Raw genomic sequence first — 115,343 nt, 5'->3', positions numbered from 1 at the left:
ACGTTTTGGTGGTGAAGAGTTTATTGTTTTATTACAAGTTGAAGATCTCAGTGAGGCTTATAAAATTGCTGAGCGTATGCGGATTGCTATTGAAACTGAGCAATTTTTAACTCAATCCATCTTATTGACAGCCAGCTTTGGCTTAACACAAGTGAGACATCGTAATTTAGCGAGTGGTATAGAAGCTGCTGACAAACTTTTGTATGTGGCCAAACGTAGAGGACGAAACTGTATTGCCCAAGATGCATGAATTAAATTTATGGGAATTTAACTTTGTCATAATGCTAAAACATTATAAAAACCCAGTAAAATAGTTTAGAAAGCATCAACTTCCTGTCATACTACAGCACTACAAAATGGATACTTTTAAATCGAGGTAAAAAACGTGATTTCAGTGGGTATTGTCGGTGGAACAGGTTATACAGGCGTTGAATTGTTGCGTCTTTTACTACGACATCCAAATGTTCAAGTGAATGTACTGACATCACGTACCGAAGATGGTCGCCGTGTGGATGATATATTTCCAAGCTTACGTGGGCACACAGAGCTTAAGTATTCAGATTTAAACATTGATGAATTAAAAAAATGTGATGTTGTGTTTTTTGCGACCCCGCATGGTGTGGCAATGCAGCATGCACAACAACTTTTGGCAGCAAATACCAAAGTTATCGATTTAGCCGCTGATTTTCGCTTGCAGAATTTAGCACATTTTGAAAAATGGTATGGGATGCAGCATGCCTGCCCAGAGATACTGAAAGACTCTGTTTATGGTTTATCGGAACTTAATCGTGAACAAATTAAAAATGCCAATGTTGTCGGTAACCCGGGTTGTTACCCAACCACTGTTCAGTTGGGATTAGCGCCACTTTTTAAGCAAGCTGAAACATTGGTTAAACCAGAAAGTATTATCATTGATGCGAAATCTGGTGTATCAGGTGCAGGGCGTAAAGCTAGTCTAGGCATGATTTATTCTGAAAATGCAGATAATTTTAAAGCCTATGGCGTTGCTGGACATCGTCATCATCCTGAGATTGTAGAAGCATTAGAAAATATTTCGGGTCAAAAAAATGTATTTGATCAGATTCTTTTTGTACCACATTTGGTTCCGATGATTCGTGGTATGTTCAGTACAATCTATGTTGATTTGACAGAGCAAGGCGCAGCAGCAGATTTACAAAGTCTTTATGAAAAATTTTATGCAAATGAAATGTTTGTAGATGTAATGCCTGCAAATAGTTCACCAGAAACACGTTCTGTACGTGGTGCAAACCAACTGAGAATTGCACTGTATAAACCGCATCCGAACAAGTTAATTGTTTTGTCTGTTCAAGACAATTTAGTCAAAGGTGCGGCAGGACAGGCTGTACAAAATATGAACTTAATGTTTGGTTTTACTGAAGATGCTGGTCTACAAAGTATCGGATTATTACCATAAAAAACGCTTTATTGCTTCACACACATATAACTTTGCGGTTAAATGTGTGTTTTGATTCTATCAATAATACTTAGAGATGATGATGCAGAACACAGAAACAAATACCGCGTCACAACCAGCTCAAGCACCGAAAAAGCCTTTTTTAAAAGGGAATATGCCTTTGGTGATCGGTGGGGTTGTATTATGTGCTGGCAGTGTGATTTTAGGTTATACAGTTGGACATCGCCAAGGGCTAACGGTAGTCGGTTTTGATGCAGATGCAGAACAGTTGGTAGAAGTTGTGAAGCAACAAAAAACAACGCTGGCTAATTTAAACAAAAGCTTAAATGCTGCTGTGCAGGAACGAGACGTGGCTGTTTCGAATTCTAACGATTTGTTAGAGTCATTGAACAAAGCCAATGCTGAAAAATCACAAGTAGATGTGATGAGTGCAATTTATCGTGAAGTGTTAAAACAACGTGGTGGTTTGAGTTTAACAATTCAAAATTTGGCCGTTAAGCCATTACCTGAAAACGCTTATGAATATCAGCTTGATCTTATTCAAGTCAGTCCAAGACGTGCGACCGGTTCCGTTGAAATTCGTTTGATTAGTGGTACTGAGGTGTTAACAGTGCCAATGGCAGATGCGAATTATAACTTTACTGATTATGAGCGTTTAACAGGACGTTGGACTATGCCTAAGGGTTTTAATCCACAATTTATCGAAATCCGTCTAAATGGTGCCACACCAGTGGTTAAACGTTTTAGTTGGTCACGTGGGCAAGCTGTAGACAGTGCAGCAGCGTTCGCTGCAGAGGTTCCTCAAGCTGCGGCTAATTCTCAATAAATCATAAGTATTTTGAAAAATATGCGAACTAATAAACGTCAAATGAGTTTAAATGAAGTGAAATCGTCATTCCGTGATTCAGGATTTATAGATTGGCACTTGAGTATTCGTATAAGTAATTCAGAAGATCCAAACCATCCAGACCATGATCAAGCGGATGTTGCAGTACAAACTGCACCACCTGAAGTGAAGCGACCACCGATGTATTCTGTCGTTTTATTGAACGATGATTACACTCCGATGGACTTTGTTATTGAAATTTTACAACAATACTTTGCTTTGAATCTTGACCAAGCCACTCAAGTAATGTTAACAGTACATTATGAAGGAAAAGGTGAAGCTGGTGTTTATCCAAGAGACATTGCGGAGACTAAAGCCAACCAAGTTAATAACTACGCTCGATCTCAAGGTCATCCATTGCTTTGTCAGATTGAGCCAAAAGAATAAGGGGGTTTCATGCTCAGTCGTCAATTAGAAGTTTCACTCCGTTTGGCTGTTAGCATGGCTCGTCAAAAGAGACATGAGTTTCTTACGGTTGAACATTTATTATTGGCTTTACTTGATAACGATTCAGCGGTAAATGCACTAAAAGCATGTGGTGCTGAGATTATCAGTTTGCGCAAAGAGTTAGAGGAGTATGTAGAACAACATACGCCTAAACTAGGAGAAAACAACGACCAAGCCCCTCATCCAACTGAAAGTTTTGACCGTATCTTACAACGTGCAATTTTCCACGTTCAGTCAAGTGGTGGTGACCGCACAGTAGAGGGTGCAGATGTACTGGTTGCGATGTACTCTGAACGAGATTCTTTTGCCGTTTATTTACTAAAACGACATCAAATCAATCGTTTGACTTTAACCCAATATTTGTCACACGGTGCGCGTAAAGAAGAAATTCAAGTTGAAGAAGAATCTGATGATTTAGAAGGTGAATCAAGTGCTTCAGCAAATGCTGGACCTCTTGAACTTTATACCTTGAATTTAAATATTGAAGCGCAAAAAGGCAAAACTGATCCTTTAATTGGGCGTGAAAAAGAAATTGAACGAACTGCTCAAATTCTTTGCCGTCGCCGTAAAAACAACCCATTGCTTGTGGGTGATCCTGGTGTGGGTAAAACATCGATTGCTGAAGGTCTGGCATGGTTGATTGTGAATGGTAAAGCGCCTAAGCCACTTGCGACTGCTGAAGTGTTTAGTTTAGACATCGGTGCATTGGTTGCGGGTACAAAATACCGTGGTGACTTTGAAAAACGCTTGAAACAGCTTCTCAATGCTTTGAAAAAGAAACCAGAAGCAATTTTATTTATTGATGAAATTCATATGATCATTGGTGCTGGCTCAAGTATGGGCAGTACCATGGACGCATCGAATTTAATCAAACCTGCGTTGGCAAATGGTAGTTTACGTTGTATTGGTTCAACCACATTCCAAGAATATCGCCAAGTATTTGAAAAAGATCATGCACTATCACGCCGTTTCCAAAAGATCGATGTGAATGAGCCTTCTATTTCGGAGACAATTGATATTTTGCGTGGTTTGAAAAGCAAGTTTGAAGATTTCCATCATGTTAAATATGAAGATACTGCGCTAGTTTCAGCGGTTGAGTTGTCTGCTAAATTTATTAATGATCGTTTCTTGCCAGACAAGGCGATTGATGTGATTGATGAAGCTGGTGCACAGCGTCGTTTAAAAGCTGAACAAGATGATACCTTGATTACAGTTGAAAATATCGAAGATATTATTTCGAAGATTGCACGTATCCCGCCAAAAACAGTATCTAAAGATGATAAATCGGTACTTGAATATCTAGAGCGTGATCTTAAACGTGTGGTATTTGGTCAAGATGAAGCGATTACAGCTTTGGCTTCTGCGATTAAACTGTCACGTGCAGGTTTGAAAGCACCAGATAAACCAGTAGGTAGTTTTGTTTTTGCTGGTCCTACAGGTGTTGGTAAAACAGAAGTGACCAAGCAGTTGGCAAAACAGTTGGGTGTAGAGCTTGTTCGTTTCGATATGTCTGAATATATGGAACGTCATGCGGTTTCTCGTTTGATTGGTGCGCCTCCAGGTTATGTTGGTTATGATCAAGGTGGTTTACTGACTGACGCCATTCATAAGAATCCACACTGTGTCCTGTTATTAGATGAAATTGAAAAAGCACATCCAGATGTTTTTAACTTGCTATTGCAAGTCATGGATCATGGAGCTTTAACTGACAATAATGGACGTAAGTCTGATTTCCGTAATGTGATTATTGTATTGACTACGAATATTGGTGCTGAAAGTATTTCTCGTAACAGTATCGGCTTTACTGAACAAGACAACAGTCATGACAATCAGGAAGCGATGAAACGTGCATTTGCACCAGAATTCCGTAATCGTTTAGATGGCGTAATTCAGTTTAAAGCATTGCCTACCACAGTGATTGAGTCTGTTGTTGATAAGTTCTTAACTGAACTTCAAGCCCAGTTAGATGATAAAAAAGTGGTACTTGAAGTCGATCAATCTGCTCGAGATTGGATGGCTGAGAATGGCTATGATCGTTTAATGGGTGCTCGCCCAATGCAACGTTTGATTCAAGAACATTTGAAGAAACCACTTGCTGAGATGATTCTATTTGGTGAGCTTGCAGATCATGGTGGTAACGTTGCTGTCTCTGTGAAGAAAGAAAATGGTAAGGCTGTAGGGCTGACATTAGAAGTCTTTGAAGATCAGACTGCTGAACCAGCATAGTTGTGAATGAGCTTTAAAATAACCCGCATTGATTGCGGGTTATTTTTTGAATTATGCGCTTATAAAATATCAATTTTCTTTAACCAAGTTAAGAATAATGTCGGCCATTGTGTTGTTTCAGTATTGGCTTTGCCTAAGCCCCAACCATGTCCACCATTTTTGAAAAGATGTAATTCATAAGCGATCTTGTGTTGCTGCAAAGCGGTTTGCATATTGAGGCTATTCTGAACAGGTGAAATCGGATCATCGATGGCGTGTGCTAAAAAGGTTGGAGGTGTATTCTGTTTGACTTGTAAATCTACTGAAAACAAGATTTGTTTGGCTAAATCATGTTTTGATCCAAATAAGCTTTTATAAGCATGGGTATGATCTAGCGGCGCTTGCATACTAATGATTGGATAGAGTAGCGCCACAAAATTAGGCTGAGCGGAAATTTGATCAATCGGATCATTAAAACTCGAAAATTGTTGTTGCCATTGTGTCGCAATGATTCCAGCTAAATGCCCACCTGCGGAGAAACCCAGTACACCAATTTTGTCTGGATCAATGTTGAATTGATTTGCATGATAACGAATGATACGCAGGGCTCTTTGGCCATCTTCAAAGGGCGCAAGCAGATTATTACCATCCTGATTAGGTAAGCGGTAGATTAATTCAAATACGGTAAATCCCTGTTCTTGTAAAAACTGTGCAGTTGGCGTGCTTTCTTTGGCCAATTGCTCTCTGGCATAACCCCCACCACTAATGACTAAAATAGCGATGTGATTGCTCTGTTTGGGGCAATATACCCACAGTTGAGGAGAGTTGATATGCTCAATAGCACCATGCTTATTTATCGTAAATTGTTCATTGGATGTTGCCAGTGTCGCGCTATTGGGCCATAGTGGAAGACTTAGTGTTGCTGCATCTACATTTTGGCTAAGCCATAGGAAAATGAAGAAATTAAACACGAAATGATTTATTTTCATCCATAAAAAGCCAAAAATTGTAGATGCTGATATTTTATCCTGTTTTAAACAGCGCAAACTCATCAATATATTTTAAAAATGTATGCTTTTGTGGATGAGGCAAACAATAAGTACAATTTATAGATAAAAGCTTAGCCGTTTTAGTATGCTCAAAATTTTATTGCTTAGCTCGCGTGAAAATCACATATACTCTAACTTCATGATTATTCTTTGAGTATCAATGGACATTGCATTTACTAAAATTTTAACTACGATTTTATTATTTCTTGTCACAGCTGTTGCAGAAATTTTAGGTTGTTATTTTCCTTATTTGATTCTGAATCAAAATAAAAGTCATTGGTTATGGATTCCTACCGTTTTAAGTTTGGCGGTATTTGTCTGGCTATTGACCTTGCATCCTGCTGCTTCAGGGCGTATTTATGCCGCATATGGTGGTATCTATATCTTTAGTGCACTGATGTGGCTGAAATTTGTCGATCAAGTCAGTTTAACTCGCTGGGATTTGTTTGGTGGCTGTATTGTAATCATTGGGGCTTTGGTGATTATTCTGCAACCGCAAGGTTTGATTCGTTAAGTCTTCAACAGCATCATTTTACAGTATCTTGTGTTGCTTCAAGTTGATTGATCTTACATACTTTGGGAATTGCTTTACGATATGCAGCATAATCCTGTTTATATTGTTTAAACCATTTCTGATATTCAGGATTCAGCCTTAAATTGGCAAGATTCGGTTCATTTTCAAAAGAGGATGGTTCTGTATTGTTCTCATCAGAAAATTCCAATTGTTTTAAGTAGGAGAGTGCTCTATCCGTTTGACTAAGCAGCGCATAGAATTCAGCGAGGAATTCCTTTTCTCGTTGAGTTTGCTTACGGTTCTTATTCACCACAGCTTCAATTTTAACCTGATTATCACGCAACCATTTTTCAGCAAGCTTCGGGTCTTCATGATTGAGATATTTAAAATACTGTTGCGCTAAAATAATAAAATTTCCTGCATCGAAAGCTTGATTGGGATCAGATAAATAGTGAAATAAAGGCTTTTTAAGTATATTAATGAGGCGTTTTTGCTCATTCTTCTCAAGATGATATTTCTGTAACAGCATCAGTTTGTCACTGAGTACAGCATAATAATTTTTCTCATACTCCTCATTGTCTGGTTGTAACTTCATTAAGGTCTCAAATAATTGTTCAGCCTTTAGCAAATAGTTTAGACGTAGCGTTGGGTCTATGTTTTTCCGATAATACACCGACATTTGTGCATAGAATAAACCTAAGTTATTGATTGCGATTGTATCTTTAGGATCACGTTTTTTTAACGCAAAATACGCCTGCTCAGTAAGTTCTTGAAAAGGCTGAGAGAGCGTGGTGCAGTGTTGTTCAAGCAAATATTCAGCGTATCCAGAAGTCAGAATCGCATAGTTGTGTAAATAGACGGAATCGTTGTATTCAATGTCTTTGGCTTTTAACAGTTTTTGCACATTGGGTTGGGCCTTCTGGATTTGAGCCTTAATCTGTGGTTCAATTTTGGCCAGATTTTTGGTTGCTAATACTTGATCGCTTAAATCTTCTATGGCTTGAATTTCATCATCGTTGATATCTGCATAGCTAATTGAAGCGTTGAGTGATAATAAAAAAATAAGAATTTTAATTTTCATTGTTGATTCTGCGTTTATCTATTCTTTGAAATAATTGTATACAAGCCAAGAAGAAACATCAAAAATTGTTCTATTGGAATTAAAAAAGCATCCAGTAAACTGAATGCTTTTTTTCTTAGCGGTCATCCATGACTATTGAATAGGTGGATGCTGTAATTGGTTTAACTCTTTTTTACTGAAACCTCTAGAGACAAGTACCTTCTTAATCCCAGTAATCACATCCTGATCTGTCGCTTTCATCAAAGCTGATAAAAGTTGATCATTGGATTTACAAGAGCAATCATTTTCAACACATGCAATTTGATTTTTATGTTCATTTTGCAATGTATCTTCAGCCGTAAACAGCTTTTGCCAAAAACTCATAGAGCCTTCATACACAACCTAACATAGTTCGAAATATAGCCGTTTTTTAATAAAATACAAGATCTGAGAGAAATAGATGATCGAGTTATAGGCTGATTTTTTCGATGATTTGAGATGTTTTAAACGGTTTGTTAAAAGACCATGATTTAAATGAATTATAACTTAATGATATATCAATAAATAATTTAAACAAATAGCTGCCATGTCAATTTACATGGCAGCCAAATCTTGTAATAAATTGTTTAAATTTTTTCGAGAAGAACTCCAGATTCTACATGATGGGTGTAAGGGAATTGATCAAACATCGCAAATTTCACAATCTTATGGGTTTTAAGCAAGGTTTTTAAATTGTCGTGTAATGTATCTGGATTGCATGAAATATAAAGAATACGTTGAAAACCTTGCAAAAGCATTAACGTATCGTCATCAATTCCTGCACGCGGTGGATCGACAAAAACTGTATCAAACTCATAACCCTGAATGTCTATTTCTGCTTCTTGTAAACGACGGAATTCACGTTCTCCGTTATAGGCCTGAGTAAACTCTTCTGCTGAAAGACGTGCAACTTGAATATTGTCGATCTGATTTTGTTGAATATTCCACTGTGCCGCGTAGACCGAAGATTTTGCTAATTCAGTTGCCAAAACATGGTTAAAGCTCAAGGATAAGGGTAGGGTAAAGTTACCATTACCACAGTATAACTCGAGTAAGTCTTTATTTTTGCCCTCTACTGACTGACAAGCCCATTGCAACATTTTTTGGCAAACTTGTGCATTGGGTTGAGTAAAGCTACTTTCAATTTGCTTATATTGAAATTTACGCTCAAAGACTTTTAATTCTTCAACAACAAATTCATCGGTTAAGATAACTTTTTGTCCGCGACTGCGGCCAATGATTTTAATATTCAACTTATCAGCCAATTGTTTTGCTAAAACTTCCCATTCTTCACTGAGTGGTGCACGATAAATCAATGAAACCAGCATTTCGCCCTTGAGCGTTGCTAAAAAATGCACTTCAAAAAGACGTTTTGATAAGACTAAATCGGCTTTTAGCTCAGCCAATAAAACTGGCATGAGCTGATTTATACTTCGATCTGCAATCGGAAATTCATCAATGCGAGCAACGGTTTTTTGTTGATTTTCATCTCGTTCAAACATGGCATAGAACATATCATCTTCGGTATGCCAAATTCTGAATTCTGCACGCATACGAAAGTTTTGTTCAGGTGAAGCAAATACTTCTAATGATGGTGGATTAAATTCTGCGAATTGAGTTTGGATTCGTTCAATTTTGGCATCAAGCTGTTGTTGATAAGATGAAGTCATATAAATCAGAAAAACATTGGAATTAAGCAGTAGCGATGGTATCAAAAATAGGAACAGATGGACACAATATTGCAGTCCATCTTTGTCAATTTATTGAGAATGGCTTGTGTATTTAATAATCCTAAGTTTTCTTTAGCAAAACGATAATGTGGAGCAACCGTTTAACACTTGCTTAAGTGCTTAACCAAATAATCAATAAAAACTCTTACTGCAGGAAGTAAGCCACGGCGCGAAGGATAAACAGCATGAAAGATCCCATGCGGTGCTTTCCAGTTAGGTAAGACACGGACCAATTCACCTGTTGCGACAAAATCATTGGCAATGGTGTCTGGAAGTAAGGCAATACCACAATTTTGACTGGCTAATTTTGCCAACATCATTAAATCGGAACCCATGAGTATAGGGTTAACTTTAATTTTTTTCTGCTGGTTTTCACTGTCATGTAACACCATTTGTTGGTCTAAATGTTCATCAACCATACTTAAAATGCGGTGTTCAGACAAGTCTTCAGGTTTTTTCAGCATACCAAATTCATTTAAATATGCTTGACTTGCAAGGAGATGCTGTTCAATTTGTCCAAATTTTCTCAGCACTAAGCTCGGGTCATCATCTAGATTTGCGCGAACACGCAAGGCAACATCAAAACCTTCATTGATAATATCTACTCGGCGATTACTCACTAGAAGTTGTACTCTGATTTCAGGGTAAGCTTTTAAAAAATCGGGAAGAATTTTGGATAATTCACTTTGTGCAACAGTTACAGGGACACTTACTTTAATAACACCACGAGGTTGTTCGCTAAGATGATCGACCAAATCATGCGCTGATTGTGCAGCATTCATCATCACTTGGGCATGGCGGTAAATATTCATACCAATGTCAGTAACAGCAAAATGACGAGAACTCCGCTGAATTAAACGAACTCCTAATTTTTCTTCTAAATTATATACACGGCGACTGAGCTTGGATTTAGGGATATCCGTTGCACGTTCAGCCGCACTGAATCCCCCATGCTCTACAACCAAACCAAAGCAGTAAAAGTCATCCAAATCAGTGAGCATAAATACATTCCATAATTGCAACAATGATGCACTATTAAACTTAACTGTTGCATCAAGTCAACTTATTAATTGTGAAAATTTTCTAAGATTAGGCATTGCCTGTCATGAGAATATTCTGAACTTGCTTATATTCTTCTAATCTCAAAAGGTCTTTAGTCGTCGGGTGTGGAATACGGGTGATATCCATGTTATCAGCAACATCTGCCAGTTTTACCACACGTGCAATTGGATTCTTTACTGTACGGTAGGCAGCTTCGATTCTAGATTCGCCTTCTTTTTTGGTTAAGACAACAACGGCATCGACAATTTCTTGACTAAAGCCAAGTGAGATTAAATCGACCACAGTGGTATCGGTATCTTCCAAGATGTCGTGTAATACAGCAACAATCTGTTGATTGGGTGTTTTAACTTTGAACATCAACCTCAGAGGGTGAAAAATATAAGGCTGTTGTGCTTTATCTTTTTGGCCTGCGTGTTTACGAGCTGCTAAAGCAATCGCTTTTTCAATCGTTGACATAATATCCTTAGCTTTGTTTCGTGTATTTATTAAATATTAAAAGCAGTTTTAGATTTATCTAAAACGAGTGTTAAATTTCTCTAACTCGTTTAAAATACAATTTTATTCTGTTCCAAAGCGTATGCCATTTCAACTGATCACTTTAGAAAATTCTCAAGAAAATGTTACATGCCCACATTGCCGACATGCGGTCATTGATTGGAATGAAGAACAATATCTACAACCATGTATGCATACCTTGTTTATTGCGATGGATTTGGGCTTTGAATATATTTCAGATGCATTTGAAGCGACCATGCAGCGTAGCGTCGATGAAATCCATGCTCATGATGATCAGGGATTGAATATTTTCAATGAATTATCTGAGAGTAGTTATCCTCATTATCTGATTTATAAAATAAGCTTAGGTGTTGTAGGGGATCAAGATTTTTATCGTTATATTGGATTTGGCGCTTAAATTTTAAGATCGGTAGTCATTCGGTTTAAATACTGCGCAATTGAATATCGTGTTTCTTTTAGCCTACTCTTATTAAAATTCCAAATAGTAATTAAAAATAGCGGAGTAGGCTTATATTTTCTGTTGTAGGCGCTGTTGATTTCACCTCCTACAACTTGAGTTTTATCATTACAATATAGAAATTAAGCTACATTCTATAAATCTTGAATAAGCTATTGTTTAACTCGAAATCGCGTTATTTTAAAAAAGCACTTTTTGAACGCTCAACTTCAGTCAATAACCATTCAACAAATTTAGCAATGAGAGGCGTTTGCTGTTGTTCTGCATAGACAAAATAATAGGCACGTGAACCTTTTAGTTTTATTTCTGATGCGATAATTAAATCACCTGAGCGCAGTTCTTTTTCCAGGAGTTTTTGTGGAATAAGTGCAACCCCCATATGATGAATTGCTGCCACCGCAAGCATCGAAAATAATTCATGACGTTGTCCTTCTAATGTAAAAGGATGCTCATAACCAGAAACTTCAAACCACTCTTTCCAAATATAGGGGCGTGTGGTTTGTTGAAGTAAGGGCAGCGTGGCAATCTCTTCCGCCGATAAGCTGCGACGTAAATCTCCAGAAGGTTCTCTTAGCTCTGGAAAATGCTTAAAAATTAACTCAGCAGAACACACAGGAACAACATCTTCATTCATTAGATAGTGGACTTTTGCACCTGGCCAATTTTCAATTTGTGCAGGCGTACCTGTATATATTGCAGCGTCAAAAATATGCTCACTGAACAAAAAAGGTTTGGTACTGGTTTCTAAATGAATGGTAATTTCAGGGTATATTTCATTGAATTTATACAGTCGGGGTAAGAGCCAGCGTGTTGCAAATGTCGGTACAACCCCCAATTTTAGAGTACCACCTAAACCCTTATGACTCATTAAATCGAGTGTGCTTTGCTCAATACCCAATAAATGAGTTTTGATGTTTTTATAATAATGCTCACCTGCCTGGGTTAATTCAACGCCATGCCGTGTTCTGTTAAATAAATTGAGTCCTAAAAAATCTTCGAGTTGTTGTACTTGGCGAGATATGGCACTTTGAGTAAGATGCAGCTCCTGAGCTGCAAAGGTATAACTTAGGTGCTTGGCAGCCGCTTCAAAACATATCAGTGATTGTAATGAAGGAATCATTCTACGCATATTCATTCCTTGAATATCAAAGTTAAATAATGGCTAAATTTAATCTATTTATATCTAGCAAAAAGAGCTTAAACCAAAGCAGATGTTTGCAATGAAACTTTCATCAAACCACTTGGTTTTATCTAAAATAAAAATTTATAAGAGGACGTAAAGGTGATAAAAGTTCGCTAAAAAGCCTCGTTTAATACCAACATAATTGAACAGTAGTCATTGAGCGAGCCATGTTATAAAAACACAAGATATGCGTAAATGGAATATCTGAGTGAGTATTAATCGTTTGAAAGTATGAATTTTCACACCTAACATCAGTACTAAGACAACAAGATATGTTCAGCAAAGGATGCTATGAATCAAATGGTTAATTCTACAAAAACGGCACGAGTTCAATTTAACTGGCAAGATCCATTTTTATTGGAACAGCAACTTACTTCTGAAGAACGCATGATTCGTGATGCTGCTTATGCCTATTCTCAAGACAAACTGATGCCAAGAGTTTTGGAACAATTCCGCCATGAAAAAACAGATGCTTCTATTTTTCGTGAAATGGGTGAATTGGGTTTGTTGGGACCGACAATCCCTGAAGAATATGGGGGCGCAGGTTTAAACTATGTCAGCTACGGTCTCATTGCCCGTGAAATTGAACGTGTAGATTCGGGTTATCGTTCAATGGCAAGTGTACAAAGCTCATTAGTGATGGTGCCTATCAATGAATTTGGTAATGAAGAGCAAAAACAAAAGTACTTACCAAAATTAGCTTCTGGCGAGTTTATTGGATGTTTCGGTTTAACAGAACCTGATCATGGTTCAGATCCAGGCAGTATGATTACCCGTGCCAAAAAGGTCGAAGGTGGTTATCGTTTGACTGGTGCAAAAATGTGGATCACCAATAGTCCAATCGCTGATGTATTTGTGGTCTGGGCTAAAGAAGTTTCTGCTGAAGGCAATGTTGGTGAGATTCGTGGTTTTATTCTAGAAAAGGGTTGGGAAGGACTTTCTGCACCTGCGATTCACGGCAAGGTCGGTTTGCGTGCATCGATTACCGGTGAAATTGTAATGGACAATGTTTTTGTTCCTGAAGAAAATGCATTTCCCGAAATTCGTGGTTTGCGTGGACCATTTACTTGTTTAAATAGTGCACGTTACGGTATTGCATGGGGCGCGATGGGGGCGGCAGAGTTTTGCTGGCATACAGCACATCAATATACGATGGATCGTAAACAATTTGGACGTCCACTGGCCGCAAATCAATTGGTGCAAAAGAAACTTGCAGATATGCAAACTGAAATTGCTTTAGGACTGCAGATCGCATTACGCTTTGGACGTATGAAAGATGAAGGCATCGCTTCTGTAGAAGGAACTTCACTGATTAAGCGAAACAATTGTGGTAAAGCCTTAGATATCGCACGTGTTGCTCGTGACATGATGGGTGGCAATGGCATCAGTGATGAATTTGGTGTTGCTCGCCATCTGGTCAATCTTGAAGTCGTCAACACTTATGAAGGTACACATGATGTACATGCCTTAATTCTCGGGCGTGCACAAACAGGTATTGCTGCCTTTAGTAACTAAAAATCAACTGTTTTAAAACAGGGATGCTTAAAGTTAGCATCCCTTATAGGATTTTTTGCCTTAAATTTTATAAAAACTAAGGTAAAAATAAATCAATGATAAAAGGATTCATCGTGAAAAATATCTGATTATTCTTTTAACTCTCATACTTAACTCTAGATTCATGCAATAAAAATAACAAAGAAATAAGTAGAGAGAAAGATAAAAAGTGACCGATGACTCATTTGGGAAAATGAGGTAGAGGAAAATGAACAATGATGTTCGATCAGTTACAACTTCAACAAAATTATCCATGCCATCCAATATTGGAACTTTTGAAAAAATAGGCCCAAATACTTGGAAATGGGCACTTTTATTCGCTTATTTCGCTATGGTCGTCGATGGCGTAGATATCATGTTGTTATCCTATAGCTTAACCAGTTTAAAAGGTGAGTTTGCATTATCTACTTTTCAGGCAGGGGCTTTAGGCAGTGCATCTCTAGCAGGCATGGGGATTGGTGGGATTTTAGGTGGATGGGCATGTGATAAGTTTGGCCGAGTACGTACCATTGCCAATTCTGTATCGTTTTTTTCAGTTGCAACATGTTTGTTAGGCTTTACCCAAAGTTTTGAACAATTTATGGCATTACGATTTATTGGCGCATTAGGGATTGGGGCCCTTTATATGGCATGCAATACCCTTATGGCTGAATACGTTCCTACAACGTATCGAACTACGGTATTGGGTACATTACAAACAGGGCAAACCGTTGGATATATTGTTGCCACATTATTAGCTGGTGCAATTATTCCTGAGCATGGTTGGCGAGTTTTGTTTTTTATCACGGTTATTCCAGCTTTTATCAATATTTTCTTGCAACGCTTTGTACCTGAACCAAAGTCTTGGCAGCTCAACAAAATCAATCAGCTTCAAGGCAAAAAAACAGTTGAAGCCACAGTACCAGAGAAACCGAAAAGTGGCAGTATTTATAAACAAATTTTTGCCAACTTTAAGCATCGTAAAATGTTTTTATTGTGGATGACTACGGCATTCTTCTTACAATTTGGTTACTACGGAATCAACAATTGGATGCCAAGTTATCTAGAAACAGAAGTGCATATGAACTTTAAGAATATGACCAGTTATATGGTGGGTTCATACACAGCAATGATTTTAGGTAAGATCTTAGCGGGATATCTGGCTGATAAATTTAATCGTCGTGCAGTATTTGTGTTCGGTACTATAGCCAGCGCTGTCTTCTTACCTGTGATTATTATCTTTAATACACCAGACAATATTTTGTACTTATTGATCACTTTTGGTTTCTTATATGGCATTCCTTATGGCGTAAATGCGACCTATATGGCGGAATCATTTTCTACTGATGTGCGAGGTACAGCAATTGGTGGTGCATATAACATTGGGCGAGTGGGTGCAGCTATTGCCCCAGCAACCATTGGTTTCCTTGCTTCGGGCGGAACATTTATGACGGCATTTATCGTGATGGGCGCAGCTTACTTTGTTGCAGGGGTACTGCCTGGCTTATTTATCAAAGATCGTCAATATGACCCACAACAACAATAGTCAACGCTTGTTTAAACAGATTTAATAAATCGCAAAATTGAGGAGTATTCACTTACTCCTTACATAGAGGTAGAACATATGGGTGCATTACAAGGAGTTCGAGTTTTAGATTTGAGTCGAGTACTGGCAGGTCCGTGGTGTGGACAAGTTCTTGCAGATCTAGGCGCCGAAGTGATTAAGATTGAACGCCCTAAAGTGGGTGATGATACCCGTATGTGGGGTCCGCCTTGGATGCGTGATCAACAGGGTAAAGCGACACGAGAATCTGGGTATTACCAATCTGCGAATCGCAATAAATCCTCAGTGGCAATTGATATGGCAACGCAAGATGGACAGCGATTATTACAACAAATGGTGAAAACCGCAGATATTTTGATTGAAAACTTTAAAGCAGGATCCTTGAAAAAATATGGATTGGATTATGAAACCCTCAAGCACATTAATCCAAAATTGATCTATTGCTCTATCACTGGTTTTGGTCAAGATGGACCGCGTGCAGAAGAACCGGGTTATGACTTTATCATTCAAGGTATGTCTGGCTTGATGAGTATTACTGGCGAAAAAGAAGGTGAGGTTGGGGCAAGCGCACAAAAAGTTGGTGTAGCAGTGGTCGATATCCAAACAGGGCTATATGCAACAATTGCGATTCAGGCAGCACTGATTTCTCGTCAGCAAACTGGTGTGGGGCAATACATTGATATGTCTTTGCTGGATGTACAGGTTGCTGGACTCGCCAACCAAGGTATGAACTATTTAAGTTCAGGTGTCGCTCCCCAAAGAATGGGCAATCATCATCCCAATATTGTGCCTTATCAGACTTTTAAAGCGCAAGATAAGGAATTTATTCTAGCTTGTGGTAATGATAAACAATTTAAAGACTTATGTATTGCTATTGGAAAACCTGAATTGTTAGATCAACCCAATTATCTCCGTAATCAAGATCGAGTGAAGTATCGTCAAGAATTGGTCGGTTTGTTGTCCGAATATTTTTTATCAAATACCGCAAAGCATTGGGTCGATGTAATTCATGCGGTAAAAGTACCTGTTGGCGTGATTAATTCAGTTGCTGATGCTTTAGATGAACCTCAAATTCAATATCGTAAAATGGTGGTCAATATTCCACATTCAGATAATCCTAATTTTAATGTGATTGGTTCACCGATTAAAATGACAGGAACACCTGTTGAATATCGCAATGCGCCACCACGCTTAGGAGAACATACCAAAGTGATTTTAGAAGAATTTTGTTCAGATGATGAATTATTACAATTAAAGCAACAAGGGGTTATTGAAGGTATTGGCTTATAATCGGCTGATTTTAAGAAATATTGAAATCAAAGCATATGATCAATCAAAGTTATGTCTTAATTGGAGTTCTTCAATGCCGCATTAATCATTCAAACCCTCCTTTTTTAAGGAGGGTTTGAATGATTTAAAATAACAATATGAAAGAATTACGCTGTAGTGGGAATAATCCGTTGTTGCATCAGCACCTGTTGTGCAATATAAGGTTTTTCGTTATCTTTGGGTTGAATTGCATGCCATTGATCATTGGCATTGAGTTCCCAAGCACGAATGTTGTCCTTTAAATAACTGAGTAGCCCATATTCAATAATCTGTTTTTTAAGCTTTTTATCTTCAATCGGGAAGCAAGTTTCGACCCGAGAAAATAAGTTGCGACCCATCCAGTCAGCACTTGCGCAGTATAAGTCCTCATTCGCATCATTATAAAAATAATAAACACGAGTATGTTCTAGGAAGCGCCCAACAATCGAACGAACTTTAATATTTTCAGAAAGCCCTTCAATTTGTGGTCTTAAACAACAGATTGAACGGATAATCAGCTCTATTTTAACCCCAGCTTGAGATGCTTTATACAAAGCTGTAATGAGTTTAGGTTCAGTCAATGCATTGACTTTAATGATGATACGGGCTTTTTTACCTGCTTTTGCATGTGCCGTTTCTTGCTCAATCAAATGTAACAGCTGAGAGTGTAAGGTGAAGGGAGCATGAAAGAGTTTTTTTAACTTTAACAATTTACCCATACCAGTCAGCTCTTGGAAGATCTTATGTACATCTTCACAAATTTCATCATTTGTGGTGAGTAAACCATAGTCGGTATACATTCGTGCATTTCCCGCATGATAGTTGCCTGTACCAAGATGTACATAACGTTTAAGTTTATCGATTTCTCGTCGCACAATTAAAATCATTTTGGCATGGGTTTTATAACCGACAATACCATACACCACAACTGCGCCAGCTTCTTGCAGAAGATTTGCGACGATAATATTGGATTCTTCATCAAAACGCGCACGTAACTCGATAATCGCTGTAACTTCTTTCCCATTGCGAGCAGCTTCTGCCAGCACTTGTACAATTTCCGAGTCTGGGCCACTACGATATAAGGTTTGTTTAATTGCTAAAACATTGGGGTCTTTTGCCGCTTCTTTGAGTAGATTGATAACGGGCTGGAAAGAATCAAATGGATGGTGTAAGAGTAAATCTTGCTTGCTTAATATTTCAAATATTTTATTTGAATTTCTTAGGGCTTTTGGAATAACAGCTTGATAAGGCTTAAATCTTAATTCTGGAATATCAAAATCGGTAATCAGTCGCGTTAAATTGACAGGACCATTTACTTGATAAAGATGTTGTGGATCTAAATCAAATTGTTCTAATAAATAATCATTAATTGAGTTTGGGCAATTATCTGCGATTTCTAAACGAACTGCGCGACCAAAACGACGTGAAGATAATTCATCTTTCAATGCCACTGCCAAATCATCGACATCTTCTGCCAAGGTTAAATCAGCATTACGGGTGACACGGAATTGGTAGCATCCTGTTGCTGTCATACCGGGAAATAAATCACTGATATGTTGTTGGATAATGGCTGACAATAAAATGTAATGTTCTGCACCGTCTGTGAGCTCGTTCGGTAAGCGCACTACACGCGGTAAAGAACGCGGAGCGGGTACAATGGCCAATTCTATTTGACGACCAAAAGCATCTTTTCCTTCTAAGGTGACAATAAAGTTTAAACTTTTATTGACCAAACGCGGGAAAGGGTGAGCAGGATCTAAGCTAATTGGTGTTACAACAGGTTGTACTTGCTTAAAAAAGTAATTTTTAATCCATTCCGCGTGTTTTTCTAAAATGTCATTATATTGGATGAATTTGACGCCATAGTTTTCTAATGCAGGCAATAACACATGATTTAAAGTGTCGTATTGCTCTTGAATCGCAAGATGTGCGTTATGCGAAATTTGCTCAAGAATCACTTCGTTTGGAATACCATCCGGTGCCGTGGTAAGGGTTTTGAAATCCAGTTGTTTCATTAATCCAGCGACACGAATTTCAAAAAACTCATCTAAATTACGTGAAAAAATAATGAGAAAATTCAACCGTTCAAGCAAAGGATGAGCTTCATCTTTTGCTTGGGCTAACACACGTTTATGAAATTCTAGTAAGGAAATTTCACGATTAATATAGCTGCTTGAGCTATGTTGAAATTCAGGCGTGGTTAAACTTTTTGAAGCGGGCATGATCTGCGTCATTTGAAACTGTCTTAACGACCTTGAAGGGCATAGTAAGTATTCTACATGACAAATTTGTTACAGATAGCTAAAATGTTGAAAATTGTCTTAAACTTAAACGATTAAAAAATATTAATTTTTTAATCGTTTAATCATGTAGAAAAAAATAAAATCTGTTTAGACAAAATGCCAATTGATACGATGTACCAAGACAATATTATTACAAATTAAAATTTGCATTGCTCATTTTTGAGTTTGAGCTCATATGTTTTCTGTTCAGACATCAGTTTTATTTTTACATAATAGGGATTTTGGCGTTGGAACTCATTTTCAAAAAGTAAATGACAATTTTCAAGCATACCTTCCATTAAAAGTTGCAGGGTCTTTTCTTTACCCACGCTGTTTGAAAATTGGTTAAAATCTGCTGATGTAATTAAGCCTTGCAAATCAACATGATCATGATACATATGAATTTTCTCAATCACCGTGTTTTGATCAATTTGTACAGGAAGTACGCGAGAGTCTTCTTCACTTAACGCAGTTAAAACATCATCTAAATTTTGTTGATCTATAATTTTATAATGCTGCCCAATCAACTTCTTTTGAATCAAATAATCATCTAATTCAGTTGCATAACTATTCTGAGAAATGAGTAAGTATACTGACATTGCGAATAAAGGAATTATTTTAAATTTCATTTGAATTATACACATATTAAAAGTATGGATTTTATTATACTGAAACAAAAAATAAGCACCATAGTCGGTGCTTATTTTTATTGAAAGAATATAGTTTAGTCTTTGTTTAAATTTTCATTGATTAAAAATTCGACCAAGGCTTTTTGTGCATGTAAGCGGTTTTCTGCTTCATCCCAAACCACCGCATTTTTGTGATCCAGCATATTTTCTGAAACTTCTTCACCACGATGGGCAGGTAGACAATGCATAAATAGACAATCTGGATGTGCTAAATCCATTAGTTTTTCATTGACTTGGTAAGCGGAAAAGGCTTTTTCACGAATTTTTTGTTCTTCTTCTTGGCCCATACTTGCCCAAACATCAGTCACGATCAAATCTGCATTCACTGCTGCGTCTTCTGCCGATTCAAAAAGTTCAACGCAATGTGCAAATTCAGAAAGAAATTCAGGTTTTGGTTCATAGCCTTTCGGTGAAGCAATTTTTAACTTGAAGCCCCACATGTGCGCAGCTTCAATATATGAATTACACATGTTATTGCCATCACCAATCCATGCTACCGTTTTGCCATTGATCGAACCACGATGTTCAACAAATGTTTGTACATCTGCAAGTAGCTGGCAAGGGTGGTGGTCATCAGTTAACGCATTGATAACAGGGACTGTTGAGTATTCAGCAAAACGTTCAACAATATCATGACCAAATGTACGAATCATCACGATATCAAGCATGCTGGATATTACTCGTGCAGAATCTTCAATTGGCTCACCACGACCCAATTGAGTATCGCGTGATGAAAGGAAAATTGCACTGCCTCCAAATTGGCTCATACCAGCTTCGAAAGATACACGAGTACGGGTACTCGACTTTTCAAAAATCATCCCCATGACTTTTCCAACAAAGGGTTGAAATACTTCGTTGTTGTGTTGTTTTCGCTTTAACTCTTGAGCACGTTCAATGATACGGTTAAGTTCAGCAGTGGATAAATCACGTAAAGTAAGAAAATGTCGTAGAGCCATGGTTACTCCACAATAATTGTTTAGTCAAAACCAATAGGGAAATTGACCAACAATTCATTGTTGGTGGTTGATGAAAATAAAAAGGAGAATCAGCTAATATACTATATGAATATGAAAACGCAAAAAAATTAGACCTTTTGATGTCCCTCTAAGAAGCGATCTACACAATAACTTACGCAGTTGAGTATTTCTTGATCAGAATCTTTGATTTCAATCCCCATTAAAATCCGCCATTCTAAATTTCTGAGAATTCCAAAATAAAATTGTGCTGAAAATAAGGGGTTTGGGCAAGTGAGTATTTGATTTTCTACACAACGCTCTAAGGCGCATGCAATAGAAAGTTGTACTTGCTTTGGTCCCTTCTCATGAATATAGACAGCTAATTGTGGATCCTTTTGGGAGCGCTCTAAAACCAAGCGTATGAAAGCAATATTTTCAGGAATGATCATATGCTTATAAAAGTTAATTAAGGTATTGATCAAATATGCTCTGAGCTCATTCAACGCGGGGTTAAATGGAATACAGATATCCTTAAAAAATAAATCACGACGATAGTCACAGATCGCTGTAAATAGACCTTCTTTACTGCCAAAATATTTGTAAATCGAGGCTTTTGATCCGCCTGCATGATTCACGATGTCATCTAAAGATACTGCATCATAACCGTTCTCTAAAAAAAGATCGTTTGCACTAATCAGTAATGCCAAGCGACGTTCATGCCCACGTTTAGTTTGTGGAAAATCACATCCTGTAGCTTCAACTTGTGCTAAATCTTCGTTCATAAATTACTGATGAAAAATGGGTTGTAACTATTATATCAAAGATGTCAATAAATTTCTTAGCAAACATGCTATTGGAAAAAATGATTAAAAAAAGTGTATAAAAATGAAAAAATGAATCAAAATTCATTTTTCTTTGACTAAAGTTTTAGAGTAATATACCTAAATGGTCATATGCGAAATATAAATTATGACTATACTCAAAACTCAATAAACAAGTGACCACTGTGGAAGGGAATATGACACAACAGACGTCTGCAGGCTTAAGATTTAGACAAGCTCTAGAAGTGGAAAAACCATTACAAATTATTGGTACAGTCAACGCTTATGCAGCGATGATGGCGAAACAGGTGGGTTATAAGGCCATCTATCTTTCTGGTGCTGGTGTGGCAAACTATTCTTATGGTTTACCTGATTTAGGTATGACCAGCTTAGACAACGTATTGGAAGATGTTCGTCGTATTACAGAACGTGTAGATACACCCTTACTTGTTGATATTGATACAGGTTGGGGTGGTGCATTTAATATTGCACGTACAATTAAACAAATGATTAGTGCTGGTGCGGCAGCTGTCCATATTGAGGACCAAGTTGCACAAAAGCGTTGTGGTCATCGTCCAAATAAAGAAATTGTTTCTCAACAAGAAATGGTTGACCGCATTAAAGCAGCAGTTGATGCAAAAACAGATTCCAACTTTGTCGTGATGGCACGTACAGATGCATTGCAAAAAGAAGGGTTGCAAGCCGTGATTGATCGTGCTTGTGCATGTGTCGAGGCTGGCGCAGATGCGATCTTTGCTGAAGCAATGACGGACATTACCATGTATAAAACAGTCTGTGATGCAGTAGGTGTTCCTGTTCTTGCAAATATTACAGAGTTTGGTGATACACCTTATTACACCACTCAAGAGTTAGCTGAACAGGGCATTAGCATGGTGTTGTATCCACTGTCTGCAACACGTGCAATGCAAAAGGCTGCCCTAGAAGTCTTCCGTTCAATTCGTGAAAATGGTACACAAGTCAATGTACTGGATAGCATGCAACAACGAAAAGAACTTTACGAATTCCTTGATTATCACACTTTCGAAAACACTCTAGATAAACTGTTCACCCAGGAGAAATAATAAAATGGCTGAAGGAAAAGTACTTACAGGCGCAGGATTGCGCGGTCAAGTTGCAGGTAAAACAGCACTTTCTACAGTAGGTAAGAGTGGCGCAGGCTTAACTTATCGTGGTTATGATGTGCAAGACCTTGCGGAAAATTGCCAATTTGAAGAAGTTGCATATCTTATTTTCTTTGGTGAATTGCCTACAGCAGAACAGTTGGCGACATATAAAGCCAAATTAAAATCACTTCGCCAGTTACCACTAGCTTTAAAAGAAGTGTTGGAGCGTATACCTGCTGATTCACACCCAATGGATGTGATGCGTACAGGTGTTTCAATGTTAGGTAATCTGGAAACTGAAAAATCATTTGATCAACAGCAAGATGTGGCAGATCGTATTCTTGCAACTTTGCCAGCGATCATTTGTTATTGGTACCGTTTTAGTCATGATGGTGTACGTATTGAAGAAAATACTGATGACGATTCAATCGGTGCACAATTCTTGCATTTACTGCGTGGTGAAAAGCCAAATGAATTACATGAACAAGTGATGAATGTTTCGTTAATTCTTTATGCTGAGCATGAGTTTAACGCTTCAACATTTACTGCGCGTGTTTGTGCTTCAACATTGTCTGATATGCATTCGTGTATTACTGGCGCAATTGGTTCATTGCGTGGACCATTGCATGGTGGTGCAAATGAAGCTGCGATGGAAATGATTGAAAACTGGACATCTCCAGAACAAGCTGAACGTGAAATGTTGGGTAAACTTGAGCGTAAAGAAAAGATCATGGGCTTTGGTCATGCGATTTATAAAGACAATGACCCGCGTAATGGCATTATTAAAATTTGGGCTGAGCGTTTAGCAAATGATGTTGGTGATACAGTGCTTTACCCAGTTTCAGTACGCTGTGAAGAAGTGATGTGGCGTGAGAAGAAGTTGTTCTGTAATGCGGATTTCTTCCACGCATCTGCATATCATTTCATGGATATTGCAACAAAACTATTCACACCAATTTTTGTGATGTCTCGTGTTACAGGATGGGCTGCGCATGTAATGGAACAACGTGCTGACAATCGTATTATTCGTCCAAGCGCGGATTATACTGGTCCTGAACTCCGCAAAGTTGTACCGATCACTGAGCGTTCTGCGGCGTAATAAGTTGATCAAGATTGATAAAAGCAGTAAAAAAGCCTCCTAAGAGGCTTTTTTTATTTGGGAGGCTGACCCGCAGGAAATAAAACCACAGCTTCTTCACGGCTATATCCTTCATCAAAAGGTAAGCTGAGTGATTCAAAGGTAATCAGCACCCCTTTGTTTTTTGGCAGTTCAAAAGCCTGTTTAAGTTTAATCTCTGGACTGTAACTGGTTAAATTCTGTTGAAGACTTTGATATTGCGGAGTGGATATTGTAAATATCGAGCCATAAATTGTTTTAAATGGGGCAGAGCTTTGAGTATCAGAAGATCTTTGTTCGAGTAGATTAACATTAACGTCTTGAAGCACGATATTTTTAAGTGGTTTAAGCTGAGTCTTTATGTTTAAAAGTTTTTGCTGGAAGGCTTGTTGATCTGTAATACCTGTAAAATTTTCATCGTATTTGAGAAGATCATAGCGTTTTTCACTCAGTGAATAGCGATAAACTCTTGGAATCTCATAGCTTGCTGAATTTTCAAGAATTAAAACCGCTTTTTTATTTGAATCATAGCCGAGGACTTCAAGTGAAATATTGCTATAACTTTTTGCAAAAGCGAGAGAGCTAAAACTGAATAAGAGCGTCGATGTGATTATTTTTAACACGATTTATCCTCATTATTTTATTGGTAAGAGCAAAACAGCATCTTCAATATCATAACCCGTTTCCTCAGGGATTCCGAAGTATTTGACAATAACTAACATCTTATTCTGATGTGGCACGACGTAATTCTGAGTGATTTTTATTGTTTTAGCATATTGCACAGCTTGTTCATTTTTACTTTTTAAAGAAGCTGTTGTAACTTTGTATATGGTTTTATATTGAGGAACCTTTTGGGATGGATCATGCCAAGCAGGAATGTAATGAGTTTGATTTTTCACCATTTGAATTTTTGCTTTATTGGCATTTCCTACGAGTAAAGGTATTAAACGCTTTTTAATTTTGTTTAGATCTTTTTCAAACTGGATACCATCTTGATCATAGTCAATTTTATGCGTTTTGGGATTGATATATAAGGATCGCACTTCGATCAGATGATCTGGTATTTTGCTGTTGAGCTGATAATAATATAACTGCGGCAAGCGTCCACGCCCATCTTCATAATGTCGTAACAGATAAAGTTTTTGTTGTTTTACTTCATAACCTAATACTTCTATTGTTTGTCCACCACCGACAGTTGCATAACAATGTAATGACGTTGTAAGGATAGTGGTGGTGATTATATGTTGTAGAAATTTCATCCGCAAATATTCTTAATATGTTTTAATGTATCTTGCTTAAATATTGTTTAGATTAAAATGGTGTTTGAGTAAAAATAAATGACAATACAAACTTAAATAAAATACTGAAGAATAAAAAAGCACATGATTAGGCTTCTTTTAATTCCATAAATACTAGATATAACAAAAGGAGATCGTATTGATCTCCTTAATTAAACTTCGCTTACGAATAATTAAAAATGTTCAGCAGTTGCTAAATTCCACATTCTAAAATAGAAGTTTTCTTCATCTTTATTTTCACAACTGAGCAATTCGCCGTCTTTCATCCAAAAGTGCAATTGAGCATAGTTCTTGATTTCACGGTCATTGACTCGTTGTGCTAAATGATGTGCTTTAATCTCAGCAGGATGTTGTAAACCAGCTGCAGCAATCATTTCCGCGAGCGCTTTTAAGGTATTTTTTTGGAAACTAAACACTCGGTCTGCTTTAGATGGCACATCAAGTGCTTTTTGACGTTCTTTGTTCTGCGTTGCAACGCCAACAGGACATTGGTTGGTATGACAACTTTGTGCTTGGATACAACCCACTGCAAACATAAAGCCACGTGCGGAATTGACCCAGTCGGCACCCATAGCCATAGTACTGGCAATATCAAAGGCACTAATAATCTTACCACTTGCACCAATCTTGATTTGAGAACGTAGACCTGCGCCAATCAAGGTATTGTTTACAAAAAGCAAGCCTTCACGTAAAGGCGTACCCATATGATCTATCAGTTCAATAGGGGCAGCACCTGTACCGCCTTCGGAACCATCAACCACGATAAAATCTGGAATGATTTTAGTCAGTAGCATAGCTTTTACAATACTCATAAATTGCCAAGGCTGCCCAATACACAATTTAAAACCAACTGGTTTGCCGTTGGATAGCTCACGTAATTGCTGAATAAAGTGCATCATTTCAATAGGATTGCTAAAAGCAGAATGTGTCGCTGGAGAAATACAATCCACGTCCATAGAAACACCGCGTATTTCGGCAATTTCTTTGGTGATTTTATCTTTGGGAAGGATACCACCGTGCCCTGGTTTTGCTCCTTGTGACAGTTTGATTTCGATCATTTTGATCTGTGGCAGAGCTGCTTGTTGTTTAAATTTTTCCGGATCAAACTTACCATCTAGAGTACGGCATCCAAAATAGCCACTAGCAATTTCCCAAACAATATCACCACCTGGTTCCAGATGATAAGGGCTTAAGCTCCCTTCACCTGTATCATGATAAAAGTTACCTTTTTTTGCACCAGTATTTAAAGCAAGAATAGCATTTGCACTCAAACTACCAAAACTCATCGCTGAGATATTCATAATCGAAGCACTATAAGGCTGTGAGCATTGATCATTACCAATACTAATTCTAAATGTATTAAAATCAGCAGGTGTTTTGGGTGTCATCGAATGGGTTAAAAAACGATAGTCATCTTGATAGACATCAATAATTGAACCAAAAGGCTTATCTGCATTTTCATTTTTAGCACGTTGGTAAACTAAACTTCTTTGTGCACGTGAAAAAGGTAAGGCATCATCATCAGATTCAATGAAATATTGACGAATTTCAGGACGTATATCTTCAAAGAAAAATCGAAAATGTCCCATTAAAGGGTAATTTCTTAAAATAGAATGTTGTGTTTGGATGATATCGGCAAAGCCAATTGCGGCCAGTATGGATGAAATAATCCAAGCTAAATTCAGTACAGTATCTGAAAAAAAGTAATAAATATAATGACCTTCGTTAAAGAAAATAATCCAAGTCAAATATAAAGATACAAATATACAAAGGAACCAAACAGAATAACGGGAGAAAAAAGTATTGAGAAGTTGATGTCGAATTGCTTGAGCAGGACTTGCCATGAAGTGAATATCTCATTCTTTATATAGCGCTAAATTGCCCAAATTGATGAAAAAGCTCAAGTAATGATTTGTTAGACTTGAGAATGGTTCTAGATTAATAATTGAAATATTTATTTTCTAAACAATATGAGTTAATTTAACTGAAATATTTATTCAATATGCGATGAAAACAAAAAGGAATCGAAAATGTTTGAAGAGTTTCTGACAAAATTGTTAAACCCTAGTATCAGTTTTTTAGCCATTTATGTTTCTGTGATCGTTATCATTGCGTATATCGGGCTGTTCTTCCAGTTTTTTAAAATTAAAAATCTAAAGCAGGAAAATGAGACGCTAAAACATCAGCTAAGTTCTCAAGCTCACTCAAATATCAGCCTGAGCAAGGGTGAAGGAATTATTTCTTAAAATTATGCTGAAAGTAAATTGATACAAATAAAGCCTGAATTTTCAGGCTTTATTGGATAAGTTTTAATTATTTAGCTTTGAAATTTTGACAGTAATTATATGATCAACCTTACTTCTGATGTAGAACAGGAATTATTAACAGCAATGGACAACTATAAAGCCATTGCTGAAGTGCTTATTGATAAATTAATTACAGAAACAGACCAACCTAAAAAAGTAAAAATTAACGCGGGACACTATTACGAAATACAAGATGCTGATTTTTTAAATGGACAAAAAACGCTATCGGGAGATTGGTCTTTTTTTGTGCATGGAGAGCATTGTATGTTTGAGAATTTAATAACAGGGCAAATTCTTGAAGTTTCGCTTGGAAACAAAGAAAGTATTGGTAATCTTGATCCATATTTTTTTTATAATTTTCTTAAGACAACAGTTGAATTCAATCACTTAACAAAATACTTCGTTAATCCCTTTAGTAGTACTTTAGACTTTTTTGAAAAACTTGAACGACAAAAAATATTGATAATAGATTTCGGAGTTTATCGAAAACTATGAGTATAAAACAGTCTGATAAAAGGACAATAAAGTCACAGCAAAGTCTTCATCTCTAGTGGGATGAAGTGTTTACTTTTCTAATGCCTATGAAAATTTATACTTTAGCAGAACTGAAGTGACTTAAACTCAATACTTCGTTTAAGTCCTCAAGCTCATTCAAATATCAGCTTGAGCAAGGATGAATGAATTATTTCTTAAAATTATGCTGAAAATAAATTGATAGAAATAAAGCCTGAATTTTCAGGCTTTATTTGAGTGTTATTCTGTTAGATTGCGAATTTTATTCGTCAGTGGGAACAAGCATCAAGATAGATTCATTCAACAATCCAGCAATGTCTTCTAATATTTCATCATCAGACAATTCATGATTGAGTTTGACACTTTGTCCATCTGCAATCTGCTTTAAATGTAGTGCAAATTGTTCAGAAATACAGATCGATTCACCATTTGCCCAGAATAATAATTCACGATCCTGTTCAAGATAAATTAAGCGAGAGGCTGGCTCAATTTGTAGTAAATAGCCTTGTTCAAGAACTTCTGCTATATCGCCAGTGCCAATCGCTTCAGCATCTGGAATATTTTCAGGGTACTTTGCTTCAGCCATTAAACTCATAATGGCATCTTCTAACACTTTAGAATTATTTAATTTCGCCAACAATTCAGCTTTTAAATAATCGAGTTCAGCTTGTGTTACTTGCCCAATCGGGGTTTGTTTATTTCGCAATATGTCGAGAAGCGGATTGCGTAGTTGTTGATCTTCGATAAATTTATCGCTGACACGATCCATCATGTCGGCAATATTTGGCATACGGAAACCAAAAGAGTAGGTTAGGCAATCGTCTTCTGCTACTCCGTAATGCGACAATCCTGGTGGAACATAAAGTAAATCGCCTGGCGCTAAAACTTCATCAAAATGGATCTCCATTTCTGGAAGTAGCTTTAACGGCTGTCCTTCGACAAGCTCAGATTCAGCATCACACATTTGTCCAAGTTGCCAACGACGATGTCCATATCCTTGTACAAGAAATACATCATAAAAGTCAAAATGCTGACCTACAGAGCCACCTTTAGCAGCATAAGAGACCATAATGTCATCACGACGCCACTGTGGAATAAAAGGAAATTTCTTCCAAAGTTCAGCTAAATCAAATGAATAATGATCTACAGCTTGAATCAATAAAGTCCAAAGCTTTGGCATTTTCTGAAAATCACCTTTGATGAGTGGTGATGATTTTACTGACCATTGATTTGGATCTTTGTCTTTTTGCTTAATTAGGCGTGCTGTGATGTTTTCATCCAGAGCAAGCTCCATGACATCGTCTGGAACAAGGATATTGGCAATTTCAGGTAAAGCGTTACGAACCAATAATGGTTTTTTTTGCCAGTATTCTGAGAGGAATTGTTCAGCAGTAATTCCGCCAAGAACATCTAAAGGTAGGGACATGAAAATAGCCTAAGCAAATTTGAATCTATAATACGGCTATTGTCTTATGAGATGACAGGTGGTGCAAGTATTTGTAAATTTATTCAAAATATATTTATATAAAAACAGCCCTGCTTTTTGAAAAATTAAAGGAGTTGTAAATTCATGATTTTATAAAATATCTCATAATATATCCGAGATTTGCCTAATTTAAAAGAAAGCATTTTCAATTGGGTTGAGGAATATAGATTTTTTCCTATTTCGTATTATTCTGATCCAAAAAAAGAAATTGCAGACAAAACACTTTTAGTATTGCGTTCGTATCGATAATTGATTATCTAGGGCAAAAATATTTCTATTCCAACTTGGGTGGTGAATGAAGCGCAAGTGAATGATTTTAGTGAGGCGCAATTAAATCAAATTGGGTTAGAGTATTTAAACAAGATGATTCTTGCTTTTGAGTTGGTCTTGATTGGGGACTGCTAAACAGAATCTAAGGCTAAGATTAAAGAAGGGTTGATGTTATTTGCAACGCATTATCAGGATTTATGGGATTAACTCAAAAAGTCTTCATCCTTTTTAATGCATGAGCAAATAACACAAATCCCATGTAATTATGGAAATTTATAATAAGATCGAGCTTATTATACAGTGTGGAAATTAAGGTAGCGGGATTCCCAACTTCCTTAAAATTCCACATAACTGAATCATTGGCATACCCATCAAAGTGGTTTGGTCTTGCCCAATCATTTGCTCAAATAAACCAATACCAAGACTTTCACACTTAAAGCTACCCGCACAATGCAGAGGTTGATCAATTTCGATATAACGCTCAATTTCAGCCAAAGTTAAGTCACGAAATTTAACATGATAATGCTCGACCAAGGTTTGTTCAAAACCAGAAGCTAAATGTTGCACACTTAAGGCAGTACTAAAAAAGACATTTTTTCCTGAATTGGCTTGTAGCTGTTGAATGGCTTTTTCTACAGATAAAGGTTTACCAATAAAATCTTGTGGTGCATGGTCACGCCAAGCCACCTGATCTGACCCAATCACAATGGCATTTGGATGGTCTTGTACAATGACTTGAGCTTTTTCAAAAGCCAAGCGTTTAGCCAAATCATCGGCATGAGATTCACCCCGTGGTGATTCATCGATTTCAGGTGAAATACAATGATAGTCTAAGCGTAAACGATTCATTAAATCTTTACGGGTTTGGCTCGATGAAGCCAAAATAATTTCATGGTGATTCATCTTTGAATAATTCATGCCTAGTTATACTGCATATTCCATCAAGAGATCTAAGGGAACATACGCCAAAACTGCTTGATGACAGGCTTGTAGTTTTACACGAGGTGCCATGTCATTTTGATAGGCCTCAACCCAACGCGTCACACATAAACACCAAAAATCACCAGGTTGTAGTCCCGGAAAGCCGTGTTCTGGCAGTGGTGTAATTAAGTCATTTCCTACTTTTTGTGAAAAATTTAAAAATTCTGAAGTCATTTCAGCGCATACAGTGTGCTGACCAAGGTCGGTTGTTGCTGTATGACAGAAACCGTTACGAAAATAACCTGTGATTGGAGAAAAACAACAACTTGCTAAAGGTTCACCTAAGACATTTAAACCATTGATTTTAGGATCGGGATGAAAAGACATAAGCGTATAGAATTTAAAAGTTCGCCCTATAATAATCAAATCTCAACTTTTCTACAGCTTTTCTACAAAAGTATCTAACCTTTTTTTGTGTAATCATTTAGAATCTACGCGATTTTTAATATCTATAAGAGAGCTATACATGAATTTTCAGCGTATGACTGACCTCGATTTAGCAGGCAAGCGTGTACTTATTCGTGAAGACTTAAACGTACCTGTTAAAAATGGTGTGATTACAAGTGATGCACGTTTACGTGCTGCATTACCGACAATTAAATTGGCACTTGAGAAGGGTGCTGCGGTCATGGTGTATTCTCATCTTGGTCGTCCCGTTGAAGGTGAACCAAAAGCGGAACAATCATTAGCTCCTGTTGCTGCTTATTTAACTGAGGCACTTGGTCAAGACGTTAAATTATTCACAGATTATTTAGATGGGGTTGAAGTTGCAGCAGGCCAAGTTGTATTACTTGAAAACTGTCGTTTCAATGTGGGTGAAAAGAAAAATAATGCTGAACTTTCAGCAAAATATGCAGCACTTTGTGATGTTTTTGTGATGGATGCATTTGGTACAGCGCATCGTGCAGAAGCATCAACTGAAGGCGTAGCACGTTTAGCAAAAGTCGCAGCAGCGGGCCCTTTGCTTGCAGCTGAATTAGATGCTTTAGGTCGTGCGCTGCAAACACCAGAAAAACCAATGGTCGCAATTGTTGCTGGTTCTAAAGTTTCTACTAAGCTTGATGTTTTAACTTCACTTTCTGATATTTGTGATCAATTGATCGTTGGTGGTGGTATCGCCAATACATTCTTAGCCGCAGCTGGTTTCAATGTCGGTAAATCCTTGTGTGAAAATGATTTGATTGATACAGCTAAAGCGATTGCAGCAAAAGTATCTGTTCCACTTCCAACAGATGTTGTTGTAGCAGATGCTTCTGCAATCGATTTTGCAGATTTCTTAGGTTCATTGGCAAATGCTAAAGCAACAGTAAAAAAAGTTGAAGATGTTGCAGACAATGACATGATTTTGGATGTCGGTCCTGAAACGGCGAAAGCTTTTGCTGAAATCTTAAAAACGTCTAAAACGATCCTTTGGAATGGTCCAGTTGGTGTGTTTGAAGTGGATCAATTTGGCGAAGGTACAAAAACACTTTCTTTAGCGATTGCTGAATCTGAAGGATTCTCTATTGCTGGTGGTGGTGATACTTTGGCTGCAATTGATAAATACCATGTTGCAGACAAAATTGGTTATATTTCAACTGGTGGTGGTGCATTCCTTGAATTTGTTGAAGGCAAGACACTTCCAGCTGTAGCGGTATTGCTTGAACGTGCTTAATTGAAAAATTATTTTAATTATGACGTTTATATGAAAGGCTGACCTCGTGTCAGCCTTTTTTATCTGAGAGATTCATTTTAAAGTAATAAAAATGAAATATAACTGCAATAAACTAGATCAAATCCAATCACCAACACTGGGAAATGTGATGAAATTTAAATTTACACTTGCAGCACTTCTTATTGCTCCTTTGGCATTTACTGCATGTTCTAAACAAGAAAAAGCACCAGCCTCAGAACAAACATCTTCTTCTGAAGCTGCTTCAGCAGAATCAGCAAATACATCTGCAGAACAACAAGCTGTGATTGATGCGCTTGATCAGCCTGTTTTGGATGAAAAAAATACAGATGTAGCTGCTGAAAAAGCAAATGCTCCAGCAGATGCGGCTACGCCAGCGACTGAAGAAGAAGCACCTAAAGCTCAATAATCTTTCTAAATGTTGTTATTTGTTAAAAGTCCCCGCAAACGCGGGGATTTTTTATGAAATAGTCAATATTGTTGCTGAATTGAAATAAAGCAACATGTAGAATATGGGGCATTACTTGGGAGGATATTATGGCTCTTATCTCATTGCGCCAACTCTTGGATCATGCCGGTGAACATAGTTACGGCGTTCCAGCGTTTAATGTGAACAACTTAGAACAAATGCGCGCAATTATGTTAGCCGCTGACGCAACAAATTCACCTGTAATTGTGCAAGCTTCTGCTGGTGCACGAAAATATGCAGGTGCTCCATTTTTACGTCATTTAATTTTAGCTGCAATTGAAGAATGGCCACATATTCCAGTGGTAATGCATCAAGACCACGGTACAAGCCCAGATGTTTGTCAACGTTCGATCCAGCTTGGATTTTCATCTGTAATGATGGATGGTTCTTTAGGTGCAGATGGTAAAACACCAACGTCTTATGAGTATAACGTTGATGTAACACGTCGTACTGTTGAAATGGCACATGCATGTGGTGTTTCTGTAGAAGGCGAAATTGGCTGTTTGGGTAGTCTTGAGACTGGTTTGGCTGGTGAAGAAGATGGTGTTGGTGCAGAAGGTGTACTTGATCATTCTCAACTTCTCACTTCTGTTGAAGAAGCTCGTCAATTCGTTGCAGATACCAATGTAGATGCTTTAGCAATTGCAGTTGGTACTTCTCATGGTGCGTACAAGTTTACTCGTCCACCTACAGGCGATATTTTGGCAATTGACCGTATTAAAGAAATTCATGCGGCGCTTCCAAATACTCACCTTGTTATGCATGGTTCAAGCTCAGTACCACAAGAATGGTTAGCGATCATTAACCAATATGGTGGTGACATCAAAGAGACTTATGGTGTTCCAGTTGAACAGTTGGTTGAAGCAATTAAGCATGGTGTACGTAAAATCAATATTGATACAGATTTACGTTTAGCATCTACAGGTGCAATGCGCCGTATGATGGCTGAAAAACCAAGTGAATTCGACCCACGTAAATTCTTCGGTGAAACGGTTGAAGCAATGAAACAAATCTGTGTAGATCGTTATACAGCATTTGGTACTGCGGGTAATGCAGACAAGATTCGCCCAATTTCTTTAGAAAAAATGGTTGATCGTTATAAATAATCTTTGATGGTTGTTGATCACCTAAAAGCCCACTCATGCTAGTGGGCTTTTTCTTGAATCATAGGAACTCGGTTTCGCATAAATTTTGCAATGATTGGTGAGATAAGAAGTAAATTATGGAACTCATATTTTTAGCAGCACTTTGTAGTGTGCTGGTTTCAATGCTTTTAAAATGGGCCAAACAAAAAGGTTTTGATGCATTGCAAATGATTGCTTGGAATTATGCAATCGCCAGTGTATTGAGCTATATTTGGTTTAAGCCTGATTTGGCTCATATTTCAATCTCAAATACACCGTGGTGGTTGATTCTTGGTTTAGGTGTTGTATTACCCAGTATTTTTTTATGCTTAGCAAAATCATTACATAGTGCAGGAATTTTAAAAACTGAAATTGCACAGCGATTATCTGTGGTTTTATCATTATTGGCTGCATATTTTTTATTCCAAGAACAATTTAACCAATTAAAAATGCTTGGTATCGGTTTGGGTATCGTGGCAGTTTTATGTATTGTACTTTCTCAGTCGAGTCCATCAAATTCATTACTCAATCAGAAAGGTATCCTTTCTTTACTCAGTGTTTGGGTGGGTTATGCTTTGGTTGATGTTTTATTAAAATATACAACCAGCCTTGGTTTACAGTTTCCTGTTACATTAACCTTGATGTTTATCTGTTCATTCCTATTATCTGTAGGTTATTTACTGATTCGAAAAACTCAGTGGAAGCTTCAGAACTTTTTTGCTGGTTTGGCGTTGGGGATTTTAAATTTTGCCAATATTGCTTTATATGTCAAAGCGCATATTTTATTAAAAGATTCTCCAGCGATTGTTTTTGCAGGGATGAATATCCTTGTGGTGTTATTTGGAGTAATTGCAGGGCTGTTAATTTTTAAAGAAAAGCTTAAAGTGATTACAGCTCTAGGACTGGTTTTAGGTTTGGCTGGAGTGGTATGTTTAGCCTTGGCAATATAATGATTTAAGAGAATGAAAGATTAAAATGATAAGAATACTATTCATAATACTGGGTACATTTATCATGATAGATGTTTTTGCAGCTAATTTAACATTGGTGAAGACTGAACAAGAAAAAGGAGATCGCGATAATCCTTCCATGACGACTTATACCTATAAAGCAATATCTCCTTTAGTTGTTGAGTATTTATATGGATATGATGCAGATTATGGTGAGAATAATTTAAAAATTCAATTTTTAGATCAAGATACTCAAGGAACATATTTAGGTCATACACGTTTTTTAGTTGATGATGAGTCAAAAAAATACGTTAAATTATTAAAATTACCCAGTGTTCCGTTAAAACATGGATGCTTTTATCAAGCTCAGGCAGAGATTTTTCTTGATGATGTTTTCGTTTCTAGAAATGATTTAAGCAGTTCATCATCTGGGAGTGCTTTTATTAAGAATATAAAACCATTATCAGATGTAAAATTAAAGTGTGATATATATTGATGTTGATCACTTTACAATAAAATTAAACGGTAACTTTATTGATTAAATTGGTGGATATGAGATGGATGCATTTGAACAATTATTTATTCATTTAGATTTACAACTAAATAATATTCGCTTAGTTCCATTATCTCTTGAACATGAGCAAGGGCTTGCTGAAGCGTGTCGTGATGGTGAATTGTGGAATCTACGAATTACCTCAACACCACATTACACAGAAGTTAAAAATTATATTGAAAAAGCATTAATACAAAAAGCACAAGGTAGTCGTTATCCCTTTGTTGTCATAGAGCAAAGCTCAGGGAAAGTCTTGGGAACGACTAGTTATCACGATATTTTATTAAACGTAAAACGTTTTGAAATCGGCTATACATGGTATGCACAATCTGTACAGCGGACTCATGTCAATACAACTTGTAAACTATTGCTATTAGGTTTCGCTTTTGAACAACTTCAAGCCAATACCGTGGCGTTGCGGACTGACCAATTTAATTTTAAAAGCCAAAAAGCCATTGAACGTTTAGGTGCTAAAAAAGATGGCATTATTCGGGGCGATCAAATGCGTAAAGATGGCACGATTCGAGATACAGTGTTGTACAGTATTGCTCAAGGTGAGTGGAACAATGTAAAAGCACATTTACAAGACATGTTGGCACACTATAAAAAATAACTATTTTATTGAATTTTATTCGATTCAAGGGCATGCAAATGCCCTTGAAATCATTTGAAAGATCGTCATGGTGATTTCATATTTTGATCATAAAACTTTCAAACATAGCGGACAATGGAGGAGCATTCTTTACAATGGTGTAATTGCTATGAATCAAGATATCTTTTCAACGCATACATCATTACAAACCCATCAAGTGCAGCTTTCACCACTACAAATAGAACATGAAAATGCTTTAATTGAGGTATGTAAAGATGGCCGATTGTGGGAATTAGAATATACATTAGTTCCACATTATTCTCAGATCAAGGATTATATTGCCAAGGCACTTGAACAAAAATCTTTGGGAATACACGTACCTTTTGTTGTTTTAAATCAGCGGAATGGTCGTATTGTAAGAACCACCAGTTTTCGCGATTTGATTTGGGAGGTGCGCCGTGGTCAGATTGGCTATATATGGTATGCAGAATCAGCACAGTGCAGTCATATCAATACCCGTTGTAAGTTGTTATTACTTTAGTAAGCATTTGAAAAACTACCAGCCAACTCGGTTGTATTAAGGACGGATATTCGCAATGTTAAAAGTCAAGGCGCCATTGAGCGTCTAGGTGCGCATTATGATGATGTGCAACATCAAGATGAGCTACGAAAAGATGGAACTGTTCGAGATACTGTTATATACAGCATAATCAAAGATAAATGGCAGGGCATTAAACAGCATTTAAGCCAGTTACTTAGCCAAAGCTATAAGCTTTAACTTATAAGGTTTAATTATGTATTTAACTACAATCTATATGTAAGCGATGTTGTTGGCAATGAATGCATTGAAACAGATAGCCTGTTAAATCACCGTCGATACTGAGGTGATCTTGGATAAGCTCTACTGGATAACCATTTTCTTCGATATCGGCTTTAACCTCATCCCAAATTGGTTTAAGCCTTTCACTATCCGCATAAGCGATAAACTGACATGGTTCATTGCAATGCACGAGCCAAACTTCTTGTTGCCAACTATGATAACTTGGCGTTTTGAAGCAGATTTCATCTAAAAATTCAGGGTTGATTTTTTCGGATGGAACATTTGGGTTTGAAGAAATACCTTCAATGCCACAATAGTCATTGTATTCTCCATCGTATTTTTGCGCTGCTGCACCATTGGCAATACACCACGGACAGATATACTCGGGTTCATCTACACTATAAAAAGAACTTACGTACTTTAAATCACGTTGTTGATTGCAAATCGAACAAATACCGTCTTCTTTTTTAAACAGATCAAGTGTGTATGCGTTGGGATGATATTTAAACTGAGGATAATCCATATTTTTGATTCTTCTAGGTAAAGATTTTTAAGTATTGAATGCTAACAATAAAATTCTACACGAAAACTTTCAATCAGTTCAGGTGGAACGCGTGTTGTTTGTCCATTGGTACGCATAAATAATTCGCCTTTGTAATACAACGGACGGTCCGATTTATTACATTTAAAGACCAATATGGTTTTTCCTTGAATCTGTATTTCTTCTAGTGTGGTATAAATATTTGAAATTTTGTTACTTTCGTGTGCCAGTTTATCAATCAAACTCCGCTTCATTAAGTCGAGTGAATTATTAAAGTGTTCCGCAAGTTCATTTTCAATCCCTACAATGGTTAAATCATCAGCAATACCTATAAAGACATAGCCATTGCGGGTATTCATAAATGCAAAGCACGCTTTGACCCATTTATCTGATTTGCGGTTGGTTAATAGGTCTGTGGTACGTTCTTTAAATTCAATCCGTTGATTTTCACCCAGTTGAATTAAATTAAAATAGTACTCTGAACAGGAATTTTGCCGATAATGATTGAGTGTGGTTTTAATTTTTTCTAATGATTTATATGCGGCAACAGTTTCTAAATTATGAATATCTTGCCATTGGTAAATTAATTTAATCTTTAGATCGTTTGTTATGTTTGGATCAGCGAGGTATTCAAAGCTCAAATTGAGATATTGTAAAATTTCTGTGTAAATAGCATGACTGGCAATTGGAATGGAAATTTTATTAAAAGTATTTCTAATTTTTTCTAAATTTTTGTGAAATTCAAAAGCTTCTTGGTAAAAGCTTAAATATTTAAACTCATTTAAAATATGTTCATAAGGGCGATGAAATGATTTAGGAAACAGTTGCTTGGGCGGTATATGGATATATTTTTCAATCTGTTGGAAATAATATCTTAAGGTTGGATACTTTAAGGCCTGATCAATATTGATTTCAAATTTCTCAGAAAGTGGCTTAGTGGTATAGGCTTGAAAAAACAGCAGGGTTTGGATTTCTTTGTATTTATTGGGGTAGTCATGCCAATGCGTTTCTAGAAACTCATTAAAATTCTTAAATTTATTGGTGAGATACATGTTCAAATCCATAGCAACACCTTTGATCCTCTATTGTTTGGTGTTCGGTATTTACAACAAATATGTCATCAGACTATTTATATATAGTTATTTATAAGTTAATTAAGTCAGGAAATAAAGCGTAAAACTTTAAATCGGATCGTGAAAGTTGTTAGAAAATATAACAAATATTTCAATTTGGTGAATAGCGCATTTGACTGCTTCATTTCGTCATTAATCGATAATTTGCGGAATCGCTAAACTTGGATTTTGGATAAATGATGCTAATCGTTCTTTTAATGAGGTGGCTCGTTCAGGAACAGCATCAATTGCAATCTCAGCGAGCCTCTTGACCAATTGTAAATCACCAGCTGCAGCAGCCACATAGCAGAGGGTACACATGTGTGCGGGATGTAAGGGATTTATACATGCCTTATGCGCTTTATTGAGAAAATCTTCAGGCCAATGTGCTAATTGATTAAAGAAATTTTGGCTTTGACGATTCCACTCAGATATTAGAAATTGCACCATTTCGTTGGCATCTTGTTCATTTGAGGTATATGACCAGTCGTTGTCATGATCATTGATCAAATAAGGCAGGATCGAACTACGCCATGCACAATCGAAATCACGCATTTTTTCAATATCTAAAGCGTTACCTGTACATCGCATAACATATTCACCTAATGTGATGAGGTGAATACCGAGATTAACTTGAAAACAATGTCTTTTAATGGAGTGTTGTATATCGACGATTCGAATAACTTCCCCCTCAACCTGTCTAAATACATCGCCTTTTTTTATAAAGCCCTGTGCTTTTAAAATGGGATAAAACTGGCTTTGTAATAGTTTGGAAATGACTTTTTTATCCATTAGTTATATCCATGGTAGAGGCTAGCATTGCCATAGAAATTTAGCAGTTTTACCCTGAGGGCAATCAAATAGGTAGGCGGAACCTCCTCCACCAAAATTCATCTCAGTTCTATGATCAGGTCCGGTCTCTAGTTGAGCAACAAAGCGCATAGGCTTTTGGCAGCAATCACATTCAGGTGTTTCATCATTTTGCAGCCACTCAGCTGAGCCAGAAAGCTGACCTAAAATTTCTCTCTTGGGTCCTTGCCAAAGTTCACGTGATTGTGAATATTCTTCTTGCGAATCTTGGAAAATCTTGGCGCCATATTCCGTTTCACGTAAGGTATTTTCAGGTTCTAACGGTTGGAATTTTTCAAGAGCATGAATCTCTGTAATGACAATCACTTTATTACCACCACCATCTGCATCCCAGTCATCACACATCCCCGGATCTTGGCTACACATAAAGATCAATTCTAAACCGAGATCAGTTTTTACTTTGCCAAGGTATTGCATTGCACCATCACAATTTGTGCAGCAAGGCCATTCAACCTGTAAGCCAATCGTTTTAACAGGAAGACCACCAAAAGAGGTTTGATCAAGGTGTTGTGAGACTTGGTCTAAAATTAAAAGTTGAGTCATTGTTATTCCCTATTTTATTTATATTTTAATTAAGCTAGTTAGATCTTAACTGTGTACAACATATCCAAAGATTCCAACCAAATTGCTATTCTGGGTTAAGCCCAATGCAAGTCGAGGCAAGACACAACCTGTAATGATTGTTCCTTTCGGGTAATCATCAGAATCGATTTGTTCTAAAAGTGCTGAGTCTCCAATCCGAACAAATGCACAGTCGATAAAATCGTGTTGTGCTGCAAACCAATTTATCATCTTGTGCCAAGGCTGAAAATATTCTGCTGGAGATTCTTCACCATCTTGTTCAACTTCTTTCCACCACTGTGTATTTGTTGTAAGCGGTTCAGTCGTAATGTTCGCCAAAGGAAAAATAGTATTGGCAAAGTATTGTTGAATCAGCTGAGGCGTAATTTTTTGGCTAGCTGAGTTTTGTGAATGCATGATATAAAAATCTTGAAAATAATCACCCGAGTTTGAACCCATACCAACTTCAACATTTGTCATGATAATGGCGATTTCAGCGCTTAGTTTTTGACAAAGTTTTAATTCATCGGGATCAATTTCATGCTGCAATGGGATATTGTGCTTTGAGATAGAACCATCATTATAAACGCTAGTAAAGCGCGAAATAATATTGTTAGGCCATTCATCTGTATCAGCACCCACATCATAATTCTGCATACATTCAGATAATATTTTTAATCTTTCTTCACTTAACGCTAGTTTTGTACTCATGGTTTTGCCAAATTTAATTATAAATCTTAATCATATAAACGGTAAATTCCAGTAAAGCGCTCACAGCCTTTTTGTGTTGTTGTCACAGACAAAATTGCTTTTTGGAAATTAAGCACATATTTACAGTCATGTTCATTGTCCAAAATTTGATTCTTTTTTTCAGGCGTGGTGTAAGCCAACAATGAGAAGATTTGACTATCTTTACGGTTATTGGGATTTCGATAGGCGATGCCTTCAACTTTAATCCGATCTTTAGTCAGTTGATGGATTTGTAAATGGGCGGGTTGCTTCGAAATTTTACCATGTTCATATTTGATGAAATGTTGGGTTAAACTTTGATTCATTGAGGTGTAAAAATTTAAGTCTTCTAGGCGAATATCGAACTGTTGTTTAAAACAATCGTTGCTTTTACATTGGCTTAAACGGTTGAGCCACAAACGATGCGTATCATTGATTAAGCGTATTGGTGCGTCTGTGACCAGATATGCAGTGAGATAGCTCTCATTCAATTGAGCCCGTAGTTCACTATACTGTGAACCACATAACTTTTTTAAAAGTGATGAATCTTGATGCTTACAGTCAAGAGGCAGGGCATAAACAGCTGATGTACTGATACAGCTCAAAATGAGACCAGACAAGAGTGTTTTAATTTGATTAAATTCTGTATTCAACAGCATGATCGCTTATACTTTCACAATGTTTGCATACGTACTATAGCGAAAGAGAAAGTACGAATACAAGATTTTTAAATTTTAAAAACTGCAAAAGGAGCTAAGAATGATCATACCGATTCGTATTGGGCAGGGAATGGATGTACATGCTTTTGAAGAAGGTGATTTTGTAACTTTGGCAGGCGTTCAAATTCCACATACGCATGGTTTAAAAGCACATTCTGATGGTGATGTTGTGTTACACGCATTATGTGATGCTTTATTGGGTGCATTGGCTTTAGGGGATATTGGACAGCATTTCCCAGACACAGATGCTGAATTTAAAGGTGCGGATAGCCGTAAACTTTTAAAACATGTTTATCAATTAATTTTAGACCATGGTTATAAATTAAATAATGCCGATATTACTGTGGCATGTGAACGGCCTAAATTAGCCAAACACAATTTGGAAATGCGTCAAAGTATTGCAGATGTGTTAGATGTTGATGTGACTCAAATTAGCGTTAAAGCAACAACCACAGAGAAATTGGGTTTTACTGGTCGTCAGGAAGGTATTTTATCCACTGCAACAGTCTTAATTTCACATTTAGCAAAGTAATTATTTTTACAGTTTAGAACTCTTACTTATCTATCTGCTGAGAAATAATGATGAAGTGGTAGATAAGTTTTGATGTTTTCTAATTTTAAAGCGTTATAGTCAAATTTTACATACAAAAAAAGCCCTTTAAAGGGCTCTTTTTACATGCAAAAATTAGTTAGCTAACGCTTTAACTTGTGCATTCAAGCGGCTCTTGTGACGAGCAGCTTTGTTTTTATGGATGATACCTTTATCCGCCATACGGTCAATAACTGGAACTGCAGCTTTATAAGCTTCAGTTGCGGCAGCATATTCACCAGTAGCGATAGCAGCGATTGTGCGTTTGATATAAGTACGTACCATTGAACGCAAGCTTGCGTTGTGTTTACGTGCTTTAACGTTTTGACGAGCACGTTTTTTTGCTTGAGCAGAGTTTGCCACTCGTGCACTCCTTGAATTAGATGGGTCTGGGCGGGCTGAAACCACATCTGAAAACCACATCAGAGGATTATCACCAGCCCGTAAACAAGTGCCATATTGTGATTAAAGAGGCCAGTAAAGTCAAGTGTTGACATGCTTTGACAACATTTTTGTTGAAGAAAAATTTGAAATAAAACGTTAGATTAGTAATAAATCTAGGAGATTGTTTAAAAAATGACTAATTCGATAAAAAATGCGATTGTGATTGGAGCAACAGGTTTAGTGGGACAGCGTCTCATTGAGCAGCTCAATTTATTGGCTGATTGTGAAAAAATTACAGTTGTTGTGCGACGAGAAAATCCAGACTTTTCAAAATTTAAAAAAGTTGAACAATTTGTATTGGATGACTTACTTCTACTCAATGATCAAGATGTCAGCGGTTACACTCATGCATTCAGTTGTTTGGGAACGACCATTAAAAAGGCAGGTTCTAAAGAAGCTTTCTATAATATTGATTTTGAGATCAATGCACATTTTGCAGATTTATTTGAAATGACTGAAACTCATTTACTTTTAGTCAGTGCGATGGGGGCAAAAGCCAGCTCGCCAATTTTTTATAATCAAGTCAAAGGTGAACTTGAGGACTATATACAAAAGTTGAACTTATATCGTTTTTCTATTATTCGCCCATCATTACTCCTTGGTGATCGGAATGAAAAGCGATTCTTGGAAGATGTAGCGCAAAAGTTATATGGTAAATTTTCGCATTTGGTACCCAATTCTTTTAAATATAAGCCAGTGACAGCACAACAAGTGGCTCATACTATGATCGAGGTTGCTCAAACACAAACTCAAAAAATTGAAATTTATGATAATTTACGTATACAAAATAGCAAATAATGGAGTGATAACGTGACTAAAGTACCTTTTGTAACTTGTGATTTATTAGATGATCACCCAGACCAAGACATCCAAACCCTGATTCCATCTCTCGATGGCAAATTTTTTAAAAGTTATGGAGCTCGTAAAACCTTTGGTGGTCAAATCGTGACAGTCAAGTGTTTTGAAGATAACTCACGAGTGAAAGAGTTACTTGCTACAGATGGAACAGGCAAGGTTTTGGTTGTCGATGGTGGAGCATCCATGCGTTGTGCCTTGATGGGTGACATGATTGCTGAATCAGCGGTTAAGCATCACTGGAATGGTGTAGTGATTTATGGCTGTGTACGTGATGTAGATGCACTAGTTGAACTTGATCTAGGCGTTCATGCATTGGCTACAATTCCACAAAAAAGCAATCGTAAAGGCATAGGTGAGGTCGATATTCCTGTGTATTTTGGTAGTGTCACTTTCAATTCTGGTGAATATATCTATGTAGATAACAATGGAATTGTGGTTTCAAAAGAAAAATTAGTGGATTTATAAAAAGCTTTATTTAAGCGAAAACAATCATCTAGGGGGTATAAAATGGTACATCATCAAATTAAAGTTGTACAAGCTTTGGCTTCATCACTGACTGAGGGAGGCCGTGGTGTAACTGGAACACCATTTCCAAACCAGCCAGAAAAGGCCTTAAAGTTATATGAGTTTGAAGGTTCACCATTTTGCCGCCGTGTACGAGAAGTAATGACCTTGCTCAATTTGGATTATGAAGTCTATCCATGCCCTAAAGGTGGGACTAAATATCGTCAGGTTGTAAAAGAAAAAGGGGGGAAATTGCGTTTTCCGTATTTCGTTGATGAAAACACGGGAACAGCAATGTATGAATCAAAAAAGATTGTTGATTACTTATTTAAGCACTATGGTAAAACCGGCAAAACGCCAAAGAAATATTCTCATTATCCTAAATATCCAACGGTCGCCATGGTGGGAACTATTATTAATGGTGCGCGAGGGGTTTGGGTAAATAAAAAAATTGTTGATCGTATAAGCCCAGCGCAATTATTGGAGTTATGGGGGTTTGAAGCAAGTCCCTATACACGTGTTGTGCGTGCTGAGTTAACTGAATTAGAAATTCCATTTATCTTTCATAATGTGGCTAAAGAGTGTTGGCAAGATCTAGGACCAGCAGTTTTACGTTTAAAACCTGGTAAATATTTTGCTTTGGTGGGCGGAAAACGTGAAAAAATTATTCCTGTTATGGGGCGTGCAAAGCAAGATATTCAAGTGCCTTATTTAGAAGATCCAAATACAGGTGAAAAACTCTTTGAGTCAGCAGTAATCGTACGTTATTTACAGAAACAATATGGTTAACTCTATGTGTTAAAAGCATCTAAACAGGTGCTTTTAATTGAAGGATAAATATGGGTTTACAAGAAAATTATCTTGAATATCGAAATCATATAAATGCTTTAAAGACTGAACAAGCCTATTTAAAGTATATTTTGAAAATTCAACAGGTCGTGTATCAACGGCAGTTGGTATCTTGTATGAGTGATTCAAAATGGCTCAAACTTCTACATGCAATGAAAGACTTGGATTTTCCACCTGCATTTATTGTCAAATTGGTGATTGAAAATAAAGATCAACAAGCTGAAGATAAATTTTTGAAGAAAATTCCGTGGTATATAGGTGATTGGCATCCTTTCTATCACGATGCTATGCCTGTATTTATTGGAATTGAATATTTAATTGTAAAGCCTATGCTGAGCAAGTCGAGGGGGAGATTGATCAGTGATTTGATTTTAGATCAAACAGATCAACTTCGTACTTTGTTGCAGCATTTGAATATCGTGTTTGATCAGAAAGACTGTTATTTTAAAATTTATGCTTATCACCTAAAGTAGTTTTAAAAATACTTACAATCGATGTGCCTAAACAAAATAAGTCAAAACTTATTGCTTTAATTATTTTCCATAACATTTATATCGATATAAATATTGTGAATTAGTGGATTGTTAACGATAAAAACTTAAGCTTTAAAACAGCCTATGTTAGATTGTAACCAATAGAATATTTTGAGATATATTATGACTTCAACTCGAATTCAACCTGTTATGAATCGTCCAGGGGAAAATGCCTTATTTATTGTTTTAGGATTAAGGCTTGGGGCTGAAGTAATTGATACAGTAATTGATTTTGCGGCAAATTTTTCTGCATTGACGCGTAGTTTAACCAACCGTTATCCAGATGCACAATTTAGTGCGGTCATGGGATTTGGGGCAAATGCGTGGGAGCGTTTATTTCCTGATCAGGCTAAACCACAAGAATTAGAACAGTTTAAAGAAATTAAAGGGCCAAAATATACGGCTGTTTCAACGGAAGGTGATTTGTTTTTCCATATTCGCGCTGATCGCCAAGCGTTGTGTTTTGAAATGGCAGATATGATCAATACTGAATTAAAAGCTGTAAGTTACCCAGTAGATGAAGTGAATGGTTTTCGATATTTTGACGGTAGAGCGATTATTGGCTTTGTCGATGGGACCGAAAACCCAGAGCCTGAAATTGCGGCTGAATATGCACTAGTGGGTGATGAAGATCCAGACTTTAAAGGTGGCAGTTATGCATTTATTCAAAAATATATGCATGATATGGACAAGTGGCGCGCGCTAAGTGATGAAGAACAAGAAAAAGTCATCGGACGAAAAAAGTTTAATGATCTTGAGTTGAGTGATGATGTAAAACCTAAAACAGCACACAATGTAGTAAGTAAGGCACATGATGCGGATGGTAATGAAATTAAAATCATGCGTGCAAATATGCCGTTTTCAAATCCATCTAAAAATGAGTATGGTACTTTCTTTATTGGTTATGCACGCAAATTTAGTGTGACTCGACAAATGTTAGAGCACATGTTTCAAGGTGATGAAGAGGGTAATTTAGATCGTTTATTAGATTTTAGTACAGCAGTGACAGGAACTTTATTCTTTGTGCCTACTGTCGATTTCTTAGATGCTTTGGGTGACGAATAACGCTGATGGTTTATGTTTAGGTAAATGGTCGCTTTAAAGTGGCCTTTTACTGCGAACTTGAGTCATGTTTGTTATGGTGAATCATTGATTTAATTGGGTTTTAATGATGTTTGATAAAATTGCAACCTTATTTAAGGGTAGTAAAAACGGTCCTGAGCAAGTTTTTCTACAAGAAAATAATATTCAAATTGATGCTGAGCACGGTTTTATTGTAGATGGTATTGTTTTAAATCGTGAGTTATCTGAAAGGCTGGAATACTTTTCTAACCGAAAACTCAATAATTTTGATGATTTAAAGGCCTTGTTTTATAAAACAATTTTGATCAATGAAAAGATTGATTTAGAAATCGCAACAAACAACTATGTGCAAAGGCTTGGCAATACAGAAGAAAATTTAAAACAATTCAAAAAAATTATACAAAAACTCAATGATTATTATAAACAATTTAAACGAGAAAAATAAATCAACTTAAGGCATGGATAACATTTGATGGAATCAGAATATTTCATCAAAGAATCATATGTGATGTTGCTTAGATTTTTAATTGTTATTAAATGGTTATTCGCAACTCATTTGGCAAGAGCTTCCACAGGTTCGTGATCCTGCTAGTTTGTCTTATAGTAAGCGTGGATTATGTTCTGATGGGAAAAATACTGTAGTTGAGTCATTACTTAGACAAATAGAATAAATAAAATCACTCAACTGAATAAAGTCATCATGTTAAACTATTGCTCATGTCTTTTAGACCCTATGCGATTATGTTTAAACAAGAAATCTCTGACCTCAATTTAAAACAACTGAAAGCAGGCGAAAAACGCTGGATCGGCACAATGCTCGGTTCATCTGCTGCCTTATTGTTTAAGGAGATTGCAGAGAAATCGGATCAGCTCTTTGTTTTGGTTGCGAAAAATAATCAGCACTTAGGGCAGTTGGAAAGTGAATTAGAATTCTATGGGGTAAAACCAACAATATTTCCAGATTGGGAGATATTGCCATACGATCGTTTATCTCCACACCAAGATATTGTCTCTGAAAGACTGTCGATACTTTCCAATATGCCACAAAAAGGTATTTTATTGGTATCAGCAACCACTTTGGCACAACGTGTTGCCCCTACATCATGGGTATTGGGTGAGCATTTTGATATCCGTGTTGGTCAGAAATTTGCTTTAGAACAACAAAAATTAAAATTAGTTCAAGCGGGTTATCATTTGGTTGATACTGTTTATGACCATGGTGAGTTTGCGGTACGTGGTAGTATTATGGATATTTATGCCTCTGGGCAGAATGCACCCATTCGTATTGACTTATTTGATGATGAAATAGACAGTTTAAAATTTTTTGATCCTGAAACGCAAAGAACAACGACAAAGTTAGAACGTTTTACTGTACTTCCTGCAAAAGAATTTCCGTTGAAAGAAGCGCGTTCAACATTTCGTGATCGCTATGCCGAAAGTTTTCCAACAGCAAATCCTAAAAAAAATCCAATTTATCAAGATGTGTTAGAAGGTATTGCTTCTCCGGGATTAGATTTCTACTTCCCATTATTCTTCTCAAAGCAAGCCATGCAAACACAAAGTTGTTTGGTTTCGTACTTCCCAAGTAATTCTATTGTCATTACAGATAAGCACATTGATGAAGGATTGTTGAGTTTTTGGACAGATGTAATTCGTCGTTACGAAGACCGACGCCATAATGCTGATCAGCCGTTATTACCACCTGAAGAAATTTTTATACAACCGAATCAACTATTCGAATATTTAAATCAATTTTCAAGAATTATTGCCTCAACAGAAGCCATTGAATTAAAAGCAGGTTGTATCAATTTGTCGGTTGAATTACCGCCAAGATTGCCTGTAGACCCTAAACAAGAACAGCCATTTAAAGCCGTTAAACAGTACGTGGATGAGGCCAATCATCCAGTGTTGTTGGTGGCTGAAAGTGCTGGACGTCGTGAAACATTAAAAGATGCTTTACGTGCAAGTTTAGGTGAAATTCCAGTTGTCGAAAGTTTTGCTGTATTTCAACAATCTAATTTCTCTGTGGCGATCACCAATGCACCTTTGGATCGTGGGTTGGTCATCAGCAATGATCTATCGGTTATTTCTGAAAACCAACTATATGAACACCGTGTAGTACAGCGCCGTAGAAAACGTCAACAAGAGGTTTCAGAAGAGTTTCTTATTCGAAGTCTGACGGAACTTAATATTGGTGCGCCAGTGGTGCATATTGATCATGGTGTTGGGCGTTATGCAGGTTTAGTTACCTTAAATATTGATGAACAAGACTATGAGTTTCTGCAATTAAACTATGCAGATGATGCAAAAGTGTATGTTCCTGTGACCAATTTACACCTGATTAGCCGTTTTAGTGGAGGTGATCCTGATTTAGCGCCTTTACATAAATTGGGTACAGATGCATGGAATAAAGCAAAACGTAAAGCACTTGAACAGATTCATGATGTGGCAGCTGAATTGTTGCATATCCAAGCACGTCGTCAGTCTAAACCTGGGATTAGTTTCGAGTTGGATCAAAGTGCATATATGCAATTTTCCAGTGGTTTTGCTTATGAGGAAACACTGGATCAGGCCAATGCCATCGAAGCGACCTTATATGATATGCAACAAGCCAAACCAATGGATCGACTGGTTTGTGGTGATGTTGGCTTTGGTAAAACGGAAGTGGCGATGCGGGCGGCATTTGTTGCTGTTCAAAATAATAGGCAAGTGGCTGTCTTGGTACCTACCACCTTATTGGCGCAACAACATTTTGAATCATTTAAAGATCGCTTTGCCGATTGGCCAATTCGTATAGAGGTACTTTCTCGTTTTGGAACTAATAAAAGTCATACCAAAATCATTGATGACTTAATCGATGGTAAAGTCGATATTGTTATCGGTACGCATAAAATTCTTCAGGAAAATGTGCAGTTTAAAAACTTAGGTTTAATGATTGTTGATGAAGAACATCGTTTTGGGGTACGTGATAAAGAGCGTATTAAAGCCATGCGCGCAGATGTTGATATGTTAACGTTAACTGCAACACCAATTCCTCGTACATTGAATATGGCTTTTGGTGGGATGCGTGATCTCTCGATTATTGCTACACCACCAGCACGTCGTTTAGCCGTTAAAACTTTTGTCAATGAACAAACCAATGAAACCATGAAAGAGGCAATTCTAAGGGAATTGTTACGTGGTGGGCAGGTTTATATATTGCACAATGAAGTGGATACCATAGAGCGTGCTGCGGAAAATATTCGTCAACTTGTACCAGAGGCTCGTGTCGCTGTTGCACATGGTCAAATGCGTGAACGTGAACTTGAGCAAATCATGCAACAGTTCTATCACAAAGAATTTAACGTGCTGGTCTGTTCAACGATTATTGAAACGGGGATTGATGTTCCTAATGCCAATACGATTATTATTGAACGTGCAGACAAACTTGGCCTAGCTCAATTACATCAATTGCGTGGTCGTGTTGGACGTTCACATCATCAAGCCTATGCATATTTGATGGTGCCATCGATTAAAGGCCTTAAAGGTGATGCAGAAAAACGTTTAGATGCCATTCAGAGAGCTTCAAATCTTGGCGCTGGCTTTATGCTGGCTACGGAAGACTTGGAGATTCGTGGTGCTGGTGAGCTACTCGGTGAACAACAAAGTGGTTCAATGAATGCAATTGGTTATAGCTTATATATGGAAATGTTGGCCAAAGCGACCAAAGCAATTCAACAGGGTAAGACCCCTAATTTTGATACACCACTTTCACTCACTTCAGAAATTACACTACATATGCCTGCTTTGATCCCAGATGAATATTTGGGAGATGTACATCAGCGTCTTATGTTCTATAAACGTATTAGTAATACCGATACTCAAGATAAACTTGACAATATACGTATGGAGTTGATTGACCGGTTTGGTGTACCGCCATTGCCAGTAAAACAGCTGTTTAGTGTCCATCAAATTCGGATTAAGGCTGAGGCGTTGGAAATTACTAAAATTGATATAGGAGCTAATGGTGGAGTGATCGAATTTTCACCTGATACTCCGGTGCAAGCGATCAGTATTATTCAACTGATGCAAAAGCATCCAACTTGGTTTCGTATGGACGGTGGGCAACGCTTAAAAGTGATGGTGATGCTTGAAGAGAATGACAAAAGAATTCAGTTTATTCAGGATTTGTTAAACAATTTACTGACAGAATTAAAGCGTTAATTTATCTGGAATTTGAGCTTAAATAATGCTCAGTATGAGATTGAAAGTGCTTATGAATTTTTTCTGGTAAATCACTTGAAAAAATTCTGTGATTCTTTAAAGTGTAATTGTGATCAGGTTCAAAACAAACTGTGTTTATTTGTACCAAAACACAAGATAACCAATATTCACACGAAAACCGATGTGTTAGTATTAGCCATCCTTTTAATTTTGCGTCATTTATAAAGATATGTTTAGTTTGCATCCACAACTTGCTCAAGATACTTTTTTTGTAGGCGATTTTCCGCTTTCAACATGTCGTTTAATGAATGATATGCAATTTCCGTGGCTAATTCTTATTCCACGTGTTCCTGGTATCACTGAGTTATATGAACTAAGTCAAGCTGACCAAGAGCAGTTTTTACGAGAATCTAGCTGGTTATCTAGCCAGTTGTCTCGTGTTTTTCGTGCAGATAAAATGAATGTCGCAGCACTTGGAAATATGGTGCCACAATTACATTTTCATCATGTAGTTCGTTATCAGAATGATGTAGCTTGGCCTAAGCCTGTATTTGGTCTGCAAGCAGTTCCTTATAGCAATGAAGTGTTAGCACATATGCGTCAAACGTTAATGTTGGCGTTACGTGGCCAAGGTGATATGCCATTCGATTGGCGTATGGATTAAGTGTAAACAGCACAAGGAAGTGTTTAATAAAATGACATTCGAGGTAAAATATTTTGCCATTTGAACGTATGTTAGATAAAGAACCAAAGCAATTTGAAATATTCCAGCGATTTATGGGGTACTTAATCATTGCTTTGTTGGTTATGGTTTATTATTTCACTTCCCCAATTGCAAGTTATCAATTTTACGTGCCTTTTTTCATTGGCTTTATTTTTATTATCAGTCCTAAGTTATCACGCTGGCTGGAATATTCATATGGTTCTAAAATTCGAAAAAATGTCTATTTTTTAATTGATATCATTGTTGTTTCTACAGCATTAGCTGCTGTTCATTTAAGTCTGGTGGTGACTTTTGTATTGTTATTTGCCCTGATTTATACTGCGATTAATAATAAAATTTCTTTTATGATGGGCTCTCTGGCAATTTTAATTGCCTTTGTTGTGTTTTATACCAATATTATTTTTATCTTTGGTTTTTATGATTATTTTCAGCAAACTAGCCCTGAACTATCCGTTCTTTCTTTTATTAGTATCATCTTGTTTGTAAATATTGGAAATTATTATCAAAATCGTCGTATCAAAAGTGTAGAAACAAAGAAAAACACCTATTTTAATGAAATGAATCGCTATATTGAGTTGTCAAATCAACTCAGTCGTTATGCGCCATTACAGCTTTGGCAAGCGATTATGCGCGGCGATACTGAAGCAAAAATTGAATATAAACGTAAAAAAATTACAGTTTTCTTTTCTGATATTCAAGGATTTACTGAGCTATCAGAAACTTTGATTCCAGATGATTTGGCCTTTGTATTAAATGATTATTTAAGTCATATGACTGAAATTGCCAAGCAATATGGTGCAACCATTGATAAGTTTATGGGGGATGCAATCCTGATTTTCTTTGGCGATCCTGATTCACAAGGGGTAGAGCAGGATGCGAAAAACTGTATTGATATGGCAATTGCAATGCGTCAGCAGATGAAATTTCTTCGTGAACGTTGGGTGAAAATGGGCTATGCAGCTTTACATATTCGAATGGGGGTAAGTACAGGTTATTGTCACGTCGGAAACTATGGTGCTGTACATCGCATGGCCTATACCATTGTTGGTCGAGATGCTAATTTAGCAGCGCGTTTGCAATATGCTGCGGATATAGATGAAATTTTGGTTTCAGACGAAACCTATAAGCTGATTAAAAATGATTATCTTTGTGCACCAAAAACTCCGATTGAGCTGAAAGGGATTCAAGGTAAGGTGCGCACTTGGCAAGTGATGGAAAAATACTCTGCAACCAAGAATGAAAATCAGCAATGGTTTGATTATGAGTATAAAGGCTTCCACCTAGTGCTGAATTTAGAAGAAGTACAAAACTTTGAATATCCTGAGCTGGTTGAAGTATTAGAAAAAATGGTAGAACGGATTAAGGTTCAGCAAAAACTTACCAACTCTCAAGGCGTTGCAAAGCTTAATATTGAAGATGAAGTGAACTCAAATTATTTGTAAAATTATTAAATATTAAATGAAATGCCTAAGCCATTAAAAATTGCTTAGACATAAAAAACCACTCATAAAGAGTGGTTTTTTATGTCTATATGAAAAGCAACTTAGTGGTTTTCAGAAGCATGGTTAATCGTATACTTTGGAATTTCAACTTCCATATCTTCATCAGTAATTTTAACTTGGCAAGACAGACGCGAATCGGGTTCTAAGCCCCAAGCGCGATCGAGTAAATCGGCTTCAATATCATCCATTTCTTCAAGCTCATCAAAGCCTTTGCGTACGATTACATGGCAAGTGGTACATGCTTTAGACATGTCACAGGCATGTTCGATTTTAATACCATTATCAAGCAGGCTTTGGCATAGATTGGCATTTGGTTTAACTTCAAACTCAGCACCGTTTGGACAAATCGTTGCATGAGGTAGTACTTTAATACGTGGCATAGTCGTTACCTTAAATTAGTTTGAGTTAGACCAATCATCAAGTTTGGTGCCTTTGAGTGCATGATCAATGTGTTGATTCATACGTTCTGCTGCAAAGGCATCGCTATAAGTTTTTAACTGTTCAACAGCATGTTCAATTAATTTGATATCGTTCGTTTCAAGCTTAGTTTTTAAGGCTTCAGCCGCTTGAGTGAGCGCAGTCAGTTGTTCAGTGCTGAGAAGTTTAGAATCCATCTTTAACGCTTGTGTTAAAGCTTCAAGTTCTCGTTGAGCTTCAACTTTGGTTTCATTGAGATGGCGAAGATTTTTATCTTCTTCAGCAAATTTATAACCGTCTAAAAGTAAACGTTCAGTATCTGTCTCTGATAAACCATAAGAAGGTTTAATGTCGATTTGAGCATTGACCCCTGATGTGGTTTCTTTGGCCGAAACAGTAAGTAAACCATCAGCATCGACTTGAAAAGTAACTTCAATACGTGCCTGACCCGCAGTCATTGGTGGAATACCATGCAATACAAAACGGCCTAAGCTTCGGCAATGTTCAACTAAGTCACGTTCACCTTGCAAGACATGGATTAACATCGCAGTTTGACCATCTTGATATGTGGTGAATTCTTGACGACGTGCAACAGGAATTGCTGTATTACGTGAAATTAAACGTTCAATCAAACCACCCATGGTTTCTAAACCTAATGACAGCGGAGTAACATCTAAAAGTAATGAGCCATCTTTAGAGTTCCCAATGAGCTGATTTGCAGTGATGGCAGCGCCAATCGCTACAACTTCATCAGGATTAATAGTACAAAGTGGCTCTTGCTTAAATACTTCACGCACGACTTTCTGTACAGCATAAGAGCGGGTTGATCCACCAACAAGAACTACATTTTGAATATCATCGAGTTCAAGTTTTGCATCACGCATGACACGTTTACATACATTGATCGTTTTATCTAATGCCACTTGAATGATTTCTTCAAATGTTGTGCGATCTAAAGTGAGGTGATGTGTCAGAACTTTAATATCAACCGATGTTGCATCACTTAATGCTTCTTTGGCTTTGCGCGCAGAAACAATAAAGTGCGCATATTCTGCATCATCTAAAACTTCAATATTGAGTTGTTTTTTTGCCCACTTAACAATAAGACGATCTAAGTCATCGCCGCCCAGTGCTGTATGACCGCCTGTGGCTAAAACTTCAAACACACCTTGAGAAAAGCGTAAAATAGACACATCAAATGTACCGCCACCTAAATCATAAATGACATAGTTACGATCTGTTGTTAGGTTACTCTCTTGATCCAAGCCATATGCAACAGCCGCAGCTGTTGGTTCATTGAGTAGGCGTAATATATTTAAACCAGCAAGCTCAGCTGCATCTCTTGTAGCTTGACGTTGTGCTTCATCAAAGTAAGCTGGAACAGTAATAACAGCCCCATTTACAGGGTTGCTTAAGCTTTGTTCAGCGCGGTCTTTAAGTTGTTTTAAAATTTCTGCGGAGATTTCTACTGGTGTTTTACGCCCCTGAGCTGTTTCAAAAGCTGGCATTTCATTTTCAGCACCAACAAGTGTGTATGGATGTTGAAATTTAACATCCGCTTTGGAACGGCCCATAAAGCGCTTAACAGAAACAATGGTATTTTTAGGGTCAGCAGTGATGAATGGTTTTGCTGCATCGCCGTATTCGGTTGAATTTTTAGAATAATGTACAATAGAAGGAAGTAACACACGACCTTGCTCATCGTTCAGCACTTTGGCTTTGCCTGATAATACCGTAGCAACTAGAGAATGGGTTGTCCCTAAGTCGATACCAATCGCAATACGGTGTTCGTGTGGCGCACTTGATTGTCCTGGTTCAGCAATTTGCAAGAGTGCCATTTGTCACATCCTTAAAATAAATACTAAAAACAAATTCGGTTAAAACATATATTCAAAGCTAAAATTTAGAAATCATCATCTAAATTAAAATCTTCATCATCTAAAAGCTGATCTTCAGCTTTATCGATATCATTCATGACTTTTTGAAAAAAGCGTAACTTTCGCACAGTGTCACGCGCTTCAGCCCAATCTTCATCCTCAAAATCAATTTTGAATTCACGAACTAAGCCATCAATCCATTGTCGCACTTCTTTTTTTAAAGAATGCAACTGTTCGGTATTAGTTGCTTCATCAAGCTGCTCACGAATTTCTAAAGCAGACTGAAGGAACTCAAAATCACTAATCGATTGATCTAAGTGGTGATCTTGCTTTTTGAGTGAAAGTAGATAAGCAGCACGACTGTCTACATTGGACAAAGTTTTATATGCCTGATTAATTTCACTTGATTTAATCAAAGCTTTGTCTTTATTTTCAGCTTTATCAGGATGATATTGCTGTTGTAGTTTTAAGAAATTAGCTTTTAATATCGCTAAATCAATATCGAGTGCTTCTGGGAGATCGAACAACTCAAAATGACTCATGGGGGATACTCATCCACGATGTTTTACAGGAAAACGGTGTAATTAAATGTGATTAAAACAGTGCAAGACACTGTTTTAACATGAGAAAAAGCAGGGCGGATTATACAGTGAAAGATTCACCACAGCCACATTCACCTTTTTTATTTGGGTTGTTAAACTCGAAGCCTTCATTTAGACCATTTTTAACATAGTCCATTTCCATACCATCGAGATAAACCAAACTTTTTGGATCTACAAAAACTTTTACACCAAACTGTTCGAACATTTGATCATGCGTATCGATATTATCAACAAACTCAAGTACATAAGCTAAGCCAGAACAGCCTGAAGTTTTCACACCAAGACGAATACCTTCACCCTTACCGCGATTCTTTAAGTAATTGCTGATATGAGTTGCAGCATTTTCAGTTAGATTGATCATGAAAACTCCGTTAAAAAATCATCTGCTAAATTTGACGAACAGATACTAGGCTTTAGTTTTCTTGCTACGGTAATCTTCAACAGCAGCTTTAATTGCGTCTTCTGCAAGCACAGAACAGTGTACTTTTACAGGAGGAAGTGCAAGTTCAGTTGCGATATCGATGTTCTTAATCGCCTGTGCTTCGTCAAGCGTTTTACCTTTTAACCATTCAGTTACGAGTGAACTAGACGCAATTGCTGAGCCACAGCCATAAGTTTTAAAGCGAGCTTCTTCAATTACACCACTGTCATTCACTTGGATTTGTAAACGCATTACATCACCACATGCAGGTGCACCCACCATGCCTGTACCAACATTTTCTGCATTTTTATCCAAAACACCTACATTACGAGGATTTTCGTAATGATCTATTACTTTTTCGCTATAAGCCATGTTGCTTCTCCAAACCTCGGGGTCAGCGTTGATAATATGTATTTCTACAATCTAATTTGGTGGCATTTTACTGATTTTCAATAAAATGCCGCGTTTTGATTTCAAGGAACTTAATGTTCAGCCCATTCAACTGAACTTAAGTCGATCCCTTCTTTGTACATATCCCAAAGCGGAGAAAGCTCACGCAATTTCTCAACAGCAGCTTTAGTAATCTTAATTACATGATCAATGTCTTCTTCAGTCGTATAGTGACCAAAGCTAAAACGAATTGAACTATGTGCTAACTCGTCAGAAAGGCCGAGGGCACGAAGTACGTAAGAAGGTTCAAGTGTTGCGGATGTACATGCTGAACCAGAAGATACAGCAGCATCTTTTAACGCCATCATCAATGATTCACCTTCAACAAAGTTGAAACTAACATTTAAGTAGTTTGCAACATTGTATACAGGGTGGCCATTTAAGAAGACTTGTTCTAAATCCTGTAAACCGTTCCAAAGTTTGTCACGCAGTACACGTAAACGTGTTTGTTCAGCTTGTAAAGATTTTCCAGCAAGTTCAAATGCTTCACCCATACCGACGATTTGATGGGTTGCAAGTGTACCTGAGCGCATACCGCGTTCATGGCCACCACCATGAATTTGTGCTTTGATACGAACACGTGGGCTACGGCGTACAAATAAAGCACCAATACCTTTAGGTCCATAAACCTTATGACCTGAGAAGCTCATCAAATCAACTTTCATGGTAGAAAGGTCGATTTCAACTTTACCCGCAGCTTGTGCTGCATCTACATGGAAATAAGTTTTATTGGCACGTGTTAACTCACCAATTGCAGCAACATCTGTCACAGTACCAATTTCATTGTTCACCATCATCAATGAAACAAGTAGCGTATCTGGACGAAGTTCAGCTTGAACCATTTCTGGTGTAATTAAACCGGTTTTAGGTTCAGGTTCAAGATAAGTAATCTCAAAACCTTCTTCTTCTAATTCACGACAAGTATCTAAAATTGCTTTATGTTCAATTTTACTTGTGATGATGTGTTTGCGTTTAGAACCATAAAACTGAGCAACACCTTTAAGGGCAAGGTTATCAGATTCAGTAGCACCTGAAGTCCATACAATTTCGCGTGGATCAGCTTTTACTAAATTTGCGACTTGTTCACGTGCATATTCAACTTTTTCTTCAGCTTGCCATCCATAAGCATGTGAGCGAGAAGCAGGATTACCGAATGTACCATCAAAGGTTAAACACTCCATCATGCGTTCTGCTACTTGAGGATCAACAGGCGTAGTTGCTGCATAGTCAAGATAAATCGGACGTTTCATGTCAAATACCTGTAACCGATAAAAGGGCTGAATCAAGAGGTGCTGAATTTTGACGGACCGCAACGGTTTGTACATTGTCACGAGCGACTAAATCCGCAAGGGTGATTTTAGCTAAATAATCGGCAATATGGAGAGAGAGTTCTTGCCATAAATCGTGAGTTAAACACATTGCACCATTTTGGCAATTGCCTTTGTGGTCACAACGTGTCGCATCGACAGTTTCATTTACAGCTTCAATAATTTCTAAGACAGTAATTTCTTCAGCATGGCGCGCTAAGTGATAACCGCCATTTGCTCCACGAACACTTGAAACTAAGCCGTGACGCTTAAGCTTAGCGAACAATTGTTCAAGATAAGCGACAGATATCGTTTGGCGGTTTGCAATTTCTGCAAGCGTAATCGTTTGTTCAGGTGGCTGCAGTGCTAAGTCAAGTAGTGCAGTCACTGCATAGCGACCGCGAGTAGTTAGGCGCATGATTCGATACACATGTTTTAGACTAGATGTATGAATTTTATGAATCCTGACTAAAATAGTCAAGTATTTTTAATTTTAATTCTGACTAATTTAGTCAGAATTTATTACTTGAACAAAAAATGCGGCTAAATTTCAATTTTTGTTCAAGTTTTATGAAAATATTTGCCAAAGATTATACACGACTAATGCTATAAATAGAAAGCCCAATACGCCTAAAGCCGTATATAAACGTTGTTGGTTGAGCTGCAAGCGTTTAACACGATTTTGATATTGTTTTACTTCAACTTGAAGTGTATTGATCTTAGAACGTTGCTGATCAATCTTTTCAAGCAAAGGAGCAATGCGTTTTTTTGATGCTTTTGTCTGGCTATCATCATCTGGATTGGTTAGCCATTGCTTCCAGTCTGAAAGCAATTTAGGTGCAGTTAAGTGTACAACGAGATCACGAAACTGTTCCTTGAGGAGGTTATCGCCATCCAGGCGCATTTTTTTCATGCTACGACGATTAGCAAAGACAAATATTTGGATGAAATCGATAAGTGTACTACTCACAGAAAGGTCAATGGCTTTTTCTGGAGGCTGTAAATCAAAAAGAATACCACGATCTGTAAATTGAACATAAAAGTCAAAATAAGGAATATAGCTATTCATTTTAATTGTAATCTGCTGTTCGACGAATTTTTTTGCCTGTAAGCGAACAACACGATCATGCTTTAATACAAAAGAATAAATGGTTTCCAATATAATCATGACAATGTTTAGCAACAAACGAGAATGACCTTGCTTTTGTTGCGATTCATTCATAAAAAATTCCTATAGCAAAAACAGAGAGTCCGATCTCTAAAAAATAAAACAATCTCATCCATGACATGAAACACAATATTTCAACAATGATATAAAAATTATCTTAATAAGCATTGTCGAATTGCCAAGTGTTCCTTAACATTAAAAACAATTACTTTGCTTTGTAGAACAGTTTAGCAAAAGGTTCAATAGTTTTATTTGATAATATAGCAATATTTTCTACCTAATTTGGTCATATGGGTCATTACACGCTGGAGTTTGGGGTAAATGGAGCAAGATATGAAAAAGAGTAACAAGGAACAACCTGATCTTTACCAAGATCAAAATGAATTTAATGAATCTCAAATAAAGCCTAGAAATCATAAAAAGTCAGCATTAGATTTCAGAAAATATACAAAACAAATCTGGTTGGCTGGATTGGGAGCGTTCTCAAGAGCGGAAGAAGAGGGCAACAAACTATTCGATTCCTTAGTCAAAGTGGGGGAGGAGCTGGAGTCCAAGACAGTTGAAGTCACTGATCAAACAGTCAATAAAGTAACTGAAAAAACCAAAGAATCTGTTGCAGAAACCAAAGATAAGGTTGAAAAGCTTTTAGATCAGAGTGTAAATCATTCATTAAATAGAATCGGTTTGGTAACTGCGAAAGATCTTCAGCATTTGGAAAGTTTGATACTGGAACTCCACAATAAGGTTGATGCGCTAGCAGAAGATAACCAAAACTTACGTGAACAATTGCTAAAAAAAATGAAATAATTACCTTTAATCCAAAAAAATCGTAAATTTTAGTCGTAATTTTTGTGAAAAGCGGGTTTGGAGTCTTGCGTTTCCCCCCAAAGCATTGCTATAAAGTCGTCATGGCCTTTGATCTACAGCCTTGGAACTTAAACAAACGATATAAGAGGACGTAATCTTCATGAATAAATCAGAATTAATCGATGCGATTGCAGAAAAAGGGGGATTGTCAAAATCCGATGCTGGTAAAGCATTAGATGCGACTATTGCTTCAATTGGTGAAGCGCTTAAAAAAGGCGATACAGTGACTTTAGTCGGCTTTGGCACATTCAGTGTTAAAGACCGTGCTGCTCGTACTGGCCGTAACCCTAAAACTGGTGAAGAGCTTCAGATTAAAGCAAGCAAAGTACCTAGCTTTAAAGCTGGTAAAGGCTTAAAAGACTCAGTAGCTTAATCTGAGCTTATTGAAAGCGCGCCTTCGTGGCGCGTTTTTTATGAAATATATTAAATTATCAGTGATTGCTCGTTCATTCATTTCACAATTTCAGTTAGAATCCTTACGAAATATAATATTGGAATACTCATGGAATCGTTTCGCACTCTCATAAGGGGCTGGTTTGGTAAAGTTCTCCTTGTGTTATTTTTAGCGCCATTTGCTGTGGTTGGTATTGAAGGCTATTTCAGCGGTGGGCAAAAAGCAGACGTAGCTAAAACTGTAAATGGTCAAGATATTTCTAAAAAAGAGTTAGAAACGGTTACAAAAGGCTATACAGATCAATTATTGGCAAATCCTGCTGTTCATGGGGATGAATCATTATTGAATAAAGAATTTATTGAAAATAAAGCACTTGATTATCTGATTAGTCAAAGTCTTTTAAGACAGCAAGCTGATAAATTGGGTGTGACTTTGAGCGATGCTCAAATTGAACAGAAAATTGCGCAAATTCCTGCCTTTCAGGAAAATGGTAAGTTTTCCAATACATTGTATGCAAACTATTTACGTTCACAGGGTTTAACAAGCCAAGCATTTATCCAAAATATTCGCCAAGATTTTGCTTTAAGCATTCTAAGTTCTACAATTTCAGATAATGCATTGATTAGTAAATTAGATATCCAACAAATTGCCAATCTGCAATCTGAACAACGTGAATTATTTTTATCAAGCGTTAAACTTGATGACTATAAAACCAACGTTAATGTGACCAATCAGGAAATTACTGATTATTACAACAAGCATCAAAATAAGTTCAAACAAGTTGCTTCAGTGGATGTGGATTATGTGGTGTTAAGCCCTGCGGCATTGACACAGCCAAATGCTGCAGTGACTGATGCTGAGTTACAACAGGCATATTCACAGTTTACAGAAAAATATAAGCAAGGTTTGAAACGAGATGTTAAACATATCCTGATTACAACTGATTCTCGTACGCCTGAGCAAGCTGCGACACTTGCAAATGAAGTGTATGCAAAAATTCAGGCAGGTATGTCATTTGCTCAAGCTGCTGCGCAATATTCAGAAGATCCTGATTCTAAGGCGAAAGGTGGTGCACTTGCTGCCTATGCGCCAGGTGCCTTTGGTGATGATTTTGATAAAGCTGTGAATTCAACAAGCAATGGTCAAGTCTCTAAGCCTGTTAAAACTCAATTCGGTTATCACTTGATTGAAGTGAATACACCCGTAGATTCAGTACCATCGTTTGATTCAAAAAAAGCTGAATTGACTGCTGAGGTTTTAAAGAATAAATCTGCTAACTATTTCTCTGACACTGTAAATAGTTTAAATGAGCAAGTGGTTAACAGTGATGCATTGGATGTAGTTTCACAAGCAGTTAAGACAGTTCAAATTCAATCTGCGAATAATGTGAATTTAACGACAACCAATCCAGTTCTTGCTGATCCTGCTGTTAAATCTAAATTATTTAATGAAGATGTGAAAAGCGGAAATACGACGGCTTCAAGTAACATCCAAACTGCCAACGGCGATGTGGTATGGGTTAAAGTTCGTAAGTATCACCCAGCAGGTATACAACCTCTAGCGCAAGCAACTGCACGTGTAAAAGCACAATTGATTGAACAAAAAGCGTTCGATGCTGCCCATGCAAAATTAAATGCCATGATTGCGGATTTCAAAAAATTACCAGCTCAAGAAGTTACTGCGAAATACCAATCTAATTTTGTCCATGCGGGAACATTTACGCGTTCACAAGGCCTTAAGCGTGAGATCGAGCGTGTTGCCTTTAGCCAGCCAGTACCTAAAGCAGGCATGTGGTCTGTCAGCACTGCCAAGCTACCAAATGAGTTAGTTGTTGTGGCTGTAGCGAATGTGAAAAAAGTAGACACTGCTCAGATGGATCCAGCTGAAATTCAACAACTTACGCAAATGTATCAGAAGTTCCGTGGTGAACAATTATTAGATGATTATTCGCGTTATTTAAAATCACAAGCAAAAATTAAATAATTGATCTTCTCGGATAAAAAAAGCGCCTCGGCGCTTTTTTTATGTGAAATTAAATATAAAATTAGTACAGGAGCTATATCAGTCAGATCTGATTAGCGTATGTCTTTAATCTTTTTTAGATCTGATTGCGATATTGGCTTGGGCTAAGTTCAAATTGTTTCTTAAACGCCTGGCTAAATGCAGTTTCAGATGAATATCCCACTTGGTGGGCAATCTGTTGAATAGGCAGTTGTCCTTGTTTGATCAACTGACTGGCAAGACGTAAGCGATGCTGTTGCAAATAAGCTAAAGGTGTTTCACCAATAATTTGATTAAATAAGCTGGCAAATTTAGAACGTGACATACAACAAGTTTCAGCTAAGCTTTCTACGGTCCAACTCTGTTCTGGGCGACTGTGGATGGCTGCTAGTGCATTTGAAAGTTCTGGATGTACGAGGGCATTTAACCAGTTATTGTGATCTTGCATTTGCTCAATATAGTCACGCACACACTCAATCATCAAAATACTGACGACATGATCCATAATTTTATTTTTTCCCGCTATAGTTCTACGCGTTTCAGCAGAAACAAAATATAATCCAATTTTAAGCCATTCAGGCGCCTCATCACTCAAGGCATTTTGAATATGCAAATATGGTGGGAGTGCATTGATCAATGGGCGAGCCATGATTGCATTCATATGGCAACGTACAGAGAGGATTAATGTCTTCTCAGAACTTCCTTGACCAAATTCAATTGCGTCTTGTCTTAATCCATCAAAGAGTGATTCTATATTTAGGCTTTTAACCAACTGCGTGTCTAAGTGATTTTTTACAGTATGTGCTAAACCTGCTGGAATTAAAAACATATCACCGGTTTGTAGTGCAACATTCATTTTGGGTGAAAATTCTAAATAAGCATTTCCATACAGAACAATATGCGCGATCACGGCATCTTGTTTTGGGCTCTGAAATGACCAATCACCTTGAGCTTGAAGGTAAATATATTCTGAATGGTTGAGATGAATATCATCAAAAATTTTACTTAAAGCATCCATAGATTCAGTTCAAATTTCCTGTTCTCAAATAATAAAAATGTTTCATGCTATTAAAACATGTGCGCAAAGGACAAACTCTATGTTGAAGATGCCAAAGACTTTTTCATAGGTTTTATGGACGCTTACAACTGTCTTTAAGTTGAATTTTACATAAATATATAACTAAGTAGAAAGATAGGGAAGATATAGCCATGAATGCACCAGTTCAACTGACAGAGCAGCAATTGCAAGAATTAAAACCAAAGTCAGGTTTGGCACTTGATAAAAAGCGTTATCTTTGGATGATTAGCCCATCACTTCCCGTGATTGGGTTAGGAATTTTAGCGGGATATCATGTTGCACCTAAGCCACTGAAAAAAGTTTTTGCATTGGGTGGGCCACTTGTACTGCATGTGATTATTCCAGCCATAGATTCATTGATTGGTAAGGATAAAAACAATCCGACCAGTGAAGATGTAAAATTACTTGAGCAAGATCCGTATTATTCACGTTTGGTCAAATCCTTTATTCCGATCCAATATGTCGCCAATGTTTATGCATGTTATTTGGTTGGACGTAAACAAACATCTCTTTTAGATAAGATTTTGCTTGGTGTCTCAATGGGTGCAATTAATGGTATTGCTATTAACACAGCACATGAGTTAAGCCATAAGCATGACCGTATGGATCATATTTTATCGCATTTAGCATTGGTTCCATCAGGTTATAACCATTTCCGTATCGAACATCCTTATGGACACCATAAACGCGCTGCTACACCTGAAGATCCAGCTTCATCGCAAATGGGTGAAACGCTTTATGAGTTTTTACCACGTACCGTCATTGGTTCATTTAAATCAGCGATTGAAATTGAAACCAATCGTCTTAAACGTAAGGGCCTTGGATTTTGGTCTAAAGATAATGAGTTATTGCAAGGCTGGACAATGACCGCAGCATTCCATTCATCTATGGTTGGGTTATTCGGTAAAGGTATTTTGCCTTATTTGGTAACTCAATCAGCTTATAGTATTACGTTGTTTGAGATCATTAATTATATTGAGCATTATGGTTTGTTGCGCCAAAAAGATGAAAATGGCAAATATGAACGCACAATGCCTGAGCATAGTTGGAACAATAACAACATCGTAACGAATTTATTCTTGTATCAGTTACAACGTCATTCAGACCATCATGCCTTTCCGACACGCCCATTCCAAGCGTTACGTCACTTTGATGAAGCACCTGAATTGCCAAGCGGTTATGCAAGTATGCTGTTGCCAGCGATGATCCCGTCGTGGTGGTTTAAAATCATGGATAAGCGGGTATTTGATCATTACAAGGGTGATTTAAATAAGGCCAGTATTTATCCAAAACGCCGAGCAAACATTTTCAAAAAATTTGGGGTCGTGGACAAATTGTTGAATAAATAAAATTTAATTTTAAGATAAAAGCCCAGAATTGGGCTTTTATTGTTTTTGAGCATTAAAAAATATCCCAGCATTTTAAATGTTGACTAACGCTACTTTTAGTTGTGAGTCATCCTTGTTAAAGCATAAGCACTTATAACTCAATTTCAATGAATGTAAAAAAAATCCCTGAAATACTATCTTTCTTTTTCTGTTTATTTCATAGTATTCATTAATGGTATTTTAAATTTACAAATGTAATTTGGAACTTCGTATGAAATGGGAAGAAATAGGCAATCAACCGTGTTCAATTGCGCGTACATTATCTGTATTGGGTGATCGATGGACCATGCTTATTTTACGTAATGCTTTTATGGGTTTACGTCGTTTTGATGATTTTCAAGAAAATTTAGGTGTGACAAGACATGTATTGTCTGAACGCCTAAAACGTTTGGTTGAGCATGAAATATTGGTTAAAGTGGCTTATGTAGATCGACAAGAGCGTTATGAATATCGCTTAACTGATAAGGGTTTAGATCTATATCCTATTTTATTAACCATGGTGGCATGGGCGGATAAATGGATGGATGAGGGGCTGGGTGCGCCTATGGTGTATCAACATAGCGTCTGTGGACATGAGTTTACTCCGATATTGGTATGTTCAGAATGTCAGCAGGCTGTGAATGCGAGACAGGTGAAGCCAATCGTTACGTCTGCGTTTTTCCAATACTTAGCGCAGAAAAAATTAGCTTGATTGCTATTCCTTAGATGATTTTTAATATTTATCATGAATTAATTTTAGATTAAGTTGTTGGTAAATATCATAAAAATCTAAAAGCAGGTGCACTCATTATCTTAAGTGTTTGTGAGAATGTTTAGATGAAGCGTTGCAAGTAATTTGAACTTTTAATTACTTATATTGTTTTTTGATTTTTGTTAACAAGATATAAAATATGTGATTGTTCAATTTAAAAAAAATATAATTTAAAATAATAAGTAAAAGTATGAAAAACAGTAACTGTAATCCTAGTTTAGAAAATAAGGTTTATTGCTTGATAGCGAATTGAGCGATTTTTTAAACAGATAATTTTGATCAAGTCATTCACTTTTATATACTTATTTAACTGATGCAAAATTTTAATAATTTATAAAATATTTAATATGGAGTAATCGAATGGGAATTGGTTCAAGCCCAACAGTCGGAAGTACCTGTGATACGTGCCTACAGAAGTTTACGATTCATTTTCGAAGATGTGAAGATAACATATATGATGGAAGTTATGGTTTTGATTGGTACAGACCAGAATACTTTAAAAAATTAACCAACTATAGACCGAATGCAACAACAAAATTTGGAAACAAAGTTGCTTTAGTTAGTGGTTCGATACAATCATTAAAAGCGACATATACCCAAGACCAAATTACCAAAATTAGCCCATTTGGCACAGAATATATCCCTGCATGGTTAGCAATGTACCCAAGCTCACAAGAGGATAGCAATAGTTCTAATTCTGTCAATCAAGGGATTAGGCTTAATTTAGAGTTGAGACTATTAGATTCAGAAAATAATTTTTCATTAAAAAATGATGGAACAAAGATTAAGTTTGAAGTTTCAAATCCGAATATTATTATTGAACCAGCAGAGTTCAGTGTCGAAGATTTTATTTACGCCAAAAAAATGACCCGAGATTTAGGCGAAGATACTAAAAGAGAAGAAGAGATTTATTATCTAGCTTCAGAAATAGTGAATATTAAGTGCACAGGTGCTTTGCAAAAACATGAAGAAATCATTGTAACAGCAATAAAAGGAGAGACCCAAGAGAAAGTTGGGAAGCTAATGCTTTATCATAATGCTGTGATTCCTACTATATCAGTTATCTTTGTAGACGTTATAACTGATGGAAAAAAACCAAGCCGTTCACATGATTATGAAAATTTTTTAAAGCATAACTCATTTAACCAAGCTTTAATTAATGTAGAAATAAAAAATGCCCCAACATTTGATTTAAACAAATATCGTAGCAAAGACGATGATGTTAATATATCTTTGAATAAATTAAATATAAATGACACGGGTTATTTTTTAAGTGACTTAACTAAGTTTTATAAAAAATATCAAGATAAAAACTTAGCGACTAAAAATTATGTTTTCGTAACAACTGTAGAAATAAAGAATGCAGTTGGTGCTGGTGGTGACAGCGTTACTTTATTTAACTGTCCTCAAAATATATTTAATCAAGTCGTGGTACATGAATTAGGGCATCGTTTTGGATTAGATCATTTGTTTGAATCACAGAAAATTACAGCCAAAGGATCGAGCTTTCAATTTATACAGGGTACTACAGCTAATTTTTTAGATTATGATCATTCGGATGGCGTAAATTTAAAAAATAAAACTGCAGTCAATCCAAATCAAACACTAAAATATTTTTTTAAATACCAATGGGATTTTCTCAGGAAAAAAGTGAAATAATTATGCTATCGCCAATTTAGATATTTACTCGCTATATTGATGGGTTTGATCTCATATTGAATTAAACGAATCAATTTTTATGCATTGATCACAAACAATTTGCAGGTTTAGGGATACCCGCCAAACGGCTTAAATGGCGGGCAACCAGTCCTGTATTAAACTTATCTTGTAGAACAGCATTATCAATTGCTGGGTTGATCGTTTTCATTAAAAATTTAATCAGTGGACGAGTCGCAGGAGAGTGGCCAAACTGGGTATAAAATTGACGTACTGCATGCAACACTTCAAAATGCCATGGGGTCAGTTGTAGATCTAAACTTTGTGCTAACTCTTGGGCAACCTGTTCATTCCAAATGGTGTAATCTACTAAATGACCATCTTGGTCTAACTCAAAGCTCATAAAACCACCTAAACAAAACAACTGAAACAATATAACTTTTGATCAACAAAACATCAAAGATTGATTTTTAAAAAATCGAAGATAATTGACAACCTAGCCCACTATTTTAAACTGATACAACGGCTAAAGTCTAAAACCAACTGAGCAAATTGTGGGTAAGAAATTGATTTAAAATTTTCAGGAATGGATTCAGATAAAATCTCAGCATCATTTTCAAGAAGATAAAGATTCTGTTTGTTTGTTAAGCGCTGATCTGCTGCAAACAGTACCGCATCACCCATTAAAACAATGTGATCATGAGAACCATACAGTTGATCCAACTGATTCAATATATGGTCTGTATGTATAAAAGAAGATTGAATTAAATAAAGTGTTTTATCTGACATTTGAACTTTCCATCTACAGCTTACCAATACAACACATGATCAAAAGACTGAATAAATTCAGCATTCAGTTCTACAAATTTCAACTCTTGTTGTGATTGAGTAACAAAATTCGAGGATTTATTCATATTTTCTACTAAAACTGGTGTTAAATCATAGAATTCAAAGCTATCGACTAGATTCGAAGCAAGCTTAAATACGTGATTTAATTGGTCAAAAGCCATTTCTGATTTAAGTAGGCTTAATCCAGCGTCTTTAAGTAACACTTTGACTTTACAGCCAAAAGTTGCAAGCACCATGGTTGCTGACAAGCTTTCATGTATCTGCAATGTATTTAAATTTGCTTGAGTTATCACAACGAGCACAGTATTCACACAAATTACCTTTTAAATGCAACACGCTAATGGGATGATCAACTTAGAATTGAATGATACGATCTGTAGATTGAACAGCATCTGCAAGTTCGCCTAAACCCACAAGCTCAAAACCTTTTGCAAGATTATCGGCTGGAATTTGGTGACGTTTGGCATTCTCTTGATCTGTTATCCCCCGCGCTAATGCAGCACTCACACAGACAGGAAGTCGAATTGAGAGTTTTTGCCATTCTACAGATAAATTACGTTGATCGTCAGGAACCCATTGCAAGTTGTTCGCAACTTGTACACCATCTTGATAAAAGAAAACACGAAATTCTTGATCTTCAGCTTGCAGTGCTTGAGCTAAACCCAATGCATGCCATGCATGTATTGAAGTCGGTGCTGCGGTGATTAGTAATAAAGTACTCATTTGATGGCGATTCACTTGGAGAATGGACAGTTTGCAACATTCAAACTTGATAATGATAGGTAGTATACAATGATTTTAGTGACTGGTGGTTTAGGCTTTATAGGCTCGCATGTGGTTTTAAGTTTGCTAGCTCAAGGGCAAGCGGTCGTCATTGTGGATAATCTAGCCAATGCCAATCTGCAATGCTTAGAGCGCTTAGAATTTATTACAGGAATGTATATTCCCTTTGTCAAAATTGATATTCGTAATACTCCCGCTTTAAATAAAGTATTTGAACAATATTCAATAGATACCGTTGTCCATTGTGCCGGATTTAAATCCATTGAAGAGTCAAATTTAAAACCACTTGAATATTATAATGACAATCTCAGTTGTATTATGAGTTTATTACGCGCGATGCAGCGTACCGGTGTCAGAAATTTGGTACATCTTTCTAGCCTTATGGTTTATGCGCAATCAAGTTTAGAGCTGAATGAACAAACCGCATTTAATTATAGTTACCCTAATCCTTATATAAAATCTCAGCAAATGATTGAAGAAATCATTAAAGACACATTCAAAACTGATGAAGAATGGAAAATTGCCATTTTAAGGGTTTCAAATGTCGTCGGTGCATTTGAGCATGGTGTCTTGGGTGAGTTTGTTGCACCACTACCTAAAAATGTTGTTCCTTTGGCTTTACAAGTTGCGGCTCAACAACGTGATCTAATTGAAGTACAACGTAATTCAGAGACTGAGGATAAAACGACTGAGCGTAGCTTTGTGCATGTTCTTGACGTATGTGAAGCAATTAGATCCACTATTCTTTGGCTACATGAGCAGGGTAATGTTTATCAAAGTTTTGATATTGCAGGTCCTGTCTGTTCGATACAAAACCTGATCCACTTGATCGAAGAGGTTACGGCGAGTCAAATCCATCAAATTGATGCGGTGTATAAATTAGATGAACTGGATCAGGTTGCATCTACCAGCCAAAAAGCATTTGAGCTTTTAAAATGGAAAGCACAGCGCTCGCTTAAACAAATGATTGAAGATGAATGGCGTTTTTATCAAAATACTTTAAATAATCGGTAAAAATCCAGAATAGATTATTTTTGTAAATAATTATCATTTACATGTTTAATTGATTTGTTTAGCATAATCGCTTCGCTGAAGCTGGTGTTTTTACGCAGATGTTGTCAAAACAAGCTTTAACTTGAAAATAAGATATGGACGAAGAAGAGGTTGAAAATGCAAACACGTATTGAACATGACACAATGGGCGATGTTGAAGTCCCAAGCGAAGCAATGTGGGGCGCACAAACTCAGCGAAGCGTAGAAAACTTTAAAATTGGTACAGAACATATGCCACGGCCGATGATTCGAGCGATGGGTCTGGTCAAAAAGGCAGCAGCAATAACCAATGCCAGCTTAAATCAAATTCCGCATGATCTGTCACAGTATATTGTCGATGCTGCAGATGAGGTGATTTTAGGGAAATGGGATTCACAATTTCCGTTGGTGGTTTGGCAAACAGGTTCCGGTACGCAAAGTAACATGAACTGTAATGAAGTCATTGCCAATATTGCCAATCAAAAGTTGGGTAATCCATTAGGTTCACAAAAGCCTGTGCATCCGAATGATCATGTCAATCGCGCACAATCTACGAATGATTCATTTCCAACAGCGATTCATGTGGCTGCTGCAGTTCAAATCAATGAGTTGCTTATTCCAGCAGTAAAACGCTTACGAGATACTTTAAATCGCAAATCAGAAGAGTTTGACGATATTGTTAAGATTGGTCGTACTCATTTACAGGATGCAACACCACTTACATTAGGACAGGAATTCAGTGGTTATGTATCACAACTGGATCATGGACTAAAACGTTTACAACAGGCTTTGGTGTGGCTCTATGAGTTACCACTTGGTGGCACAGCTGTTGGTACAGGTTTAAATGCGCATCCTGAATATGCAGACAAAGCTGCAGAAGAATTAGCCAAACTTACGGGGTTACCATTTATTAGTAATCCCAATAAGTTTGAAGCTCTTGCTGGTCGTGATGCTGCTGTATTTGCTTCTGGCTCATTGAAAACCTTAGCTGCAAGTTTAAATAAAATTGCCAATGATATACGCTGGTTAGCAAGTGGACCACGTTGTGGTTTGGGTGAGTTACGTATTCCTGAGAATGAACCAGGTTCAAGCATCATGCCTGGTAAAGTCAACCCAACCCAATGTGAAGCAATGACAATGGTGGTTGCGCAAGTCATGGGGAATGATACAACGATTAATTTTGCTGGTGCAGCGGGGAATTTTGAACTGAATGTTTATATGCCTGTGATTGCATATAATCTTGTTCAGTCGATTCAATTGCTTGGTGATGCGTGTAATAGTTTTGATGAACACTGCGCCGTAGGTATTGAACCAAATCGTGAAAAAATTGATTATTTCTTACATAATTCATTAATGTTGGTAACAGCATTGAATCCTGTGATTGGTTATGAAAATGCGGCTAAAGTTGCTAAAACTGCTTATAAAGAAGATAAGACTTTAAAAGAAGTTGCGATAGAACTTGGTTTTGTTACAGTTGAACAGTTTGATGAAGTGGTACAACCTGAAAAAATGGTACGTCCAAACACGAAATAATGAGCTGTAAACGACTATACTTTTGATGATTCATTTAGAAAGCATCAGTCGTCTAAAAAAGCACCTTAAGGTGCTTTTTTAGACTTTGGAGGAGTTATAAGACTTACATTAACCATGTTTCTCGCTAACTTTATGGTCGCTCTATTTTGTTATGAGCCTCTAATTGAGCGCCGTTTTCTCAAAATATTGAACAGCAGGTGAACGTGACATATAAGCTAAAGCCTGCTCAGTATCACCTTCATGAATTGGGTTAAACTTTGGAGATGTCCAACGTAGAGTGGCTTTCCATAAATATTTAATGGTTGGTAGGTGATCTGTTTTCGTTGCAGTTTTTTCAAACTCTCGAATAAAAGAAAAGAACCCACGGCGCATTAATTTTTGAATGTGTTGATGTTCAGTATCTTGTTGTCCAAGACTGCGAGCAAAATCAACAAGGAAATAAATAAAGAGTGGAAAAATTCCCATCATGATGAGTTGTCTGGAAACATAAAAACCTAATTTTTGTTGTAACAAATGCTCAAACAAATCATAAGCGACACAACGATGTTCTACTTCTTCAGCGAGATGCCAGCGGAATAAATCAGCCATGGCTGGATCTGCTTTATCCCAAGATTTGCTATCCAGCGTCCATTGCCCAATCGTACCTGTAAAATGCTCGATCGCTGCAATGACACCTACACGAAAGATTAACCAATATTCGTCAAATTTCTTTACTTTTAAAAGTGGAATTCCTAATGGTTTGTCACCTAATAAAATGTTGAAAACAAGATGGGCACGATTTAATGGTTCTTGTATGTCATAGCCATTTTCTCTTAAAAAATCTTGTACTTTTTCATGTGCGCGTGCATGTGCCGCTTCTTGACGGACAAAGCCAATAACCTCTTGTTTTAATTTTTTATCTGTAATATGTGGAAGGGTTTTATTAAATACTCTACAGAACCAAAATTCACCGGCAGGCAAAAGCATATTGATACCATTGGCGATATGTGAACATAATGGATCATCTGGCATCCAACATACAGAAGACTCAGAAAAATCGAAATATACTTTTCTTGCTTTAATTTGATGACTTTCCGTGATCATTGTGGTTATCCAACATGAAACTGTTAAACGATTAAAAGTTTTTACCATTTAGAATAATTTGCGACCATATCCTTTAGGGACACTTTTTTTTATGATTTTTATTCTTTTGAGTAGGAAATATTAATTTAAGGGTTTAATTTTATATTTTAAATCATTGATATTGTTATTTTTTAACTTGTAAATCTAGAAAGTTAAGATGTGATAATTAATGTGGATGAAATGATATAAAATAATTTTAATGGGTTGAATCAGCTATAAAAATATCAAATTTCTATCTTTTAACACTGAGATTTAAACACATTGATTATTCAATAAAAAGAATGATAGTTCACGAATTATTGATTGATTTATATTGATGATTTTACTAAATTTTATTTTTAAATCACTGCATTTTTTTGGATGTTATTTTTAATTTTTTTATATATATCAAATATTTGAAATTTTATAGCGCTTGGGGTTGTTATTGGTTTTATAGATTTTATTAACAATTTTTAATTTTATTTTTCAATAAAAATTAATTTATAGTATCAGCTCAACTTTATAATATTGACTCAGGTATAATATGAATAAAATAAAAGTTATTACAGTCTTCATTACAAGTGGCATGGTCACTTTTGCCATAGCCGCAACCACACTATCACCCAACCAGAATAACCAGAGTGGGAATATCCCAACAGGCTATGATGAGCTGATATTTAGTGTATCCAATGGCAATTGGGTGAAGAATATTGCCTTACCCAATGTAGCAAAAGATGGTGCATTAATTACAATTCAATCAACGGCGGGTTATGATAGTGATATTGATTTAACGAATATAAATATTGAAAAAAAAGGGGTCCTCACTTTAAAATCTGGAAATAGTTATCGTTTTAAATTTAGTAATGGAAAATGGGAGTTTTATGCAACAGAAACTGCCAGCTTTAATCCTGAAAAAAATGGCTATACCATTCCAGTATTTCAACAATCACAGGCTCAATATGTTGTAAGTGATGCTGCTTGGATTGATACAATCAATTTGCCGCAGTCAGCTCAGAATGGCCAGATTCTTGTGGTTAAGTCTAATGCACTTAAAGCTTCAAAAATTAATGCAGCGAATGCTTTGTTTCCAAGTACACTGGTACTCAATAAAAATGACACTTATATTTTTCAATACAATCAAGAACTGGGTAAATGGGTACCACTGTCTGTTCCAACACGTATAGTAAACGTTGTAAACGGTAATACTACTGTATTAAACACAGCTTTGCAGAATTTAACTGCACCTAAGACCGAAATTCGTTTTGGAGATGGAGCATGGGTTCCTTCATTGGAACTACCAAAAATTGCTAACGACCGTGATCGTATCATTGTTAGCTCAAGTGCGAGTTGGCAGTCCGTAATTGAAAATGAAAATACCAATACCACAGCGACGCTAAAACTCAACAAAGGCGATCGTTACGAGTTCATTTATATTGCAGATAAATCGTATTGGGTGTTGGCTTCGGCTCCTAAAACCGTATTAACTGCAAACGCCGCTGCACAGGGTTTTACATTTAAAACCCCTGTCGTTGAAATAACCGCTGATAATGCACAATGGGCACCTGTTGTAAACTTGCCAGTGGCTCAGTCGGGTGACAAGGTCATCTTATCGAATTCTGCGGATACAGCGTTTACTGTTTCAGGTGGCAACATTAGTGCAAGTTTGAAAAAAGGCGATAAAATCCGTTTAGTATTTAACAATGGTGTTTGGAACATCGATAGTTATCAAATTGATTTACTACTTGTGAATAGCCCGGTAGTCAATGAAAAACTCGGTGCAACAGCTGCAAAAATTCAAGCCCGTGAAGCACTTAGATTAACCAATCAAGCGCTTGAAAACTCGCAAGCAAAAGCCTACTACAAAGAAGTTGGATACTTGGATTATCGAATCCCTGGAACGACACTCGGTGATGCGATTAATTTAGGACGTTCAGATGCCACCGTACAAGCGGAAAGAACCAGAACAGGTGCTGATGCGATATATACCATTACAGATCATTCAGGTTGCGGTTTAGCTTATATAAATAGCACACCGAGCAAGTACAACATGATCGGATCACATAACTATGGTTGTGGTATCACCGCAATGCGGCATGAGTTAGGGCATAACATGGGGCTAGGACATAGTTTTGATCGAACCACAGGTTATAACTGGGGATTTGGTCATCCTTTAGGCAGCACTATTATGGGGGGAAATCAAATTGGCTTATATTCAAGCCCCGATATCTATAGCCCTGAATATGGTGTGCGTTTAGGTGAAACTGACAAATTTGATGGCTTGAGAAAAATTAATGAGAATGTTGAAGCTATTTCAAAATTTTTAGTGGCAGTTAATCCATAATGAATAAACGGATGTATCTCATTATTTTCGTTGTTTTAACTGTTCTGGTGGTTTCTTTGTTGGCTTGGTTCATCTCAGGTCAAGAGGATACCGCTGAAACGATGACGTCTAACAAATCTGATCAAATTGATCAAGTGAATTCACCGAAGCTAAATGCAAATCTAAGTGAAACACAAGTATTGCAACGTATAAAAGACAGCCATGCTCGCCGTAAACTTGTATCGCTAGATAAGGACAAATTACGTGCAGGAATTTTCAATCAACAAATGTTCTATTTGAGTACTGTGGATACGGTGTCTATGTATAATCCTATTCCTTTGACAGATGCACAAAAAAAAGATGGGCGAATATTTCTAAGGAATGATCTATATACCTTAGAGGCGAAGAATGTTGGTGATCAAATAGTGTTTAATGTGCCGGGCTATGGTTTAAACAGACAGGCCGTTATAGAACGTATAGAGGTTGATCCAGATGAAGATATTATCAGTTGGTCAGGCTCACTAGAAGGAGGAGATCAAAATAGTGAGAAGTTTCATATTACTCAAACGATTAAAGATAATTTTACCATGGGTACGATTACAGCAGATGATAAAACCTATGCCATTTTGATGAAAAATGGCTATGGATGGGTCAATGACGTTGCCAATGAATCTGCTGCGCTTGAGGCAGCGGAAAAGGAGATGGATCATGTACATTAATTTTTAATTTAAAGATATGATTTATTCTCTAAACTTGAAGTAGTAACAAAATGAAAGTAGCAATTATTGCGTCATAGCGCAGATTTAGACACCTCGAAAGGTGTCTAAAATCATCATTTATTTAAAATTATTTACGTACCGAATCAAGTACTTCTTTGTTTGTTACAACTTCTTGTGCTTTTGAATAACTTTCAATCAGTAATTGATAAGCAGGGAAGATTTGAGTGTACACTTGAGCCCATTCAGCAGCATCTTCGCGGTTCCAAGTTTGTTGAATTTCTGAAGCAACCGCCGCTGTATCCATCGGTACCGCACCTGCTTGAACCACACGCGCTAAGGTAATTTCTTGTGCCATTTTGCTATACGTACCTGATGCATCAACCACAACAAAAACTTTATAGCCATCAGCAATTGCACTGATTGCAGGAAATGCCATACATACACTGGTAATCGTACCCGCAATAATCAAGGTCTTCTTACCCGTTGCTTTAACAGCGTCAACGAACTCTTGATTATGCCAAGCATTAATTTCACCTTTACGTGCGACATATTGCGCATGAGGGGCATTAGCATGAATTTCAGGAATGAGAGGGCCATTGGGTCCTTGAGGAACTGAGGCTGTAGTAATGACAGGAATGTTTGATAAGGACGCTATTTTAGCTAAAGCTGCTGCGCGTTGGCGTAGCTCAGGCATGGGCATATCGCCAACGGTTTGAAATAAACCACTTTGATGATCAATCAATAGCATAACGGAATCATTTACGTCAATCACTGGTGCTAGACCATTAAAATTTGCTGGAGTAGACATTCTTATATCCTCTTAAGTGAGCAATGATTTGCTGTGTTTAATACTATCAGTAGGACAGATGTTGTATTATTCTATTTATATGACACTTTGTCCTGTAGAGAGAACATTTGTGATGTGTAAGGGCAAAATATGAAAGACTTAAATGACCTGTATTATTTTACAAAAGTTATTGAATATGGCGGATTTTCAGCCGCTAGTAATAAATTGGGTGTAACTAAATCATTATTAAGTCGAAGGGTTGCTGAATTAGAAAATCGTTTAGGAGTAAAGCTTCTCAATCGAACCACGAAAAGAATTTCTATTACAGAAGTTGGGAAAATTTATTTACAACATTGTAAAGCCATGCTTGTGGAAGCAGAGTCAGCTGAGGAAGCGATTGCAATATTACGTTCAGAGCCAACTGGAAGTGTAAAAATTTCTTGCCCTACAAATTTATTGCATATTAATGTCAGTAAAATGCTGAATAAGTTTTTAGTACTTTATCCTAAAGTAAAATTGCATGTGGAAGCGACAAATAGAAAGGTAGATTTGTTTAATGAACGTTATGACGTTGCAATTCGCATCAGACCATTACCTTTAAAAAGCAGTGATTTGATTGTCCGTAACCTATCAGTTTCAAAACAATTTATTGTTGCTAGTCCTCATTTGTTGAATCAGCATTATTCGATTAAAGCACCAGAAGAATTAAAAAGATTACCCATTTTAATGATGGAGTCATTGTCATTTGAATATCATTGGGATCTTTATAATTCTAACAATGAATTATATGTGGTTAAGGATGAACCTAGACTAACCACTACTGATTTAAGTGCATTGCATTTAGCGACTTTAGATGGGTTGGGAATTGCAAAATTACCTGAATTAATTATTGCTGAAGACTTAAAAGCGGGCAGACTGGTTAAAGTGATTCCTGAGTGGGAACCCATGCCAGAGCTAATTCATTTGGCCTATACTTCTAGAAGAGGTCTATTACCATCGGTAAAAGCTTTAATCGAGTTTTTGGTCGGTGAGTTTGATAATGTTTAGTTATTTATAAGAATCAGTTTATTCACCCGTCACAATCCTTGATCGTCAACAGATGAATACGGCAATTGGCATTGAATAAACTGCCATAATTGTTAGAATGCATTTCTTTCACTGTTTTCATGTTATTTTCATTTTGCATCTACGCTGCAAGATGATCAATAACGTTATAATAAAACAGTATTTTAATTAAGGATTTTTTAATGTTATCAATTTATTTAACAGATGTTCAGGAAAATGTGCATTTTAAAGATTACCCTGGTGAGCACCCTGTTAAATTTATTTTAAATTTCAAAAAGATTTTTCCAAGTGTAATGGAAATTTTACTTCCAGTACTTCCTGATGATGAAGACTTGGATAAAATGACTTGGGAATCCACAACTGAAGATTTTGAGATCTTTAAGAAACTCCTTACAGGTTGGGGTGTGATTGAGTTACGTTTACAAGCGATTAGCCAATATAAGAATAAAAACTTTGCAGATCAATTGCTTAAAAAAGCTCAAGCCAAACGTAAAGAATTTGCAAAAAAACAGCAACAATTGTCCACAGTTGAACTGGATTATTTATTTATGCATGAAACGCATGCATTGATTGATGCTGAATTGGTTGAGTTAGGTGAAAAATTTTATTTACCTACTTTGCGAGATATTTGGAAAAATACTGTACCAGCAAAAGTCCTGAATGCTAATTTTTAATCAAAAATGGCATTCGGTTGAAATGATCAGATTCAAGTATAAAAGGTAGTTTTAAACTGCCTTTTATTTTTTATTCATCTGTTGAAATTTTTTAAATTGTAGGCCCAAGCGTATAAAACATAAAAAATAGAATAAATATTGAACTGATGATACTTAATATATTTAAAACTTTCATTTTTTAACCAATTGCGATATCTAAATTTTGAGTGGAACGATTTTTAATTTTTAGATTTTATTTAGCATTTGTTTAAGCATGATGACAATGATTTAAATGAGTTCACTCGTTTATCAAGTCTGCATGATTTAATTTTAAATGTTGGTGCTTCTATTCAATCATCTTTTTTACGCGGTTGTACGATAAAACTTCTGATTGTGGCTAAAATTATCTCAGTCTTCGTTATGAAAGTCGAAAATAGATTCGCTATTATCCTTCATGCTTTACGATGTATACATCTCATGCTCAATTTTAACCTACAACGCAAGCCAGTTATGAAATGTCAACAGCCCCTTATATTTCTCCTAATTCACTTTTGCTTAGAAACATATGACAAAAGTAGATATTTCTATCAAGTTTTTTTATGTTGTAATACTTTTGATTTTAATCAAATCATACTTGTTATGATTTTTTAAAATATCTTGATAATCTTTTTTAAAGTATAGGATTTCCCCGGGGATATATCCAAGGATATTCAGCAATGTCGAATAATTTTTTAGATTTAATTCATAAACGCCGTACAATTTATGCGATTGGACGTAATGTTAATCAATCTCCTGAGCATCTTACTGATTTGATTCAGCAAGCGATCAAGCAAAGCCCATCTTCTTTTAACTCACAATCATCTCGTGCAGTGATCTTATTTAATGCTGAACATGAGAAGTTCTGGAACTTTGTAAAAGTTCAACTCAAAGCCTATGCCAAAGATGAAGCGAGTGCCTTAAAAACAGAAACTAAAATAGACAGTTTTATCGCAGGCTTTGGTACCGTTCTTTTCTTTGAAGATTTAGACGTGATCCAAAATTTACAAGAAAAGTTTCCTGCTTATGCAGAAAACTTTCCGATTTGGGCTGAACACTCTACAGCAATCGCACAATTTTCAACGTGGACAGCCTTAAATAGTGACGGTATTGGTGCATCCTTACAGCACTATAATCCAATTGTCGATGAACAAGTTCATGCGGAATGGGATATACCTAAAACTTGGAAACTTCGTGCACAGTTGGTATTTGGTTCAATTGAAGCGGCGGCGGCTGAAAAGGCCTATATCGATGATGCTGTGCGTTTTAAAGTGTTTAAATAATTTTTTATTCCCCTAGCTCTTGGCTTGCACAGCCAAGAAGCTTTGGTATTGAAAAGGGTAAAATCAATTTGCTTGCATAGATAAACATGTATCATTAAAATTGGTTTAACAGTTTTACTTGATGTTAATTTCAGAAAGCTCCTAAAGGATAAAATAGCGTGCGACCTGAATTTCCTGTTAAAATATTTTAATCTTCATTTAAAAAAACTTACATTTAGACAGCTCAAAACCGCTTATAAGAAACGGATTAATCTATTGATTCGATTATACAAAGCCTTAACTTATATCAAAGTTCTTTTGCAGGCTATTTCAAGAAAAATCAGAATTACCCCCATTAAAATATCCTTACCAATTTAGTCGTCGCATATGAGATTTTCAATTGAATCTAGATTGAAAACTAGATCAGTGCTATTTACTCCTTAAAAGCTTCGACGAAGATGGATGCTTTTTTAAGTTTCATTGATCATTGCTATATAACAAACAAATCATTAAAAAAGAAAACGATTTCCAAAAAAGTGCTAAAGAGGCTTTGATTTAAAATTTAAATGTACTATAGTAAAGCTAGAAAAGTTGAGTAATATGCTTGGTTTTTATGCAGTTGATTCTTTATTTCAAGTTAAAGATCTACAGTTAAAAGCAAACTTATACTTTTTTTCTATCTCTCTCAATATGAGCAATCAATTGTGTTAAGAAGCAGTGGTCTGTTGCTGGCATTTGCAACAGTATTTTTACAGCTTGCGGTTTTTTTACAGCCGTTATTACCTGAGCAGTATCAAATTGCTCCGGTCTGTGAAGACATCACTCAAGCTTTATTGCGACCAACACATGCACATATTCATCATGGGCAAGAATCTAGTTTTATTCATCACTATTTACATTTAGATCAAGCCCAGCAAGCAAGCAGCTCAAGTCATGATCATCATGACATCAACCACCAATGCCAGTATTGTGTGGTATATGGCAATTTAGTGATGCCACCAGAAATTGGCGTAAAAGAAATCCTAGTACGTATTCAAGTACGTTTAATGGCCTATGTTGAAAACTTTCAGCATGTCTATTTTCAATTACAACGCCTGTTTCTGATTCCTCAAGGGCGAGCCCCACCTGTAGTCTTTGCATAACACATTCACCGATCCAAAGCTTTAGCTTCTTTAAATGAAAGCTTTAAAGCCATGCGGTCGTATTTCGAATTTATTGTGTAGAGAATGATCATGATTTTTCAAAATTTCCTCGATTTACAGGAAAGCAGCCTTTGCATGCTATTTTTAGCATTGTTTAAAAATACAGCAAAAAGAAAACAACAGATTGTACTGAATGTTCAGGCGTATGCTGAGTTTGTAAAACAAAAAATGTTTATCAATGTATTCAAAATTCAATCTTTACCAACTTTACCAATGAATAAGGTGATGTCATGGATCTAGGATTAACTGCTTTAGAATTGGCACGTATTCAGTTTGCTTTTACTGTTTCTTTTCATATTATTTTTCCTTCAATTTCTATCGGACTTGCAAGCTTTTTAGCTGTGCTTGAATGGCGCTGGCTAAAAACTCAAAACCCTGTTTACCAAGATTTATTTAAATTTTGGGTGAAAATTTTTGCTGTCGCTTTTGGTATGGGCGTGGTTTCTGGTGTGGTGATGAGTTATCAGTTTGGAACAAACTGGAGTGAATTTTCACGTGTTGCAGGCTCTGTGACAGGCCCATTATTGGCTTATGAGGTATTGAGTGCATTTTTCTTAGAAGCTGGTTTCCTGGGCATTATGCTGTTTGGTTGGGGGCGGGTAGGTCCTCGAGCGCATTTCTTTGCAACTGCTATGGTGGCAATTGGTACTTGTATTTCAATGTTCTGGATTTTATCTTCAAACAGTTGGATGCAAACACCACAAGGCTTTAGCATCGAAAATGGAATTATCGTACCGCAAGATTGGTTTGCAATTGTGTTTAACCCCTCATTTCCTTATCGTTTAGCCCATATGGCTGCTGCAGCATTCCTTGTTTCAGCCTTACTGGTGGCTGCAACTGCTGCTTGGCATTTATTGAAAGGACGCCGTGACACGCTAATCAAAAAATCGTTCTCAATGGCATTGTGGATGATTTTGGTCCTTGCACCATTACAGGTTCTCATCGGTGATAATCACGGTTTAAATACCTTAAAACATCAGCCTGCTAAACTTGCAGCGATTGAAGGGCATTGGGAAACCAACAAAGGTGAGGGCATGCCGCTATATCTGTTTGGTATTCCAGATATGCAAGCAGAAGAAACCAAATATGCTATTGGTATTCCAAATCTTGGTAGCTTAATCATGACCCATACGCTGGATGGTGAGGTAAAAGGCTTAAAAGAGTTTGCCCCTGAAGATCGTCCTAATTCTACCGTGGTGTTCTGGAGCTTTAGAATCATGGTTGGAATGGGCATGTTGATGATTCTCCTCGCCGTGATGGCATTGTTTCTACGCAAAGGTGGCAAGCTTTATGAAAATAAATGGTTACATCGTTTTGCTTTTGCTATGGGACCATCAGGATTTATTGCCTTGCTTGCAGGTTGGTTTACCACAGAGGTTGGTCGTCAACCGTGGGTGGTATATGGAGTGATGCGAACCAAAGATGCTTTATCTCCTGTTTCTGCGGAACAAGTCGGCCTCACTTTAATTATTTTCGTTGTGGTGTATTGCATCGTATTTGGCATCGGCATTTACTATATGTTGAAATTGATGCACAAAGGTCCACAATTTATCTACGCCACACCAGAAAGTGTAGCGCATAGTGAAGAAGCGGTTATTTTGGCCTCTAAACGTCCATTGACGAGTGTTGAAGATAGCGTTGATTCCAATGAACAGGAGCGTAAATAATGATTGATTTATCTCTGATTTGGATTGTCATTATCGCCATTGGTGTATTCATCTATGTAGTACTAGATGGTTTTGATTTAGGTATTGGGATTTTATTTCCCTTTGTTAAAGATCAACACGAACGTGATGTGATGATGAACACTGTTGCACCTGTTTGGGATGGTAATGAAACCTGGATGGTACTCGGTGGTGCAGCGTTATATGCGGCATTTCCAATGGTATATGCGACTGTATTATCCGCGTTATATATGCCAGTTATCCTTATGGTGATTGCTTTAATTTTCCGTGGTGTGGCTTTTGAGTTTCGTTTTAAAGCCAATCGAACCAAGCATTTATGGGACAAAGCATTTATTGGTGGATCAATTCTTGCCAGCTTTTTCCAAGGGATGATTCTTGGCGCATATATCCAAGGGATCAAAGTTGAAAACCATATGTATGCAGGTGGTGGTTTAGACTGGTTATCGCCGTTTACTGTGTTTACAGGTATTGGTGTTGTTGTACTTTACGCAGCACTCGGTTGTGGATGGTTAATTTTTAAAACTGAACTTGATTTACAAGATCGTATGTATCAGTTGATGCCTAAATTAATCGTTGCGTTGTTTGTCATCTTTGGCGCAGTCAGTATTTATACCCCGATGGCACATCCTGAAATTGCAGCACGCTGGTTTAGCCAACCACAATTGATGTATTTTAGTCCTGTACCAATATTGGTGGTGCTGTTTACTTTCCTAGTACTTCGCGCATGTAAAAAGCGTTATGAACTGAGTCCATTCCTTTATACCTTGGCTTTGGTTTTCCTTGCTTATACTGGGTTTATCATCAGTTTGTGGCCTTATGTGATTCCGCCATCAGTGACTATCTGGGAAGCTGCCGCGCCACAGAGCAGTCAATTGTTTGCTTTAATTGGTGCATTGATTTTAATTCCAATTATTTTGATCTATACCGGGCTTTCGTATTGGGTGTTTCGAGACAAAGTTCGAATTGGTGATGAAGGGTATCACTAAGGTTAAACGTAGCATGTTTAGTCTTTTGGCTTGAGTGAAAAATAGCCTAAGCAAGATTAAACATGCAACATGGTAAAAATTTAAAGGTTTAAATGAGGTAAGCAAGTATGAAACTATCTCAAACGCAATGGTTTGTCGTGTTATGGCTAGGTGGATTTCTAACATTGGCGCTTATTGCTGGTTTTTTTAGAATGTTAATTCAATTAGCCTACTAAGGTTTTACTGAATAAAAAAATGAGGAACTATGTTCCTCATTTTTTGTTTTTCATTAACTATTGAGATAATAGACTGAAATAAAAATATAAACCGCAGTAAAGGCAACAGTGACAATAATCGTAAAATAATAAAATAGCCTAAGCACAATTATAGGAATGCAATCGGATATTATCTTTTATAATGACATAAAAAGTACTTTATCTAATTTAAACTGGATTTTATGTCATGTTTGGATTATTTTCTGGCAAAGGTTGATGACTAAACTCCGGCACACCCTAGCCAATGATTTTCATGATGCATAGTATAAATGGCTGGCATTGTTGAACTTTAGTTTTTGAGGATATCTAGATAGAAATAGGATTCTAATTGGCGAATTTCTGTAGGCTTAAGACCCGCATCTAACAGGTATTTTCCTCTATTTTCGAGAACATCACGGACATCCTTAATACATTCTCTAGCTTGATCCAGGTTTAGTCCAAAGGCATTGCTACGACTGATAAGATTGTCATAGCTTCCAAACCGCCCATCATTGCCTAAAACCAGAGCATGTTCATTTGGAAATGAGCTTGGCATACCATGAGGTAAAACATCAAAAAGCGGGCTTAAAGCATAATGTTGCTTTTTCATGTCATACATTAAAAAACCATGATTTTTTAAATGATCGTCAGTATTGCTAATCATGACATTCAGCACCATACGCTTATAGAGTTCTTTTTGATTGCTGATAGCATCAAAACAAATCTGACTACAGACTTTGGCAATACTCATATAGGACATTTTAGGATCTCCTATACGAATTTTCTGAATATTGAGCAAACTATTGGCACTTATATAGTGTTTTTTACGTTCAGGGCAGTTTCGATCAAAGCGTTCAACTAAGAGAATAGGGCGGCCCGCACATTCTGTTAGTTCGGCATTACATGTATTGAGCCCCATGTCTCGTGCCATATTCAGCGAAGCATATTCAACTTTACAGGTATCAAACAAATCATCACTTTTATTAAATTTAGCAATCCATTCTTTATTTTTATACATCACAAGGGTTTTGGGTCTGGCTCCGCCCATTGAAGCCCCGTTATATAACAGCTTATTTAATTCGAGTTGCTCAAGTTTCATCTCAAACGGATCTCGTTTTTTTTCGATAAGTTCAGTAATTTGTATGAAGGTTTCTAATTCTGCATATTGGATGATATTTGAATTGTTTTTTATATGCGATTTAGACAAGCTTCCAACAATACAGCCGACTGAATTTCCTTGTGAAGCGAGTAACCATTCCAATTGATTTAATGGTGTTCTACGGTGTAAGGCATTGGTTAAGCGTTTACCCCAATTGTCTGGTGTTGCATCTGCAAGTACACCAAAACCATCTTTAGAAATAGTTTCATATGGTTTGTTATCAGACTGAAAGCTTAGATTAAGTGGATCTAAAGGGAAGGCATCTGCACGTTGTAAGTATGATTGACCATAAAGAAAGCGATAAATCGGCTTTTCATAAGAATAGTGTGCAGCAATTGTTGGCTGGGAGCCTGTATCTATGAAAACATAACATCCTTTAACTTCATCCATGTTCATTTACCTATCAGAAATCATCACTAATCACAGACTGTTTTTTTAATCTTGCACGTACTGAACTATTACGATTTTCGAGTGCCAAGCCAACTTCATCCAACTCAGGATTCGCAAGTGAGCCTAGGGTATGTTCAAGGCCAAAGATTACTAAAACTGAAATCACATTTTTTAGGCTGGTACTTGGATCACCTTTTTCCATACGTGAGATTGTTCGGTTATCTACATGAATGCGATTGGCCAAATCATGAATGGTCATATTACGTCGAAGTCGGGCTTTTTTGATATTCGTCCCAATTTGAGTCAACATGTCTTCCACACCATCAAGCATAAAATTATGCGCCGAAGTTCTCATAGCAATATCATCCAAAACATGACATAAAATGTATATTATCATGGTTAAGGTGGATTTTATGTCTTATTTTTATAATTTGAATTCAATTAATGAAATGTCGAATGGAATAGATAAGTGGCTTAATTTCACCTACTAGAATGAAGAAAATCATCAAAAATCGGGATGATAGTACATGAGCGGCTTAGCTGCGTGCTAAATCCAATCGTTTATAAAATAGCCTAAGCAAAAATTTTAGAAATTTCTTCTCTTAAATAAATATGCCTAGAATTTTCATTTAGCGCACCGTGCCAATAAATTCCCATATTTAATACAGGTAGATCAATAGGATGCTCAAAAATATTGATACTTTGATCAACTTGTAAATGTGCCAGTATCTGCTTTGGGATGGTTAACATCGCATCAGGGTATTGTGCTAAAACTTGCAGGGCAGTTGAATAATGCTGACAACGCATAAAAATCTGACGACGAAATTGCGCTTGATTTAAATATATGTCCTCTAAAAGCAAACCAGTACGGCGTGAAGAAACACCGATATGAGGTGATGCAAAATACAGTTCAGAATTGATATTTGTATGCTGAGAACAAATCACAAAATGATCTTGAACCAAATTTTGATAATTAATTTTATCACCATAATTTTGTTCTAGATCAATGACAAAATCGACTTGTTGAGCAGCTAAATCAGCAATTACATTCTTGCGGTCAAGCTTGGTACTTAGAAACTGAATGGTTAAATTCAATTTTTGGAAATGGTGAATCAATTTGGGAAAAATAATCGGTTCAATTTCATCATGTATTGCAATGCGTAAGGTTTGTACTGAACTGGGATCAAACTGTTGTTTTTGTTTGGAGATATTTTGAAAAGCAAATAAAGCATTTTGTACAGATGGATAAATCTGTTCAGCAAAAGGTGTCGGCAGCATTTTACTCCCAGCGCGAACAAATAAATCATCTTGCAAATGCTGCCTAAGTCTTTGTAAAGCATGACTCGCAGCAGACTGAGTAATGCATAAAATCTTTGCCGCTTTTGAAATATTTCTTTGCTCATAAATGGTGATAAAAAGTGGGTATAAATTAATATCAATATGATTGAAAATCGACATATCAAGATTGGTTTTATTATGAATCATATTCATAGTGAGGTATTGAATTAAATCATTTGGTTCATAATAGGTTTTCAGCTAAGGTAAAGTAAAGAGTCACTATTCAAATATTTATCCATATATTTACAGGAAGATAAGCATGTTTGAACTTTCAGCACGTGCGCAAGAATTTGTAGAACGTACCAAAGCCTTTATTAAAAATGAAATTGAACCTGTAGAAGCTGATTTTTGGAATGAAGTCCATCATCTTAATCAAGGTGGTGATTGGACAAAATGGCAATGGCCAGCACAACTTGAAGTCCTGAAAAATAAAGCAAAAGCTGCTGGACTTTGGAACATGTTTCTACCAGATCCAGTATTGGGTGCAGGTTTATCTGTACAGGAATATGCCCATATTGCAGAACTGTCAGGCCGTAGTTTAATCGCACCCACAGTATTTAATTGTAATGCTCCAGATAGTGGCAATATGGAAGTGCTATGGCGTTATGGTTCAGATCAACAAAAACAACAATGGCTTAAGCCGTTATTAGAAGGAAAAATCCGTTCAGTATTTTGTATGACTGAACCAGCAGTTGCTTCATCGGACGCAACCAATATGCAGGCAACTGCAGTGGTAGATGGTGATGAAATTGTATTGAATGGTCGTAAATGGTGGTCTTCAGGTTTGGGAGATCCAAATGCGAAAATTATTATCTTTATGGCGCATACACCTGATGAAAGCAAAGATCGTCATCATCAACATTCCATGGTTTTAGTGCCTGTAGATACTCAAGGTGTGACCATTGAACGTATGTTACCCGTGTTTGGTGATTATGATGCGCCACATGGGCACGGCGAAATTAGTTTTAATCAAGTTCGTGTACCTGTAAGTAATTTTATTGGTGGTGCTGGACAAGGGTTTGAAATTGCACAAGGGCGTCTAGGTCCGGGTCGTATTCATCATTGTATGCGATGCATTGGTGCTGCTGAAAAAGCATTAGAATTAATGATTGATCGAGGAATGAGTCGAACTGCTTTTGGTAAAGAAGTGCTTAAATTAGGTGGAAATTTAGAACGTGTGGCAGATGCTCGTGTTGCGATTGATCAAGCACGACTGTTAACCCTGTATGCGGCGTATAAAATGGATACTCAAGGGACTATGGCTGCGCTTACCGAGATTTCAGCCATTAAAGTTGTTGCACCTTCAGTTCTTGAAAAAGTAGTTGATATGGCCATTCAAATTCATGGTGGCATGGGCGTATCACGAGATACACCTTTAACAGGATTCTTTGCTCAAGCCCGCAGTTTACGTTTAGCGGATGGCCCAGATGAAGTGCATAAAGGGATGATTGCAAAATTAGAATTAAAAAAACGAGGTTATGGCTCGCGTAAAAAATAACAATTTGCTGATAAAAAATAACTGCTTTATGTTAGAGGTGTTATATATAAAGTAGTGAGCAAATGAAGTTTTTAGTTAAAAGTATCATTCTTTATAGATGTATGGTTTAAAACATAAGATTCAGGGAAATAATATGTCAGTCATTGATATTGGTGGAAATATACGTGAAGGAGAGGAGTTGGACATTCGTGCTGTCGGAAATTGGCTCATTGAAAATGGATCTGAAATTTCAGGCAATGTAGAAGTGACTCAATATTCTGGTGGAGCTTCAAACTGGACCTATCGGTTAAAATATGACAATGCTGATTTAATTTTACGTCGTCCACCCAAAGGGACAAAGGCGAAATCTGCACATGATATGGCGCGTGAATATCATGTACAAAAATGGCTTGCACCATACTACCCAGTTCTTCCTGAAATGGTCGCACTGTGTCAGGATGAATCCGTAATCGGTTGTGACTTCTATGTGATGAAACGCATTGAAGGGATTATTCCACGTGCCAAACTGCCCCCTGAACTGAATTTTACTCAACAGCAAGTGCATGAATTGTGTATTAATGTCTTGGACAAGCTGATTGAATTACATCAAGTTCCATATCAAGGCACCGAACTAGAAAAACTTGGAAAAGGTGATGGGTATTGCCGTCGTCAGGTTGAAGGTTGGGATGCACGTTATGAAAAGGCGCACACCATCAATGTGCCGAGTTTTAGATTTGTACGTAAATGGCTTAATGAAAATATTCCTGCTGACTCAAACACGTGTTTGATTCACAATGATTGGCGTTTTGATAATGTCATTCTTGACCCTAAAAACCCAACCCAAGTGATTGGTGTATTGGATTGGGAAATGGCAACCATTGGTGATCCTCTCATGGATTTAGGTTCTGCTTTGGCCTATTGGGTGGAAGATACAGACAATCAAATTTTTAAATCAACCCGTCGCCAGCCTACACATTTAAAAGGGATGCTTACCCGTAAAGAAGTGGTTGAATATTATTTAGAAAAAACCGGATTAAAACCAGATAATTGGGCATTCTACGAAGTATTTGGTATTTTCCGTTTAGCTGTAATCGCACAGCAAATTTATTATCGTTACTATCATAAACAAACAGATAATCCTGCTTTTAAAGATTTTTGGATTGTGATTCATGCCTTACATATTCGTGCCTTAAAGCTCATCGGTATACAAAAAATTGAAGCCAATGAAGTTGCACAGAAATATCTTGAAAAATTTAAGGAAATTTTAGGAAAATGACCACAATCTACCTCGTTCGTCATGGACAAGCATCATTTGGTGCAGAAAGTTATGACAAGCTTTCACCCAATGGCGAGTTACAAGCCAAACTATTGGGGCAATATCTCGATAAAATTTTGAAAGAAGAGCCTTGTGTGGTTGCAGGTTCAATGTTACGCCATCAGCAAACAGCAAGTTTTGCTTTGGCTGAAAGTTTTTCCGATGCTCAAATTGTGACGGACCATCATTGGAATGAATTTAACCATCAACAAGTTTTTGCTCAATATGATCCGCGTTTTAATCAACCGCATCTACTTAAACAGGATGTTGCCAAAGAAAAAAGTCCACGTGCCTATTTGGCAAAAATTTTTGAAGGGGCAATTGACCGTTGGACTGGTGGTGAATATCACCATGAGTATGACGAATCTTGGCCAGATTTTAAAAACCGTGTAGAAACAGCTTTACAGAATTTATGTGATGAGCTGGTGAAAACCAAACCTCGCTATGCAATCGTATTTACTTCTGGCGGTGTTATTTCTGTTGTTGCTGGGAAACTCTTGGAGTTGAGTGCCAATAAAACCTTTGCATTGAATTGGGCAATTGCCAATACCAGTTTAACTACATTACGACTGGTGGGAAATGAACCTCAATTGCTGAGCTTGAATGAACATCATTTTATTAAGGCTGAAGATCCGCAACTATTGACGTGGATTTAAAGTCGCACTTTTAGAAATATAAAAACAGTTTAAGGAATTTGTCATGGCAAAAACAATTTTAATCACAGGCGCAAGTTCTGGAATCGGTGCAGGAATGGCACGAGAATTTGCGCAAAAAGGTTATAACTTAGCCGTCTGTGCGCGTCGTTTAGAGCGTTTAGAAAGCTTAAAACAAGAGTTGGAGTCTAAATATGGTATCAAAGTGATTGCCAAAACTTTAGATGTGACTAACTATGAGCAAGTTTTTCAAGTCTTTCGAGCATTTAAGCAGGACTTTGGTAAGCTTGATCGTATTATCGTCAATGCAGGTGTTGGTGATGGTCGTCGAATTGGCAATGGCAAATTTGAGATTAACCGTGCAACTGTAGAAACCAATTTTATTTCTGCATTGGCACAGTGTGAAGCTGCTGTTGAAATATTTCGTGAACAAAAGTTTGGTCATCTGGTTGTGATTTCGTCTATGAGTGCACTTCGTGGTATGCCTAAACACTTGACCGCGTATGGCGCAAGTAAAGCGGGTGTAGCTGCTTTAGCGGAGGGGATACGTGCTGAGTTAATTGACACGAAAATTAAAGTTTCTACGATTTTCCCTGGTTATATTCGTACTGAAATTAATGAAGGGTCAAAAAAACTGCCGTTTGAGGTCGATGTTGAAACAGGTTCTTATTTATTGGTTAAAGCAATTGAAAAACAACCTGTTAAAGCTTATGTACCACAATGGCCTTGGTTACCGATAGGACTAGCCATGAAAATATTGCCATTAAAAATTGTGAATAAACTCGGTTGAGCTTTATTTAGTTTTAAAAGACCCTGTAAGGGTCTTTTTTATTGCAATGCATAGATAAAGCTTTAAAATCTAACTGGATAAAAAATAATGAGAATTTTAACATGTTTATCGTAGTGGGTTTTTTCCTAACCAGCTTTTTAGTTTTTCTTGCGCGTATCTTGTATCTTTTCTTTTTTGAAAAGCACTGTGAAATTCAACAATGCCTGATGCAAATCGATGATATTCAAAAGTTAATGTATCTTGGTATTATTTTAATCGGGACCTATAATGCCTATTTGATGAGCAAAAGCAGGAAGTATGCGGTTTTAGTTTTTGAGTTTATTGGTACATTTATATTTGCTTTTGCCTTAAATTTTGTTGATTTAGCCCAATAGCAACTTGGCCATACAATTAAGTAAAATCGACATTGAACTTTATGATTTTAATATTGCGACAAACTATATCTGACTCTGACTGATTTTGAGATAGCTTTGTTGGATTGGTACTCAAATATGCTTTTAAAAATCTCTACCATTGTTCTCGTTCCCGCATTAATCCTTCAAGGTTATCGCGTCAAGAAAAATACACCCCGATTAGCTGAACCTCAAGGATTGCGAAAAGGTGTTATAGGACAAGGAAAAGCACTATCTATTTTAATTTTGGGTGACTCTGCTGCCGCAGGTGTGGGGGTTGAAGATCAACGTGAAGCCTTATTGGGGTGTTTACTCGATGAATTAACCTCTAATTTTGAAGTCACTTATCAATTAGAAGCAAAAACAGGGGATAGCACCTTAGAAATTTTGCAAAGAACCAAGCAATTAGACAATCAGCAGTTTGATGTTGTGATTACATCGGTTGGAGTAAACGATGTCACAAAACTTATTTCACCACAAAAATGGATTCAGCAACAAAGGGGGCTTTATACAGAAATTGAAGCTAAGTTTTTACCAAAGATGATTTTAGTCACGGGTGTTCCCCCAATGAATCTGTTTCCAGCATTACCAAATCCACTGGGATGGCTGTTTGGACAGTATTCGAGTGCAATGAATCAGAAGTTAGCCCAATTCATCGAAAATAAAATCAATTATCAATTGATTCGTTTGATTTAGCCCATTTTAAAACTTTAAATTTACAAATGGCACGTGATGGTTTTCATCCGAGTCAGGAAATTTATCAAATTTGGGCAAAACAAATTTCACAGTGTATTTTTAGCAAATTCATGTGATAAAATTAATCAAATTCAAAAAGAACATAAAATATGAATTATTACGCGAAAACTCTCTATTAGGTTTTAACTACCTAATGAGAGAAATATGGATAAGCTTAAACACCTTAAACAACAATATGTAAGCGTTGTTAAAAAAGGTTTAACTGGCGATTATGATGATGAAATTTTTCCAAATCGCAAAGATATTTGGTATCGCCACTACAGTGTTAAACAAGAAAAAAGTAGTTTTTTCTTGCACGAGATTGAGTATAAATCCTATCCTCTTAAACTAAGACGCAGACGTGGTAGGGCATTAATGTGCTCTTGGACGAATGAACATCCACCTTTTTTTTGCTATGGTGGAAAAAACTGGAAACATCATTCAAAAAGAAAACATCAATACTACCGTGAAAAGAACTAAAAATAGGGAGCTTTTAAGCTCCCTATTTTTTATTAGATACCAAACACTTAAACTATTTATATAAAACAAACATTTAATCTAAATTTTTTAAAAAAATGTAAGCGCTAAAACTTGATAAATGACCATCACTATTTTGTATCTTTACACTGAATATTTTCTTTTTCTTTGTAATAGTTTAAAGCAATATCTAAGTCTGAAAGTAATTTAGCTTCAGTATAGTTCTCTGGATTTAATTTAAGTAAATTTGGCATGTAATTCGATTTGTATTCTTTAGGATAATCTTGACATACGATTCTGGTCTTATCATCCAATGTTGTATTTGGATCATCAAGTTGATCAAGATATTTACTAATCATTTCATCTGATTGTTCAAATTGTGCAGTGAGGGTTGGTCGATCTGTTTGCGCAGTTGTATGCTGCTGAGGCTCTTTATTGCAAGCAGACAGGGCAATGATCAAGAATAATGCTGTAAAAAGTTTAATGTTCATAACGAATTGATTTTTAATGTTAAGAAAAAGTTTTCGGTTGTATAAAATCAGTTAATATTTAGATAAATCTTAAAGAACCTTAACTATCAAATATATTACCTAGATATGCAATGATTTTTATTACCATATCTTGAAATTGTTACAAATTCAAGATATTTAATGATTTTATTTGAAATTTCCGATTAAAAACAGCACATCGCCAAGTTTTGTATTTTTTATATGGGGTGGAATTGACGCAACGACTTTTATTAGCGCTAAGAATATTGATTAAAGCTCTGTTATATATGAAATTTCTAGTAATTTTTTAAAATCAGTAATCACAGCAGCAATAAAGAATTGACCCTTCATAAAGAGATTTGATGCAAAATAGTTTTGTCGGAATGTTGTTAAAATTTATTTAAAAATAATAGCTTAGTGGTCAAGTTGAAAAAATCAGCTAATGTGTTGTGTTAAATAAATTTTTTGTAAGGTTTATTTCTGATCTCAACCTGAGTATCTTATCCCCAAAATATTAAGAGGGTATTTCATGAAAAAATTATTCATTATTGCTTTAACAACCTTAGCATCAAGTTTCTCCTTTGCAGAGAACTTACAGTGTGAAAAAAGCTATGAAATTTTTAATAAGCAAGGGGACAAGGAAATAGAAATACTAAAAAATGGTTCACTTGATGATGTGATCAGTTATTATGACCAGATTGAATATGATCGAAAACTTAAACCTAAGCATCAAGGACAGACTTTTTCTTCAGGCGAATGGATCAGCGATGCTGAGTACAGAAAAGACATTCAATTACAGCAAGATTTAGCCAAAGATGGATCTTATAAAAATATAGATTCTACATTTTTAAAACCAAAATTAAATTATATTTCAAGTGTAGGCGAAGTTTGTGTTGTGCCTATACAATCACAAGATGAACTATTCAAAAAAAGTATGCAGACTGAAGCTGACATAATTTTTATACGCGATATTCAAACTAATGAATGGAGAAGATTTATCTATTTTGGAATTGAAGATAAAAAAGACTTTAATGAGTTTTTCCCTGATTTTCCTAAAAATGTAAAGCTTGCTCAAATGTTAATAGATAACAAAAATTTTGCAGAGAGCACTTCTGAATTTGGTTTGTTAATGCTTGAAGAGATGGGTGTTGAGATCACAGCTGAGATGAAGGAAATGATGAGAAATCAAATAGAGCCTTTTAGAGTTAAGTTAAGCGCGAATGGCTACTGATTTTTATTGTGTAAGTTGTATTTAAACCACCTGCGGGTGGTTTTATTGAATAAGCACAACAATCGATTAAGTTGGTTAATTAAAAGAAAATGGATAAATTTACGATTTAAAATCTTTAATATAAAATTAGAAACAACTACCAATGCTTAGCAAGTAAAAATGTTAAGATAACAGTATAATTCTTAGATTATTTCTTATTTATAAATGACTGAATTTTCAATAGAAACCCACCCACTCAAACCATTTTTACCATCTAATGCCAAGCTGTTGATGCTTGGTAGCTTTCCGCCACCTCAAAGTAGATGGAAGATGAATTTTTATTATCCGAATTATCAAAACGATATGTGGCGGATTTTTGGGCTCATTTTCTTTGAAAATAAAGACCACTTTTTAGATTTACCCAATAAAAATTTTAAAGAACAACGCATCCGTGAGTTCTTAATCGAAATAGGCATCGCAATTTTTGACACGGCGTATCAAGTTATTCGCTTAAAAGGGAATGCTTCAGATAAATTCCTACAGATTAAAACCCCCACAGACCTATCACAGCTTTTAACGCAAATTCCTGAATGTAAAAATATTATGACTACGGGAGATAAGGCAACAGATACCCTGATGTTATCTATGCCTCAAGAAATTGAAAAGCCACAGATAGGTAAATCCTCAAAAGCCATATTTGCTGGACGAGACATACGTTTATATCGTATGCCTTCTTCATCAAGAGCTTATCCATTAGCTCTGGATAAGAAGGCAGAGGCATATAAAAACTTATTTAAAGAAATAGGCTTACTTTAAGTAAGTTTAAAACTCATAATTTGGCATCATAGTTGGGTATTGAACCCATTTAAAACCAGTCACATTAAAATCTCGAAAATGGGTAAAACTAGACCAAATAACCGCTCCCTTTAGTCAATGAGAGTACTTTGTAAGCTGTTTGATTATTACTAATTCTTCAGCAGTGGCGATATCTAGTTCACCAATTTCGATAATTAAACGAACAATAGGGAAATCTGAAAATTTACCTAGAATCATAAATTTTAACCAAAAAAACGATTGCTATTCACAGTTTATAAGTAGGCTTTGCTATGGTTAGAAATATTTTCTTTAAATGATTCACTATAAGTATCGAAAAATAATTCAGTTTGATTTTTTTCAGAATATGGCTCGTATAGTCGTTATATTGAGTTGCCCCAATTGATCGACAGTTGTAATCGAACCATGCATTGAGGCAGGTTGAACAGTTGAAGTGGTGTTTATTATTTTTTGGTAAAGCTTGTAATCTAGCATGTTTTTTCCTTCTTAAAGCGTCCACATTTTGAATAAAATTAGCAAAATAAACCATATTAGTAACTGACTTTTTTGTTCTAGCTTAGGCATTTATTCCCTTATATTTAATTAAATCGATATACACATATAGTTAATAAATGCTTAAACCTTATCATTTTCTATGCAAATCGTTTTGCCAACGTAACACAGATCACAACTGCAAAACAAACAACAATCATCGCAAAACTTACGTGTTCACCCAATAGAACCGCTGAAAGCATTAAACCAATAAATGGTTGTATCAATTGAATTTGTCCAACTTTGGCAATTCCGCCCAACGCTAAGCCTTTGTACCAAAAAATAAAACCAATCAACATACTAAACAGTGATACATAGATTAAACCAATGGTTTCTGGCCAATGGATATTTGCAAAGGTTGCAGGTAAGTAATATAGACTTGAGATGAGCATCAAGGGTAATGCAACTACTAAAGCCCAACAAATCACTTGCCATCCACCCAATTCTCTTGAAAGCTTTCCACCTTCGGCATAACCCAGTCCACAAACGACAATTGATGCAAGCATGTAGAGATCACCCACACTAAAACTTAAATTACGGTTTTCATAAAACATAAATCCAACCACAATCGCACTGCCAATTAAAGCAAATAACCAAAATTGTGTAGCAGGTTTTTCCCCCCCGCGTAAAACTGCAAAAATTGCAGTCGATAAAGGCAATAGACCAACAAAGACAATGGCATGTGCAGAAGAAACTGTTTGTAAAGCTAAGGCCGTAAATAATGGAAAACCAATCACCACACCTAAAGCAACAATAACCAATGATTTAAATTGGACAAAAGAGGGTTTTGATTGCTGTAAAATAAACAGGCAGATTAAAGCAATACTTCCTGCAATGGCTGCTCGAGCTGTGGTTAAAAATTCTGGACTAAATCCCATGACAGCTATACGTGTTGCGGGCAAAGAGCCAGCAAAAATTGCTACACCAATAAAACCATTCAGCCAGCCAATATTTGTTTTATCCATCATCAATTACTCAGTAAATTTATGATTATTTAAGCGCTATTTACTGGAAATATATATGTACACTGCAGTACAATTTTAAAGAACTGTTATGCTATTTTTACCAGTACAATTCTATTCAATCTAACAAATTTTCTCGTATTTCTTATTTTTTAAATATATGGTTTATAAATGGCAAAAACTAAAATTGAACAAACAGTGCTGATTATTAAAAATCAAATTTCCAATAAAAGTTTAATTGCAGGTTCACGCTTACCTTCAGTTCGTCAGTTTGCTATACAAACAAACTGTTCTGTTTCCACGATCGTTGAAGCCTATGCCAGATTAGTTGCGGAAGGTGTTTTAGAATCTCGTCTTGGTTCTGGTTATTATGTGTTAGGTAAAGCAGAACCAATGCAAATGATTGACACTGAAATACAGTATCAACGTGAAATAGATCCATTGTGGATTTCAAGGCAGTCGTTAGAGGCGAAGATTGATGTGCTAAAACCGGGTTGTGGTTGGTTACCCACCACTTGGATGCCTGAACAATCGATGCGTAAAGCGTTAAAACAAGCTGCCAAGTCTGAAATCAGCATGCTCACTGATTATGCAACACCGCATGGACATTTGGAGTTGCGTAAATTTATTGCCAGAAAAAAAGAATTGTATGATTTAAAATTTAAACTGAATCAAATTCTTATTACTGACTCAGCAACGCAATCCATTGATTTAATTTTCAGACATTTACTTAGAGCCGGCGATGTGATTTTGATCGATGATCCTTGCTATTTTAATTTCCGCGCCTTGATTAAGGCACATCATTTAAAAGCCGTTCCAATTCCGTTTACAGAACTGGGACCAGACGTAGAAAAATTTGAACAAGCACTGAATTTAAAGCCAAAAATCTATTTAACCAATTCAGGGATCCATAATCCAACAGGGGCCACGATTTCGCTACAAACGGTTTATCAAATTTCCAAGCTGGTTGAGAAAACTGATTTATTGATTATTGAAGATGAAATTTTTGCTGATTTTGAATATACACCAGCACCACGTTATGCTTCATTAGCAGGTTTTAAGCATGTCATTCAAATTGGCAGTTTTACCAAAACTCTTTCAGCAGCGATTCGTTGCGGTTATATCATTGCAGAATCTGAGCTGATTGATCAATTGATCGATTTAAGAATTGCGACCAACTTTAGCAATAGTCACTTAAATTCAGAAATTATTTATCAGGCTTTAATGGACAGCAGTTATCCTAAACATTTAGATTGGTTAAAGAAACATTTGCTGAAAGTCAGCAATGAAATGATGCAAAAGTTGGGGCAACTCGGTATAAAACCGTGGATTGTTCCAACAGCGGGGATTTTTTTATGGTGCAAATTACCAGATGGTATACAAGCTGCAGAATTATCAAAGTTATGTCTCAAACAGGGCGTAATTCTAGCACCAGGTAATTCATTTAGCCAAGCTGAAAATGCAGGACAGTTTATGCGCTTTAATGTTGCACAATGTGTAGATAAAAAAGTTTTTGATATCTTAGCAATTTCTATTCAGCAGTTAAAAATAAATAACTTACAAAGTTAGCGAAAATCCTTTTCCCTATTGCTTTAAAATATGGGTAAATAGTAAGCAAATTTATATTGATTTCAGTGGAATAATTATAATGAGTGTTCAGGATGTACCGAGTCCAATTGATTTGAAAAACCCGCAAGATGCTTTGCAATGGGCAAATGATGCCAATGAAAAACGACCTTGGCGTTATGATTTTTTTGATTATTATGTGAATTTAATTCAAAAAGCAGCCAGAGAGAAACAGCATCAAACTGATCAAAACGTACAGTTCAATATTTTAGAAATAGGTTCAGGTCCTGGTTTTCTAGCAAAACATTTACTCAGTCATTGCCTTGAGATTAAATATACGGCGCTAGATTTCTCTTATGCAATGAACGAGCTTTCCAAAAGTAAGCTACTTTCTTCTGAGCTAGACCGGGCGCAATATCTGATTGCTGATTTTAAAAATGAAGATTGGCGTGATCAGCTTGGACAGTATGATGCAATCATTATTCATCAAGCTTTACATGAGTTACGCCATAAAAGCTATGCAAATCAATTTCATCAACAAGTGAAAACGCTATTAAAAAGTGATGCGATGTACTTGGTCTGTGACCATGTTTTTGCGTCGGACGCGATGAGCGATAGTGACTTATTTATGTCGAAACATGAACATTTCCAAAGCTTAAAATATGCGGGCTTTACTGACATAGAATTGGTTAAAGAGATCAAAGGTCTCTGTTTATTCGAATGTTATTTATAATAATGATGTTTTAGCGAATTAGTATGCTATTTGTCATTACACTAAACTTACATCATCCATTCAAGTGGTAAATATGACACACTGTACATAATAAATCGTTGGAATCGTGTAGTTTCAGGATCAACTTTATATTCGATCACATTGCCATCAACACGATGATCTAACCAGATTAGCTCACCTTGTGAATTAAGTTTTAACTCATAAGCAACCCTCAATAGGGTTTGATCCAATAGATTTGAAATTTGTTCTTGTAAAGGATCTGACTGAACGATCAGTCCAACTTCAGTATTGATATTGAATGATCTTGGATCTAGGTTAAATGAACCAATAAAGACTCTGTCATCAATATTGATAAATTTTGCATGCAAACTCGATTTATTTTTGCCTTTTTTTGGAATGATATTTCCTGTGAGGACCTCATACCAAGTACGGCGGTTACGTTCTATATAAGGTTTAAATTCATAAAGCTTAGCTCCGCCTTTAAGCAGGTCAACTCGATACTTTTGATAAAACGCATGGACAAGCGCAACATCATTTGCCATAAAAGAGTTGGTTAGAATTCTCACTTTGACATTTTGTTTAGGGAATTGGTTAATAAAATTCGTTCCATTTTTTGTAGGAACGAAATAAGCAGCAATCAAATCCATTTCTTGTTCAGGATCACCCAAATGCTGGTGAATTTGATGTGAAATTAATTCATTGCCGCGCGCTTGTCCTAAACTTTTCTTTGGAGAATCTGCTAAAAAATCGGCATAAGCCCAATTGATTTTATTTTGATTAAGCTCATTGGCAAGTTCTTTCTGCTCAAGATTTACCTTTTCATCTGCTGTATGTTCAGCTTGTTCAAGTCGTTCAAAGCTTTTTCGTAAAGTTAATAAATCTTGTTCAGAACCTTTATGAATAAATTGATCAATGGGATAGGTGAGTTGAAAATTCCAAAAGTCGGTAAAAACTTCATTTGCACGATTAACCGCTTTACCAAAAAATAAAATATCCATATCGGTAAATTGGAAAGATTCACTAGCATCAAAATATTCACTGCTAATATTTCGTCCGCCTGTTACAGCAATTGCGCCATCAGCAATAATTAATTTATTGTGCATTCGATGGTTTATTCTGTTCATTCTAAAAATATAATCCATTACACGAAAGTGCCGAAATTTATAAGGATTGTATAATTTGATCGAAATGTTTGGATGTGTCAGCAATGCACTTAATTGTCGATCTATTTTTGTTCCATTTTGATCATCAATCAATAGTCGGACTTTTACACCGCGATCAGCAGCTTTTAGCAACTCGTGTAGCATTAAATTGCCAATAAAATCATCCGCCCAAATATAATATTGTAAATCAAGAGTATATTTGGCTTTTCGAATCAGATGGATACGTGACGCGATACTTTGGAAAGCATCATTCATGGCTAAATATGCAGTTAGCCCTTGAGTAAGCATTTGTTTTGCTTGAGGCTCATTGATCCAATGATCTGCATATACTTTAACTTGTTGTTCTTGTTCTGGTTGATTCATAGGTAAACTGCATCCAGTGATTGAAAAAGCCAAAATAACCAAGGCAAGTGAAGTCTTTGAATGATTCATTCTTTCAATGAGTACTTTAAATTTTACTAAATCATATCATTAAGTTAATGGTTGAATCTGTAAATAGAAAAAGGTTACTGTAGTCCAACTGTTAAAACACAAACCTATTAGGATATTTAGCTATGAAATCACGTGCTGCTGTTGCATTTGGTCCAGGAAAACCTTTAGAAATTGTGGAAATTGATGTTGCTCCTCCACAAAAAGGCGAAGTCCTTGTTAAAATTACCCATACAGGGGTTTGTCATACAGATGCATTTACTTTATCAGGTGATGATCCAGAAGGTGTATTTCCAGCAATTTTAGGCCATGAAGGGGCTGGTATTGTTGTTGAAGTTGGTGAAGGTGTAACTTCAGTGAAACCGGGGGATCATGTGATTCCTCTATATACGGCAGAATGTGGTGAATGCTTATTCTGTAAATCAGGCAAAACTAACCTATGTACAGCCGTTCGTGCTACACAAGGTAAAGGGGTTATGCCTGATGGAACGACACGTTTTTCTTATAATGGTGAACCGATTTATCACTATATGGGTTGTTCAACTTTTAGTGAATATACGGTTGTTGCTGAAGTTTCATTGGCTAAAATTAACCCAGAAGCAAATCCTGAACATGTTTGTTTACTGGGTTGTGGTGTAACGACAGGGATTGGTGCAGTCCATAACACGGCAAAAGTACAAGAAGGCGATTCAGTTGCTGTATTTGGTTTAGGTGGTATTGGTTTGGCTGTTGTACAAGGTGCGCGCCAAGCGAAAGCAGGCCGTATCATTGTTGTTGATACCAATCCGGAAAAATTTAAATTGGCAGAAGAGTTTGGTGCGACTGATTTTGTCAATCCAAAAGACTATGACAAACCTGTTCAAGAAGTGATTGTTGAAATGACAGGCTGGGGTGTAGACCATTCATTTGAATGTATCGGTAATGTCAATGTGATGCGTTCAGCGCTTGAATGTGCTCATCGTGGTTGGGGACAATCAGTCATCATTGGTGTAGCAGGTGCAGGTCAAGAAATTTCAACCCGTCCGTTCCAGCTTGTGACTGGTCGTACATGGAAAGGAACTGCATTTGGTGGGGTAAAAGGCCGTACACAATTGCCGGGTATGGTTGAAGATGCGATGAAAGGTGATATTCAACTTGCACCATTTGTTACCCATACAATGGGCTTAGATAAAATTAATGAAGCATTTGATTTAATGCATGAAGGTAAATCAATCCGTACGGTGATTAATTTTTAAGCTTAAATATTTAGAACTACCAAAAACCAGTGATAAATCATGAATCACTGGTTTTTATTTGCATGATAAATGTATGAGTTTTATATATTAATTTTCTAAGCTTATCTTTTTTTGTTATGTTATGGCTTTAAAGCAAAAAATCAAAATAGGTCGTCTTATGAAAAATGTTGCAATTTTAGGTCTTGGTATCATGGCTTTAACTGTATCAGCATGCTCTTCGCTTCAAACCAATTCAACGGAAGATCAAACAGCGCAAAACACTCAAACCACATGTGTTGCTGAACGTGCGACTCAGTTGATTGGACAAAATGATATGTCTGAAGCGAAAATTAAGCAGCTTACACAGGCATCAATCGTACGTAAAGTTGCGCCAAATCAAGGTGTAACCATGGATTATCGTATTGAACGTGTGACAGTAACAGTAGATCCTGCGACCAAAAAAATTACCCAAGCGGCTTGTGGTTAATGACACAAATTTAAGTATTAAATGATTGAATAAATACTGATTTATTCAATCATTACCATTTAACTCAGTAAATATTTCTCATCTATTCCACTTTGAACAACAAAACAATCATCATGAGAAACCAGAATGACAGCACCTTTAAATTGCTGAATGGCATGTGCAAGTAATTCTCGTGACTCGATGTCTAAGTGATTTTCAGGTTCATCCAATAGCAATAAATCTATATTTTGATGATTGTGACTTATTCCCAGTAATGCAACTTTGAGTTTTTCACCGCCACTGAGTTGGCCCAATTTTAAGAGTGCTTTTTCACGGCGGATCCGCAGTTGACCTAATAAATTTCGCCATTCAACCTCTGGCAGATCTGGATTAAATTCAGCTAAATTCTCGATCACAGAAAGATCATCATTGAGCAAACTAAAATTTTGATCCAAATATAAGCTTTGTCCTATAAAGAAAATTTCAGTACATTGTGATTGATCAATTATTTTTAATAGGGTGGATTTACCCACGCCATTCGCACCTTTAAGCTGGATTTTTTCACCGGCTTGGAGTGACAAATTTATTTTCTGTGTTGTAGCATAAGGCAATTGTAAATCGTGAATTCTTAATATTTCACCTTGCTTAAATGATTGAAATTGAAAGTCAAATCGTTGTGGTTTAATTTTTTCTAAATCTGTTTGTTTCTCCTGTAAATTGCTTTGTGTTTCATCAGCTTGGCGAATTTGCTGTGCACGTAATTTCCCAAAACTTTGCCCAGCTTGCTCTTTTTTAAAATCCAGAAGAATCTTGGCTTGAGAGTTCGAGTCACGCAATTGAGCACCTTTACGTTGACGTTTTTGTGCTTTCATTAAACTCTCGTTCTGTTGTTGCTTTAACTGTTTAAATTCACGTTTTTCTTGTTGAATAGACTGAGTTAATGCATGGACTTGTTGTTGGTGCTGTTTAAAATAATCTGCATAATTGCCCTTAACATGCTGTAAACCATTTGCCGTTAAAGCATAAATATGCTGAACTTGATTTAGCAATTGAAGATCATGACTAATAATACAAACCCCCGCTTTATGTGACTGAATCGATTCAATTAGCCATTTTCTTGCCATGGCATCTAAATGATTACTTGGCTCATCTAAAAGTAGATAATGATCTTGTTTTAGAAATAAGCGACACAAAGCCAGCTTAGTTTTTTGACCTTCACTTAAGGATTTAACGGGAAAATTTAAATCAAGCGGCAGTTGTGCATTGCTTAAAATTTGTTGCCATTTTTGTGGTAAATCCCAACAGTTTTCAACCAAATCATAATCTTCAAAACTGGCACTACTATTTTCAATACGCTCAAAAGCATTGTGTAGATGAGTAATATCTAAAGCTTCAGCTATGGTTTTGGCATTTAATCGTTGTAATTGTGCTAAATAATCATGTTGGATATGCCACGCAATTTGACCTGAATAGGCTAAATCTGAATGCTGTTGTAAGTGTAATAATTTAAAAAGTAATGATTTTCCCAAACCATTACGGCCAATCACAGCAGAAGTTTGCCCTGGAAAAAGCACAAAATTCAGTTGAGTAAACATTGTTTGAGTGGGAAATGCCAAACTCAAATTTGAAATGATACATGCTTGTTGCATTAAATGATCCTCATATAGAGGATGCACAAAATAGTATGTAATAAAAGCTTTAAATAACAGTAGATTATTTAATTTATCGTAAAGAAAGTATCAGAACCAAAAGATAAGTGTAGCCTTGAGTAGAATCTATTTTGCACATCAAAAATTAAATAAATAATGATGAGAAAATGACTTACTTCATTGGCGTTGCTCTTTTAAGAAAGGGGATAAGAATACTTATTGTATAAAAATAAATCTGTATGTCAATGTTAAGCTTTTAAAATGCTCATTTAAAAAAGAATTATCTCAAAAACTTAACTCCCTTATGAAAGGGAGCTAAGTGGCAGTGGATTGAACCAATCAACGCTTATCAATTTATTTAAGCAGTTGCTTTAATCACTTCTACAACAGATGTTGCCACATAATCAATATTTTTTAAATTTAAGCCCGCTGCACACATACGGCCGCTACGTAGCAAATAAATGGCATATTGATCTTTCAATATATCCACTTGTTCAGCAGTTAAACCAGTATAGCTAAACATGCCTTGTTGTTCTGTAAGGTAATCAAAATTACGACCAGGTAAAGCAGCAGTTAATTTTGCCTTTAATAGTTCGCGCATTTGGATGATACGCTCACGCATTTCTTTAAGTTCTGCATGCCATTTTTCAGTTAATGTTGCATCATTCAATACATTATCAACCACTAAGGCACCCGTTGTAGGTGGGCTTGAGTAGATACGGCGTACAGTTGCTTTAAGCTGACCTAAAACTTTTTGTGCAGTTGCTTGGTCATCACAAATAAAGCTTAAACCACCAACACGCTCACCATATAGTGAGAAAATTTTAGAGAAAGAATTGCTAACAATGAAATTCAATCCCGACTTATCTAAAGTACGAATTGCATAAGCATCTTCTTCTAAGCCTTGACCAAAACCTTGGTAAGCAATATCGAGGAATGGAATTAAATCACGTGCTTTCAGTACTTCAATCACACGATCCCATTCAGCAGGTGTTAAATCTGCGCCTGTTGGGTTATGGCAACAAGGGTGAAGGAGAACAATGCCTTTTGCAGGGATTTGCTGTAAATCCTCTAACATGCCTTCAATATTGACACCATTGGTTGCTGCATCAAAATAGCGGTAGAAATGTGAATTGATTCCCGCACCATTAAAAATCGCAATATGGTTTTCCCATGTCGGTTGGCTCACCCAAACATCAGATTCAGGAAAGTATTTTTTTAGAAAATCTGCACCAACTTTAAGTGCACCAGAACCGCCTAGGGTTTGAATGGTCACTGCACGGCCATCTTTACGTGCTTGGCTATCTGCACCTAAAACTAATTTCTGGGTTGCTTCGTTATATGACTTTGAACCATCCATCGGTAAATAAAGCTTTACCTTGTCATTGCTTGGTTCAATATTTTTCAAAGCCGCTTTTACAGCGTCTAACTGAGGAACAATTGTGTCCTCATTATAATAAAGACCAATACTTAAATTTACTTTGTGTGTCCGTTCATCCTTACCAAAGGCTTCCATTAGAGAAAGAATTGGATCACCTGCATAAGGATCTACATGTTGAAACATGGTCTAAAGTCCTAAATCAATCGAAAAAATCAAGTCTGATAATATAGGTAATTCAAACCCCGACTCAACAGTAGATTGAGGTTTATTTTTTATTATTTATTCAACTTTAAATTAAGGCCACCGCTCATTTGTCTATATTTATAGCCAAATGTGCATTTACTACAAAATAGAGGATAAATAAGATAAAACTTAAACAATGTATCAAGTGCGGTATTGGAAGAGAGATAGTTAAGATATTGATTGTTTTTAAGTCGCAGTATTGTTAATGAATGATAAAACTATTGTTCTAAATTTCGCTTCTTGTCATCATAGCGCAAACGCAATATTTAAATTCTGGATGGTTTTTAATGTTACTGAATTATCAATACGATCAAGCTCAAGATAGCCATGGAACTCAAAAAGCCACACTGGTATTGATTCACGGGTTATTTGGAAGTTTAAGTAATTTGGGCATTATTGCACGTGAATTTCAAGGCAAATTCAACTTATTGCAAATTGATGTTCGAAATCATGGTCATTCTGCACATTCAGATGAAATGAATTATCAATTGATGGCTCAGGATGTTTTGCAAACACTTGATCATTTAAATATTGAAAAATTTATCGCGATTGGACATTCTATGGGTGGAAAAATTGCAATGAAACTTGCAGATTTAGCGCAAGATCGTATGCAAAAAATGATTGTTTTGGATATGACACCCTTTGCATATCAGGAAAATCACCATGATCAAATTTTTAAAGCCTTATTTGCGGTTGAAAATGCACAAATTGAATCTCGTAAAGAAGCAACAGAGATTATGCGTCAGTATTTAAATGAAGAAATGGTGATTCAATTTTTATTAAAATCATTCAGTAAGGGAAAATTGCTGTTTAATGTCCAAGCTTTATTTAATCATTATGCCGATATTTTAAGTTGGGAAAATCAGCAGGTGAATCCTATTCCAGCATTGTTTATTAAAGGTGGAAACTCACCCTATATCTCAAAAGTTGAACATTTTTCTGCAATCGAAACCCAGTTTAGTCATAGCCAAGTTAAAGTCATTGAACAAGTCGGGCATTGGTTACATGCTGAAAAACCAGCTGTAGTCAATCAAATGATCTCTGGGTTTATAGAATGAGGTTTTAGGCTCTGAATAAATTAAAACAGCATATTTAAAGGTAATATGCTGTTTATAAATGATTATTTTATGAACACTATCAGTTCTTTAGTCCTGTAGGGTCAAGAAAGTGTCTTGGTTTTGAATTTTCCATTGAGTACAAGATATGAAATTAGACCTAAAACCAAACCCCAAAATGCACCCCCAACACCAAACAAAGTGATGTTGGCTGTCGTTGAGAGAAAGGTAATAAGTGAGGCTTCTCGGCAATCGATATCACTCATCGCATTTGCAAGACTTCCAGCAATTGTACCTAATAATGCAAGTCCTGCTAGAGTGCTTATAAAAGCGACTGGAAACGCTGCAAAGACAGCTGCTAACGTTACACCAAAAATTCCAACAAGAATATAAAACACACCTGCGGCAATCCCTGAAATCCAGCGTTTTGATGGATCTTCGTGGGATTCCTTTCCAGTGCAAATTGCAGCAGTGATCGCAGCAAGATTAAATGCATGTGAACCAAACGGAGCCATGAGGAACGAGCCTAAGCCTGTCACGATAAGAATCGGTTTAGCATTGGTGTGAAAACCATCATTTTTAAGAACCAGTAAACCTGGCATATATTGTCCTGTTAAGGTAATTAAAAATAAAGGTAAGGCAAGACTCAGTATCGAGTTTATAGAAAAAGTTGGTGTGGTAAAAATAGGCGAGGCTAATTTTAGTTCAAATCCAGAGAAATCAATCCGTGATTGTAAAAGTAAGAAAATAAAGCCAAAAATCAAGACACTAATAATGGAAAATCTTGCAGAAAAACGCTTGGTGATGAGGTAAATCAAAAATAATGAAATCGCCAAAAAAGGATCAATTGTCATATTGGTAAAGGCTGCAATCCCAAATTGCAATAAAATACCTGCCAAGAGACCAGATGCAATACCCGCTGGAATTAGACGAATCAATTTTTCAAAATAGCCCGTAATTCCCAAGATCACAAATCCCAGTGCAGAAAGTAAATATGCTCCAATTGCTTCGGAATATGGCACAGTTACAAGTGTCGTAATTAAAAATGCAGCGGCAGGCGTAGACCATGCAGTGATAATGGGTTCTCGGGTATACCAACTTAATAATATTCCTGTGATACCAACCCCAATAGAAATAGACCACACCCATGAGGCAGTGAGTTCAGGGCTAAGACCAGCCATCTGTGCAGCTTGGAAGATTAAAATAAAGGTACCACCATAATTAACGATGACCGAAATTAAACCTGCCATAATAGGGGGAAGAAAATCATTAGAATGATGCTGAAAAGACATAAACTCTACCCCTAAGATTTTAAAAAGAAGTAGTAGAGTGTATTTTTAATGTGGTATTGCTATAAGATACACTTTAAATATTTTTTAAGGTACCAGTTTGCTAATATGACTTTATCTTCTGCCTTTTTACTTAACTCTGGTAAAGGTGAAGGCGTTAAGAATGTTTTTATTATGTTTTATCTACTATGATTTGATTTTAATAAGTAATTTTTGCTGGAACAAAATTGTTATTAAATTGAGTAAGCCTACTTTGTGCTTGATGGTTTGATTGTTTGTATAAAACATAAGAAAGTTACCTTTGTTTGATTAAGATTCGACACCTTTATCAAAATGGGTAACTTTCTCTTTTTCAAGATCTATGTCTGATCAGAACTGAACGAATACATTTAATGTGCATGTGAATGAAGTCCTGCAGGTACAACAGATCCAAATGGTCTTGTTTTACAATCTTTATCATTCGGATCACAAATACGGACATTTTGCATCATGCCTTGATCTTCATGATCTAAGATATGACAGTGTAATACAAAATCTCCTGTGAATTTTTCATACTTGGTTCTGACCACAATCTCATAACCCGTTGGAACAAAAAGAGTATCCTTCCATACGCCATTTAAACTATCAAATAAAGGATTAGTATTTTTCTCTAAAGTTATATCTCTACCTATACGATTGTTTGAACCATCAACCTTATATACGGATTGAATTTGAAAAGGATTCACATGAATATGGAAAGGATGTCCTGCAAGAGTAGATGTTAAGGTCCATTCATCAATCCCATTTAAAGTTAAATAGCGGTTTAAATTATCGCCATAAGGAAGTGCTAAATCAGCGTTAAATTTTTCATTACTTATACCAAAGACTTTACTAATATTAAAATTAAGCTGTTGTTGACCTATTTTGATGTCGCTATTACTACTTTCAATTTTTTGTAAAGAATCTAATGGGGTAAAAGCCATGATTAAATTATTATCCAAATCAGATTTAATTTGTTTTTGTGTAATACCATCAAGCTGTTGACCATTACTTTTTTTATCTGTAGAGGATGTTCAGAAAAAGAACTTTAAGAGAAAAAGGACGTTAAGTTTAATATTGTTTTTTATCGGCTATATGTTTTTTTGGACACTTATTGGTATTTTACTCTCAATTTTGACACATTATTTAAATGAATTATTACATAACCAAATAATATTGGCATGCTTTATTATTGTTGTTTTAGTTCTATGGCAGATAACTCCATATAAAAAAATCAGTCTAAATCGCTGTCATCTTCCTGCAAAAATTAATCCTTTTGGGCTTCAGTCTGGTATTGATAATTTTAAATTTGGAATTAAAAAAGCCTGGTACTGCGTAGGAGCTTGTTGGCCATTTATGTGGTTATGTATAGCGTGGATGGAGCCAATGATGTATATAATGCCTTTATTTACTTTATTTTTACTAGTGGAACAAATTCAACCCAAGCGAAGAGAAATTTGGGGGTGCCAATATTTTTAAATTGTTATTTTAAATTTTTAATCACTAAATATAGACTTAGAGAGCATAATTTATTCTTATTAATTTACAGATTATACTTTTTGTTTAAGATTTAATTTACTGTATTATTTGAATATCGATCATAACAAACTAATCTAAATATAATTTGATAGCTTCCTATACTTATAAGGTAAAACAATGATTTGCAATATAATAAGTCTAAATTTCTTTTTCCGAGTTATTGGCTGTTAAATATATATGCAGCATATCCATGATCTTTTTTTACAATAACCAACCCAAATGTAGGTCTAGTAATATCGAGATTAACAGCTCAATCTTTGACAATTATCAAGGTGTTAGGTGTTTTGCGTTAAATTTAGTGCCTCGTGAGTCTGTTACGAATCTAGTAATTTTACCAAATAAGCAAAATATATTTTTATTAAAAGACATTAAATATATAACAGAGTATTATGGGTTTTTGAAAAAATAATATTTTTTAGCAGTATACAGTTGAACTACGGATGAGTGCTTTTGAGTACAAACTTATACAACGTTTTATTCTTCTAACTGTTTGAAAATCCAAGTGAATGCAACGATATGCAAGCCATGCCAATCCAATACAGACTGAGTGGATTCTACTTTTGGTATTACCGCACTGTGGACTGACATAAAGTATAAAAACATTACATTTCAATAATATAGGTATGAATTTTCGTGGGTTTTATTGTAGTAAAATAGTGCTTGTAGACTATTTGTAGACTTGTTGGGAAACAGGTATAAATCGGAACTTACTACAGTTGGAATTAGACATGAAACTCAACAAATCTATAGTTGATGGTATTCCATTGACAGAAAAAGGTCAAAAAATGTATAGGGATGGTGATCTAATTGGATTCGCTGTAAGAGTAACAAATAAGAGCAAAACTTATATTATTGAAAGACGTTATAAAGGTGAGTTGTTTAGAGTAACTATTGGAAAAACTACTGACTTACCATTTACAAATGCTCGTGCCAAAGCACAAATGATCTTAGCTAAAATTGCAAACGGTGAATATAAAAAAGAAATCAAATTTGTAGATGTTCTTGATCCCTTAGATATAACTGTTAGTGATGCTTTAAAAATATATTTAGCTAATAATGATTTTAGACCTAAAACCATCAATCAATATAAGAAGTATTTTAGTGCTTACTTAAAATGGGATGATAAGAAATTATTTTCAATCACCAAACAAGAAGTTCTTGATAAATTTATTGAAGTTTCAAATTTAAGTGAATCTTCAGCCAATAGCTCTGTTTCACTTCTCGGAACTTTATGGAGATACATTCATGTTCTTCATTCAACGGATGAAAAACCAATCCTTAAGAGTAATCCTGTTGAAGTGATCAACGTTACTAAAGGATGGAACAAAATAAAAAGTAGGGAAAGATATTTACATAAGGACATCATTCATCCTTATTACAATGCAGTTTTAAATTATAAGGATGAGCTGAACTTAGAAGACACTGCAAGATCGAACACGAACCGTGACATTATCTTATTTTGTATGTACACAGGTTGTCGAAAGCAGGAAGTGTGCTGTTTAAAATGGAGCGAAGTAGATCTTAAAAAAGGGAATATCATCTTTTTAGATACAAAAAATGGTAATGACCATACTTTTCCAATTGGAAATCATTTACTAAGTATCTTGAAAGAACGCTGGTTACTGCGTGAAAATGATTGGGTATTTCCTGCAACCAAAATACCTACTTCTTGGAATATGCACGCTACCAAAGTTGATACTTTACTGAATAAAGTTGGTGAGAAAGTTAACTTTTACGTATCACTGCATGACTTTAGACGTACATTTGCCACTATCTGTAATTTATTAAGATTTAATATCTATGTTACAAAGCGGCTTTTAAATCACTCAGCACGCCCACGTATTGATGTTACTGGTGGATATGTCCAAATTCCAGATGAAGAACTTAGAGTATGTATGAATATGGTTGAAGCTGTATATCAGGGAAAAATTGATTGTTTCAATTACCAATCTGTTTGGAAAGAGCGTTTAAAAGAATTAAAGGCGGGGTAACCGCCTTCAAACTAACTGAGCAGTACAGGTAACTGTTCTGCTTTTTTCATACTGTAGCACATCACGTTTTTTATAACTGATCCTTCTGCCTATCTTCGTAAACGGTAAGCTATTTTGCTCACATCTCATTCGCGCAAGTGTCCATGGTGAGCAATCGAGATATAGCGCCACAACTTCTTGAGGAAAATTCTTATCCTCTTGTGAATTTAAAAAGTCATTCAGAGCTTTTTCCTTTTTTTCGTCGGGTGCATCTCTTAATGTTTTTAGTGACATATAAGCTCCTTAAATTCATAAATAAATTTTAAAAATAGTGGATTAAATGCAGCAACTTTCAACTGTTTTTGATACAAGTTACTGCAACATTTAGCGAACAAACTTCATCATCTGTATAACAAGCTAAATCTATGCTGTTAATTCAGCTTCTTTACGCTCATATATAGAATTAATGTTGTCGATTTGAGAGTTAGAAAGATGTGAAGTGTTTGGTTCAAATCGTTCTTCCATAAGTTTATTAATATTTTCAGTATCAGCTGATGCCTCAAGATCTATGATTAATTGTAAGTAAAACTTATGGGTACCATATGCAGTTTTAATTTCTGTTTGCGCTGGCTCACCCAAATCGGTTGGAAATGTAGAAGCTAAACTTTTTAGCTCCTCTAATGTTTGAGTTTCATTGATTTTTGCTAATAATTCACTTGTATCGAATGTATAAACTTGTTCAACAAATTTTTCTTGTTGTTGCCCTTGATGTTCAAGGCGTGCTTTTAGCCCAGAGGCACCTTGATGTTTTTTAATATTTGCTGGTTCAGGAGTTACATCAATTTCTTTATCACGTTCTTCTTCTGCTACACCAAAACCTTTTAAAATATCTGTAAACTCATCTCGCAGTGCGTATCCACGAGCGCGCATTTGCATCATTCGTTTAGGATATTGTGTCCATGGACCTTGTTTACTTAGTAATCCAGCACGTTTAGCATCTTCCTTACTAAATGTTTTAGTTACGGCTTTTTGACCTTTACGTTTAACAATACAAGTCGCCATATCTTCTGTTTGTGTTTCTTCAAATTGTTCCAGCAGGCCTGAGTTACGCACTAAAGCAAGAACAGCATCACCCCATAACGAAGGACGGCCATTAATACATGCTATGTTTTGTAGAGCCTGCAAAGGTTGTAAACCAATTTCCGCTCCCCATTGCATAGCAACTAAAATATTACCAGGTTTTTTTTGATAATCCTTAGGCACAATTTCAGAGTTTGCCAACAAATCAGCAATTTGCATTGCTTCAGTAAGATTTGAAGGTGTTAAAAAACTAGTATTTTGTACTAATGCATTCATGATTAATATTCCTTAAATTGTTTCTTTAAATTTGTTTGAAATACGGAAAACTCGGGTGCTGGAGGTTTTGCTATATTTCGCAAATAAATCTGGATCTTCTTTTTTCAACAGGGTACTGTCGATACGAGTTGAAGATTGTTCTTTGTAGGAGCAGATGGTGTTGCCTTGGCTAATCATCATTTCTGCATCTTGCATATTTGTAACGATCGCTAATTTGATTTCATCTTCGCGAGCTTTATTAGCTTTTTGGCGATTTTGAACAGCGATAAGTTCATTAGCGAGTTTGATATGTTCACTATTTGCTTCAACCTGTTTACCTTCCACATGCTTTGACCAACGATGTAAAACATCATCAAAGCAAGTAGGGGCAGGTGGAGTGTCGGCAATAACATGATTGAACCAAAAAGATTTAACCTGTTGAAAGATTGACTCAATCAAATCATCATCACGTTCAATACGGTACATACGGAATTTGTTGCCACCAATAAGAACGGCAAGGTGCCATAGTTGAAAGCCCGTAAGTTTCATGTACCAAAGACACTGTGTTAGGTAATAATCAGGAATCTGGTCTGAACCTTCTTCACCAAATAATTTAGATAGATATTCAGAAGCTGTTTTACATTCCAAACCTTGGTCTGTGGTTAAGCGACCTTTTTTAAAAAAAACACGGCCTGCAATTTCAGGGTTAATGACAGCGCGATCAATATTCCCAATTGCCCACGGTTCACCAAGCTCAGCTAACGAAAGTTGCTGATTAACACGTTGAACTTTGACATTCATTCGACTTGAAAACTCTTTTGCCACTACATCTTCAAGTAAATTTCCAAAATGAGCAGATTCACTTTGAGTATCTGAATCTTCAGAACGACCAGTTTTATCAAGCCATAATTGAAAGGGTGACTTGTAAGGACTAAATCCAAGAATTGCTGCAACATCCGAACCACCGATACCTTTCTTACGAGCTGCCAAGAATTGGGCATGATTAATTTGAGTGTTCATGTGTTAACCTCCCAATTTTTGTAATTTTTTGGTGATTGAATCTTCCAAAGCATCATTAATCTTAGAAAGCTCGATACGATCTAAGTAGGCGTTAACCTCACCATCTTCATCACCAATCAATTCAGGTTCTAAGCGATCAATTTGAATTCCTATCGCATGGTTAATGCCATTACCTGCATCAAATCCTGAGAAATCAAAATTTACTTCGATGAAATATTTATCATTTGCCGTGAGTAATGTAGCGCGGCAATTGTGATAACAATCGTTATATTTACCTAAATCGAGCTCATCCACTTTATAAGTGTCAGAGGCAACGATGACCTGTTGCTGCTCATCAAGTGGAAGCTTTGCTGGTTGGTACATTTGTACTGAAGCTAATACCGCTGTCATGGCAATTGCACTACTTAAACCGAACAAAACGGATTTGAAATTTAATGAAACCATGTTCATAATCTCCCCTATAGCTTTTGCTATATCCTTTAAAGAAGCCCCGTCCTCGACCAAAATTTCGGGGCTTTTTTTCGCCTAATGTTTATGTTTACGCTTGGAATGTACCAATTCGAACAGGATTTTCAGGAAGTAGCGCAATTACTTTTTCTTTAAACTCTTGAATGATTTCATTGCGTAATAGTTCTTCTTTCACGATTTGTAGTGAGAAAATTGGCTCACCATCTGAACTGTTCACCACTAAACGTAAACGGATAGTTTTTTCATCTAGGCCAACATATGCAGAATCATTGATTTCGAAATATGAAGGTAATTTACCTGTTGTACTTGAAGCCTCTACTTTGTCGAAAACAGAACGAGTTTCTTGCAAATTTGAAACTGATGAATCCGTAGTTGAGGAAGCACCAACTTTCATATTGCGAACTGCGTTAATTGCCTCAGCAATATTGATAGGTTCATATGCTTCAGATGTTGAAATGAATACAGAAGCCCAATCTTCAAGAAGTGTTGCGAAACGTTTTTGATTAAGTTTTTGATCTTTAAGTTGGTTTAGTTTTTCCCAAACTACTGTTGGTTCAAGTTGTAAAACCGCCTTATGATCACAGTGGCCTTGAGACAACCCTACAACTTTGAAGTTTAAGATTGCTGTTGCAGATACATTTTTGTGGTCAACAAATACAGGGGCATAGATTTTTACTTCAGGAACACAATTTTCAGATTGCGTATAACCTAAAACATAAGTTTTAAAGTCTTCAAAAGATGGAGTTTTTAAAACACCACGTGCACGGTTTCGACCAGCTTGAAATTGTTCTAAATCATGAACTTTGAAATTCTCATGAACTGCAACAAGTTCACCACGGCTTAAATCATTGACTGGAAGTGCAAGTTCAACGATTTCTTTAGCAGAGTTTTCCATTTCTATTACCTATTGGATGGTTAGTTAAAGTGCTTAAACGAAGTAGGGCTTAATTAAGCATCTTCAGTGAATAATTGGCTTGTATGGTTTGCGAATAATGTGACGTCACCACCTGCGTTCAAATGCATTGGAGTTTTTGAGGCTGTGTCTTCTGCACGTTTACCTTTTGCTGTTGGCTCGACATAGGCAAGGGTATGGGCAATTTCTACTTGGGATGAATCACCGATACGAGCAATATCAAGTGTGATTTTAATTTGGCCTTTTTTGTTGTGTGCTACCGCACCTTGAGCAACCATGCTGATAGCAGCACCTAATTGGTTTGCAAAAGTTCCTGCGCCTAAGTCGCCGACAAATTGTTTAGCGTTTGTGGGTTGATTTGACATTTTTTATCTCACATTGGGTTATTGTGTGAGATAAATATTAGGTAAACCTAATTAAATAGTCAATAGGTATTCCTAATTTATTTTTAGGTTTACCTAAGTTTCTTTAAAAATCGAAAAAAAACCTGCGATGTGCAGGTCATGATGTAGGATACAAAATATGAGATTTGAGTCTTATTTTTGAAATATTTCTTTTTTTATTTTTTTTAACTTTTCAAGGTCATTCGGTAGGATTTGATATTTCGAGTATTTTTCTTTAATTGTGATTTCATGTGTTTTGTTTTCAAATATTTTAGATAAAATAAAACCGCTAATAAAAGTTAG

119 protein-coding genes and 2 pseudogenes (2 of these 121 running past the window's edge) are annotated in these 115,343 nt (G+C 36.4%); 65 read left to right on the top strand and 56 right to left on the bottom strand.

The window, feature by feature from the left end; translation table 11 throughout:
• From WFN33_RS03085 to clpA, 5 genes are all read left to right on the top strand, one after another.
• A protein-coding gene (locus WFN33_RS03085; RefSeq protein WP_336951478.1) for a GGDEF domain-containing protein crosses the window boundary here: on the top strand, positions 1-250 show its 3' portion. 836 nt of this gene lie to the left of the window's left edge; only the last 250 of its 1,086 coding nucleotides appear in the window; its start codon lies beyond the left edge, outside the window; its stop codon occupies positions 248-250.
• 135 nt (positions 251-385) lie between these two features.
• Positions 386-1,435, top strand: coding sequence for an N-acetyl-gamma-glutamyl-phosphate reductase (gene argC, locus WFN33_RS03080; RefSeq protein WP_336951394.1), 1,050 nt, complete (start codon positions 386-388; stop codon positions 1,433-1,435).
• A gap of 82 nt (positions 1,436-1,517) precedes the next feature.
• Positions 1,518-2,261, top strand: coding sequence for a DUF6776 family protein (locus WFN33_RS03075; RefSeq protein WP_336951393.1), 744 nt, complete (start codon positions 1,518-1,520; stop codon positions 2,259-2,261).
• A gap of 21 nt (positions 2,262-2,282) precedes the next feature.
• The gene (clpS, locus tag WFN33_RS03070) at positions 2,283-2,708 is read left to right on the top strand and encodes an ATP-dependent Clp protease adapter ClpS (protein ID WP_004720737.1); all 426 of its coding nucleotides are present in this window, start codon (positions 2,283-2,285) and stop codon (positions 2,706-2,708) included.
• Between the two features lie 9 nt (positions 2,709-2,717).
• On the top strand, positions 2,718-4,994 hold the full coding sequence (gene clpA, locus WFN33_RS03065) for an ATP-dependent Clp protease ATP-binding subunit ClpA (protein ID WP_336951392.1): 2,277 nt from the start codon (positions 2,718-2,720) through the stop codon (positions 4,992-4,994).
• A 59-nt stretch (positions 4,995-5,053) separates the two neighbouring features.
• Here clpA and WFN33_RS03060 read toward each other — a convergent pair whose 3' ends face one another.
• The gene (locus tag WFN33_RS03060; RefSeq protein WP_336951391.1) at positions 5,054-5,962 is read right to left on the bottom strand and encodes an alpha/beta hydrolase; all 909 of its coding nucleotides are present in this window, start codon (positions 5,960-5,962) and stop codon (positions 5,054-5,056) included.
• Positions 5,963-6,182: 220 nt separating this feature from the next.
• Here WFN33_RS03060 and WFN33_RS03055 point away from each other — a divergent pair, with 220 nt between their 5' ends.
• A complete protein-coding gene (locus WFN33_RS03055) occupies positions 6,183-6,536 on the top strand; it encodes a YnfA family protein (RefSeq protein WP_004720731.1) in 354 nt (117 codons plus the stop codon).
• A 13-nt stretch (positions 6,537-6,549) separates the two neighbouring features.
• Here the strand turns inward: WFN33_RS03055 and WFN33_RS03050 are convergent, their stop codons facing one another.
• The 5 genes from WFN33_RS03050 to WFN33_RS03030 form a co-directional block, all read right to left on the bottom strand.
• A complete protein-coding gene (locus WFN33_RS03050; RefSeq protein ID WP_336951390.1) occupies positions 6,550-7,617 on the bottom strand; it encodes a hypothetical protein in 1,068 nt (355 codons plus the stop codon).
• A 132-nt stretch (positions 7,618-7,749) separates the two neighbouring features.
• Complete coding sequence (locus WFN33_RS03045; protein ID WP_336951389.1) at positions 7,750-7,980, bottom strand: hypothetical protein; 231 nt, start codon at positions 7,978-7,980, stop codon at positions 7,750-7,752.
• Positions 7,981-8,222: 242 nt separating this feature from the next.
• Positions 8,223-9,305 (bottom strand): tRNA (uridine(54)-C5)-methyltransferase TrmA, encoded by a 1,083-nt coding sequence (gene trmA / locus WFN33_RS03040; protein WP_336951388.1) that lies wholly within the window; start codon positions 9,303-9,305, stop codon positions 8,223-8,225.
• Positions 9,306-9,466: 161 nt separating this feature from the next.
• Entirely contained in the window at positions 9,467-10,366 is a 900-nt protein-coding gene (locus WFN33_RS03035) for a LysR family transcriptional regulator (protein ID WP_336951387.1), read from the bottom strand.
• Positions 10,367-10,454: 88 nt separating this feature from the next.
• Complete coding sequence (locus WFN33_RS03030) at positions 10,455-10,883, bottom strand: guanosine-3',5'-bis(diphosphate) 3'-pyrophosphohydrolase (RefSeq protein WP_336951386.1); 429 nt, start codon at positions 10,881-10,883, stop codon at positions 10,455-10,457.
• 121 nt (positions 10,884-11,004) lie between these two features.
• Here WFN33_RS03030 and WFN33_RS03025 point away from each other — a divergent pair, with 121 nt between their 5' ends.
• A complete protein-coding gene (locus WFN33_RS03025; RefSeq protein WP_336951385.1) occupies positions 11,005-11,340 on the top strand; it encodes a hypothetical protein in 336 nt (111 codons plus the stop codon).
• A 235-nt stretch (positions 11,341-11,575) separates the two neighbouring features.
• Here the strand turns inward: WFN33_RS03025 and WFN33_RS03020 are convergent, their stop codons facing one another.
• Positions 11,576-12,529, bottom strand: coding sequence for a LysR substrate-binding domain-containing protein (locus WFN33_RS03020; RefSeq protein WP_336951383.1), 954 nt, complete (start codon positions 12,527-12,529; stop codon positions 11,576-11,578).
• A 345-nt stretch (positions 12,530-12,874) separates the two neighbouring features.
• On the opposite strand from WFN33_RS03020, the gene WFN33_RS03015 reads away from it, so the two are divergent.
• From WFN33_RS03015 to WFN33_RS03005, 3 genes are all read left to right on the top strand, one after another.
• Complete coding sequence (locus WFN33_RS03015; RefSeq protein WP_336951382.1) at positions 12,875-14,098, top strand: acyl-CoA dehydrogenase; 1,224 nt, start codon at positions 12,875-12,877, stop codon at positions 14,096-14,098.
• Positions 14,099-14,345: 247 nt separating this feature from the next.
• Positions 14,346-15,662: an MFS transporter gene (locus WFN33_RS03010; protein ID WP_336951381.1), complete on the top strand. Its 1,317-nt coding sequence runs from the start codon at positions 14,346-14,348 to the stop codon at positions 15,660-15,662.
• Positions 15,663-15,740: 78 nt separating this feature from the next.
• Positions 15,741-16,970 carry a CaiB/BaiF CoA transferase family protein gene (locus tag WFN33_RS03005; protein ID WP_336951379.1) on the top strand — a complete coding sequence of 410 codons (1,230 nt, stop codon included), beginning with the start codon at positions 15,741-15,743 and terminating at the stop codon, positions 16,968-16,970.
• A 146-nt stretch (positions 16,971-17,116) separates the two neighbouring features.
• Here the strand turns inward: WFN33_RS03005 and ppk1 are convergent, their stop codons facing one another.
• From ppk1 to WFN33_RS02985, 4 genes are all read right to left on the bottom strand, one after another.
• Positions 17,117-19,222 carry a polyphosphate kinase 1 gene (gene ppk1 / locus WFN33_RS03000; protein WP_336951378.1) on the bottom strand — a complete coding sequence of 702 codons (2,106 nt, stop codon included), beginning with the start codon at positions 19,220-19,222 and terminating at the stop codon, positions 17,117-17,119.
• 206 nt (positions 19,223-19,428) lie between these two features.
• The gene (locus WFN33_RS02995) at positions 19,429-19,899 is read right to left on the bottom strand and encodes a hypothetical protein (protein WP_336951377.1); all 471 of its coding nucleotides are present in this window, start codon (positions 19,897-19,899) and stop codon (positions 19,429-19,431) included.
• Between the two features lie 95 nt (positions 19,900-19,994).
• The gene (gene argF, locus WFN33_RS02990; RefSeq protein ID WP_336951376.1) at positions 19,995-20,915 is read right to left on the bottom strand and encodes an ornithine carbamoyltransferase; all 921 of its coding nucleotides are present in this window, start codon (positions 20,913-20,915) and stop codon (positions 19,995-19,997) included.
• A gap of 128 nt (positions 20,916-21,043) precedes the next feature.
• A complete protein-coding gene (locus WFN33_RS02985) occupies positions 21,044-21,697 on the bottom strand; it encodes a TetR/AcrR family transcriptional regulator (RefSeq protein ID WP_336951375.1) in 654 nt (217 codons plus the stop codon).
• Between the two features lie 236 nt (positions 21,698-21,933).
• Here WFN33_RS02985 and prpB point away from each other — a divergent pair, with 236 nt between their 5' ends.
• Positions 21,934-22,818, top strand: coding sequence for a methylisocitrate lyase (gene prpB, locus WFN33_RS02980; protein ID WP_004720700.1), 885 nt, complete (start codon positions 21,934-21,936; stop codon positions 22,816-22,818).
• 4 nt (positions 22,819-22,822) lie between these two features.
• On the top strand, positions 22,823-23,959 hold the full coding sequence (gene prpC, locus WFN33_RS02975) for a bifunctional 2-methylcitrate synthase/citrate synthase (protein WP_336951373.1): 1,137 nt from the start codon (positions 22,823-22,825) through the stop codon (positions 23,957-23,959).
• Between the two features lie 53 nt (positions 23,960-24,012).
• Here prpC and WFN33_RS02970 read toward each other — a convergent pair whose 3' ends face one another.
• The 3 genes from WFN33_RS02970 to WFN33_RS02960 all read right to left on the bottom strand — a co-directional run bounded on the left by WFN33_RS02970 (position 24,013) and on the right by WFN33_RS02960 (position 27,119).
• Positions 24,013-24,600, bottom strand: a complete 588-nt coding sequence (locus WFN33_RS02970; protein ID WP_336951371.1) for a hypothetical protein — start codon at positions 24,598-24,600, stop codon at positions 24,013-24,015.
• A gap of 12 nt (positions 24,601-24,612) precedes the next feature.
• Positions 24,613-25,236, bottom strand: a complete 624-nt coding sequence (locus WFN33_RS02965) for a hypothetical protein (protein ID WP_336951369.1) — start codon at positions 25,234-25,236, stop codon at positions 24,613-24,615.
• 212 nt (positions 25,237-25,448) lie between these two features.
• Entirely contained in the window at positions 25,449-27,119 is a 1,671-nt protein-coding gene (locus WFN33_RS02960) for an FMN-binding glutamate synthase family protein (RefSeq protein WP_336951367.1), read from the bottom strand.
• A 186-nt stretch (positions 27,120-27,305) separates the two neighbouring features.
• On the opposite strand from WFN33_RS02960, the gene WFN33_RS02955 reads away from it, so the two are divergent.
• Together WFN33_RS02955 and WFN33_RS02950 are read left to right on the top strand one after the other, a co-directional pair.
• Positions 27,306-27,521: a hypothetical protein gene (locus tag WFN33_RS02955; RefSeq protein WP_336951366.1), complete on the top strand. Its 216-nt coding sequence runs from the start codon at positions 27,306-27,308 to the stop codon at positions 27,519-27,521.
• Positions 27,522-27,620: 99 nt separating this feature from the next.
• Positions 27,621-28,076 (top strand): DUF6896 domain-containing protein, encoded by a 456-nt coding sequence (locus tag WFN33_RS02950; protein WP_336951364.1) that lies wholly within the window; start codon positions 27,621-27,623, stop codon positions 28,074-28,076.
• 280 nt (positions 28,077-28,356) lie between these two features.
• On the opposite strand, the gene WFN33_RS02945 is transcribed toward WFN33_RS02950, so the two are convergent.
• The 3 genes from WFN33_RS02945 to WFN33_RS02935 all read right to left on the bottom strand — a co-directional run bounded on the left by WFN33_RS02945 (position 28,357) and on the right by WFN33_RS02935 (position 31,158).
• On the bottom strand, positions 28,357-29,520 hold the full coding sequence (locus WFN33_RS02945) for a ribosomal protein uL16 3-hydroxylase (RefSeq protein WP_336951362.1): 1,164 nt from the start codon (positions 29,518-29,520) through the stop codon (positions 28,357-28,359).
• Positions 29,521-30,159: 639 nt separating this feature from the next.
• A complete protein-coding gene (locus WFN33_RS02940) occupies positions 30,160-30,753 on the bottom strand; it encodes a Maf family protein (RefSeq protein ID WP_336951476.1) in 594 nt (197 codons plus the stop codon).
• A 21-nt stretch (positions 30,754-30,774) separates the two neighbouring features.
• Positions 30,775-31,158, bottom strand: a complete 384-nt coding sequence (locus WFN33_RS02935; protein WP_004720680.1) for a DUF2237 family protein — start codon at positions 31,156-31,158, stop codon at positions 30,775-30,777.
• A gap of 139 nt (positions 31,159-31,297) precedes the next feature.
• Here WFN33_RS02935 and WFN33_RS02930 point away from each other — a divergent pair, with 139 nt between their 5' ends.
• The 7 genes from WFN33_RS02930 to WFN33_RS20415 all read left to right on the top strand — a co-directional run bounded on the left by WFN33_RS02930 (position 31,298) and on the right by WFN33_RS20415 (position 36,732).
• Positions 31,298-32,485, top strand: coding sequence for a phosphoglycerate kinase (locus WFN33_RS02930; protein ID WP_336951360.1), 1,188 nt, complete (start codon positions 31,298-31,300; stop codon positions 32,483-32,485).
• A 148-nt stretch (positions 32,486-32,633) separates the two neighbouring features.
• A complete protein-coding gene (locus tag WFN33_RS02925; RefSeq protein WP_004821354.1) occupies positions 32,634-32,912 on the top strand; it encodes a hypothetical protein in 279 nt (92 codons plus the stop codon).
• Positions 32,913-33,040: 128 nt separating this feature from the next.
• Positions 33,041-34,078 carry a class II fructose-bisphosphate aldolase gene (fba, locus tag WFN33_RS02920; protein ID WP_004720677.1) on the top strand — a complete coding sequence of 346 codons (1,038 nt, stop codon included), beginning with the start codon at positions 33,041-33,043 and terminating at the stop codon, positions 34,076-34,078.
• A 116-nt stretch (positions 34,079-34,194) separates the two neighbouring features.
• The gene (locus WFN33_RS02915) at positions 34,195-35,046 is read left to right on the top strand and encodes a DMT family transporter (RefSeq protein WP_336951357.1); all 852 of its coding nucleotides are present in this window, start codon (positions 34,195-34,197) and stop codon (positions 35,044-35,046) included.
• A 64-nt stretch (positions 35,047-35,110) separates the two neighbouring features.
• The gene (locus tag WFN33_RS02910; protein WP_336951355.1) at positions 35,111-35,542 is read left to right on the top strand and encodes a hypothetical protein; all 432 of its coding nucleotides are present in this window, start codon (positions 35,111-35,113) and stop codon (positions 35,540-35,542) included.
• A gap of 61 nt (positions 35,543-35,603) precedes the next feature.
• Entirely contained in the window at positions 35,604-36,212 is a 609-nt protein-coding gene (locus tag WFN33_RS02905) for a GNAT family N-acetyltransferase (RefSeq protein ID WP_336951353.1), read from the top strand.
• A 148-nt stretch (positions 36,213-36,360) separates the two neighbouring features.
• Positions 36,361-36,732 (top strand): GNAT family N-acetyltransferase, encoded by a 372-nt coding sequence (locus WFN33_RS20415; RefSeq protein ID WP_419360409.1) that lies wholly within the window; start codon positions 36,361-36,363, stop codon positions 36,730-36,732.
• A 259-nt stretch (positions 36,733-36,991) separates the two neighbouring features.
• On the opposite strand, the gene WFN33_RS02895 is transcribed toward WFN33_RS20415, so the two are convergent.
• The 6 genes from WFN33_RS02895 to WFN33_RS02870 all read right to left on the bottom strand — a co-directional run bounded on the left by WFN33_RS02895 (position 36,992) and on the right by WFN33_RS02870 (position 41,483).
• Positions 36,992-37,534, bottom strand: a complete 543-nt coding sequence (locus WFN33_RS02895) for a CbrC family protein (RefSeq protein WP_336951351.1) — start codon at positions 37,532-37,534, stop codon at positions 36,992-36,994.
• Between the two features lie 41 nt (positions 37,535-37,575).
• Positions 37,576-38,616, bottom strand: coding sequence for an AlbA family DNA-binding domain-containing protein (locus tag WFN33_RS02890; protein WP_336951349.1), 1,041 nt, complete (start codon positions 38,614-38,616; stop codon positions 37,576-37,578).
• A 201-nt stretch (positions 38,617-38,817) separates the two neighbouring features.
• Positions 38,818-39,456, bottom strand: coding sequence for a DUF4304 domain-containing protein (locus tag WFN33_RS02885; RefSeq protein WP_336951347.1), 639 nt, complete (start codon positions 39,454-39,456; stop codon positions 38,818-38,820).
• Between the two features lie 21 nt (positions 39,457-39,477).
• Positions 39,478-40,077, bottom strand: a complete 600-nt coding sequence (locus tag WFN33_RS02880; RefSeq protein ID WP_224965442.1) for a hypothetical protein — start codon at positions 40,075-40,077, stop codon at positions 39,478-39,480.
• A gap of 45 nt (positions 40,078-40,122) precedes the next feature.
• Positions 40,123-40,806 carry a hypothetical protein gene (locus WFN33_RS02875; protein WP_336951345.1) on the bottom strand — a complete coding sequence of 228 codons (684 nt, stop codon included), beginning with the start codon at positions 40,804-40,806 and terminating at the stop codon, positions 40,123-40,125.
• Between the two features lie 26 nt (positions 40,807-40,832).
• Entirely contained in the window at positions 40,833-41,483 is a 651-nt protein-coding gene (locus tag WFN33_RS02870) for an A1S_1983 family putative colistin resistance protein (protein WP_336951343.1), read from the bottom strand.
• A 100-nt stretch (positions 41,484-41,583) separates the two neighbouring features.
• Here WFN33_RS02870 and ispF point away from each other — a divergent pair, with 100 nt between their 5' ends.
• Complete coding sequence (gene ispF, locus WFN33_RS02865) at positions 41,584-42,075, top strand: 2-C-methyl-D-erythritol 2,4-cyclodiphosphate synthase (RefSeq protein ID WP_336951341.1); 492 nt, start codon at positions 41,584-41,586, stop codon at positions 42,073-42,075.
• A gap of 153 nt (positions 42,076-42,228) precedes the next feature.
• On the opposite strand, the gene rpsT is transcribed toward ispF, so the two are convergent.
• Positions 42,229-42,495 carry a 30S ribosomal protein S20 gene (gene rpsT, locus WFN33_RS02860; RefSeq protein ID WP_004720657.1) on the bottom strand — a complete coding sequence of 89 codons (267 nt, stop codon included), beginning with the start codon at positions 42,493-42,495 and terminating at the stop codon, positions 42,229-42,231.
• 213 nt (positions 42,496-42,708) lie between these two features.
• Here rpsT and WFN33_RS02855 point away from each other — a divergent pair, with 213 nt between their 5' ends.
• The 9 genes from WFN33_RS02855 to WFN33_RS02815 all read left to right on the top strand — a co-directional run bounded on the left by WFN33_RS02855 (position 42,709) and on the right by WFN33_RS02815 (position 52,772).
• On the top strand, positions 42,709-43,374 hold the full coding sequence (locus WFN33_RS02855) for a nucleoside-diphosphate sugar epimerase (protein ID WP_336951339.1): 666 nt from the start codon (positions 42,709-42,711) through the stop codon (positions 43,372-43,374).
• A gap of 12 nt (positions 43,375-43,386) precedes the next feature.
• A complete protein-coding gene (gene rraA / locus WFN33_RS02850; protein WP_336951337.1) occupies positions 43,387-43,899 on the top strand; it encodes a ribonuclease E activity regulator RraA in 513 nt (170 codons plus the stop codon).
• Positions 43,900-43,941: 42 nt separating this feature from the next.
• Positions 43,942-44,727 carry a glutathione S-transferase N-terminal domain-containing protein gene (locus WFN33_RS02845; RefSeq protein ID WP_336951336.1) on the top strand — a complete coding sequence of 262 codons (786 nt, stop codon included), beginning with the start codon at positions 43,942-43,944 and terminating at the stop codon, positions 44,725-44,727.
• 50 nt (positions 44,728-44,777) lie between these two features.
• Positions 44,778-45,260, top strand: coding sequence for a DUF6678 family protein (locus WFN33_RS02840; protein ID WP_336951335.1), 483 nt, complete (start codon positions 44,778-44,780; stop codon positions 45,258-45,260).
• A 183-nt stretch (positions 45,261-45,443) separates the two neighbouring features.
• The gene (locus WFN33_RS02835) at positions 45,444-46,385 is read left to right on the top strand and encodes a Dyp-type peroxidase (protein WP_336951333.1); all 942 of its coding nucleotides are present in this window, start codon (positions 45,444-45,446) and stop codon (positions 46,383-46,385) included.
• 106 nt (positions 46,386-46,491) lie between these two features.
• Complete coding sequence (locus tag WFN33_RS02830; protein ID WP_336951332.1) at positions 46,492-46,848, top strand: hypothetical protein; 357 nt, start codon at positions 46,492-46,494, stop codon at positions 46,846-46,848.
• 296 nt (positions 46,849-47,144) lie between these two features.
• Positions 47,145-50,606, top strand: a complete 3,462-nt coding sequence (gene mfd / locus WFN33_RS02825) for a transcription-repair coupling factor (RefSeq protein ID WP_336951475.1) — start codon at positions 47,145-47,147, stop codon at positions 50,604-50,606.
• Between the two features lie 229 nt (positions 50,607-50,835).
• The gene (locus WFN33_RS02820) at positions 50,836-51,270 is read left to right on the top strand and encodes an HIT domain-containing protein (protein WP_336951330.1); all 435 of its coding nucleotides are present in this window, start codon (positions 50,836-50,838) and stop codon (positions 51,268-51,270) included.
• A 53-nt stretch (positions 51,271-51,323) separates the two neighbouring features.
• The gene (locus tag WFN33_RS02815; RefSeq protein ID WP_336951328.1) at positions 51,324-52,772 is read left to right on the top strand and encodes an adenylate/guanylate cyclase domain-containing protein; all 1,449 of its coding nucleotides are present in this window, start codon (positions 51,324-51,326) and stop codon (positions 52,770-52,772) included.
• 101 nt (positions 52,773-52,873) lie between these two features.
• On the opposite strand, the gene fdx is transcribed toward WFN33_RS02815, so the two are convergent.
• The 8 genes from fdx to WFN33_RS02775 all read right to left on the bottom strand — a co-directional run bounded on the left by fdx (position 52,874) and on the right by WFN33_RS02775 (position 59,128).
• Positions 52,874-53,212 (bottom strand): ISC system 2Fe-2S type ferredoxin, encoded by a 339-nt coding sequence (gene fdx, locus WFN33_RS02810; RefSeq protein WP_336951326.1) that lies wholly within the window; start codon positions 53,210-53,212, stop codon positions 52,874-52,876.
• Between the two features lie 15 nt (positions 53,213-53,227).
• Positions 53,228-55,087, bottom strand: a complete 1,860-nt coding sequence (gene hscA / locus WFN33_RS02805; RefSeq protein ID WP_336951324.1) for a Fe-S protein assembly chaperone HscA — start codon at positions 55,085-55,087, stop codon at positions 53,228-53,230.
• Between the two features lie 65 nt (positions 55,088-55,152).
• Positions 55,153-55,668: a Fe-S protein assembly co-chaperone HscB gene (gene hscB / locus WFN33_RS02800; RefSeq protein ID WP_336951322.1), complete on the bottom strand. Its 516-nt coding sequence runs from the start codon at positions 55,666-55,668 to the stop codon at positions 55,153-55,155.
• A 100-nt stretch (positions 55,669-55,768) separates the two neighbouring features.
• Positions 55,769-56,089, bottom strand: coding sequence for an iron-sulfur cluster assembly protein IscA (gene iscA / locus WFN33_RS02795; RefSeq protein WP_004720632.1), 321 nt, complete (start codon positions 56,087-56,089; stop codon positions 55,769-55,771).
• 45 nt (positions 56,090-56,134) lie between these two features.
• A complete protein-coding gene (iscU, locus tag WFN33_RS02790; protein ID WP_004720629.1) occupies positions 56,135-56,521 on the bottom strand; it encodes a Fe-S cluster assembly scaffold IscU in 387 nt (128 codons plus the stop codon).
• A 110-nt stretch (positions 56,522-56,631) separates the two neighbouring features.
• Positions 56,632-57,849, bottom strand: coding sequence for an IscS subfamily cysteine desulfurase (locus tag WFN33_RS02785; RefSeq protein WP_336951319.1), 1,218 nt, complete (start codon positions 57,847-57,849; stop codon positions 56,632-56,634).
• A 1-nt stretch (position 57,850) separates the two neighbouring features.
• Positions 57,851-58,324, bottom strand: a complete 474-nt coding sequence (locus WFN33_RS02780) for an Rrf2 family transcriptional regulator (RefSeq protein ID WP_336951317.1) — start codon at positions 58,322-58,324, stop codon at positions 57,851-57,853.
• A 150-nt stretch (positions 58,325-58,474) separates the two neighbouring features.
• Positions 58,475-59,128 carry a hypothetical protein gene (locus tag WFN33_RS02775; protein ID WP_336951315.1) on the bottom strand — a complete coding sequence of 218 codons (654 nt, stop codon included), beginning with the start codon at positions 59,126-59,128 and terminating at the stop codon, positions 58,475-58,477.
• A gap of 267 nt (positions 59,129-59,395) precedes the next feature.
• On the opposite strand from WFN33_RS02775, the gene WFN33_RS02770 reads away from it, so the two are divergent.
• The 3 genes from WFN33_RS02770 (at position 59,396) to WFN33_RS02760 (ending at position 62,318) form a co-directional block, all read left to right on the top strand.
• Entirely contained in the window at positions 59,396-59,881 is a 486-nt protein-coding gene (locus tag WFN33_RS02770; RefSeq protein ID WP_419327510.1) for a phasin family protein, read from the top strand.
• A gap of 160 nt (positions 59,882-60,041) precedes the next feature.
• Positions 60,042-60,314 (top strand): HU family DNA-binding protein, encoded by a 273-nt coding sequence (locus WFN33_RS02765; protein WP_004720620.1) that lies wholly within the window; start codon positions 60,042-60,044, stop codon positions 60,312-60,314.
• A gap of 129 nt (positions 60,315-60,443) precedes the next feature.
• Entirely contained in the window at positions 60,444-62,318 is a 1,875-nt protein-coding gene (locus WFN33_RS02760; RefSeq protein WP_336951311.1) for a SurA N-terminal domain-containing protein, read from the top strand.
• Positions 62,319-62,433: 115 nt separating this feature from the next.
• On the opposite strand, the gene WFN33_RS02755 is transcribed toward WFN33_RS02760, so the two are convergent.
• Positions 62,434-63,354, bottom strand: coding sequence for an AraC family transcriptional regulator (locus WFN33_RS02755; protein WP_336951309.1), 921 nt, complete (start codon positions 63,352-63,354; stop codon positions 62,434-62,436).
• A gap of 191 nt (positions 63,355-63,545) precedes the next feature.
• Between WFN33_RS02755 and WFN33_RS02750 the strand changes: the two genes are divergently transcribed.
• From WFN33_RS02750 to WFN33_RS02740, 3 genes are all read left to right on the top strand, one after another.
• Positions 63,546-64,763, top strand: coding sequence for an alkane 1-monooxygenase (locus tag WFN33_RS02750; protein ID WP_336951307.1), 1,218 nt, complete (start codon positions 63,546-63,548; stop codon positions 64,761-64,763).
• 250 nt (positions 64,764-65,013) lie between these two features.
• Entirely contained in the window at positions 65,014-65,493 is a 480-nt protein-coding gene (locus tag WFN33_RS02745) for a winged helix-turn-helix transcriptional regulator (RefSeq protein ID WP_336951305.1), read from the top strand.
• 420 nt (positions 65,494-65,913) lie between these two features.
• Positions 65,914-67,212, top strand: coding sequence for a reprolysin-like metallopeptidase (locus WFN33_RS02740; protein ID WP_336951303.1), 1,299 nt, complete (start codon positions 65,914-65,916; stop codon positions 67,210-67,212).
• An 88-nt stretch (positions 67,213-67,300) separates the two neighbouring features.
• Here the strand turns inward: WFN33_RS02740 and WFN33_RS02735 are convergent, their stop codons facing one another.
• From WFN33_RS02735 to tusD, 4 genes are all read right to left on the bottom strand, one after another.
• Positions 67,301-67,612 (bottom strand): TusE/DsrC/DsvC family sulfur relay protein, encoded by a 312-nt coding sequence (locus tag WFN33_RS02735; RefSeq protein ID WP_004821403.1) that lies wholly within the window; start codon positions 67,610-67,612, stop codon positions 67,301-67,303.
• Between the two features lie 101 nt (positions 67,613-67,713).
• The gene (locus tag WFN33_RS02730; protein ID WP_239045683.1) at positions 67,714-67,998 is read right to left on the bottom strand and encodes a DsrH/TusB family sulfur relay protein; all 285 of its coding nucleotides are present in this window, start codon (positions 67,996-67,998) and stop codon (positions 67,714-67,716) included.
• Positions 67,999-68,018: 20 nt separating this feature from the next.
• Positions 68,019-68,369 (bottom strand): hypothetical protein, encoded by a 351-nt coding sequence (locus tag WFN33_RS02725; protein ID WP_336951300.1) that lies wholly within the window; start codon positions 68,367-68,369, stop codon positions 68,019-68,021.
• A gap of 43 nt (positions 68,370-68,412) precedes the next feature.
• Positions 68,413-68,781 carry a sulfurtransferase complex subunit TusD gene (gene tusD, locus WFN33_RS02720; RefSeq protein WP_004720599.1) on the bottom strand — a complete coding sequence of 123 codons (369 nt, stop codon included), beginning with the start codon at positions 68,779-68,781 and terminating at the stop codon, positions 68,413-68,415.
• Between the two features lie 69 nt (positions 68,782-68,850).
• Here tusD and WFN33_RS02715 point away from each other — a divergent pair, with 69 nt between their 5' ends.
• Both WFN33_RS02715 and fumC read left to right on the top strand, forming a co-directional pair.
• Positions 68,851-69,855, top strand: coding sequence for an SDR family NAD(P)-dependent oxidoreductase (locus WFN33_RS02715; protein ID WP_336951298.1), 1,005 nt, complete (start codon positions 68,851-68,853; stop codon positions 69,853-69,855).
• Positions 69,856-70,011: 156 nt separating this feature from the next.
• Entirely contained in the window at positions 70,012-71,406 is a 1,395-nt protein-coding gene (fumC, locus tag WFN33_RS02710; protein WP_336951296.1) for a class II fumarate hydratase, read from the top strand.
• 159 nt (positions 71,407-71,565) lie between these two features.
• Here fumC and WFN33_RS02705 read toward each other — a convergent pair whose 3' ends face one another.
• Complete coding sequence (locus WFN33_RS02705) at positions 71,566-72,489, bottom strand: metal-dependent hydrolase (protein WP_336951294.1); 924 nt, start codon at positions 72,487-72,489, stop codon at positions 71,566-71,568.
• A gap of 562 nt (positions 72,490-73,051) precedes the next feature.
• Here WFN33_RS02705 and cpaA point away from each other — a divergent pair.
• Both cpaA and cpaB read left to right on the top strand, forming a co-directional pair.
• On the top strand, positions 73,052-74,848 hold the full coding sequence (gene cpaA, locus WFN33_RS02700; protein WP_336951292.1) for a metalloendopeptidase CpaA: 1,797 nt from the start codon (positions 73,052-73,054) through the stop codon (positions 74,846-74,848).
• Entirely contained in the window at positions 74,848-75,546 is a 699-nt protein-coding gene (gene cpaB / locus WFN33_RS02695) for a metalloprotease secretion chaperone CpaB (protein ID WP_336951290.1), read from the top strand. The genes cpaA and cpaB overlap by 1 nt, the downstream gene beginning before the upstream one ends.
• Positions 75,547-75,673: 127 nt before the next feature.
• Here the strand turns inward: cpaB and WFN33_RS02690 are convergent, their stop codons facing one another.
• Entirely contained in the window at positions 75,674-76,354 is a 681-nt protein-coding gene (locus WFN33_RS02690; RefSeq protein ID WP_336951288.1) for a hydrolase, read from the bottom strand.
• 129 nt (positions 76,355-76,483) lie between these two features.
• Between WFN33_RS02690 and WFN33_RS02685 the strand changes: the two genes are divergently transcribed.
• The 8 genes from WFN33_RS02685 to WFN33_RS02650 all read left to right on the top strand — a co-directional run bounded on the left by WFN33_RS02685 (position 76,484) and on the right by WFN33_RS02650 (position 83,437).
• The gene (locus WFN33_RS02685; RefSeq protein ID WP_336951286.1) at positions 76,484-77,380 is read left to right on the top strand and encodes a LysR substrate-binding domain-containing protein; all 897 of its coding nucleotides are present in this window, start codon (positions 76,484-76,486) and stop codon (positions 77,378-77,380) included.
• Between the two features lie 200 nt (positions 77,381-77,580).
• Entirely contained in the window at positions 77,581-78,072 is a 492-nt protein-coding gene (locus tag WFN33_RS02680) for a hypothetical protein (RefSeq protein WP_336951284.1), read from the top strand.
• A gap of 695 nt (positions 78,073-78,767) precedes the next feature.
• Positions 78,768-79,370, top strand: a complete 603-nt coding sequence (locus WFN33_RS02675; protein WP_336951282.1) for a nitroreductase family protein — start codon at positions 78,768-78,770, stop codon at positions 79,368-79,370.
• A 683-nt stretch (positions 79,371-80,053) separates the two neighbouring features.
• Complete coding sequence (locus WFN33_RS02670; protein WP_419329124.1) at positions 80,054-80,491, top strand: DUF2946 domain-containing protein; 438 nt, start codon at positions 80,054-80,056, stop codon at positions 80,489-80,491.
• 90 nt (positions 80,492-80,581) lie between these two features.
• Positions 80,582-80,791 carry a hypothetical protein gene (locus WFN33_RS02665; protein WP_336951280.1) on the top strand — a complete coding sequence of 70 codons (210 nt, stop codon included), beginning with the start codon at positions 80,582-80,584 and terminating at the stop codon, positions 80,789-80,791.
• A complete protein-coding gene (locus WFN33_RS02660) occupies positions 80,782-82,218 on the top strand; it encodes a cytochrome ubiquinol oxidase subunit I (RefSeq protein WP_336951278.1) in 1,437 nt (478 codons plus the stop codon). Before WFN33_RS02665 ends, WFN33_RS02660 begins: the two co-directional genes overlap by 10 nt.
• Positions 82,218-83,222: a cytochrome d ubiquinol oxidase subunit II gene (cydB, locus tag WFN33_RS02655; protein WP_004821432.1), complete on the top strand. Its 1,005-nt coding sequence runs from the start codon at positions 82,218-82,220 to the stop codon at positions 83,220-83,222. The genes WFN33_RS02660 and cydB overlap by 1 nt, the downstream gene beginning before the upstream one ends.
• A gap of 107 nt (positions 83,223-83,329) precedes the next feature.
• Positions 83,330-83,437 (top strand): hypothetical protein, encoded by a 108-nt coding sequence (locus tag WFN33_RS02650; RefSeq protein WP_004720571.1) that lies wholly within the window; start codon positions 83,330-83,332, stop codon positions 83,435-83,437.
• 328 nt (positions 83,438-83,765) lie between these two features.
• On the opposite strand, the gene WFN33_RS02645 is transcribed toward WFN33_RS02650, so the two are convergent.
• The 3 genes from WFN33_RS02645 to WFN33_RS02635 form a co-directional block, all read right to left on the bottom strand.
• On the bottom strand, positions 83,766-85,004 hold the full coding sequence (locus WFN33_RS02645; RefSeq protein ID WP_336951275.1) for a type II toxin-antitoxin system HipA family toxin: 1,239 nt from the start codon (positions 85,002-85,004) through the stop codon (positions 83,766-83,768).
• 13 nt (positions 85,005-85,017) lie between these two features.
• A complete protein-coding gene (locus tag WFN33_RS02640; RefSeq protein WP_051065603.1) occupies positions 85,018-85,359 on the bottom strand; it encodes a helix-turn-helix transcriptional regulator in 342 nt (113 codons plus the stop codon).
• Positions 85,360-85,577: 218 nt separating this feature from the next.
• Positions 85,578-86,495, bottom strand: a complete 918-nt coding sequence (locus WFN33_RS02635) for a LysR family transcriptional regulator (RefSeq protein WP_105712666.1) — start codon at positions 86,493-86,495, stop codon at positions 85,578-85,580.
• 106 nt (positions 86,496-86,601) lie between these two features.
• On the opposite strand from WFN33_RS02635, the gene WFN33_RS02630 reads away from it, so the two are divergent.
• The 7 genes and pseudogenes from WFN33_RS02630 to WFN33_RS02600 all read left to right on the top strand — a co-directional run bounded on the left by WFN33_RS02630 (position 86,602) and on the right by WFN33_RS02600 (position 92,184).
• Positions 86,602-87,840, top strand: coding sequence for an acyl-CoA dehydrogenase family protein (locus tag WFN33_RS02630; RefSeq protein ID WP_004821461.1), 1,239 nt, complete (start codon positions 86,602-86,604; stop codon positions 87,838-87,840).
• Between the two features lie 133 nt (positions 87,841-87,973).
• Positions 87,974-89,095 carry a phosphotransferase family protein gene (locus WFN33_RS02625; protein WP_336951270.1) on the top strand — a complete coding sequence of 374 codons (1,122 nt, stop codon included), beginning with the start codon at positions 87,974-87,976 and terminating at the stop codon, positions 89,093-89,095.
• A complete protein-coding gene (locus WFN33_RS02620) occupies positions 89,092-89,790 on the top strand; it encodes a histidine phosphatase family protein (RefSeq protein ID WP_336951268.1) in 699 nt (232 codons plus the stop codon). Before WFN33_RS02625 ends, WFN33_RS02620 begins: the two co-directional genes overlap by 4 nt.
• Positions 89,791-89,833: 43 nt before the next feature.
• On the top strand, positions 89,834-90,577 hold the full coding sequence (locus tag WFN33_RS02615; protein WP_336951266.1) for an SDR family oxidoreductase: 744 nt from the start codon (positions 89,834-89,836) through the stop codon (positions 90,575-90,577).
• 101 nt (positions 90,578-90,678) lie between these two features.
• On the top strand, positions 90,679-90,951 hold the full coding sequence (locus WFN33_RS02610; RefSeq protein WP_336951264.1) for a hypothetical protein: 273 nt from the start codon (positions 90,679-90,681) through the stop codon (positions 90,949-90,951).
• Between the two features lie 117 nt (positions 90,952-91,068).
• Positions 91,069-91,781: pseudogene (locus WFN33_RS02605) on the top strand (SGNH/GDSL hydrolase family protein).
• Between the two features lie 88 nt (positions 91,782-91,869).
• Positions 91,870-92,184 (top strand): hypothetical protein, encoded by a 315-nt coding sequence (locus tag WFN33_RS02600; RefSeq protein WP_336951262.1) that lies wholly within the window; start codon positions 91,870-91,872, stop codon positions 92,182-92,184.
• Positions 92,185-92,312: 128 nt separating this feature from the next.
• On the opposite strand, the gene WFN33_RS02595 is transcribed toward WFN33_RS02600, so the two are convergent.
• Positions 92,313-92,672 carry a hypothetical protein gene (locus WFN33_RS02595; protein ID WP_336951260.1) on the bottom strand — a complete coding sequence of 120 codons (360 nt, stop codon included), beginning with the start codon at positions 92,670-92,672 and terminating at the stop codon, positions 92,313-92,315.
• Positions 92,673-93,198: 526 nt separating this feature from the next.
• Here WFN33_RS02595 and WFN33_RS02590 point away from each other — a divergent pair.
• Together WFN33_RS02590 and WFN33_RS02585 are read left to right on the top strand one after the other, a co-directional pair.
• Complete coding sequence (locus WFN33_RS02590; protein ID WP_336951259.1) at positions 93,199-93,900, top strand: hypothetical protein; 702 nt, start codon at positions 93,199-93,201, stop codon at positions 93,898-93,900.
• A 204-nt stretch (positions 93,901-94,104) separates the two neighbouring features.
• Positions 94,105-94,695 (top strand): uracil-DNA glycosylase family protein, encoded by a 591-nt coding sequence (locus WFN33_RS02585; protein WP_336951257.1) that lies wholly within the window; start codon positions 94,105-94,107, stop codon positions 94,693-94,695.
• A gap of 650 nt (positions 94,696-95,345) precedes the next feature.
• On the opposite strand, the gene WFN33_RS02580 is transcribed toward WFN33_RS02585, so the two are convergent.
• Positions 95,346-96,209, bottom strand: a complete 864-nt coding sequence (locus tag WFN33_RS02580; protein WP_336951473.1) for a DMT family transporter — start codon at positions 96,207-96,209, stop codon at positions 95,346-95,348.
• A 168-nt stretch (positions 96,210-96,377) separates the two neighbouring features.
• Between WFN33_RS02580 and WFN33_RS02575 the strand changes: the two genes are divergently transcribed.
• Both WFN33_RS02575 and WFN33_RS02570 read left to right on the top strand, forming a co-directional pair.
• Positions 96,378-97,775, top strand: a complete 1,398-nt coding sequence (locus WFN33_RS02575; protein ID WP_336951255.1) for an aminotransferase-like domain-containing protein — start codon at positions 96,378-96,380, stop codon at positions 97,773-97,775.
• 79 nt (positions 97,776-97,854) lie between these two features.
• Positions 97,855-98,505, top strand: coding sequence for a class I SAM-dependent methyltransferase (locus tag WFN33_RS02570; protein ID WP_336951253.1), 651 nt, complete (start codon positions 97,855-97,857; stop codon positions 98,503-98,505).
• A 47-nt stretch (positions 98,506-98,552) separates the two neighbouring features.
• Here the strand turns inward: WFN33_RS02570 and WFN33_RS02565 are convergent, their stop codons facing one another.
• Positions 98,553-100,031, bottom strand: coding sequence for a phospholipase D family protein (locus tag WFN33_RS02565; protein WP_336951251.1), 1,479 nt, complete (start codon positions 100,029-100,031; stop codon positions 98,553-98,555).
• Between the two features lie 191 nt (positions 100,032-100,222).
• On the opposite strand from WFN33_RS02565, the gene WFN33_RS02560 reads away from it, so the two are divergent.
• Both WFN33_RS02560 and WFN33_RS02555 read left to right on the top strand, forming a co-directional pair.
• Positions 100,223-101,332 carry an S-(hydroxymethyl)glutathione dehydrogenase/class III alcohol dehydrogenase gene (locus tag WFN33_RS02560; protein ID WP_004821485.1) on the top strand — a complete coding sequence of 370 codons (1,110 nt, stop codon included), beginning with the start codon at positions 100,223-100,225 and terminating at the stop codon, positions 101,330-101,332.
• A gap of 157 nt (positions 101,333-101,489) precedes the next feature.
• The gene (locus tag WFN33_RS02555; RefSeq protein ID WP_336951249.1) at positions 101,490-101,798 is read left to right on the top strand and encodes an I78 family peptidase inhibitor; all 309 of its coding nucleotides are present in this window, start codon (positions 101,490-101,492) and stop codon (positions 101,796-101,798) included.
• A gap of 59 nt (positions 101,799-101,857) precedes the next feature.
• Here the strand turns inward: WFN33_RS02555 and WFN33_RS02550 are convergent, their stop codons facing one another.
• Together WFN33_RS02550 and WFN33_RS02545 are read right to left on the bottom strand one after the other, a co-directional pair.
• Positions 101,858-103,426, bottom strand: coding sequence for an ATP-binding cassette domain-containing protein (locus tag WFN33_RS02550; protein WP_336951247.1), 1,569 nt, complete (start codon positions 103,424-103,426; stop codon positions 101,858-101,860).
• A gap of 358 nt (positions 103,427-103,784) precedes the next feature.
• Positions 103,785-104,990 carry an amino acid aminotransferase gene (locus WFN33_RS02545; protein WP_336951245.1) on the bottom strand — a complete coding sequence of 402 codons (1,206 nt, stop codon included), beginning with the start codon at positions 104,988-104,990 and terminating at the stop codon, positions 103,785-103,787.
• Positions 104,991-105,337: 347 nt separating this feature from the next.
• Between WFN33_RS02545 and WFN33_RS02540 the strand changes: the two genes are divergently transcribed.
• Positions 105,338-106,108: an alpha/beta fold hydrolase gene (locus tag WFN33_RS02540; RefSeq protein WP_336951243.1), complete on the top strand. Its 771-nt coding sequence runs from the start codon at positions 105,338-105,340 to the stop codon at positions 106,106-106,108.
• Positions 106,109-106,209: 101 nt separating this feature from the next.
• On the opposite strand, the gene WFN33_RS02535 is transcribed toward WFN33_RS02540, so the two are convergent.
• A complete protein-coding gene (locus WFN33_RS02535; protein ID WP_336951241.1) occupies positions 106,210-107,397 on the bottom strand; it encodes a benzoate/H(+) symporter BenE family transporter in 1,188 nt (395 codons plus the stop codon).
• A gap of 386 nt (positions 107,398-107,783) precedes the next feature.
• Positions 107,784-108,356, bottom strand: coding sequence for a multicopper oxidase domain-containing protein (locus tag WFN33_RS02530; protein ID WP_336951239.1), 573 nt, complete (start codon positions 108,354-108,356; stop codon positions 107,784-107,786).
• 88 nt (positions 108,357-108,444) lie between these two features.
• Between WFN33_RS02530 and WFN33_RS02525 the strand changes: the two are divergent.
• Positions 108,445-108,891 (top strand): annotated as a pseudogene (locus tag WFN33_RS02525) (copper chaperone); the annotation flags it as partial.
• A gap of 788 nt (positions 108,892-109,679) precedes the next feature.
• Positions 109,680-110,942: a tyrosine-type recombinase/integrase gene (locus WFN33_RS02520; protein WP_336951237.1), complete on the top strand. Its 1,263-nt coding sequence runs from the start codon at positions 109,680-109,682 to the stop codon at positions 110,940-110,942.
• Positions 110,943-110,948: 6 nt separating this feature from the next.
• On the opposite strand, the gene WFN33_RS02515 is transcribed toward WFN33_RS02520, so the two are convergent.
• From WFN33_RS02515 to WFN33_RS02485, 7 genes are all read right to left on the bottom strand, one after another.
• Positions 110,949-111,215, bottom strand: coding sequence for a DNA-binding protein (locus tag WFN33_RS02515; protein ID WP_336951235.1), 267 nt, complete (start codon positions 111,213-111,215; stop codon positions 110,949-110,951).
• A gap of 129 nt (positions 111,216-111,344) precedes the next feature.
• On the bottom strand, positions 111,345-112,277 hold the full coding sequence (locus tag WFN33_RS02510) for a transcriptional regulator (protein WP_336951233.1): 933 nt from the start codon (positions 112,275-112,277) through the stop codon (positions 111,345-111,347).
• Between the two features lie 12 nt (positions 112,278-112,289).
• Positions 112,290-113,276 (bottom strand): YqaJ viral recombinase family nuclease, encoded by a 987-nt coding sequence (locus tag WFN33_RS02505; RefSeq protein ID WP_336951231.1) that lies wholly within the window; start codon positions 113,274-113,276, stop codon positions 112,290-112,292.
• A gap of 3 nt (positions 113,277-113,279) precedes the next feature.
• Positions 113,280-113,726, bottom strand: coding sequence for a hypothetical protein (locus tag WFN33_RS02500; protein WP_336951230.1), 447 nt, complete (start codon positions 113,724-113,726; stop codon positions 113,280-113,282).
• An 88-nt stretch (positions 113,727-113,814) separates the two neighbouring features.
• Entirely contained in the window at positions 113,815-114,639 is an 825-nt protein-coding gene (locus tag WFN33_RS02495; protein WP_336951228.1) for a DUF2303 family protein, read from the bottom strand.
• Positions 114,640-114,692: 53 nt separating this feature from the next.
• Positions 114,693-115,022 carry a hypothetical protein gene (locus tag WFN33_RS02490; protein WP_336951226.1) on the bottom strand — a complete coding sequence of 110 codons (330 nt, stop codon included), beginning with the start codon at positions 115,020-115,022 and terminating at the stop codon, positions 114,693-114,695.
• Positions 115,023-115,193: 171 nt separating this feature from the next.
• On the bottom strand, positions 115,194-115,343 hold the 3' end of the coding sequence (locus WFN33_RS02485) for a GIY-YIG nuclease family protein (RefSeq protein ID WP_336951224.1). It continues 1,044 nt past the right edge of the window; 150 of the gene's 1,194 nt are visible here — the last part of the coding sequence; the start codon falls outside the window, past its right edge; it ends in the stop codon at positions 115,194-115,196.

This window comes from Acinetobacter sp. AS167 (assembly GCF_037152175.1).
Lineage (GTDB): Bacteria > Pseudomonadota > Gammaproteobacteria > Pseudomonadales > Moraxellaceae > Acinetobacter.
This window is presented reverse-complemented; position numbering and strand designations above follow the sequence as displayed.

Excerpts from the sequence above, each read along its gene's own strand:
- WFN33_RS02875 (WP_336951345.1), bottom strand. The coding sequence starts at position 40,806 with ATGAGTACAAAACTAGCGTTAAGTGAAGAAAGATTAAAAATATTATCT.
- WFN33_RS02820 (WP_336951330.1), top strand. The coding sequence starts at position 50,836 with ATGTTTAGTTTGCATCCACAACTTGCTCAAGATACTTTTTTTGTAGGC.
- WFN33_RS02915 (WP_336951357.1), top strand. The coding sequence starts at position 34,195 with ATGGAACTCATATTTTTAGCAGCACTTTGTAGTGTGCTGGTTTCAATG.
- mfd (WP_336951475.1), top strand. The coding sequence starts at position 47,145 with ATGTTTAAACAAGAAATCTCTGACCTCAATTTAAAACAACTGAAAGCA.
- clpA (WP_336951392.1), top strand. The coding sequence starts at position 2,718 with ATGCTCAGTCGTCAATTAGAAGTTTCACTCCGTTTGGCTGTTAGCATG.
- WFN33_RS02930 (WP_336951360.1), top strand. The coding sequence starts at position 31,298 with ATGAATTTTCAGCGTATGACTGACCTCGATTTAGCAGGCAAGCGTGTA.
- ppk1 (WP_336951378.1), bottom strand. The coding sequence starts at position 19,222 with ATGACGCAGATCATGCCCGCTTCAAAAAGTTTAACCACGCCTGAATTT.
- WFN33_RS02955 (WP_336951366.1), top strand. The coding sequence starts at position 27,306 with ATGTTTGAAGAGTTTCTGACAAAATTGTTAAACCCTAGTATCAGTTTT.
- WFN33_RS02765 (WP_004720620.1), top strand. The coding sequence starts at position 60,042 with ATGAATAAATCAGAATTAATCGATGCGATTGCAGAAAAAGGGGGATTG.
- WFN33_RS02505 (WP_336951231.1), bottom strand. The coding sequence starts at position 113,276 with ATGAACACTCAAATTAATCATGCCCAATTCTTGGCAGCTCGTAAGAAA.
- WFN33_RS02775 (WP_336951315.1), bottom strand. The coding sequence starts at position 59,128 with ATGAATGAATCGCAACAAAAGCAAGGTCATTCTCGTTTGTTGCTAAAC.
- WFN33_RS02675 (WP_336951282.1), top strand. The coding sequence starts at position 78,768 with ATGTCGAATAATTTTTTAGATTTAATTCATAAACGCCGTACAATTTAT.
- fba (WP_004720677.1), top strand. The coding sequence starts at position 33,041 with ATGGCTCTTATCTCATTGCGCCAACTCTTGGATCATGCCGGTGAACAT.
- WFN33_RS02855 (WP_336951339.1), top strand. The coding sequence starts at position 42,709 with ATGACTAATTCGATAAAAAATGCGATTGTGATTGGAGCAACAGGTTTA.
- cpaA (WP_336951292.1), top strand. The coding sequence starts at position 73,052 with ATGAATAAAATAAAAGTTATTACAGTCTTCATTACAAGTGGCATGGTC.
- WFN33_RS02845 (WP_336951336.1), top strand. The coding sequence starts at position 43,942 with ATGGTACATCATCAAATTAAAGTTGTACAAGCTTTGGCTTCATCACTG.
- WFN33_RS02550 (WP_336951247.1), bottom strand. The coding sequence starts at position 103,426 with ATGCAACAAGCATGTATCATTTCAAATTTGAGTTTGGCATTTCCCACT.
- WFN33_RS02520 (WP_336951237.1), top strand. The coding sequence starts at position 109,680 with ATGAAACTCAACAAATCTATAGTTGATGGTATTCCATTGACAGAAAAA.
- hscA (WP_336951324.1), bottom strand. The coding sequence starts at position 55,087 with ATGGCACTCTTGCAAATTGCTGAACCAGGACAATCAAGTGCGCCACAC.
- WFN33_RS03055 (WP_004720731.1), top strand. The coding sequence starts at position 6,183 with ATGGACATTGCATTTACTAAAATTTTAACTACGATTTTATTATTTCTT.
- WFN33_RS02830 (WP_336951332.1), top strand. The coding sequence starts at position 46,492 with ATGTTTGATAAAATTGCAACCTTATTTAAGGGTAGTAAAAACGGTCCT.
- WFN33_RS02535 (WP_336951241.1), bottom strand. The coding sequence starts at position 107,397 with ATGTCTTTTCAGCATCATTCTAATGATTTTCTTCCCCCTATTATGGCA.
- cpaB (WP_336951290.1), top strand. The coding sequence starts at position 74,848 with ATGAATAAACGGATGTATCTCATTATTTTCGTTGTTTTAACTGTTCTG.
- WFN33_RS02935 (WP_004720680.1), bottom strand. The coding sequence starts at position 31,158 with ATGTCTTTTCATCCCGATCCTAAAATCAATGGTTTAAATGTCTTAGGT.
- WFN33_RS02965 (WP_336951369.1), bottom strand. The coding sequence starts at position 25,236 with ATGAAATTTCTACAACATATAATCACCACCACTATCCTTACAACGTCA.
- WFN33_RS02690 (WP_336951288.1), bottom strand. The coding sequence starts at position 76,354 with ATGTCTACTCCAGCAAATTTTAATGGTCTAGCACCAGTGATTGACGTA.
- WFN33_RS02895 (WP_336951351.1), bottom strand. The coding sequence starts at position 37,534 with ATGGATTATCCTCAGTTTAAATATCATCCCAACGCATACACACTTGAT.
- WFN33_RS03035 (WP_336951387.1), bottom strand. The coding sequence starts at position 10,366 with ATGCTCACTGATTTGGATGACTTTTACTGCTTTGGTTTGGTTGTAGAG.
- WFN33_RS03015 (WP_336951382.1), top strand. The coding sequence starts at position 12,875 with ATGAATCAAATGGTTAATTCTACAAAAACGGCACGAGTTCAATTTAAC.
- ispF (WP_336951341.1), top strand. The coding sequence starts at position 41,584 with ATGATCATACCGATTCGTATTGGGCAGGGAATGGATGTACATGCTTTT.
- WFN33_RS02620 (WP_336951268.1), top strand. The coding sequence starts at position 89,092 with ATGACCACAATCTACCTCGTTCGTCATGGACAAGCATCATTTGGTGCA.
- WFN33_RS02495 (WP_336951228.1), bottom strand. The coding sequence starts at position 114,639 with ATGGAAAACTCTGCTAAAGAAATCGTTGAACTTGCACTTCCAGTCAAT.
- WFN33_RS03045 (WP_336951389.1), bottom strand. The coding sequence starts at position 7,980 with ATGAGTTTTTGGCAAAAGCTGTTTACGGCTGAAGATACATTGCAAAAT.
- WFN33_RS02640 (WP_051065603.1), bottom strand. The coding sequence starts at position 85,359 with ATGAGAACTTCGGCGCATAATTTTATGCTTGATGGTGTGGAAGACATG.
- cydB (WP_004821432.1), top strand. The coding sequence starts at position 82,218 with ATGATTGATTTATCTCTGATTTGGATTGTCATTATCGCCATTGGTGTA.
- WFN33_RS02540 (WP_336951243.1), top strand. The coding sequence starts at position 105,338 with ATGTTACTGAATTATCAATACGATCAAGCTCAAGATAGCCATGGAACT.
- WFN33_RS02625 (WP_336951270.1), top strand. The coding sequence starts at position 87,974 with ATGTCAGTCATTGATATTGGTGGAAATATACGTGAAGGAGAGGAGTTG.
- WFN33_RS02595 (WP_336951260.1), bottom strand. The coding sequence starts at position 92,672 with ATGAACATTAAACTTTTTACAGCATTATTCTTGATCATTGCCCTGTCT.
- prpB (WP_004720700.1), top strand. The coding sequence starts at position 21,934 with ATGACACAACAGACGTCTGCAGGCTTAAGATTTAGACAAGCTCTAGAA.
- WFN33_RS02890 (WP_336951349.1), bottom strand. The coding sequence starts at position 38,616 with ATGGATTTGAACATGTATCTCACCAATAAATTTAAGAATTTTAATGAG.
- WFN33_RS02745 (WP_336951305.1), top strand. The coding sequence starts at position 65,014 with ATGAAATGGGAAGAAATAGGCAATCAACCGTGTTCAATTGCGCGTACA.
- prpC (WP_336951373.1), top strand. The coding sequence starts at position 22,823 with ATGGCTGAAGGAAAAGTACTTACAGGCGCAGGATTGCGCGGTCAAGTT.
- WFN33_RS02500 (WP_336951230.1), bottom strand. The coding sequence starts at position 113,726 with ATGAACATGGTTTCATTAAATTTCAAATCCGTTTTGTTCGGTTTAAGT.
- WFN33_RS02585 (WP_336951257.1), top strand. The coding sequence starts at position 94,105 with ATGACTGAATTTTCAATAGAAACCCACCCACTCAAACCATTTTTACCA.
- argF (WP_336951376.1), bottom strand. The coding sequence starts at position 20,915 with ATGGCTCTACGACATTTTCTTACTTTACGTGATTTATCCACTGCTGAA.
- WFN33_RS02575 (WP_336951255.1), top strand. The coding sequence starts at position 96,378 with ATGGCAAAAACTAAAATTGAACAAACAGTGCTGATTATTAAAAATCAA.
- WFN33_RS02570 (WP_336951253.1), top strand. The coding sequence starts at position 97,855 with ATGAGTGTTCAGGATGTACCGAGTCCAATTGATTTGAAAAACCCGCAA.
- WFN33_RS02635 (WP_105712666.1), bottom strand. The coding sequence starts at position 86,495 with ATGAATATGATTCATAATAAAACCAATCTTGATATGTCGATTTTCAAT.
- WFN33_RS03075 (WP_336951393.1), top strand. The coding sequence starts at position 1,518 with ATGCAGAACACAGAAACAAATACCGCGTCACAACCAGCTCAAGCACCG.
- WFN33_RS02510 (WP_336951233.1), bottom strand. The coding sequence starts at position 112,277 with ATGAATGCATTAGTACAAAATACTAGTTTTTTAACACCTTCAAATCTT.
- WFN33_RS02665 (WP_336951280.1), top strand. The coding sequence starts at position 80,582 with ATGATTTTTCAAAATTTCCTCGATTTACAGGAAAGCAGCCTTTGCATG.
- WFN33_RS02835 (WP_336951333.1), top strand. The coding sequence starts at position 45,444 with ATGACTTCAACTCGAATTCAACCTGTTATGAATCGTCCAGGGGAAAAT.
- WFN33_RS02985 (WP_336951375.1), bottom strand. The coding sequence starts at position 21,697 with ATGAACGAAGATTTAGCACAAGTTGAAGCTACAGGATGTGATTTTCCA.
- WFN33_RS03030 (WP_336951386.1), bottom strand. The coding sequence starts at position 10,883 with ATGTCAACGATTGAAAAAGCGATTGCTTTAGCAGCTCGTAAACACGCA.
- WFN33_RS02905 (WP_336951353.1), top strand. The coding sequence starts at position 35,604 with ATGGATGCATTTGAACAATTATTTATTCATTTAGATTTACAACTAAAT.
- WFN33_RS02760 (WP_336951311.1), top strand. The coding sequence starts at position 60,444 with ATGGAATCGTTTCGCACTCTCATAAGGGGCTGGTTTGGTAAAGTTCTC.
- fdx (WP_336951326.1), bottom strand. The coding sequence starts at position 53,212 with ATGCCACGTATTAAAGTACTACCTCATGCAACGATTTGTCCAAACGGT.
- WFN33_RS02925 (WP_004821354.1), top strand. The coding sequence starts at position 32,634 with ATGAAATTTAAATTTACACTTGCAGCACTTCTTATTGCTCCTTTGGCA.
- WFN33_RS02590 (WP_336951259.1), top strand. The coding sequence starts at position 93,199 with ATGAAAAAATTATTCATTATTGCTTTAACAACCTTAGCATCAAGTTTC.
- WFN33_RS03020 (WP_336951383.1), bottom strand. The coding sequence starts at position 12,529 with ATGCGTAGAATGATTCCTTCATTACAATCACTGATATGTTTTGAAGCG.
- WFN33_RS02610 (WP_336951264.1), top strand. The coding sequence starts at position 90,679 with ATGTTTATCGTAGTGGGTTTTTTCCTAACCAGCTTTTTAGTTTTTCTT.
- WFN33_RS02960 (WP_336951367.1), bottom strand. The coding sequence starts at position 27,119 with ATGGCAAGTCCTGCTCAAGCAATTCGACATCAACTTCTCAATACTTTT.
- WFN33_RS02490 (WP_336951226.1), bottom strand. The coding sequence starts at position 115,022 with ATGTCAAATCAACCCACAAACGCTAAACAATTTGTCGGCGACTTAGGC.
- WFN33_RS02940 (WP_336951476.1), bottom strand. The coding sequence starts at position 30,753 with ATGAATCACCATGAAATTATTTTGGCTTCATCGAGCCAAACCCGTAAA.
- WFN33_RS02660 (WP_336951278.1), top strand. The coding sequence starts at position 80,782 with ATGGATCTAGGATTAACTGCTTTAGAATTGGCACGTATTCAGTTTGCT.
- WFN33_RS02705 (WP_336951294.1), bottom strand. The coding sequence starts at position 72,489 with ATGATCACGGAAAGTCATCAAATTAAAGCAAGAAAAGTATATTTCGAT.
- WFN33_RS02770 (WP_419327510.1), top strand. The coding sequence starts at position 59,396 with ATGGAGCAAGATATGAAAAAGAGTAACAAGGAACAACCTGATCTTTAC.
- WFN33_RS02645 (WP_336951275.1), bottom strand. The coding sequence starts at position 85,004 with ATGGATGAAGTTAAAGGATGTTATGTTTTCATAGATACAGGCTCCCAG.
- WFN33_RS03010 (WP_336951381.1), top strand. The coding sequence starts at position 14,346 with ATGAACAATGATGTTCGATCAGTTACAACTTCAACAAAATTATCCATG.
- WFN33_RS02885 (WP_336951347.1), bottom strand. The coding sequence starts at position 39,456 with ATGGATAAAAAAGTCATTTCCAAACTATTACAAAGCCAGTTTTATCCC.
- WFN33_RS02945 (WP_336951362.1), bottom strand. The coding sequence starts at position 29,520 with ATGTCCCTACCTTTAGATGTTCTTGGCGGAATTACTGCTGAACAATTC.
- WFN33_RS02650 (WP_004720571.1), top strand. The coding sequence starts at position 83,330 with ATGAAACTATCTCAAACGCAATGGTTTGTCGTGTTATGGCTAGGTGGA.
- WFN33_RS02560 (WP_004821485.1), top strand. The coding sequence starts at position 100,223 with ATGAAATCACGTGCTGCTGTTGCATTTGGTCCAGGAAAACCTTTAGAA.
- fumC (WP_336951296.1), top strand. The coding sequence starts at position 70,012 with ATGCAAACACGTATTGAACATGACACAATGGGCGATGTTGAAGTCCCA.
- WFN33_RS02995 (WP_336951377.1), bottom strand. The coding sequence starts at position 19,899 with ATGAAATTTAAAATAATTCCTTTATTCGCAATGTCAGTATACTTACTC.
- WFN33_RS02530 (WP_336951239.1), bottom strand. The coding sequence starts at position 108,356 with ATGGCTTTTACCCCATTAGATTCTTTACAAAAAATTGAAAGTAGTAAT.
- iscA (WP_004720632.1), bottom strand. The coding sequence starts at position 56,089 with ATGATCAATCTAACTGAAAATGCTGCAACTCATATCAGCAATTACTTA.
- WFN33_RS02780 (WP_336951317.1), bottom strand. The coding sequence starts at position 58,324 with ATGCGCCTAACTACTCGCGGTCGCTATGCAGTGACTGCACTACTTGAC.
- WFN33_RS02735 (WP_004821403.1), bottom strand. The coding sequence starts at position 67,612 with ATGAGCTTTGAGTTAGACCAAGATGGTCATTTAGTAGATTACACCATT.
- WFN33_RS02515 (WP_336951235.1), bottom strand. The coding sequence starts at position 111,215 with ATGTCACTAAAAACATTAAGAGATGCACCCGACGAAAAAAAGGAAAAA.
- WFN33_RS02680 (WP_336951284.1), top strand. The coding sequence starts at position 77,581 with ATGTTATCAATTTATTTAACAGATGTTCAGGAAAATGTGCATTTTAAA.
- WFN33_RS02630 (WP_004821461.1), top strand. The coding sequence starts at position 86,602 with ATGTTTGAACTTTCAGCACGTGCGCAAGAATTTGTAGAACGTACCAAA.
- WFN33_RS02715 (WP_336951298.1), top strand. The coding sequence starts at position 68,851 with ATGATTTTAGTGACTGGTGGTTTAGGCTTTATAGGCTCGCATGTGGTT.
- WFN33_RS02615 (WP_336951266.1), top strand. The coding sequence starts at position 89,834 with ATGGCAAAAACAATTTTAATCACAGGCGCAAGTTCTGGAATCGGTGCA.
- WFN33_RS03005 (WP_336951379.1), top strand. The coding sequence starts at position 15,741 with ATGGGTGCATTACAAGGAGTTCGAGTTTTAGATTTGAGTCGAGTACTG.
- WFN33_RS02785 (WP_336951319.1), bottom strand. The coding sequence starts at position 57,849 with ATGAAACGTCCGATTTATCTTGACTATGCAGCAACTACGCCTGTTGAT.
- WFN33_RS02565 (WP_336951251.1), bottom strand. The coding sequence starts at position 100,031 with ATGAATCAACCAGAACAAGAACAACAAGTTAAAGTATATGCAGATCAT.
- WFN33_RS02555 (WP_336951249.1), top strand. The coding sequence starts at position 101,490 with ATGAAAAATGTTGCAATTTTAGGTCTTGGTATCATGGCTTTAACTGTA.
- WFN33_RS02750 (WP_336951307.1), top strand. The coding sequence starts at position 63,546 with ATGAATGCACCAGTTCAACTGACAGAGCAGCAATTGCAAGAATTAAAA.
- WFN33_RS02755 (WP_336951309.1), bottom strand. The coding sequence starts at position 63,354 with ATGGATGCTTTAAGTAAAATTTTTGATGATATTCATCTCAACCATTCA.
- WFN33_RS02880 (WP_224965442.1), bottom strand. The coding sequence starts at position 40,077 with ATGACTCAACTTTTAATTTTAGACCAAGTCTCACAACACCTTGATCAA.
- hscB (WP_336951322.1), bottom strand. The coding sequence starts at position 55,668 with ATGAGTCATTTTGAGTTGTTCGATCTCCCAGAAGCACTCGATATTGAT.
- iscU (WP_004720629.1), bottom strand. The coding sequence starts at position 56,521 with ATGGCTTATAGCGAAAAAGTAATAGATCATTACGAAAATCCTCGTAAT.
- WFN33_RS02740 (WP_336951303.1), top strand. The coding sequence starts at position 65,914 with ATGGGAATTGGTTCAAGCCCAACAGTCGGAAGTACCTGTGATACGTGC.
- tusD (WP_004720599.1), bottom strand. The coding sequence starts at position 68,781 with ATGAGTACTTTATTACTAATCACCGCAGCACCGACTTCAATACATGCA.
- WFN33_RS20415 (WP_419360409.1), top strand. The coding sequence starts at position 36,361 with ATGAATCAAGATATCTTTTCAACGCATACATCATTACAAACCCATCAA.
- WFN33_RS02580 (WP_336951473.1), bottom strand. The coding sequence starts at position 96,209 with ATGGATAAAACAAATATTGGCTGGCTGAATGGTTTTATTGGTGTAGCA.
- WFN33_RS02870 (WP_336951343.1), bottom strand. The coding sequence starts at position 41,483 with ATGCTGTTGAATACAGAATTTAATCAAATTAAAACACTCTTGTCTGGT.
- WFN33_RS03050 (WP_336951390.1), bottom strand. The coding sequence starts at position 7,617 with ATGAAAATTAAAATTCTTATTTTTTTATTATCACTCAACGCTTCAATT.
- WFN33_RS02600 (WP_336951262.1), top strand. The coding sequence starts at position 91,870 with ATGGATAAGCTTAAACACCTTAAACAACAATATGTAAGCGTTGTTAAA.
- WFN33_RS02730 (WP_239045683.1), bottom strand. The coding sequence starts at position 67,998 with ATGTCAGATAAAACACTTTATTTAATTCAATCTTCTTTTATACATACA.
- WFN33_RS02910 (WP_336951355.1), top strand. The coding sequence starts at position 35,111 with ATGATAGATGTTTTTGCAGCTAATTTAACATTGGTGAAGACTGAACAA.
- WFN33_RS02685 (WP_336951286.1), top strand. The coding sequence starts at position 76,484 with ATGAAAGACTTAAATGACCTGTATTATTTTACAAAAGTTATTGAATAT.
- WFN33_RS03025 (WP_336951385.1), top strand. The coding sequence starts at position 11,005 with ATGCCATTTCAACTGATCACTTTAGAAAATTCTCAAGAAAATGTTACA.
- WFN33_RS02950 (WP_336951364.1), top strand. The coding sequence starts at position 27,621 with ATGATCAACCTTACTTCTGATGTAGAACAGGAATTATTAACAGCAATG.
- WFN33_RS03060 (WP_336951391.1), bottom strand. The coding sequence starts at position 5,962 with ATGAAAATAAATCATTTCGTGTTTAATTTCTTCATTTTCCTATGGCTT.
- trmA (WP_336951388.1), bottom strand. The coding sequence starts at position 9,305 with ATGACTTCATCTTATCAACAACAGCTTGATGCCAAAATTGAACGAATC.
- clpS (WP_004720737.1), top strand. The coding sequence starts at position 2,283 with ATGCGAACTAATAAACGTCAAATGAGTTTAAATGAAGTGAAATCGTCA.
- WFN33_RS02545 (WP_336951245.1), bottom strand. The coding sequence starts at position 104,990 with ATGTTTCAACATGTAGATCCTTATGCAGGTGATCCAATTCTTTCTCTA.
- WFN33_RS02840 (WP_336951335.1), top strand. The coding sequence starts at position 44,778 with ATGGGTTTACAAGAAAATTATCTTGAATATCGAAATCATATAAATGCT.